We start from the raw sequence: 115,343 nt of genomic DNA, 5'->3' as shown, positions 1-115,343 counted from the left end.
TTATCGGATCTTACCATAATATTTTTCGGGTTGGGACGGCATTACAAGATTTAGGTTTTTGGATGCTTAATGATATTATTTGGCGCAAGAATAATCCGATGCCTAATTTTCGAGGGCGCCGTTTTCAAAATGCTCATGAGACGCTTATTTGGGCCGTGCGAGATCAAAAAGATAAAAAGTACACATTTAATTATGATGCCTTAAAAGCGGCAAATGAAGATCTACAAATGCGTTCAGATTGGCTTTTCCCTCTCTGCACTGGAGCTGAACGTTTAAAGGATGATTCGGGGCGTAAATTACATCCAACACAAAAACCGCAAGCGTTATTAGCGCGTATTATTATGGCTTCTAGTAAACCTGGTGATGTTATTCTCGATCCATTTTTTGGTTCGGGAACAACAGGTGCTGTTGCCAAGCTTTTAGGGCGTGATTTTGTTGGGATTGAACGCGAGCAAGATTACATCGATGCAGCATGTGAGAGAATTGCGGCGGTTCAACCTTTAGCGCAACCAGAACTAGCGATTTTGGATAGAAAAAAAGCAGAACCGCGCGTAGCATTCAACAGTTTGCTTGAAGCAGGTTTACTCTATCCTGGAGAAGTTCTGTATGATCGTAAGAAGCAAGTATCTGCTATTGTAAGAGCTGATGGTACGATTATGCATGGTGGTGAAGCGGGCTCAATTCACGCAATGGGAAGAAAGGCTCAAGATTCGCAGAGTTGTAATGGTTGGACCTTTTGGTATTATGAGGAAAATGGACGGTTGAAGTCCATAGATCATTTAAGAATGATCATACGTTCACAAATGTTAAAAACGGGTGTTTTATGAATTAAGCTGATCGCTTCATTCTATTGACCACCAATGTACCTGATCTTGATTGAGATGGACGTGAGGGTGTTTTAGCCTTTCTTAGATGTTTTTTATTGACACACTAATCTCGCTTGTAAGCGACAAGCGAGTATTTTTATGCTTCTTTTAGAAGAAATTAAAATGAGAAATTTTCACTCTATGTTCTCGTTTTAGTTCCAAAACAGTAAAGTTTCAATATAAGCTTATAAAAATGAAATATCAGAATTAAAAGGTTCATTCAGAAGTTAAAAATTAAGTGCTTTTTTGAATACGTACATCTGTAAAGTGCATATAATATATTGATTATAAAGATAATTTAGCGCAACTCATATTGAAATGCCCTCGGAATATCGTCAAGTTTTCTTATTTCAAATTTGTTCCATATTGAATCGATGAAAATTACTTTCTTGCATGTCATAAACGGGGTTGGCGTGTGAATAAAAATTGTTAACGAAAGAACTAAAAGTACCTCTTATAATCCGTTTCACGTACCAAGGGATGTTGAGGGGGCTGGTAAATATAACGATGGTGCTAACTTGCTCCGTCATAAGCGAAAAAAGGATAGATCCTGAAATTTAAATCTAAAGCTTCTAAGCGTTTCTATCCCTCCTTAATTTTTGTCTGTAGAAAAAATTGGTTATTTCATTTTTTAAAATTTTTCTTTTACAGATTAGTAAATGATCGCTAGAGATACAAAAGTCTCCATTAGAAAACATTTTTATGAGTAGGGAAGGTTATTTAAATCTAAAAGAATTGGGAAGTGCTACGGAAATGGCTTTTTTCATAACAGTAGGTAATGCTTCTTCGGCAAGATGTTGAATGTTACACCACCAACCATTTTCACAATTCATTTCATGAACATCTTCGGTATAGTAAACATCAAGTTTTAGAGAAAAGTGAGTAAAAACATGCGTAATTTGTCCTTTGAATTGCCAATTGGCAGTAAAGGGTGCGTTTTGTAGCCCATTTTCGTTGTTTATGCCAATATTGTTAGGAATTTGGGTCATTCCACCAAGGAGCTTTTGCGTCTGTCGTTTTTCCAAATAAATTTGTTTCTTTTTATTAAGGACCACAAAAGCAATACCTGTTTTTGAAGGGCGTTCTTTTTTAGGGGCTTTAACTGGAAAAGACTCCGGTTGTTGCATCTTTTCTGCTTTGCATAAACATTGAAGAGGGCAGGTATAACAAGATGGTTTGCGTGGAGTACAAATTGTTGCTCCCAAATCCATCATTGCTTGAGCAAAGTCACCAGGACGATTTAAAGCAGTAATTTTTTGTGTTTTTTCTTTAATTTCAACTTTTGCTTTTTGCAGTATTGAAGTGATAGCAAAAAGTCGCGCTACCACACGTTCGACATTACCATCAACCACTGCTACAGGGTGGTTAAAAGCAATCGCAGCAATGGCTGCGGCAGTATAATCTCCAATACCGGCTAGAGTTCGCAATTCTTTTACAGATTGTGGAAATTGTCCCGCGTAGTTTTCAACAAGCTGTCGCGCACATTTTTTAAGATTACGTGCGCGTGAATAATAACCAAGTCCAGCCCATGCTTTCATGATATCATCTTGGGAGGCTTTTGCTAAAGAGGAAAGATCAGGCCATAGTTTTAGAAACTTTTTAAAATAAGGCTTAACTGTTTCAACGGTTGTTTGTTGAAGCATGATTTCAGAAAGCCAAACTTGATAAGGATCAGGACGGATACCTTGTTTTTGCTTTTCGGGGGTAATCCGCCATGGAAGATGTCTGTGATTTTGATCGTACCAAGCAAGGAGGTGCGAAGAAATTTCATACATGATTGCTTTCAAGCATAGGGAGATATAAAATGCAAAAGAAAAAATTATTTATTTTATAATTCATGTTTTTTGCTCTTTTATTGTCAAGGCTCTGATGAGAAAAGGCTTTTTATTTTGTTGATATTTCATAAATTGAGGAGGCAACAATTTTTAGATGAAACAAATGATTTTAATTTAGTAAGCGGTTGAACAATGATCTAAAAATGAGAAAACAACTTAAAAAACGTATCTTTTATTCTCTTTCTGAGGCGGTATACAAAATACTTGATCCAGTTTTACGCAAACGGACAGGGCTTAATGTAGCGCTTATAGAACATTGGCCACAGATTGCGGGCTATGATATCAGTGAACATACAATGCCGCTTAAAATTATTTGGAAACGTCGTGCAGATCAAGATGAAGTTTTTCAGCCAGCAACACTTGTTGTCGCATGTGAAGGATTTGCTGCGTTAAAATTGATGCATGAAACAGAGGAATTACTTCATAGAATTAACGGATTTTTTGGCTATATTGCTATTGATCGCATCAAGATTGAGCAAAGGAGTATGTCGGTTTTTATGAATCACTTGCCTCTAAAACCGCCTTTGAGTGAACAAGACAAAAAATGCGTGGAAAAAATGCTTGAAGGAGTTGAAGATAAAAGTTTGCACCAAGCACTTTATCAACTTGGCTGTTGCATTTTTTTGGAAAAAAATAATAAATAGAAAGATATTTTATATATTTTTCTTTAATATATGAGAAAGCATTGGATTCCTATTCGTTAATAACAACAGAAAAGTATTATTTATGGTAAAATATCGTTCTTTTTTATCTTTCGGGATAATTTTTCTCTTCATAACGATTGTACAAAACAGTGTAACAGTTGCTTTAGCGCGTGATCCCAAATCAGTGGCAACTGTTGATATGGCAGAGCTTCTCCAGTCGGGTAAAGTAAAGGATCGCTTTGAGGGAGAGGCGGATGCACCAGTCGTCATTGTTGAGTATGCTTCGTTGACATGTACCCATTGTGCGCATTTTTATAATGATATACTTCCCCAAATTCGTAAAAAATATATCAAAACAGGAAAAGTAAAACTTATTTTCCGAGAATATGCTTTTGATCCTCGGGCAACAGCAGGTTTTATGTTGGCACGGTGTGCACCGGAAGATCGCTATTTTCCTTTGATAGAAGTTTTATTTCAAAAACAAAATGAATGGGCTTTCGGAAAAAATGCTCTAACACCATTGAAGAAAATTGGCTTAATGGCTGGTTTTACAGATGAAAGTTTTACTGCGTGTTTGAAAAATCAGTCCATTTTAGATGAAGTAAATGCATCTTTTGAACGCGGTAAAGAGCTTGGTGTCACAGCAACACCTACTTTCTTTATTAATGGTAGTAAATATGAAGGTGCCATGAAAGTAGAAGAATTTTTTTCGGTGATTGATAGTTTTCTAAAAAACTGAATCTTAATCTTCCAGAAGATGGATAGTGATACTTTTGGTCATTATCTCTTTTGGAAGGATTAATATTATGCATTTATGAAGCGATATCGTTGAGCCAATTTTGAATCAAATCATTGCTTTTAAGTGAGCCTGGGTTGAATGATGTTTTGAAGCTGATATGGGAGGATTTGTACAGTGAAAAAATGGGTTTATAGTTTTGGAGATGGAAAGGCAGAAGGAAGTGCAAGTGAGCGTAACCTTCTCGGAGGTAAAGGGGCTAATTTGGCAGAAATGAGTAATCTTGGTTTGCCCGTACCACCCGGATTTACGCTGACAACAGAAGTTTGTAATTTTTATTATGCCCATGACAAATCATATCCAGAAGAGCTACAGGAATCTGTTAAGCAAGCACTAAGATACGTTGCTGAACAAACAGGACGTGAATTTGGGAATGAACAAAGACCACTTTTGCTGTCTGTTCGTTCAGGGGCTAGGGCTTCTATGCCAGGGATGATGGATACAGTGCTGAACCTTGGCATGAATGATAAAACTGTAAAAGCAATTGCTTTACAAGCCAATAATGAACGTTTTGCTTATGATAGTTATCGGCGTTTTATCCAAATGTATTCTAACGTTGTTTTGGGGCTAGACCATTCGTATTTTGAAGAGATTCTTGATGAAGTAAAAGCATGCAATGGTTACACTATTGATACAGAAATGACAGCAGATGATTGGAAGAATGTTATTATTTCTTATAAAGCCTATGTTGAAGAAAAATTAGGAACCCCTTTTCCACAAGATCCTGAACAACAGTTATGGGGGGCGATTGGAGCCGTTTTTTCAAGTTGGATGACAGCACGTGCAGTTACTTATCGCCGTTTACATAGCATTCCTGAAAGTTGGGGAACGGCAGTTAATGTGCAAGCTATGGTTTTTGGTAACATGGGAGAAGATTCGGCAACGGGCGTTGCTTTTACACGCAATCCATCGACAGGGAAAAAAGAACTTTATGGTGAGTTTTTAGTTAATGCGCAAGGGGAAGATGTTGTGGCGGGCATTCGAACGCCTCAAAATATTACAGAAAATGCGCGTATTGTTGCTGGTTCAAATAGACCGTCGTTAGAAAAAATTATGCCTGAGGCTTTTTTGAAATTATGTCAGATTGCGCAGAATCTTGAGCAGCATTATCGGGATATGCAAGATCTCGAATTTACCATTGAAAAAGGTAAATTATGGATGCTTCAGACTCGTTCAGGAAAACGCACGGCTCGTGCGGCTCTCAAGATGGCAATTGAAATGGTTGAGGAGGGGTTAATAAACCGTGAAGAGGCTGTGATGCGTATTGATGCAAAGTCGCTTGACCAACTTTTGCATCCAACACTTGATCCCAAAGCAGAACGTTTTGTTATAGGACGTGGTTTACCTGCTTCTCCTGGAGCCGCAACTGGTGAAATTGTTTTTACTTCAGAAGAGGCAGAAACTGTGTCGGCGGAAGGTCGCAAAGTTATTTTGGTCCGGGTAGAAACAAGCCCAGAAGATATTCATGGTATGCATGCTGCAGAAGGAATTTTAACAACGCGTGGCGGTATGACAAGTCACGCTGCTGTTGTTGCGCGGGGGATGGGAAAACCATGTATTTCTGGTGCTGGCAGTGTGCGGATTGATTATAACACAAATACATTGTTTGCCTCAGGAGAAAGCCTAAAAAAAGGTGATGTTATCACAATTGATGGTGGAAGTGGAGAAATTTTCAAAGGGAAAGTTGCAATGTTGCAGCCTCAGCTTTGCGGAGACTTTGCAAAATTAATGGAATGGGCTGATGGGATGCGACGTATAAGAGTTCGCGCTAATGCTGATACACCATCTGATGCCCGTATGGGGCGATCTTTTGGGGCTGAAGGTATAGGTCTTTGCCGTACGGAGCATATGTTTTTTTCTGATGAACGTATCGTTGCTATGCGTGAAATGATTTTAAGTCATGATGAAAGTGGTCGTCGTAAAGCACTAGATAAGCTGTTGCCAATGCAGCGTTCAGATTTTAGTGAATTATTTGAAATTATGTGTGGTTTACCTGTTACTATCCGCTTGCTAGATCCACCATTACATGAATTTTTGCCTAAAACAAAAGCAGAAATTCTTGATGTTGCAACAGCTATGGGTGTTTCTGCTGAAGTGCTTGCTGAACGCACTCAGCAGTTGCACGAATTTAATCCTATGCTTGGATTACGAGGATGCCGTTTAGCTATTACTTATCCTGAAATTGCAGAAATGCAAGCGCGGGCGATTTTTGAAGCAGCAGCAGAAGCTGCCCAAAAATCTGGATCTCCTGTTATGCTTGAAATTATGGTGCCACTGGTTGCACTAAAATCTGAACTCGATTTTGTGAAAGCGCGTATTGATCAGGTTGCTGAGGAAGTGATGAAAGAAAAGGGAAGCACTATTCAATATATGGTTGGGACGATGATTGAACTTCCAAGAGCGGCGCTTCGAGCAGATGAAATTGCTGAAACTGCTGAATTTTTTTCATTTGGAACAAACGATTTGACACAAACTACTTTTGGGATTTCCCGTGATGATGCAGCTCCTTTTTTGGCAACCTATTTTCAAAAAGGTCTTTTAGAGCAAGATCCTTTTGTGTCTATTGACCGTGATGGAGTAGGGGAACTTATTACCATTGCTGCACAGCGTGGACGCTCAAAGCGTGCAAAAATAAAATTGGGAATTTGCGGTGAACATGGAGGCGATCCTGCCTCTATTGCTTTATGCGAAGAAAATAACCTAGATTATGTTTCGTGTTCTCCTTTTCGAGTGCCAATTGCTCGTTTAGCAGCAGCTCAGGCCGCAATAGCAAAAAGGATGTAATGGGTTAATATTTTTTGTTGTATCGTTATTACTGAAATAAATTTTTATATATTCTTTTATTTTCTTTAATAAAGGGAATAAAAATGCTTCTAAAATGCACGATAAGTTGTGTTACGCGAGAAAGTGTTTTTTTAGAGGTTTATGAGAGAAAATATAAAGCACAGGATAGACAAAGATGTATTATTAATGCACTTTTTATTGGCGAACCTCTTGATAGAGAGAAACGTGTTATTGTGCAGTCAATTTACGCGTTTGCTTTTTTATAGGGGAATGAGCTCCTCACGCAAAATAGAATGCTGCAAACAAATGCATTTTTTTTGCACATAATGCTGTTTGAGATAGACATTTCTCAATGGATGCCCCATTTTACATTGATATTCGTGGAATGGGGATTATGTAAAACTCCCCGTAAGTTTATAAAAATCTTCCCAAAATTTATAAACTCCATTATGCACTCCCATCTTTACATTTATAAAGGAATATCAAAGTTACACAATCTATTGATTTATAAAGATAATTTTTTATTTCTCATATTGAATGAAAGCTGTAAATATCATAAGATCTTCTTATTTCGACTTCTTTTATAATGAATCAATCAAAACCATGTTTTTTGTATGTTACAGGCGGGATGAGCGTCTGTAGGTAAAAAAATAAAGCAAGGATATGCCTCTTATGAAACGTCTCAAGTGTCAAGAGCTGTCACAAATTGAAGGTAGGTACAGTGTGTAATGGTGCCGGCTTGCTTCTTGACAAAAAGCGTAAAGATGATGCGCGGCGCGCGTGCAGTGGGACTACTATTATTATTCACGGGCGTTGTTGCGAAGTGGTCTTGGGTGCTTTAGAGATGTTTTTTAAGAAAGCCCGTGAATGGCAATCCAAGTATATTCCGTTTGGGACATTTTGTTTTAGGTGAGGGCGAGTGAGACCAAAAAGACATGTGATAAATAAGAGCATGAGGCAATAGGTAATCTCCGTTATTTTAAAGATATTGCTTTAGATGTCTTTGAAAGGCGTAAAGCTAAATTAAAAGGAAATGACAAAGATGAAAACTGGTTTTTACCTTAAATTTTCATATTTTTCCCAAATTAGGCTGTTTTCCTATTTTAAGAGATTATACAAACAGAGATGCGCAATATTCTTGCCTCCATTTGGCATATAAAAGCTATAACAGCTGAGAGAAGTACTAAACTGTCTTAACATTTTTTTCAAACATACTGCTGCGGTAAGTTTGGATGTTGATTTATAGGCAATACTAAACGCACACGCTCTCTTAAGAAGACAATGTCATAAAACACATAACTTTCCAGCAATAGATTGGAGAGAAGTGCCGGTTTTTTACCAGACACTTTGCAAAACAACAACCATAACACAATTAGCTTTACGTCTACTTATCCTTACAGGTGTTTGCACAAATTCTTTGCATCATATTTATAAAGATCAAATTGACGATAATATATGGACAATTCGTGGTTCGATAATATGAAAGGTTTACGTGATACTACAAAAATTTCGTGTCCTTTTATCATCAGAGGCAATAAAAATGCTAGAACAAGCGCGTTTGCTATTTTGCAATATTCTTTTTTCTGCAATCGGTTGTGGTTTTTTTGAAGCAAATTATACGGCTCAATATGTAATGTGTAAGAAAACCATTCTGATTGATTGAAAATAAGAGGGCTTGAGATGAAGGAATGTTTGAGGGGAGCATTAAACAAACGAAAGATGAATTATCATTATAAATTAAGAGATTATTATGATTAGCTTCAATTTAATAAACCAATTTCACGCATTTTCATTAAAATTGTGTGATTAATTTTACCTGTTACAGGAAGATCAAATATTTTTTGAAACTGTTTTAAGGCTTCTATCGTCTTTTGATCTTCTATTCCTGTGACAATAACCTCCTCATTCCCAAAAATATGTAAAGCTTTTTGCACTTGTATAATATCTTCAACAGAAGGCTCTAAAATAGCTTCTTTTAAGTGTGTCATATTTTTTGTATTGTTTGTTTCTATTTCGCTTTGCTTAATTAATAGCGCGATTTCATCTGCTGCGGGATTAGATAGAACATTCTTTTGCATTCTCTGAGCAGTTTGCTGTTTCCATAAAGTGATGGCTCGGCGTGTTTTAGGTCCTTCCAGTCCATCTAATGGTCCATCATAAAGTCCTAATTTTGCTAGTTCTTTTTGCTTTTCCAGCATGCTTGCTGATTGAGAGGGTAAAGGTGAATTTGTGTGCTTATGACTTTGAGAATGTACAGAAGTTACACGGGAGAGTTCTTGTGATTTTTCTTCTTTTTCCGATAAAGTAGAGCTCTTACCTATACTTTGAACAGAGGAAAATTTCATTTGAGTTAAAATATTTTGATGCGTTGTCATTTGCGAAAATAAAGCATTAAATGAAACAAATAAAAAACTAATGCTAAAAAGAAGAGATCCAACAAAAAATAAAGTATTTTTTCGTGTATAGAAATACAGAGTTTTTGCACTCCAAAAAATAAAATGAAAAGTTATAAGAAGAAGTGTTATAACAATACTACTATAGTATTTACGGTATTTTACAGTTTTTTTTCGGTAGGTTTTTCGTTTTGTTGCCATTACTTTTATTTTCAGTTGCGTTTATTTTTTACAAAGAAACAAATATAAATTAGGAAACGAATATGAATCAGTTCTTACTTCCAGCCAGAGAGAAGTGCATTGACATTATTGATTTTTCCTTTCAAACTCCTAAAATGAGCGGCTTCATTATATCAATTTATAAGTTGATAAATCAACAAGAGTTCTTATCAACGTTTATTCATTTTATTTTATACAAATCTTTAATGTGTATAAAGAGAGCACCAAATGATTAGCATTCAAGATCATTTTGGTGTTTGCAAACTGCATTATCACATATAATTATCTAAACAATAATGCCACGTTATTCTTCATTTTGGGGCATATGTTTGCCTATTATTTAAAATAAAATTGAAAATATTTGCCTATAACGCTAAAAAGATGACAATCATTATCTATTCTTTATAATTTACATATAGATGGTTACTTATCCATAAACGGTTTGGTAATAATAATTATCTCTTAATATTATTATATTTTGGTATAAATTCCTTCTATTAAATAATTTTCATAAGTATTAATTAAATTGATGTTTACAATGTTATAGAAAAAACTGGCTTGAGATGTAATCATAAGAGATGTAGTTATTTTTTGATGTTTTTATTGACAGGTTGACTATTTTCATAACATTCCAGTAAAAATTTTATAGATAATATAAATATTTTATCGACACTAGAGTCAGAATAACAGAGTTTACTCTTTTTAGCTTTTTCAACTAAGCTAAGATGGTGGACTATTATTTAAAATAATTATGTACACAACACGATTATCTCTCTCATTTTTTATCATAGTATGTTCATTAACATGACCAGCTTGTAAGTGTATAATTTTGATGTTAATTTTTTACTGAATAGACAATGTATCCCATTTTATACAGCGGAATTGTGCCATATTTATAAAAAAGCCAATGATATAGATCCAATACATGAATACTCAATTTTATAAAAAGCACATTTTATAAATTGTTTATAAAGCAACAGTATATAAAATGCTTCTTTTATTGTATTTACCACTGCGGTACATTGATTGTCCATGATACGTTTTTTAATCAAATTATCATTTTTTTTATTTTTTATTTTTGTCATTATTTCATTTTTTGTAGCAGATCCAAGCAGTAACCATTCTTCTAGCCCCCAAAATAATGAGACAACAACGAGCGATGTGATTATTGCTTTTAAGGAAGCCTTAAATGACTTAGGCGCATTTTGTGACCGTAATATAAAAACCTGCAAAGTAGGAAAATCCTTTTTAAGTTCACTTGGCGAGCGCGCATATTACGGTGCAAGAGCTGCTTATGAATATTTAGGGAACATATTAGGAAACAAAAATGATATCAGAGACTTCCCCTAATGTTTCTTACAAAATCGAAATACAAGAGTTCTTACAAAACCATGCAATGTTATCTTGAAATAAGGTTTTTTAACGTTCTTCGTGTTATTTATGTTAGGAAGAATAAATATTTATTTTTTATAAGTGTATTCAAGAATGATTATTCAAACGAAACAGGACTAAAATAATGGCGGAAACAATCGGTAATATTATAGAGAACTTTTCGCTTTTGGATAATTGGGAAGATCGTTATCGTTATGTCATCGAGCTTGGCTATGAATTGCCACCTTTTCCAGAAAGCGCTCGAAACGATGCTCACAAAGTTCCTGGTTGTGTTAGCCAAGTGTGGCTTTTATCTTCACGTAATAACTCAAAAGATCCAATATTGACGTTTCAAGGTGATTCCGATGCTCATATTGTGCGTGGACTCATTTACATACTTCTTGCTTTTTATTCAGGCAAAAAAGCTTCTGAAATTCGCAATTCTGATGCTCAAGAGCTCTTTGAAAAACTTGGTTTAAATGAAAATCTTACACCACAACGATCAAATGGTTTGAAATCAATGATTAAACGGATTCGTAACGAAAGCTATATGTAATCCCCTTGGTAGAAATTGCTATATATACAAAAGCTTCACACAAAACATGTATACTAAAATCAACTTTATGCACGAAACCATTTTTTCGCAAAATAAGATTATTTAGTTTTTTTCCGTTTGCTTTTGCGTCCAAGCCCCATTTCTTTGGCCAAAGCCGATCGTGTTTTTGCATAATTAGGCGCCACCATAGGATAAGAACTATCTAACTGCCATTTTTCACGATATTCCTCTGGCAACATTCCATAATGTGTCATGAGATGACGCTTTAGAGATTTAAACTTCTTTCCATCTTCAAGGCAAATGAGATAATCAGGAAATACTGAACGCTTCGGATTAACGGCAGGCCTTTGTTTTTCAACTTCGACTTCTGTTAACTCTAGATTCCCTGCTTTACGAAAAGCAGCATGGACATCAGCAATTAAACTTGGCACTTCAGTCGGTCGAATAGAATTATTACTCACGTAGGCAGCAACAATATCAGCAACCAATGTAATAACTAAATTGCTTTCAGTCTCTAAGACTGCACGATGTTCCATTCTTGTTTCCTTTAATTTAAAATTGAGTAATTCAAAATCGAGATATAGTGCATATACTCATGATATAAAGATCTCATGCACATGAGTTTCATATTGTACAAAAATCTTTTTTGTCAATTCAATTATTCTATAAAATTGCCAAAACACAAAAAAATCAAATAAATACCTATTTTTTGTCATAATATACAATAAGAAAAACGAAATTATTACATGCTAAAATATATTTTTACCCTATAACATATCATACATAATATATAATACATCACAAATATAAAAAAATATATGATAAAATTTATTTATTTTTTTTGAGAACGTAAAAATAAAATTACTAATTATAAAAATATAATATATAAATTATTATATTTTATTTTGAATACTTATATTTTAGTAAGTTTATGTTTAATAAGTTTTAAATTTGTTTTTATTGTTTATATTTATAAAATTTAATAATAAAAAACATGATATATTATAATTATGACATAATGGTATTATTTAATAATATAAAACTATTCATTAAAAGGAGAGAGGACATTTTTATTTTTTATACAGTAATAATAATATTTTAGATATATTTATTCCTTTCTGTAAAATTATGCGATTATACTGTTTCAAAAAAAATCAATTCTTTTTCTAATAGTTTAATTGTTTTACCAGTCACTTTCATTATAAAAGTGGTGTTATATCCCTAGAAAACAATAGCTGTGATATGTAATGAACAGAAAAGTATTAGTTTTAAAAATTATCATGGTGCTATTTTTGCAAGTGAATAGAACTTATAGGTTTTTACACTTGCATCAATCATTGTGATTCTAACATATAAACGAAGCTATTAACATATTTTAATATAGGATTGTGTATGACTCGCACTTTTGCAATTCCTCCCAAAGCATCTAGAATCACTCATAAGGAAATATATCATGGTATTTTTCGTGATGATCCCTATCATTGGCTACGTGCGTCTAACTGGCAAGATGTTTTGAAAGATCCTAACTGTCTTGATCCCAATATTCGACATTATCTTGAAAAAGAAAATGCTTATCAATCAGCTCAAATGGCTGATACAAAACCATTACGAGATTTGCTTTTTACCGAAATGAAAAACAGGATCCAAGAGAATGATAGTTCTGTTCCTATAAAACATGGTCCTTTTGCTTACGGATTCTCTTATGTTACCGGAGGTCAACAACCACATTATTTTCGGACACCAAGGAATGGCGGAGAAAAAAACGTGTACCTTAATGGTGATGTCTTGGCAGAAGGCAAAGAATATTTTAAATTTGGTTCAGTTCAAGAATCTCCTGACCATACACATGTGGTATGGACCTATGATGACAAAGGATCAGAGTTCTATACAGCTAAAATTCGTAATTTTGAGACATTGTCTGACTGTATGGACACAATTACTGATACATCTGGTCAAATTGTATGGGATGCTAGATCTGAAGGTTTTTTCTATACTAAGATGGATAAAAACCACCGACCTTCAGAGCTCTATTATCACCAATTAAACACAGATCAATCACAAGATAAGCTTATTTTTCGTGAAGACAATCCAGGTTTTTTCTTAGATGTAAGCGGTTCTAAGCTTAATGATGTTATTTATATTAATATTCATGATCATGAAACATCCGAGATCTGGTTAATTCCTGCTGAGGCGCCTTTTACTATTCCCCAATGTGTACGGAAACGACAAAAAGGTATTGAATATTCACTTACAGAAGGTGGTGATGTCTTTTATATTCTGACCAATTTAGATAATGCAAAAGATTTCAAAATTATGGTAGCGCCATATACATCTCCACAATCAGAAAATTGGTCTGAGTTTGTTCCACATCAGCTTGGGTGCCTAATATTATCCCATGATACTTATCAAGATTTTCTTGTCTGGATCGAACGTTTTGAGGGGCTTCCACGTATAAAAGTAATGGAACGTACCACTAAACAAGTTAATTCCATCGCTTTTACTGAAGAGGCTTATTCTTTAGGTCTGCAAGGAGTTGCAGAATATAACAGTCCAACTATTCGTTTTTCCTATTCGTCTATGACAACACCTGATCAAGTGTTTGATTATGAGATGAAAAATTGTAAACGAATGCTTTTAAAAACGCAAATAATTCCCTCTGGGCATAATAAAGATGCATATGTAACACGACGGATTACAGCAATAGCAGACGATGGTGAGAAGATTCCTATTTCACTTTTTTACCACAAAAACACTCCCCTTGATGGTGGTGCACCTTGTCTGCTTTACGGTTATGGTGCTTATGGGATTTCTATTCCTGCCAGTTTCAATAGTAATGTACTTTCTCTAGTAAACAGAGGTTTTATTTACGCTATTGCTCATATTCGCGGAGGAAAAGAAAAGGGAGTAGGGTGGTATGAGAAAGGAAAACATCTCTTTAAGCACAATACATTTACAGATTTTATTGCTTGTGGGCGTTACCTTGTAAACAATAAATTCACTTCTCACGATCGGCTGATTGCTCATGGTGGTTCAGCAGGGGGGATGTTGATGGGAGCCATTGCCAATATAGCTCCCCGGGATTTTGCTGGGATCGTAGCGAATGTGCCTTTTGTTGATGTTTTAGCGACAATGTTAGATGCTTCATTGCCACTCACACCTCCAGAATGGGCCGAATGGGGGAACCCTCTTGAATCGGAAGAAGATTATAAGCTTATTGCTTCCTATTCCCCTTACGATAATGTCAAAGCTCAAAACTATCCCCCTATACTTGTGATGGCAGGATTAACAGATCCTCGTGTAACTTACTGGGAGCCTGCAAAATGGGTGGCAAAATTACGAGACCTAAAAACAGACGATAATGCAATTTTATTACGTATTAATATGGATTCAGGGCACGCTGGTGCAGCTGGACGGTTTTCAAAGCTAGAAGAAGTTGCCTATATCTATGCATATATTCTAAAGATAGCAGGAAAAGACTTTTGCTAATCCATAATATCTCTGTATGAAAGTCTCCGATAATTTATTGGATTATAGAGACTTTCATACACTAAAAAATTATTGAGACAGTTTAAAATTCACATTCTTCATAAAGTTCCAAAACATAGTCCCAATTAATTAAATGGTCTACAAAGGATTCGAGGTACTTCGGTCGAGCATTGCGGTAATCAATGTAATAGGAATGTTCCCATACATCGACACCCAAAATAGGGCGAGCATTGTGCACTAAGGGATTTTCACCATTAGGAGTTTTCATAATTTCAAGCTTGCCATCTTTAACAGCAACCCACGCCCATCCAGAACCAAATTGGGCACTAGCAGCAGCAATAAAATCAGCGCGGAATTTGTCGTAACCACCTAGATTAGCGTCAATAGCTTTTGCTAACTTTTCAGGAAGTTTTTGGCCACCACCATTTTTTTTCATCCAAAGCCAAAAGTGGTTATGATTGTAATACTGCGCTGCATTATTAAACAAACCAATATTTTTTCCAAAACTTTTTTTAACAATATCTTCAAGGCTTTCATTTTCTAAGCCTAACTCTTTCACAAAATTATTGGTGTTGGTAAGATAAGCAAGGTGATGCTTATCATGATGATATTCAAGCGTTTCGCGTGACATATAAGGCGAAAGGGCATCGTAATCATAAGGCAACGGGGGCAATTCAAAAGCCATTTAAAAATCTCCTCGATTCTAATTGTTAAGCTTATTTCATAAGCCTAATTTGCCATTTACCGAATTTAAAAGCAAATGTTGAATACCTAGTTTGTATGAAATTAGTTTTAATGTCTCTCTTTTTGTAAAAGAAGCTTTTAGGAAATGTATATTCATCAATCAAAAAGGGTATTGGTCTACATAAAGATTGCTTCTGAAGATTTTTTACATCTATGAGCGGGTAATAAATATCATTATCTTTTGAATAAAAAGTAAATGGAAATAGCGATTATTCCTTGTTTTGGTATCTCTATTTTTTCAAATGCCATATAAAATGTTTTTAATTTTTGCAAAACTCTTTTAGAGTACTAGTGTATCATAATGTTTTCAAAAGAATATTAAGTGTTATTTTTCAATGTGCTTGATTTCATTTTATGGTGCTACCCATGAATAATATAATGTAAAAATTAGTGGACATTACCATCTTTATGCTTAATGCAAGAGCACAGCAGCACTATCATACACTTACCGGTTGCCAATGTGGTGACAGCTTTTTTCTTAAATTGAGCAAGATGGGATTTTAATATATCAAGAAAAGTAAATCATATGCAAATTTATTAGATACATGAGTAAACTGCAAGATTTTCATTTTCTGTTCCTAGAAAATCAATACAAAGAGTAAAATAATTGATGGATAAATGGTTCCTACTTATATTAAAATCACAACTGTATATCAGTTTCTGCTACGAATTTGTATCGATGGCAATGCCATACAAGACTCAGAAATTTTATGATAAAAAAGTAAGGTCTTTGATTTTCAAATATTGCGTTCAATCACAGGAATCGCTATAAGGTGCAAGAGTTGCTATAAAGCGTGTTTTTTTGGGGTATAGCCAAGCGGTAAGGCACCGGTTTTTGGTACCGGCATTCCCTGGTTCGAATCCAGGTACCCCAGCCAATTCTAGTGAAATTAGTTAATCAAATTTCAGCTTGAGAGTGGATCAATCTCCTTAACCATCTGTTGCTATTCATAGCAAGTTTTGTAAGCTGAAAAATACCCATTTGTAGCGGGTTAGCTCTAAATATGGTAAGGTTTTCTTTTACTATAGCTATCGCTTAAAGAGCTCTTTTAAAAGATTCTTTTCTACAAGACGAGGGGGAAATGATTTATGCGCACTTGCTTTAGAAAAACTATTTAGCTGGATTTTTTGCTCTATAGCAACACCAGCGGGTGATTTTCCGTATTCCACCATCTTCATTACGCCGAACAGCGTAGCAATAATGCTGATTAGGAAACACATGCCGCTGCATGTCATGTACCATACCAGCAGCATGTCCATAGGGTGCCACACAATCAATAAACCACATATATTCTCCGCCTTGCCAATCCGCATCGGACAAAAGCTCTCCCTTTTCAAGCATAGATTGATGATTTTTCTCATCTAAAAAAGCCCAAGTGATAAAGGCGCAAAATTCTCCACGTTCATTTTTATAGAGTTTATATTGCCCAGTCTGTAAAGCTGGTCCTAAATTTCGATCTATATCCCAGATTCGCCAGCGGCGGTATAAGGGAGATGTAAGCATTAAAACAACCATAGCTCCTAACGCTGTAAGAGGATCTATGAGTGAAGGTGATGAATTTTCATTTACAGACATTATCTTTCCTTTAAAGATTGTTCTAAAATTTTGGTGATAGGTTCAAAGAAATAAGAAATGAGACGCCGTTTTGAGGTAATGACATCCGTTGTCACAGTCATGCCAGGGATAAATTTAAGTTGTTTGTTATTCAAAGTGATATGATCTTGGTCAATTTTGATTAAAACAGCGTAGACACCATTATTAATTTCTTTATCATAGCGCGCTGTAGCGCCTACATTAACGACTGTACCGTGGATAACACCGAAACGTTCAGGTGGAAAGGCAGAAAACTTGATGTAAGCACGTTGGCCCTTTTCTAAAAAACCAATATCTCGATTATCAAAAAATGCTTCAACAATGAGACCACCTGCACCAGGGACAATGCGCATGAGCGTTTTACCAGCCTCTACAAAGCCGCCCAAAGTATGGATACTTAAATCATCGATACGTCCATCAACAGGTGCATAAAGTGATAAGTGGTCAAGATGGTATTGAGTGCTATCAAGCTTTGCTTTTAATCCTTGAAGATTCAGTTCTGTTTCACGCGAAAGTTGCCGATAGCGGGCGATTTCATCGGAAATGAGACTTTGCCGTTGTTGGCGGAGGGTGTTTATTTCGGCGGCATTTTCTTCCAAACGTCTTTGATTGGTTAAAATTTCATGCTCGACATTTTTAAAGTCATGTAAACGCTCTAAATAAACCGCTTGGCTAATGACTTTTGTTTCCATTAGGCTTTTTGCAGCCTTTAATTTCCCTTGGCTTAATTGACGATCATCTTCCAACCTATCTAATTGCGCATGTTGTGTTGAACCGCTGCGCTCGACGCGGTCCGCTTGTGCTTTTAGCGCTCTTAATTTATCTTGGAGAGATTGAAGGGCAGCGCTAATGAGTTTTTCCCCTTCTATTCTTGCAGTCTGATTGCCAGAAGGAGGAACTGGCAGATAGGCAAGCCCTTTGGTCACAAAATCTTCATCCAAAGGATCACTTTCATGCAAAGCTGTTAAAATAGCTGTTGCAATTTGTGCTTGAAGGGTTTGTTGCGCGATATCTGCTTGAACACGTGCGCACTCATTGAGGGCTTCACGAGGATCTAATTGAATAAGGAGATCACCTTGATGAACAAATTGCCCTTCTTTTACAAGAATTTTCTCAATGCGTCCTGTATTTTGCGCTTGGACCAGCTGAACGTAAGCGGTGGGAATAACACTTCCTTGCCCCCGTGCAACAATCTCTGTTTTTGCGATAAAGCTGCCGATCACAATAAAGAGAAATAAGGTGACTAAAACAGCAACCACCATATGAAGCGTTGGTGACAAAGGGCGCAAATAGGGAGCTTTATCTGCCATTTTTTGCCTCCAAATCAGTAAAGTTTAAGACGGTTGCATGCTGAGGGAAGAGGTCACTTTTGTGGGTAATAACAAGAACAATACGATCTTGCGAAAGTTTATATAAATGCTCAACAATTTGTGCACTGACAGCGTCATCCAATGCGGAAGTAGGTTCATCCAAAATAAGCAGGCTTGGGTTTATCAGAAAGAAACAAGCCAAAGCCAAGCGTTGGCGCTGACCACCTGATAAAAAACCACCTTGCTCTCCTACTTGAGTATTGAGTCCTAGAGTCAACTGAGCAATCAAATCATGGCAAGCACTAACATATAGTGCAGCATCGATTTCATCTTTAGTGGCATCTGGTTTAGCAAGAAGCATATTCTCAAGAATAGTTCCGGAAAAAAGGCAAGGATTTTGAGGAAAATACGCGATTGTTTTACGCACGCTACGGACATCAAAATTCTGTAAAGGTTGGGCGTTAATCAATATCTTTCCGCTTGTTGGGGGGGAGAGTCCACAAAGGAGCTTCGCCAAGGTTGTTTTTCCGCACCCTGAAGGACCAAGTAACATAATTGGTTGCCCAGGTTGTAAACAGACATTAAGATGATTGATAATGGACTTATCTCCATAAGAAAAACAGAGATCGTTGGCTTCAAGATGAGGAGGAGCGCTGAGTTGAAGAGGCGGCTTTTCTTCTTCCCATTCTGAAGGGGAGTTAAGAATATCGCCCAAACGAAGACGAGAGATTTTCAAATGCTGCCATTCTTCCCATAGGGATGCAAGGCTTAAGATAGGACCAGAAACATTTCCAGCGAGGAGATGAAAGGCAATAAGTTGTCCTAGTGTAATCTGGTTTTGAAGAACTGCCTGAGCACCAAAAAAGATAATAAAAATAGTGAAAAGATCACCAAAAATATGGCTCATGGCTCCATTGAGAAGATGCAATTTACTGGTCGTAAGGCTTTGATCTAAACTACGGGCTAAAGTTTCTTGCATGCGTATTGTATGGGCTGGCTCCTTTACATGCGCTTTTATGGCTTCAAGATTGGTAAAACTTTCAATAAGGCGCGATTGATGGGCGGCTTGCAGAGTAAAAGCACGGCGTAATTGGCGGCGCAAGAAGGGACCGACCAACGCTAAAGAGCCCATTTGCAAGGGTAAAACAATAAGGACAATAAAGGTAAGTTTTGGACTAATGGAAAAGAGTGCAGCAATATAAATAATGGCAAAGAGAACATTTAGCACAGTTGTGGCGATGGTTCCTGTTAGAAACCCGCGAATTGTATCAACCTCTCCGATTCGCGTGAACAGTTCCCCCACTTGCCAAGTGCGTAAAATAGGCAAGGAAAGGCTTAACACATGGGTGTAAATGCGCCGTCCAAATTCTAGTGTAAGCCGATTGGCTAAATAAGCTCCTAAGTAGCCTGATAGAGTGCTAAGAGCCGTGCTAAACAGCATGATAGCAACCATCAAGACAACGATAGCATAGAGACTTTCAATACGCTGAAAAGGGAGAATACGGTCGATAATCGCTTGAAAAATAAAAGGATTCACCAAGCCGAGCAAACGTAAAACAACAGCAACGCAACTAAGTTCGATGACATAATAGATATATTTCTTTGTTGTTCTTGTAAACCAAGAGAACGATACTAGTTTTTCTTGTGAATGACTCATTTGAATTTATGATTTTGTTTAAGAGAAAGAGCGATTGATGTCGCATATTTAAACAGTATTGTAAATAGTATTATATTCACACAAAAATATACATTTTGTAGATTATAATATAAATATAATGTATTTATTGTTTATACAGTATTTTTATTATTATTTTTACAAATTATATTTGACATTTTCTAAAATAAACAATAATGAAATTCCCGCTGCATCATTATAATACAGTTATTTTTAACAATAATTAAAGAGGTTTTATATGTTTCGTCCATTTGGTTCTAGTTTTTCTAATGGTTGGTCTCATGTTTCTAATACGTGGTCAAATATTTCATCAATGAATTTTTCAAGCAGTGGATCACGACCTGGGTGTACTGTTGGAGATTATCTCTCTGCAGGATTTTCAATGGGACATAGGGGACATGATATGGGAGTGGTAATTGGTGGAGTTATGGGGGGGTAACTGGAGGACCAATAGGCGCTGCGGAAGGTTTATGGTTAGGAGGAAGAGTAGGCTCTGGAGTAGGATTTGCCACAGGTATAGGAAATACAGCCTATCGATGTTATCGCTAATATAAAAATCAGCAGATATTTCTAAAATGAACAAGCTTGTAGGCATAATTATGTGTCTACAAACTTGACAGGAAGGTTTAGGTGCATAATTTTACAAAATTATATATTTAATTTGGATTTTTTTTATGAATGATCTTATTCGTATTATTGTAGAATTATTATTTTCTATAGGTGCTTTATTTATATTTTTCTATACATTGTTTTCATATTATAAATCTAAAGGTTATAGTAAAAAAGAAATTTGGAAAAAAATTTTGTTAAGAATATTTTTGTTAGTTATATTATTTTCTATAACATTTTTTATTTATATACGTTATTTCTATGAACAATGATTATTCATTATTAATTTATAATTATAGATTAATTTGGAAATTTTATTTTTATATTATTTTACTTTATTAACTTTTGTATGATATAATATATGTTAATGTTTATTGTTTTTATATATATTTAATTTGGATTTTTTATGAGTGATATTATTCGTATTATTGCAGAATTATTATCTTCTACATGTGCTTTCTTTATATTTTTCTATGCAATGTTTTTACGGTATAAATTTAAAGGTTATAGTAACAAGGAAATTGTGAAAAAAATGTTGTTAAGCACATTTTTGTTCATTATATTTGTTATATTACTTTCTATAACAGTTTTTATTTGTATACGTTATTTATATGAAAAATGATTATTTATTATCTTTATATAATAATGTTTTTGATATTTTATTTTCAATATTTGTTTTTATATTTTCATTAATTTATAGATACAGTGGTGACAGTTGGAAAAATAGTATAAAGGAAGCAATTAAGACATTTAGTGGGTTCTTTTTGTTATTTTGGGCGTTTTGTTTTATTTATGTTGCGTTTAAATATATTAGATATTAGTATTTATATTTAAATTATGTTTGATAAAAAATTATTTTCATTTAAATAAGTTTCTATTATTTGTAATAATATATATTTTTTTTATTATTATGAAATTTCTTTATAAAATTGAAATAATCATTTATTGTAAAATACAGATGAATTTATGTGTATTTTATTGTTAATTTTTTCTGTAACTATATTACATATGCATCATATTTTATGATAAATGTATTTCATCTTTCTTGATGAGGGTGTATTTTTCTATTTTCATTGGAAAAATGCGCCTGTAAGAAATGCTTAATTTCCTTATTAGATAAGTCTTCTTTCCTACTTTTATGATGAGATTTCTGAGCATAAAAAATATATGTAAAATCAATTATAGTATTTAAGTTTAGAATTTGAATTCAAATATTTTATCTATATGTCACGCGCTAAAAAGAGGCTATAAGTTGCTTTTGGGTGTTTAAAGAACTTGTCAGTAATGCTTATGGCCGTCGAGAGACGATAAATGTTTTGTGCGTTTCTGCACGTCTCAAAATTTATTTTTGAAATAAGCTAATTTAGTAAATGTAACTTACTATACTTCTAATCTCTACTCATTATCTTCAGAAAGAGGAAGTGAGGCGATTTCTGTATCAAGTGCATCCATAAAATCGATAATAAAAGCAGCATTTGTCCCCAAATCTCTTGGCAAATAACGAGAAGCAGAACGCATATCAACAAAAGTTGTATCCCCTTCATCAGTTAAACGAATAACAATATCTAAAATAAAGCCAAGGTAAAAAGTTTTTGCTCTCGTTTCGATATAAATTTCATTTTCTTCGCCTTTGAATTCTCGTTGCGCTACAACAGGCCAATCATACGCAGCTAAAACATTAAGAACGGATTCGCGAATACGGTTAGGTGAGCCATCATAACGGCGCCCCGATATTTCTGGCCATTGTGACATCTGTATTGCTGCTTGTTCAGTCAAAACACTTTTGAGCGGTAAAGCATCACTGGGACGTATTGTGCGAAAAAAAGCCGGCGGGTTTTGTGTATCGGTAGAAATATCGTAAAGAGCTGGTAAGGTAAACCAAAGTCCCAAAAAGAGCATCAATGGTGTTGCAGTTATTAACGAATAAACGATCCCTTTTAAAGCTTTCATTCCCCCTAGGGCTCCATAGACCCACAAACTATGAAGTGCTTTAATAGCCAGAAAAAGAGAAATAATTACACAGCCAGTAGAGATACCTATCAAAATTATGAAATCGGTTACGTTAAGTACGGAAAAACGTTGTAAAATGACTGAAAATAATAAAATAAAGAACGATAATCCACCAAATCGAGGGGACCATACTGCTGCTCTTGAAACGAACCGAACATATCTCTTCTTCATGAAGTTTTTCCCCTCAATTGTAAACTATAAGCTAAGTTTTTTCAGAGTGTATATCTTACAAAAAGCTTATGCTCATAAGACAAAAGTAAAGCACTTATTTGGGAGGTCAAGGATGCGTAATGTCTCATCAATTTTCTGCGATTATTTTAGCGCTTTATTGAAGGTAAACAGTATTTCTTCTATAGTTTATCATGTCATTGATGCAAATTTTTTGGGAATGTTTGTAAATAAAAAGAAATAAACTCAAATAACAAGTTTTACAATTGTTAGCAGCATATTTTTTTAGAGCTTTACTCTTGATTTTTCTCTTCTGATTGCGGGGAGTTTTTTCTGTCAGATAATGCGTATCAAATAGGATATGATGATGTGCAATAGAGATTTCATTATATCTCAATAAAAAATTGAGGGATTTATAATCAGATAAATTTGAATATTCAATTAATAGAGAAAAAAGATAACCATTTTGATAGGCTTCATGTATTTTGTATAGAAAGTAAGGTGTTGTACAAATGAGAGGTTAGTCGGTTTTTATTCATAAAATATACGGCAGGTCGCAGATGAAAGGAAAGCTTCACTTTCTTTTTTCGCAAGGGAAGAAGGGACAAAAGTACGTAAAATAACAAACCCTTCATTCAAATTTTTAGCAACCAAAACTGAATTGGTATTTTTTTTAGGTTTTGATTTTTTGAGTTCTATGATTTGTATTGGTTTTCCAATGATAAGATCGAGTGTCGCATCAGGGGCTGTTCGGTCATTAAGGCTATAGAAAATAATTCCGTTGTGTGTGTAGGCTGCTAATGACCAAAATTGTCGTGTTTTCAAAGCTTTTAAATGAACAGGTCCATTTTCAAGGTTAAATCTACAGACTTTAAGAAGAAAGAGGGGATCAGCAGATTGTTGAATAGGATTATCGGGAGTAAAAGCAACAAATTGATAAGGGGCTCCGGATTTTTTAAGTGCTGTCCATATATTATCCTGTGCCCAATAGGGGATCAGAAAGAGAACGCAAATATGAACGATAATAGCGCCAATGATTGCAAGAAGTGCGGTATAAATAAATCTAGTCACAATTTATTTGTCCTGATGGGATTTGTTCTATTGATGGCATTGTAAGCTTTTGTAATGCCGTTGCAGAGATGATTGAGGTATCGTATAAGGTAAGAATAAGCACGAATTCTTTTTGACTAACTGTTGCAAGCCAATTGCCGGCTTGCGGTGTGGGTGAAATATTGATGCGCAATGAGCCATCATGCTCATAAGTAATAGCGTTCGTGTGGAGTTCAAAAGGTATTTCTTTGGATGAAGTATGGGGTTTAAGGGATTTGTCAGCTGTATAAAGGGTAAAAAGACGGGTTTCAGGGATGGTGCCTTTGAGTAAATAATGACAGTGATGATGAAGTGGACGCCCTTGGTTATCTAGCCAAATCTGGAATTGAATACCTTCAGTTCGTCCGAGTGAAACAATGCCTTGTTTAGCGGTGCGGGCGCGGGTATAAGGATCCATATTGGCTGTTCCCATTTGTGGATAAGCACTCCATTTTCCAATTCTAAAGAGTCCAAAATGAGGAAAGGAATTGAGCACATAATCGACACTCAGTGTTCCACATAAAATGGAAAAAGCGAAGATAAAAAAGAAAATGGTGATATTAAAAAACATCAGTGAATATCTTGAATTCAAAATGTTGAATCTCCAGTTGTTTTCATTTTCAAAGAAATTACAGATGTTTTTTTCAGATCTTTGTTAATCAATCGCACAATATTCAATGTTTCAGGAGAAAGCGTAGAAGGTATTGGGGGAAAAAATTCAGAATCTGCATGGGAAGAAAGTACTGGGGGCCGATAAGGAGGAAGGAGAGAATCTTTAACACCATAGAGCTGTTTGAGCATGATATTTTGATGTGCAGCAAGCATGATGCGATGCCATATCATGGCAGGAACGCCACCCCCAAAAGCACGATTCATCGGTGAAAAGTTATCATTTCCCATCCATACGGCTCCCGTATAATTGCCTGTAAAGCCAACAAACCAAGCATCACGATAAGATTGTGATGTTCCAGTTTTCCCTGCGACGAGAGTCATGGGCAGAGCAGCACGCTTACCAGATCCTCGTGTCGTGACACCCACCATCATTTGGTTCATATAAGCTGTTGATTGTTCACTCAGAACTCGGTGTAACTTATTTCCGTTATGTTCGAAATCCCATACCACATGCCCATCAATTGTTCTGATTTGCGTGAACCCATGACGATTACCAGCTATCCCGCCATTCGCAAAGACATTAAAGCCAGTTGCTTGATCCATGGGGGTCATGTTGGAAGTACCAAGAACCATTGTTTTGTGTGATAAAATATGCGCGTTAATCCCCATATTCTTGATGAGATCTATGATGGGTTGGGTATCACGGTTAAGATATTGATAGGTGAGATACACAGGGACTGTATTAATAGAAAAAGCTAAAGCTGTTGCTAAATCAATTTTTCCCAAATAACGACCAGAATTATTTTTTGGTGTCCAACCTCCCCAATTGATAGGAGCATCTAAAACGATTGTCGAGGGAGACAGTCCGTGTTCCAGTGCGGTTGCGTAAACATAAGGTTTGAATGAAGAACCAGTTTGCCGTCCGCCTTGTGTTGCTCTGTTAAATTGGCTCTTTTTATAATCTTGTCCTCCAACAATTGCGCATACGGCACCGTTATTATCGAGTATAACGGTGGCAGCTTGGGTTACGCGATATTGTTGACCATATTGATGTAAATGATATGCGATTGATTCTTCTGCTGCTTTTTGAATATTCGGATCAAGGGTCGTTTGAATAATTAAACTATGGCTTGGAAGTTGATTGCGCATTTTTTTGACTTCCTCGAATGCCCAATCAAGAAAATAATCTGGCTGATTATTTTCTATTTGGGGAAGTGCCTTAGCAGGGTGGCGATGCGCATTGATAATCTGGCTCTTCGTCATAAAGCCACTATTAACAAGATTAGAAAGGACGACATTGGCACGTGTTTGAGCTGCAAAGAGATGACTATGAGGAGCATATTTTGTTGGAGCTTTAAAGAGTCCTGCTAACATAGCAGATTCACTTAAAGAGACATGACGTATGTTTTTTCCAAAATAAAATTTTGCCGCTGCGGCAATACCAAAATTGTTTCCTCCCATATAGGCTCGGTCAAGGTAAAGTTGTAAAATCTGCTTTTTGCTAAAATTTGCTTCTAGCCAAAGAGCAAGATAAGCTTCTTTGATTTTACGTGTTATGGTTCTTTCGTTTGTTAAAAATAAATTTTTAGCCAATTGTTGTGTGAGAGTTGAACCACCTTGCACCACACCTTTAGCTTGCATATTTTGTGAAATTGCCCTTGTAAGTCCTTGAAAATCAATGCCCCAATGATCAAAAAAACGACGGTCTTCTGTAGCGAGAACCGCTTTAATGACAGTGTCAGGCATTTCTTCAACGGGGACAGAGATTGCCGGCAGTGCACCACGGTGCCCAATGGAATTTCCATAGCGATCTAGAAAAAGAATGGAAAAGTTTTTAGGAGAAGACCAATCTGTTTTGGTCAGTTCAAAAACAGAAATGCCAAAAATGGTAAAAAGAGTAAATCCCATCAACCCTAATGTTAGTATTTCATCGAGAACTTCAACGATAAAAAGTTTCCATCCTTGAAGATGAAAATTTTGTGAGACGATTTTTGCCTTTTTCCAGAAAAAACTGTTAGCAGAACGAATGTGATAAAGCGCTGTGTCTAATCGTGCGTCTAATTCAATGAGAGCAGGACTATGAAATGGCTTACGGTGTTGCCCTTTCTTTTTTTTAAAAAAATCAAACATTTAAAGAGAGCCTATGGCAAAGCAATACAACCAAACAAATCTACAATAATTATATGGAGTAGAAGTATTTTTTTTCTATAGTTCTAACAGAGAAAGAATTTGTTTTAGAATTATGCATTTTTTGTAAGATAGTATATTAATATTTTATTATTTTATTGAATAAATTTTATTCTAATTATTAAAAATATTTTTTTGATTTTTTAAAAATTTGGAGTAATGTTAATATGTTATTCTGTAAAATAGAGGATAAATTGTTTTCATTTGTGATTTTTTAATCGACCAAAAAAAACCATTATTTCTTTTATCCTTTATCAAGGAAGAGAAGAGATGGGTTATTGAAATATTTATGATGAAAAAAAAATTCTTGTTCGTAATAATAGCAGCTTTTTTAGGAGCAGATTCTGTTCTAGCTTCTGGGTGTGCTGAAGTAGGTAAGAAGGCTGCCGCACAAGAGAGCGGGGTTCTCGTCCGTTCAAAACCGGTTGTTCAGGATGGAAAGAACATGTGTGCAATTGTGGTTGTTGTACCAGCCCGTAATGGTGAAAAGTTACGTCGTGTTGAATTTTTTGTTCCTGCTGATTAGTTTTTGGCAGATGGTGTTGTGATGCGTATCTTAATCGTTGAAGATGATCGGAATCTTCACCATCAATTAGCAGAAGCTGTAAGACGTGCAGGATATGTTTCCGATAGTGCTTTCGATGGTGAAGAGGCTTATTTTTTAGGGAGCACAGAGTCTTACGACGCGGTGATACTTGATATAGGTTTACCGCAGATTGATGGTATTAGTGTTGTTGAAAAGTGGCGTCAAGAAGGGCTCTCCATGCCTGTTTTAATGCTAACGGCGCGAGACCGTTGGTCTGATAAGGTGCAAGGTATTGATGCTGGAGCTGACGATTATGTTGTGAAGCCATTTCATTTGGAGGAAGTGATGGCGCGCTTGCGAGCATTAATTCGTCGCACTACGGGACATGCGACAAGTGCATTATGTTGCGGAAATGTTTTGTTGGATACAAAGACGTCTCGTGTTTTTGTGGATGGTCAATTGATTAAACTAACATCTTATGAATTCAGACTGCTTTCGTATCTCATGCATCATTGTGACAGGGTCATTTCAAGAACAGAGCTTACTGAACATCTTTATGATCAGGATTTTGATAAGGATTCGAATACGGTGGAAGTCTTTGTAGGTCGGTTACGGAAAAAGCTTGGAGTGAATTTGATTGAAACTATTCGAGGAATGGGATATCGCGTGAGAACGCGAGGTGATTAATGAATGTTTTTGAAGAGAATAATTGGTATAGGAGGTTCTTTTTTGTAATTACTCGATCTCTCAGTTTACGTGTTATGATCTTATCAACATTATGGGTTGTTATTTCTCTTTTATCGATTTCTGCAGTAAGTATTTTATTTTATAAGCGTTCGACTGAACAAAGCCTAGAGCGTATCCTTTCTGCTCAACTCTACAGTCTTATTGCAACAGTGACGGTGTCATCGGAAGGTACTTTGATAGGTGGGGCTGGGATTGATGATATTCGTTATTCTGATCCAACAACAGGATGGTATTGGGAAGTTGTTGCGATATCCCATAATTTAAAAGGAAGATTGACATCTCCCTCATTGGGAACAGGCGAGATATTTACACCAAGTGATGTTGATATACCTTTTGACAATAAATTCTTTCGCTCTTATCGGATAACGGGGAACAATGGTCAAAAGCTACAAGTGATTGAGAGTGATGTTGTTCTTGATAATAAAAATCATATTGCACGTTTTCGGCTTGTTGGGAATATCGATGAAGCTCATGCCCAGGTAAAGGAATTTAAGCGAACTTTGCAAATTTTTCTTTGGAGTTTCGGTATCGGGAGTGTTCTTATTAATATTGCTATTATTTTCTTTAGTTTTCAACCGTTGAAGCTTATTCGACGTGCATTGAATGATATTCGCGAAGGAAGAGTTCATTATGTGAATACGGATTTAGTAAGCGAAGTGATGCCGCTTGTACAAGAGATGAATGCTCTCATTAATAATAATCAGCGTATTATTGAGCGATTTCGCACACAGGTTGGTAATCTCGCGCATTCATTGAAGACGCCTCTATCCGTGATTATGAATGAGACAGATAAGATGCGCGGAGAAAAGGCTAGTTTGTTGAGAGAGCAAACGCAAATAATGCAAGCTCAAATCAATCATTATCTTCAACGTGCGCGGATTGCAGCACAATGCGATAGTGTTGTCTATCATACGTCTGTTCGCAGTGTGCTTGAACGCTTGGTGCGGGTTATGAAAAAGCTTAATCCTGAAAAACAAATTCAATTTATTATGGATATTGATGATATTGTTTTTTCTGGAGAGAAGGAAGATTTAGAAGAAATTATAGGAAATTTGATTGAAAATGCTACTCAGTGGTCTCGCGCAAAGGTTTTGATCTCTTGTTGTTTAGAAGAAAATGCTGAAGAAACAGAATATTTTAGTATCTTTGTAGAAGATGATGGTCCTGGTTTAACAGAAGACAAAATTGATGAAGCATTAAAAAGAGGGCGGCGGTTTAATGAAAGTAAACTAGGGTCAGGCTTAGGGTTAGCAATTGTTTCAGATATGGTCAGTGAATATGGTGGCAATCTCTTTTTATCACGTTCTGATTTGGGTGGATTGTATGCAAAAGTTTTATTACCTAAGATGGGAGAATAACATATTTTCTCCTTAAGCAAGAAATGTCTATAAAGTTTGTAAAGCAGTATTTTCAGACAATACATCAAAGAGTAGGGAAACATTGTTTTTAGTTTCTTTGTTTAATTGATGTATATAATAGATTTTATAATATTCTCCATGAAAAAATGAATTTTTATTAATTCACATCATTTTTCTCATGAAGAGGATAAAATGTAAGTGAGTTATTCTCTGTTCGTATTGGAAAAAAACGATATGCTCTTATTAATTTTTGCAGCATTTTTTCTGATTTTTCTGGCAAGTGTTCTTTTTCTTTCACTACGGTTTGACGATGAGATAAAAAAAGAATGGAAAGTTCAAACCGTGGATGGTTATAGAAGCCATAAGCGTATGATTGAGTTTAACAAGCTTTATATGCATTATAAAAAAAGGAATATTCTTAAGGCTTTAAGTATTTTGTTTGTTCTCCTTATGACATGGAATATTTATGGGCTGACAGGCAATCCAGAAGTGAAAAGTTATTTTTTTAGCGAATTAATGGATAAGGATCCTCAAACTCTTAGTAAGCAAGAAAAGCTTATTCGTTTACAAGTGCTTTTTTTCCGTGCACCTCATGATGGCAAGCTAGCAGATGCGTTAGCGGTAGGGTATCTCGAAGAAAGCCTTTTTCAAGAAGCAGTGAATACTTATTTAGATGCACTTCGTTTGAATGGAGAAACAGCTCCAAGGCTTGTAGGATACGGTTTAGCATTGGTTGGTTATGAAGGGGGAGTGATAACGCAAGAAGCGCAAAATGCTTTTCAAAAAGCAGCAGATTTAGCGCCAACAGATTTTTATCCACGTTTATTGTTGGCCGATGCATTGCATCAAGCAGGAAAAACTGCGCAGGCAGTACAATTTTTACAAAGCTTTCTTGATACAATGCCTGAAAATTTTTCAGGACAATCACGTGTTAAAAAAATGATGATTCAGTTACGTGATTTATCGAGTGAGCATACAAAGAAAAGAAATCTTGCACCTATGTAGAAGATGTGCAAAGCTCTTAAAAAATAAAATATTGATACTTAATTATAATGTATTTAAAATTTTTTCGCAGAGTGTCTATGAACAGTCAATCTTTAAAGAATTCTGCCTCATGGAAGGTTATTTTAGAGCAGCGAAAAAAAAAGCGCTTACTGATCATATTATTATGTTGTTTGGTTATAACAATTGCAGCAAGTCTCATAGTGTATGCAATGCGTCATGCGGTCAGTTTTTTTAGAATGCCCTCTGAAATTACAAGAGAAGATATTTTAACGGAGCGCCCTTTGCGTTTGGGTGGCTTTGTTGAAAAGGGAACTGTTCAATATGTTGGAGAGAGAGGTGTTGTTTTTTTTGTAACGGATAACAAAAAACATGAAAAAGTAGTTTTCAATGGTGCCTTACCGGATCTTTTTCGTGAAGGTCAGGGGGTGATCGTAGAAGGGCATTTCGATAAACAGGGCTTTTTTATAGGGATGCGTATTTTAGCAAAACATGATGAAACTTATATGCCTAAAGAAACAGCTGATCGTTTGAAAAAACATTACATTATGGAGAAATAATTCGATTGTGCTTGTCGAACTGGGTCATATTTTTTTAGCTGCAGCATTTTCAGTAAGCTTATTAGGGGCATTTTTACCTGCTTTAGGTTTTTGGTGGAGAGAGCGTTTGTTAATGCAAACAGTTGTTCCTCTAACATATATCACTTTTACATTACTGCTTTTATCTTTTTTAGTGATAATTTATGCTTATGTTGTATCTGATTTTTCTGTTTTGAACGTTGTTGAGAATTCTCATTCAGAAAAACCGATGCTCTATAAAATTACAGGTGTTTGGGGCAACCACGAAGGCTCTATGTTGTTATGGGTTTTAAGTCTTGCTTTTTTTAGCGCATTGATGGCTTTTTTTAGCCAACATTTGCCAGAAGATTTTAAGACGCTTGTTTTAATTTGCCAAAGTTGGATTACAACTGCTTTTCTTTTATTTATTCTTTTTGTATCCAATCCATTTTTACGCGTAAATCCACCAGCATTGCAGGGAAATGGTCTCAATCCTCTTTTACAAGATATCGCATTAGCAATTCATCCACCGCTACTTTATTTAGGTTATGTCGGTTTTTCACTTTGTTTTTCTTTTGCTGTTGCGGCATTGATTATGGGACATGTTGATAGAATTTGGGCGCGTGGGATTCGTCCGTGGCTTTTACTTGCTTGGTGTTTTTTGACATTGGGTATTATGGTTGGCTCTTATTGGGCTTATTATGAGCTAGGATGGGGGGGCTATTGGTTTTGGGATCCTGTTGAAAATGTTTCGTTTATGCCTTGGCTTTCAGGAACGGCTCTTTTACATTCTGCTCTTGTTCTCGAAAAACGAGAAATATTGAAAAGTTGGACTCTGTTTTTAGCGCTGCTTACTTTTTCCCTTTCTCTGATGGGAACTTTTCTTGTGCGTTCTGGGCTTTTAGTTTCTGTTCATAGTTTTGCTGTTGATCCAGCACGCGGGCAAGCAATTCTTGCTCTTTTATTTTTTTTTACGGGAGCTGCTTTTCTTCTTTTTGCTTTGCGTACCCCTATTTTAAAAACAGAAAGATTTTTTCAACCAATTTCACGTGAAGGGTTTATTGTTTTAAATAACTTGTTACTGACAACAATAACAGCAACAGTATTGATTGGTACGCTTTATCCTTATTTTATTGAGATATTAACAGGGCAAAAAATTTCTGTAGGGGCTGCTTTTTTTAATCTTACCTGTGGACCGCTAATGGTTTTGCTGTTGTTGTTTGTTCCATTTGGGACAATGATGGCATGGAAACGCGGTGATTTTCTTGCAGTTTTTGAACGCTTGTGGTTTGTTTTTGTATTGGTTGGTATCGTCTGTTTTATAATATTCTATGCGACATCTGTGCGTGATATTTTTGTAGTTTTAGGGATTGGGCTTTCAGCGTTTGTTTTTTTAGGCAGTTTAGCGGATCTATGGGGAAAGAGTGGATATGGCAAGAGAGCTTTTTCAGTACGCGTTAAGAGATTTCTTGGATTGCCATGGTCTACTTTTGGTGCAGCAATAGCACATATGGGATTAGGCGTTACATTATTTGGTATTGTTTGCGTAGCAAGTTTTGGGCAAGAACGTATTTTAATCATGAACGTAGGGGATAGGGTGACGATAGCGGATAAAACGCTTCATTTTGATGCAGTGTATGATGGTGTTGGTTCGAATTATTCGACAATGGAGTTTTATTTTAAAATATATAAAAATAAAAACATTGTAGGTCATGTAACAGCCTCAAAGCGATTTTATTCAAGCCAAAATACATCAACAACAGAAGTTGGTCTTAAAAATCATGGCTTATCACAGCTATATATTGTACCGGGACATATTGATAATCGGGGTCTCGTTGTGCACGTATGGTGGAAGCCTTATGTAATATGTATTTGGTTAGGGGCATTCATGATGGCTATGGGGGGATGTCTTTCTCTTTTGGGGTATTGGTTTCGCATTGGCATGTACAATAGGGTAGTGCTTGCTTTAAATTTTTGGAAAAGACATTGAGATGAAAAAAATTCTTTGGATTGTATTTTTTTTAATTGCAACGTTTCCTTTTCGATTAGCAATAGCAGTAGAGCCGGATGAGATTTTAAAGAATAAGATTCTTGAAGCGCGAGCACGCCATATTTCATCGCATTTACGTTGTCCTGTTTGTCAAAATCAATCAATTGATGATTCAGATGCTGCTTTAGCACGTGATTTACGGCTTTTAATTCGGGAAAGGCTAAAAATGGGCTATAGTAATCAGCAAGTCACTGACTTTCTTGTTGAGCGATATGGTGAATTTATTCTCTTGAAACCACCATTGAATAAGATAACTTGGTTTTTGTGGTTCTCGCCTTTGATCATTATTATCATTGGCGTAAGTATCATATTTTTCCACTTCAAACGAAATAATCATGCGTTATGTGAATGAAAAAGAACAGTCAAAAATGTCATTGCATTAAAAAAAATGTTACATAAAAGAAAAAAATCAGATCATCTGCAATGAGCAGACAATCTTATTGTAATTATATTAGGGAATACTGAAACCTTACAAAACTTTAATAATTTAGACAGAAAACGGTAAGGTCTGGTATTTTATAAGTGATCGGAATTGAAATAAAGGTATGATTGAATAGGAGCATAGAATAAATGGTTAAAAAGGCTTTCTTTAAAACATTTGTCGCAGTGAGTTTTTCTGCGATATTGGAAAGTGCACTGTTTTTTAGTGGATGTACATCAAGCTTGTGGATGACAAAGGCTCATGCAAGTTCTGTATTTACTTCGTTAATGCAACAACAGGGATTTGCCGATATTGTTGCTCAAGTGAAACCAGCCGTTGTAGCAGTACAAGTAAAGAGCAATAAAAAGAAAGAAGATAGGTTCTTTAGCAACTTTTTTAGTGGTCCAGGACTTGATCAATTACCAGATCAGCATCCTTTAAAAAGATTTTTTAAAGAGTTTTATGATTTTGATAAACCTAAAAATAAATTTCCGCACCAATCGCAGAGACTCCGTCCTGTTGCTTTTGGATCGGGTTTTTTTATTTCATCTGATGGTTACATTGTGACCAATGATCATGTGATTTCTGACGGAACAAGTTATACTGTTGTTCTTGATGATGGTACAGAATTGAACGCAAAGCTCATTGGGAAAGACCCAAAAACCGACCTTGCCGTATTAAAAGTGAATGATAAAAGAAAATTTTCTTATGTTGATTTTGGTGATGATTCAAAGCTTCGTGTTGGGGATTGGGTTGTTGCCATTGGGAATCCATTTGGTCTTGGTGGAACTGTGACAGCAGGTATTGTTTCTGCACGTGGACGTGATATTGGCACTGGTGTGTACGATGATTTTATTCAGATTGATGCTGCTGTTAATAGAGGAAACTCTGGTGGTCCAACGTTTGATCTTAATGGAAAGGTTGTTGGGGTTAATACAGCAATTTTTTCTCCTTCTGGAGGAAATGTTGGGATTGCTTTTGCTATTCCAGCAGCGACTGTAAAACAGGTTGTACAACAACTTATTGAAAAAGGTTCAGTTCAACGTGGTTGGTTAGGTGTTCAGATCCAGCCGGTAACAAAGGAGATTTCCGATTCAATAGGATTGAAAGAAGCCAAAGGTGCTTTGGTTACTGATCCGTTAAAAGGACCGGCAGAAAAGGCTGGTATTAAAGCGGGTGATGTAATTATTTCAGTGAATAATGAAAAAGTTGCTGATGCGCGTGAGCTGGCGAAACGTATTGCAAATATTAAACCAGGAGAAATGGTAACCATAGGGATTTGGAGATCAGGTAAGGAGGAGAGTATAAAGGTTAAACTCGCTTCAATGTCTGAAGATGAAAGTAAGAAAGAGACTTCAAAATATTCAAATGGACAGAGTGATTTAGATGAAACATTGGAAGATTATGGTTTGATTGTTATGCCTTCTGATGATGGTGTAGGGGTTGTCGTAACGGATGTCGATACCGATTCAGATGCTGCAGATAAAGGGATACGCCCTGGTGATATCATTGTGACAGTAAATAATAAACCAGTTAAACGAGTCTCTGATATTATTAACACAATCAAAAATGCTCAGCAGTTAGGACGAAAGGCTATACTCTTACAAGTGCGAACAAATGATCAAAATCGTTTTGTTGCTCTTCCAATTTTCAAAAAATAAGGCTTTAGTTGTAGGACAAATGTTTATTAAATATTTGTCCTACAACATAATAAAATAATGGAGATACGTTTTATGAAGATACTCGTTATTGAAGATGATCATGAGACGGGGCATTATCTCGAAAAAGCATTTTTGGAAGTAGGGCATTCTGTTGATGTTGCTTATGATGGAGATACGGGATACGCTTTAGCAACCACGGAAAATTATGACGTTATGGTTGTTGACCGAATGCTTTTGCATCGTGATGGTCTTTCTATTATTGCTGAATTGCGCGCTAAAGGCAATGAAACACCGGTTCTTATTCTGTCTGCTTTAGGGCAAGTTAATGATCGTGTAACGGGGCTGCGTGCAGGGGGAGATGATTATTTGACAAAGCCTTATGCTTTTTCTGAACTTCTTGCGCGTGTTGAAGTTTTACAACGGCGGAAAAATCCTAAAGAAGCAGAAACTGTTTACTGTGTAGGTAATCTTGAGCTTGATCGGTTAGCACATACGGTAAAACGAGGTGATAGAAACATTCTATTGCAACCACGAGAGTTTCGTTTACTTGAATATTTGATGCGTTATGCGGGGCAGGTTGTTACACGCACTATGCTTTTGGAAAACGTTTGGAATTACCATTTTGATCCACAAACGAATGTCATTGATGTCCATATCTCTCGTTTGAGAGCCAAAATTGAAAAAGATTTTAATGTTCCCCTTCTCCATACAGTGCGTGGAGCTGGATATATGCTGAAAGTACCAGATAACAAAGCATGAATCGTTTGATTAATATAATGCGCACGACGGCGCTAAGGCTTTCAGCACTTTACATTTTATTGTTTGGATTGGTGGCAACAGGACTTTCTATTTATATGACGGCATTTTCTGCTTCATTGTTAACAGAGCAAACTGAACAGGCTTTACATGAAGAATTAAAGTATATTGAAAATGCTTATAATTATGGGGGATTATCCTTATTAATGCGCACTATTGATTATCGTTCAAGACAACCAGGAGCATTTCTTTATCTTGTTACAGATTCTATGGGGCGTATTTTAGCAGGAAATGTAGCACGTATTGAATTAGGTCTTTTGAATCAGAGTGGTTTTATTTCTACCTCTTTTTTGTATTCCCGTTTTGGAGAACATGGCAAAACAAGTGAACATCGTGCTTTGGCGGTTATTGTTGATTTACCTAATGCTATGAAGATTCTTATAGGACGTGATTTGGATGAGCCAGAACGTTTTGCTGTTGTTATTCGCAAAGCTGTGATCATTGCACTTGCTGCAATGGTTGGAGGCGCTTTACTCATATGGTTTTTTGTTGGCAGGAGAGCTTTACAAAGGATTGATCATGTAACGGCTGCATCACAGCGCTTGATGGATGGTGATTTCAGTGGGCGTTTACCTGTTTCTGGAGTAGGGGATGAGTTTGATCGATTGTCAACCAATCTTAATGTTATGTTAGACCGCATTGAAGAGTTAAATATTGGTTTACGTCAAGTATCAGATAATATTGCTCATGATCTGAAAACGCCGTTAACGCGTCTTAGAAATCGCGCTGAAGAGGCGCTTTCAGGAAATAAGACAAAGCTTGAATATCGTCAGGTCCTTGATAGGGTTATTGCAGAATCAGATCAACTTATTTGTACGTTCAATGCGATTTTAATGATTTCACGTATTGAGGCCAGCAGTGCAATTGAACATCTTGAAATGATGAATATGAAACTGATCCTTGAGGATGCTGTTGAGCTTTACGAACCTTTTGCTGAAGAGTCAGGTGTTTTACTTCAGTTGGGAGATATATTTGATAAAGAGCTAAAATTGAATCGTGAGCTTGTTGCGCAATCAATTTTTAATCTTATAGATAATGCAATTAAATATGCGCCTAAAGGTGGAAGGCAAGCGAAGGTTTGCTTATCAATGGAATATCGTGATGAACATTTATTAGTTGTTGTGAGCGATAATGGACCAGGAATAGCAGAGGATAAACGTGAAAAAGTGACAGAACGATTTGTTCGTCTTGAAGAAAGCCGCACACAACCTGGGTTTGGGATTGGTTTAAGTATAGCAAAAGCGGTTATGAAGCTTCACGGGGGTGAATTGTTACTTGAAAATGCAAATCCAGGGCTTAGGGCTGTTTTGTTATTTCCTTAAAGATATTTTTCTTCACTTTTCATACGTAACAACTATTTTAAAAGTATAAAGCAATAGAAAGGAAAGCAAAATGCTTTTCAAGGGAGCACAGACGAAACAAGCTTTTTTAAAAACACAGCTTCTCCCTTTATGTCCTCTCGATAAAAGTGGTTCCCAATGGTTAAAAGACATGGAAGAACAAGCAAGGAAAGAAGGTTTAGAATCGCTTGTTGCCATCATTTCAGAGAGTGGAACGCAGATTGATTTTATCAGTTCGGTTATGACCTTATCTCCTTTTTTGCGTGAGGTTTTAATTACCAACCCATCATATCTTAGTGCTTTATTAAATGTTGATATAGAAACAAGGCTGAGCGAAATTATAGATGATATTACAGCTATTGATAAGGATGAAGCTATAAATGAAACTTCATTGATGGCTGCTTTAAGGCGCAAAAAACGAGAAGCGCATGTTCTTATTGCTTTAGCTGATTTGGGTGGTGTTTTTACTTACGAAGTTTCATGTGCTTGGTTGACACGTTTGGGCGAAGCAGCATTAAGTGTAGCACTACGTTTTCTATTAAGAGAAGCGCATGATCATGGTAAGATCAATTTATTAAGCCGTGAGAATCCAGAAAAAGACTGTGGTTTAATTATTTTAGGGATGGGAAAGTTAGGAGCAGGGGAACTTAATTATTCTTCTGATATTGATCTTATTGTTTTCATTGATGAAACATCACCTCATATTGGTAATCTTTCTGAAAGTGTTGACGTATTTTCTAAAATGGTACGCCGATTAATCCGTATCATTCAAGAACGCACTGCGGAAGGATATGTTTTTCGTCTTGATTTTCGTCTTCGTCCAGATCCAGGTTCAACCCCTTTGGCCTTACCAGTAAGGACTGCATTGCGTTATTACGAAGGGCGTGGGCAAAATTGGGAACGAGCAGCCATGATTAAAGCACGTCCAGTTGCTGGTGATAAGAGGGCAGGTTTTAACTTTCTCAAAGAGCTTTTTCCCTATGTGTGGCGGAAATATTTAGATTATGCTGCTATTGCTGATATTCATTCGATCAAACGTCAAATTCATGCGCATAAAAATTACGGTCAAATTGCAGCTTATGGGCATAATATAAAGTTAGGTCGTGGTGGTATTCGTGAGATTGAGTTTTTTGTTCAGACACAGCAGCTCATTGCTGGTGGACGTTTTCCTCAATTACGTGGACGTCAGACAGTTGCAATGTTAGCAGAACTTCACACGCTTGGTTGGATCAGTGAGAAAACGAGAAATAGCCTTATAAAAAGTTATGCTTTTCTTCGAAATGTGGAACATCGTATTCAAATGCTTTTCGATGAACAAACACATCTTCTTCCAAATGATACTGCTCAATTCACGAGTGTTGCCTATTTAATGGGTTATCAAGACAGTAGCAGTTTTATCCGTGATTTATTAAAAACACTTCAGATTGTTGAAAAACATTATGCTGCACTGTTTGAGAATGAGCAAGAACTTGGTTTAGAAATTGGTAATTTAGTTTTTACCGGTGAAGAAGATGATCCGGAGACATTAATAACGTTAAGCCGTTTAGGCTTCGAAAGAGCAAGTGATATTTGTCGTATTATGCGCACGCTCCATTTTGGTCGTTATAAAGCAACGCAATCAGCCGAAGCACGCGAGAGATTAACGGAATTAACACCAGCTCTTTTGAAAGCTTTTGGTGGGACAAAACGAGCTGATGAGGCGATGTTGCGTTTTGATGGTTTTTTACAGGGCTTACCTTCAGGAATTCAGCTTTTTAGTCTTTTGCAGTCTAATCCTTCTCTTTTGGATATGCTTGTCCTTATTATGGGGGCTGCTCCACGTCTTGCAGAAATTATTACACGCAGGTCCCATGTTTTTGATGGAATGTTAGATCCGAATATTCTTTCAGAATTACCGACCAAAACGTACTTAGAAAAACGGCTTGAATATTTTCTTGAAAATGTTCTTTCTTATGAGGAAATTCTTGACCATTTAAGGATTTTTGCAGATGAACAACGTTTTTTGATTGGTATTCGAATTTTAAACGGTACAATTACAGGAGAAAGAGCGGGTTTTGCTTTTACTGCGCTTGCTGATCTTATGATTACAAAAACATTTGCTACCGTTCAAGAGGAATTTTCTCGTCTTCATGGTCGTATTAAAGGAGGGCGTGTTGGCATATTGGGTATGGGGAAGCTTGGAAGTCGCGAATTAACAGCAGATTCCGATGTTGACCTCGTTTTGCTTTATGAACACGATGATGATGCAGAAATATCTGATGGAGAAAAGCCTCTTTATATCTCTCAATATTATACGCGTTTAGCACAACGCCTCGTTTCTGCTTTATCCACTCTTACAAGCCAAGGTATTCTTTATGTCGTTGATTTAAGGTTACGGCCATTAGGCAATAAAGGACCTATTGCTGTTTCTTTTCCATTTTTTAAAAAGTATTATCGCCAAGAAGCATGGATATGGGAATATCTTGCTTTAACAAGGGCTCGAGGCATTGCAGGAGACCCTGATTTTTTACAAAAGCTAGAAAATGAAGTGTGTGCAATTATTGCTATTTCTCGTGATAAGAAGGAAGTTGCAAAAGAAGTATGTGAAATGCGTGCCTTGATTGCAAAAGAAAAGCCGCCAAAAAATCAATGGGATTTAAAAACGATGTCTGGTGGTATTATGGATTTGGAGTTTATTGCTCAATTTTCTCTTATTACGCATGTCATTGAGTTTCAAATTGGAGCAACGACAGCGGATATTTTAGATCACTTACCAAACAGTTTTCTTAATCAGTCATGTATTGCTGATTTACATTATGCCTATCGTCTTTATACAAATTTGAGTCAAATTATACGGCTTTGCTTAAATGATTCTCTTGATCCCAATGACATGCCACCTGGATTAAGTGACCTTTTGTTGAATAGTGTTGGGGAACCTGATTTGCTTCGTGTGGAAAAATTAATTGCAGAAACTGAGCAATTGGTCTGTTCAGTTTTTACAAAAATCATGAAACATTAAAATAATTCTATAAGAATAAATAAAAATTATTAATTCCATTTTTATATATTAATTTTTGTCTTTCATTTCATAGACGCTTGAGAGGGTTAGAGTGAAGTTCTCTACTGTTTTTTCAAGTGTGATGAAAAAATTCTCCATTCTAGGTATCATTCTTTATACAAAAAGCGATGAGTGATTAATTTAGTGAATCATATTTTTTATGAGCGTTATCTCATTTTTTCAAAAAATTGACATTATAATTATTTATATTATTCCAGATAATAATGATCAATATGAAGCTATAAAAGCTACCATAGATTAATAGCTTCTGGAAATTATAAATAATATTTAAGCTTTATTTAAAACTAATTTTAATTTTTTAACTGTGTCATTTTTGCTATAGATTTTTTCAAAAAATTGTGAAACGATTTATCATTATTTATGTATCACATTAGCTTTTAGGGGAGCAATTATGATTACAAAGTATTTAGCCTCAACATCTATATTTTCTTTAATTTCAATTTCTGTAGTACAGGCGTCGGATATCGTTATTCCTGAACAACCTGTTCCTGTTATTCCAGCGCCTGCTTTGTCTTGGACAGGATTTTATCTTGGAGGACAGATTGGTAATTTTTCAGGTAAAACAACTGCAAGTTATTTAAAACATGAGACAGGGATATGGAATCCAATTGGAAAGGAGAATTTACCTAAACTTTCTGGTTTTATCGGGGGAGTTTATGCGGGTTCCAATATTGATATCGATAATAGTTTTATTATAGGTATTGATACAGATATTATGTGGTCTGGTAAAAAGGATTCTAAAGATGTCAATCTACCGAAAAAAAGTCCAACTGAAGAAACACCAAAACTTGTAGAAAAAACAAGTCTAACAAGAGATTTGCATGAGGAGGATTCGACAACACCTATTAAAGCTGTACGTCATACTTTAAAACAAAAATGGGCTGGTGCTACACGGGTGAGAGTTGGTTTTGCGATTGAGCGTATGATGCCTTATATTTCTGGAGGGATTGCTTATACGCAGCTTCAGAATATTTTTGGGTTAGTTACTGATAGCAAAAATGGAGAAGTTGATTTTTCTGATTGGTTGCATGATGAAAAAAAGACCATGATTGGTTATACCCTTGGAGGTGGTATTGATTTTGCAATGACTGATAATATTATTGTACGTGCAGAATATCGTTATTCAGATTTTGGCAAAAAGAAGTTCATACAGGATAAATTTGAAATGGGCTACAAGACAAATGATTTTCGTGTGGGTGTAGCTTATAAATTTTAATTTTTTGCAGAATTAAACACTTCAAAAGTCTCATTTTCGAATGAGGCTTTTATTTTTCAGATATGTTCTAGTAAATATCCTTTACTCAAAAGAGCTACTATTTTATTCGAACAATACTTTGATTTGTAAATATAAATTACTTTTTGTCATGTTGAGTGAGAGACCCAAGTGTCATAAGATTTTCTCATTTTAAACCTATACCATATTGAACCAATCAAAACCATGTTTTTTGCACGTCAAAAAGAGGGGGCGTCGTGAGATAAAAACATTAAAGAAAGAATAAAAATGCTTCTTATGAACCATCTTAAGTGCTAAAGGCTGTCGCTACATTAGGGGGTGGCAAAGTGTGAGATTTTGATACTAGCTTGCTTTTCCATAAACGTGAAGATGGTGTTGCTAAATGGACTTAACATTACATCATTCATAGGTACCGTCGGGAAATGGGTTTGGGTGCTTTAAAAGATGCTTTTTTAAACCAACATGTGAATTGGCAAGCTAATGGCATTTTATTTTATTTGAAAGATCTTTCATACAATCAACTTTTCTGTTTTGCGGTATCGTAAAATATTTTATTTAATAACAAAAAGCTCGCAAAAAATTCTAAAGAACGTAAAATTACATCCGCAATATAACTCAATAATAAAATAATTATAAAGAGTATTATAAAGTGATTTATAGGAAAAAATAGAGAGAAAATTAGGAATTTATTGAGACATAAAAAACATTATTACCTATGTCTGTTATCGAAATATAATCTATTATTTTTCCTAATTTTTTAATGTACGATAATAAATTTTGAGTGAAATAGTAATGGATCATTTCAAATCTATTTACGATAAATCATTCAACATCATTTGTTTATGAATCACAAGTAGGTTGGGTTATTTAAATTATATACTTTAGTTATTATTTGGCTTTTTTAGCCATTGATTTTCAGGTATAGAAGCTGAATGAGCTTCTCTATTATTCTATAAAATATCATCATTGTAGTAATATAAGGATTTTACGCATTAGATGCTTTTGGAGGAGTGGATGATGAAATTCAAAGCAGGGTTTATGTGTAGAGCTTTGTGAAGTAAATCACATGCGCAATTAGCAGCTGGAACCCGTGAGACAAGAATCCGAATTATTTATAAATCAGATGTGGTAGAATTTTCGTCCTTTAGAGCGGGAAGGAAGAAAACCGATAAGTTTGTAAAAAGCTAGTCACATAAGTTGGGGCAGCAGATGGAACTGTCTGAGAAAAATTGATCTATTGACAGAGAAGGTGAAACTTTATCTTTTAAGGAGAAAAAGGGAAATAAGAATTATGATTTCCAAAGGGATATGAAATAAAAATATTTTTATTTTTGGTTGTTTGGGCAACTATGAAGGTGTTTAAAGATTAATTGTTTCAGTACATGCAATCTCGTTTTTGGGGTTGATAATGCTATAACGTTGTAATTGGCAATGCCATTGATTTTGTAAGCGTTCAATGGAAAATAAATTAAAGCCTGCGGGCGGTTTTTTATCACCAAAAGCTTGTGATGCGGAAGGAACACCAACAATAGGAATTTTTTTAATTGGTCCTTCAATGTAATTCAATGTGGGTAAATGAGTATGTCCGTGAAGAATAAGCTCACAACCGTGGTATTTGATAACGTCTAGAAAACGTTTTATATCCCGTAGTTTTTTATGCCAAGACGTTGCCTTTGGAAAGGGGGGGTGGTGAATCATGACGACACGAAAAAGGTTGCGCTGTGCTGCTTCCTTTAAAAAGAGCGGTAAAGTTTGCGCTTGCATTTTACCAAAATAGCCAGAAGCTTGAAAAGGCAATGTCGCAATGGCCGAAGAAGCTGCTATGATGGCAACATCTTTGCGAATGCGCATATAAGGAAAGGCACTTTTTTGAGAGATGTCACCTGTAATCCAAGGTTTAAAGAGAGTGCATGCTTTTTGTAAAGCGCCGCGGACATAGGCATCGTGATTTCCAAATGTCAAAGAAATATCTTGAGGTTTTCCTAGGTTAAGTAGCCAACGATGAGCTTGTACAAATTCTTTATCGAGAGCAAGATTTACAAGATCACCAGAGATCACAAGGTGATCAGGTTTTGTTTTGTTCAAGGCATCTATTAAAGTTTCTAGGACATCTGTTGCCATCTGACTCTTACGTTTTTTTTGCCAGTTCAGATAACCGGTAAGACGTTTCCCAGAAAGTTCAAAAAGGGAAGGTTGCGGGAGAGGGGAAAGATGTACATCCGATATATGGGCAAGATAAAACATAAAAGCTCGTAAAGTATTAAAAACGATTTAAAGAATAAACATAAGATAAGTTAGTGCTTAAAGGCAAGAAAGATTGTAAAATGAAAATTAGCTTGCAAAAAAGAATGTCTCAAGCGGAATGTTCCAAATAGAATATCCCTAATAAAATATCATTGTGTTGTAGATTCACATATTTGTAAAAAAAACATTTCTCAATGCGTTTGAGCTAATTTCACGATGGTACTCGATATTATAATGGAAAGCTTCTGTGAACTATATAGGGCTTACTGTACACTACCATCTCTACACTTATACAAGGTGCAAATAAAAAACATCATACTATTTTCCCCAATTTTATGAAAATCCTTGCTTTGCTTTAAGAGGATTCATAAGAGGTATTTCACTCTTTTCTTCAATGGTTTCTATCCATACAGCATCCCTTCTAATAATACGCAAGAGAATGTTTTTTATTGTTTTAATATGAGGATATTGGAAATAAGGAGAATTCCACTGTATTTTGAGTTATAAATCAATACGTTATCTAATTACAAAAGACAAGTAAATACATAAAAGAATAAGCTGAATTTTAAAACTATTAGACGAAATCTCAGACTTTTTAACGGCCTTCATAATACCACATGCTGCTCAACAGTAAAAGGCAAGCAAGCAGTGCAAAAAAACCAGAAAATATCGAAAAATAAAAGGTATTGATTAAACGGGTTTCTGTTGCTTCTTTCAGAACAATTGAATGTGCTGGGGAAGAGGACGGACTTGTTTTTGATTGAATCAGCTTAAATGGAGGAAGATGAATGTTTTCTTTTCCTTCAGGGTGTAAACGTCCGATGTAGCCACCAGTGTGCTTAATAATGGGGGCTAGTTTTTCTTGTGTTGAAATCAAGTCAAACAACTCAAGATTATCGAGCATCCCTACAGAAGAAAGTATTGTTAAACCGCCATTTTTAATGTTAAAAATTCCTGTCTCATCAGTGGTCACAGTTGCAGTAAAAAGGCCTTCTTTCTCTTTGGTCAGAGTAATATTTTCTTTTTTTCCAGAGGGAAAGATTATTTCAGCGGGTTCTGGATGGTCTTTTAGAGTTTGGCGGCGAATTGTTAAATGATGATGGCTGCTGGTCGCACTTAATTTTTCTTCCTCAAGTTCTGGTTCTTTCATGAGCCAATGGGCAATACGACGATAAAGAGCAGCATAAGGACCACCGCCTTCGAAACCTCGTGCCCAAAGCCAACTTTCATCAGAAAGCAACATGCCTACACGTCCTTTATCAACATGCGAGAGAAGTAAAAGTGGTTGTTCATCCGCTCCTTTCATGAGGGCGATTCCGTTATTTATGTTTTGAATAGCAATTTGTCGCAACCATTGCCCCCATTGAGAAGCGGGAAGGTTAAGTGTTGCAAGGCCCCTTGTGACAGGATGGCGCTCACCTTCTTTGGTTAATGTGGGGCGAAAAGGTTTTTCAATAATAGTTCCATTAGGCAATGCCGGTAGAATGCTTATTAAAGGTGTTTTCGCAAGTGAGTTTTTTTGGGTAAATTCAGGTCCTGTTACCATCAACAATGCACCCCCCTTTTGTACATATTGGGCGATATAATCATAATAGATTAAGGGGAGAACAGTAGAGTGCTGGTAGCCATCAAGGATGATGAGATCAAAGTTATTAATTTCTTCAACAAAGAGTTTTCTTGTGGGAAAGACCACTAAGGATAATTGGCTTGAGGGCGTATTATCTGCTTTGGTGGGGGGACGCAAAATAGTAAAGTGAACAAGATCAATATTGGAGTCACCTTTCAAAAGGTCTCGCCATGTCCGTTCTCCATTATAAGGAGCACCTGAAATAAGAAGAACGCGTAAATTTTCTCTGATTCCTTCAATAATTGTTATGGCGCGGTTGTTTTCCAAGCTTAGTTCACCTTTGTGTGGATCAGTTATAACTTGGATAATATTTTTTTCAGCATGAGGAAGGGTAATTTCAGTTTGAAAAATCACGCCAGGAGTTACAGAATAATGGCCAATGTCTTGTCCATTGACGCTTAGTGTAATATTTGCTTTCTCTGATATTGTTTTTTTGGCGGGGCCTTTATCTTCTACCAAAATGGAGAGCGTTTGTGGTTTGTTGACAAGGGCAAAGCGTGGAGGAGAAATAAACTTGATTTGGCGATCAAATTCATCTGAGTATCCTGTAATCAGGGCATTGAGAGGTGCTTCATGATGAAGGTCTGATAGGTCAGGGATGTCATGCACTTGTCCATCGGTGATAAAAATGGTTCCTGCATAACGAGAGAACGGTACATCAGATAGTGCTTGTGTTAAAGCTTCAAACAAATTCGTTGAGGGTGCATATCGATTATCAGCAAGTTTCCCAGCTTCAATAAAGCGTGGTTCAAATTGTGGATAATGCGCCAGTGTTTCGACTAATTGCCTGCGCGCTTCATCACTATCATTTGTACGTGTTCCAAATGATTGGCTTTTGCTGCGGTCAATGACAATGCCTACTGTGCTTTTCAGTGGTTCGCGCTGTTCTTTTATGATCATTGGATTGAGCAAAGCAAGGATAAGGGCGCTTAATGCCATCAGACGAAATAAAGAACCTTGCCGTTGCGTAACAAGACCAACAACGACAAAAAGAATCGATATTCCGCTTAAGAGCAGAATCCAAAAGAGTGGTAAAAAAGGCTGAAAAGTGAAAAATGATATCATTGCCTTCTTTCTCTTTTAAAGCGTTCCAAGAGTGCTGGAACATGAACTTGATCCGCTTTATAGTTTCCTGTAAGCACATAAAGGACAATATTTAAACCTGCACGAAATGCCCATAGACGTTGCATCGGATCATTGGGAACAAGGGGATATTTCCATGCCCCTTTTTCATCGAGTGCCCAAGCCCCGGCAAAGTTATTTGCGGTGATGAGAAGGGAGCTTACGTTATCGCCGTTGGCAAGAGAGTTTTTATTTTTTTTGTTTGTTGATGAGGATTCAACCCATAAAGGTGAACCACGGTAGAGACCAGGAAAATCTGGCATAATATAAAAAGAACGTGCAACAACATGATCTGTTGATGCTGGCTCAATGGATGGAATATTTAACTCTTTTAAGATATCTCGTAATCTTTGCGTTTCTGGAGTGGCATCTCCTTCAAGATTAAGATTGCTCTTTATCTGATCGCGCGTGTCAAATAAAATTGTTCCCCCATGTTTCATAAAGTTATTTATTTTTTCAAGGCTTTTGGGGGTTGGTATAGGACTCTTAACGTCAATTGGCCAGTAAATAAGAGGATAAAAAGAGAGTTCATCTTTATCGAGATCAAGTGCTGTAACAGAGCCAAGGGTAAGCATTGTGCGCTCTGCGATAAATTGACTTAACGCTTCTAGACCACTTTTACTCGTTGTATCAATTTCATGATTATTGGTTATAACATAGGCAAGATGTGTTGCGCCAGCAGCTTGTACACTATCATGATGATTTTCTATCGTTTGTGCATGAAGAATTGGAGCATATGCAAACAAGGCAATAAGAATTATGAGAGGGAGGAAAAACATATTATGCCGTTTATTGAAAGAAAAAATACCTCCCATCCATAAAATGAGAAAATTATCAAAGGCGAATAATAAGATGGCTAATCCTAAAAGTGGACCGATAAGATTTTTTTCTTTTGTATCGTAAGATAAAGGGCTTTTATTAAGAGAAGTTGGCAATGATGATTGTTTCATCAAGTGCGACGAATGAGTTAAGAGATTGAGTGCATAAAAATTGTTTTTGGTACCATAAAGTCCTGGGGGAGTATGGTAGGAAGGATGGGGTGGATTTTGAGAGTCAAAGATCAGAGGAACAACATCAGAGGGTGGTACTTGTAATTGTCCGTCAACGGCTATAGTTCGCCAAGGGTTTTGTATCACTGTTCTTTTTTCTTTGTGTGTTAGGTTTGTGTTTTCGTTAGAACCTAATGTGATTAATTTTTGCAGCATTTGTGCAAAAAAGCCAGAAAGAGGAAGGTTAGACCATGTTGGGTCAGGAGCAACATGAATGAGAATGAGGGTTCCTTTACCACGTTTTGCTGCGGTAACAAGAGGGGTTCCATCCGAAAGGCTAAGCCACGTTTTTTCAAAAAGATCTGGGGTTGGTTCTGCGAGGATTTGGCGCGAGACAGTAACATCTCCTGGAAAGGGAAGACCAAAGAAAAAGCTATTTTTTGCAAAAGAGGCAAGCTTTTGTGGTTTTGTCCAAGACATAATACTTCCAAGGGAACGTTGACCTGGGCGCAGTGGTATCGGAAGAAGGTTATCGTAATGTTCTGCGCTACTGAGTTTTTCTCCTGCAAAGCGGATGAGTGTTCCCCCTTTATTCACAAAATCAGAAAGTTTTTTTTCTGCTTTTGGGGGTATGTTAACAATGTCACCCATAATCAAAACAGATGGATTTTGTTTAAGCAAATGATTAATATCCGTTGAAAGTTCTCTTCCACCGGCTGTTATAAGCTGTGTATGACCTTGTAAGGCTTTGATAATGTAATAAAATGGAGCAAGTAAAGGCTGTGCCATTTCATTGGTATCGGGTGAGAGAAGAGCAACACGGCTTATCCTGTTATGGCTATCTACCAAGAAGGTTGCAGCAGCATGGTTTTGATTGTTTATTTTTATCCAAGCGATATCATTGCGTAGTTCAAGTGGTACATTAAAAGGAACAAGTGCTGTTGTTTCTCCTTCAGAGAAATTGTTCGTAAATTGACCGAGAAGTTGATTATTTGAATCGTAAAGGCTGAGTATAGCGGGAGTATTACTGTGTGTTGTTGAGCGGATAATACGCGCGCCCATGTTTCCATTGTTATTTTCTATGGATGTTATGCCGGTTAAATCGGAAATATCAGTCAAATACCACAAGAAGTTTCTAGGTTTTAATTCTTCAAGAAGAGCAAAAGCTTGCTCATCTTCATTTGTTTGTAATCCATCACTTAAATAAGCAATATCAAGAGGTTTTCCTTTGGTTATTTCGCTGAGTTTTTTGAAGGCATGCACACGGTTGACAGGCCAAGGACGCGGTTGCAAATGCATTAAATGCTGTTTTATAATCTTGGCTGGTTGGGGCTCTATATTGGAGATATTATTTTCAGCCGTTGCAACAAGATAAATATTTTTTTGCTGTTTTTCTGCCTGAGCAAGGAGTATTTCAGCGATAGAGATGCGCTGTTTCCATTCTTTTACAGAAACCCAACCATTATCAATAATGAGTGCGAGGGGTTGAGACCCAGAAAAGCTTATTGGTTTTTGATTCCAAGTGGGGCGTGCTAGAGCTATGATAACAAGTGCCGCTATGGTTAAACGCAACAAGAGCAACCACCAAGGTGTATGTTTTGCTGTTTCTTGTTGATGAGTTGGTTTGGGTAAGAAGCGAAAAGGGGGAAAAAGCTCTTTACGCGGAGATGGAGGAGTTATCCGCAACAGCCACCAAATGACCGGTAGGAACAAAAGCCCTAGTAACAGAAAGGGAGCAGCAAAACTCAAAGTGCCCTCCTTTTGTGCAATGGAGAGTCGCTCATTGTATTTGCAAGATGAAAAATGGTCTCTGTTAAAGGTTGATCTGTTGTACTAACGTGATAAGACCATCCTTGGCGTGCGCAAAAATTTACCAATTCTTGTCGCCTTGCGTGATATAGTTTACAATAGCTCTTACGAAGATCTTCTGCTTTAGTGGAAACATGTTTCTCTTTCGTTTCAGGATCCAAAAATTCTGTGTGACCTGTGTAGGGAAAGCTTTCTTCTGCGGGATCAGAAATTTCAATTAAATGAGCTGTCACCTGTTTTGTAGTTAAAACGGTTAAATGTTGGATGATTTTTTCAGGATAATCGAGAAAATCACTCATTATAATGACATGTGAAAAGCGTGTAATCGTTGAAAAATCCGGAAATGAATTTTCATCTGAATGATTTTCTAAAGCAAAGGCTATTCGTTCTACGACATTGGATGTCATTGTGGGGGACATTAAGTTGGGAATAGCAATATGTTCGCCACTGCGTGCAAGAAGGGATGCCAAGGTAAGGGTAAGAATAATAGCATGATTACCTTTAGAGATTTTAGAAAAGCGCGAACAGTAATGCATTGATGCGCTCTGATCAGGACAAAGCCAAACGGTTTGTGTCGTTTGCCATTCGTGTTCACGGAGATACGTATTTTCATCACGCGCTGAGCGACGCCAATCAATGCGGGTAATGGATTCTCCTTCCATATAGGGACGAAATTGCCAAAAGTTTTCCCCATTACCGCTTTTACGTTGTCTATGCCACCCGGTTATCAATGTATTAGCGATATGACGCGCTTGTAAAAGGAAATATGGCATTTTGCCAGTATCCTTATGCAGTTCATTTGCCAGCGACAATGGAGGCTTTTGTAAAACTTTTTTGCCAAGTGCCATTCAAAGAGCATCTTTCACAAGGTTATTGATAATATCTTTTACGGTTATATCTTCAGCACGGGCAGAAAAATTAAGAGCCATGCGGTGTTGTAATACGGGATAGGCCAATGCTTCAACATCATCAAGTGAAGGGGCTAAGCGTCCATAATAAAGAGCACGGGCGCGAACACAAAGTGAAAGGGCTTGTGATGCCCGTGGACCAGGTCCCCAAGAAACATAAGTATTAGCAAGGCTATTGTCTTTATGAGGGCGAGATGAGCGGACAATTTTTAAAATAGCTTCAATCACATTTTCTGAAAGAGGCATTTTGCGAACGATATTTTGAATTTTTTGCAATTTTTTGCCGGATAAAATTGGTTTTGCATTTGATTTTTTTTCTTTTGTTGTTTCTAAAATAATCCGACGCTCTGTTGTGAGGTCAGGATAGTCAATATCGATTTGCATCAAAAAGCGATCCAGTTGTGCTTCAGGAAGTGGATAGGTCCCTTCTTGTTCGAGAGGATTTTGCGTTGCAAGAACATGAAAAGGTTGTGGCAAATCATAACGGTTACCTGCAACAGTAACATGATATTCTTGCATAGCTTGTAAAAGGGCTGACTGTGTCCGTGGAGAAGCACGATTGATTTCATCGGCCATGAGAAGTTGCGTGAAAATAGGACCTTGAATGTATCGAAAAGAACGTTTACCGTCTTTATCGGAATCCATAATTTCAGAACCAATAATATCCGATGGCATTAAGTCAGGAGTGAATTGGATGCGTTTTTCATCAAGTCCTAAGACTGTTCCCAATGTTTCAACAAGACGTGTTTTTGCAAGTCCTGGAGCACCGACAAGAAGGGCGTGACCACCAGCAAAAATAGCGATTAAAGCATATTCGATTACCTGATTTTGCCCAAAAATAACTTTGTCAATTTCTTTTTGTAAAATATCCAATTCTTTGTGTGCCGTATCAATATCATCAATAATGACTTGAGCTTCATGATTGATATTGACCTTTTTTATAGAATTGGATGATGGATCATGTTGACTCATATTTCTTCCTTAAGGCGTTTGTCGCAAAAATGGTAATTTTCTCTGCATGATAATGGATATCTTATTGTTTGTAACAGAAAATGAGAAGAAATGAAGTATCATATGCCGTTTTTTTTATATTCGTATAGAAGAGAAAAGTTTCTTTGGAAGAATAGACGTGCTTTATAAGGGATGTCTTAAAAAATTTGTTTTATGAAGAGAGTTTTTTAAAGCAATGAATACAACTTTTTTGAAAGGTTAAAGGGTGAATATAAGACAGAACTTCAAACAGGTTGCGTGGTTACAACAAAGTGATATCCAAACACTTCTTCGTGTTTTGTCTGTGGAGGGGGAAGAGGCGCGTATTGTAGGGGGAGCAGTGCGCAATCAACTGCTAGGGCAGCCTATTAGTGATATTGATATTGCAACAACCTGTTTGCCGCAACAGGTTATTGCACGTGTAGAAGAAGCAGGATTTAAAGCTATTCCTACAGGGATTGCTTTTGGTACAATAACAGTAGTTGCTCATTCATGTTCTTATGAGGTTACAACGCTTCGCTGCGATATTGAAACAGATGGTCGTCATGCAAAAGTGGCATTTGGTCGTGATTGGAAAAAAGATGCTGAACGGCGAGATTTTACGATAAACGCGCTTTATTGTGATGCTGCTGGCAACCTTTATGATGATGTGGGAGGTTTGAGTGATATTGCTAGCCGAACAGTTCGTTTTATTGGGGTTGCAGAAGATCGTATTGGAGAAGATTATTTGCGTATTTTGCGGTTTTTTCGCTTTTTTGCGTGGTATGGAGCAGGGCGACCTGATGTGCAAGGATTGAAGGCATGTGTTCGTTTAAAACACGGTTTAAAAAAACTTTCTTCTGAACGTATTTGGGCAGAAATGAAAAAGCTTCTTGCGGCGTTTGATCCAACGCGTGCTCTTTTATGGATGCGACAAAGCAGAATTTTGGCACTTATTTTTCCTGAAACAGAACGATGGGGTATTGATGCAATTCACGCATTGGTGAAGACAGAACAGGATCTTGGTTGGAAAGTTGATCCATTGTTACGGCTAGAAAGCCTTCTTCCTCCTGATCCCATGCGTCTTCATGAAATGGCACAGCGCTTGCGTTTTTCTCTTAAAGAAACAACGCGATTAAAAGAATGGGCAGAGTTAGAAATAATAAACCAAAACTGTTCTGATCATTTTGTGCAAAAACTGATTTATTTTCATGGACGACAGCCAGTTTTAGATCAATTATCGTTGTCTGTCGCTGTATCACATCTTGATCATCTGGAAAAAAGTGATGCTTTGCAAAAAGCAGAGGGTTATGTCAAGCTTTATCAATTTGCCCAAAAATGGCAAATTCCAACTTTTCCTATTAATGGTAACGATTTAATAAAGAAAGGTTTTACAAAAGGTGTACTTTTAGGAAAAAAGCTTAAAGAGCTAGAAATGATATGGATTGAAAGCGGATTTTTAATGGATCGTCATGCACTATTAGAAAAAATTGATTTATAATATTTCTGTTTATAAACTCACTGTTGTTTATATTTTTTAAGTCAACATATTAATTTATAATAATCATTATTCATGTGAAATAAGAGTTCACAATATTGTAAGGTTATTTCAAACCTGTTCATATTACATCAATCAAAGTTATTGCCTTACACGTCACAAGTGAGGAAAAATGATTACAGAGAGGAAAATGTCTCTTATGAATCATCTCAAAGATAAGGATTCTCGAAAATGAGAACGAATAAAGAGAATAGTGGTAGCGGTTTGCACCTTGTATGACCATAAAGAGGGGGATGTTCACTGGATTTTTACTATGAGGAGTATTTAATCATTCATAGGTGGTGATATGAGGTGATATGAAATGGATGTGATGGGCACTAAGAAATGTTTATTTTACCAGCACTTAATTGTTGGAAAATGATAGGCATTATACGCTTTAACTGTTCTTTATATGTTGTATTATTGTTTTTCGTGATAATTTATGTTTTTATAGATTACAGTTTTTTTCATGATAACCAATTTGGCGTAATGCTTCTCCTGTTGTTATGGCTACGCTCATGGCGAGATTTAGAGAGCGTGCCTGTGGTTGCATGGGAATTTTCAATGTGTAATCGGCCGCTTCATGAACATAATCGGGAACGCCAGCTGTTTCACGACCAAAAAGTAAAACATCATTTCTTTGATAGCATATCTGCGTATAGCATGTTTTTGCTTTTGTACTTAAAAGCAATAGGCGGCGGTTAAAGTGTTTTATGGAGCTTATAAAATGTTGCCAATCAATGTGTCGTTCTAAGGAAGCATATTCGAGATAATCCAATCCTGCGCGTTTGAGATTACGATCCGACAGATTAAAGCCTGCAGGTTCAATAATGTGCACATGTAAACCAAAGCAAGCGCTAAGACGTAAAATCGTTCCAGTATTACCAGCAATATCAGGTTGGAAAAGAGCTATATGAAATGTCATGTTCTCTGTAATATGATTTTTCTTTCGACTTTGTAAAGAAGCACTACAATTTATTCGAAAAATATGCTTTGAGAAATACATGTTTTTTACGGTTCATTTTTATTCCCTTTAAATTTCAGGGAAAAAGTTATGTATACAGGTCTGTTTGGGATCAGAGAGAAGCTCCCTATTAGGGACTTCATTTTATTGAGCAATCCATGAAATGGATTGGCTCATGTTGAAAAGTGGGATATTTAATGAGATTAGATCATCTATTTTAATTAAAATCAACAAAATATGCTTTTTATGCAAAAACAGAAGCGAAAAAAATACTCATGCAACCAGTTGGAATTGAGGGAGGGAGAGATGCTGTAAATGTGTTAAAGAAATAACCGATAAGCTCAACTTGTTTACTGAGATATGGTCATAACAAGACTATGTTTCTTTCTTTAGAAGTGTTTATTTACATGCTATCTCTGATTTTCACGGGCGGGGGAGTAATTTTGATTGATTAATATGAATAGGTTTGAAATGAAAAAACCTTACGGTGTTTAGGGATTTCATTCACTCTGTAAAACGATGAATTATCATTATAAAACAGTTTTTTGTATAAACCATACAAATGGCAGGAGTTTTTTACGGGGATGTTTTTATGGTTGAGGTAACGGAGTGATCAAGCATTGTACAATGGGAGAGGGTATGGTAAAAGAATGTTTTAGCAAAGTGTCTCTTTAAGTTAAGGCCATGGGTGAGCAAACGAGGCGGGATTTTCTGTTTTTGGTAACAGCTGTTGCAGGAGCAGTTGGAATGGGAGCGGTTGTGTGGCCTTTTATCCGTCAGTTGCGTCCAGATGAAGCTGTTTTGGCATCTTCCTCTGTTGAGGTTGATCTTTCTGGTATTGAAGAGGGGATGTCAGTAACGGTAAAGTGGCGAGGACAGCCTGTTGTTATTCGAAATCGTACGGCAAAAGAAATTGCTGATGCGCGCGCTACTGAATTGAGACTTCTAAAAGATCGTCAAGCGCGCAATCCTAATCTTGAAGGTGAAAAAGAAGCGACGGATTTTGCACGTTCAGCAGGTAAAGGACGTGAAAATTGGCTTATCGTCATTAATCTTTGTACGCATTTAGGCTGTATAACACTTGGGCAATCTGGGAAATTTGGAGGGTGGTTGTGTCCATGTCATGGGTCTGTTTATGATACAGCTGGAAGAGTGCGGTCGGGTCCAGCTAACTATAATTTGGCTATTCCTCCTTACCAATTTCTTTCTGATACTTTGCTCAAAATAGGATAAGGTTATGACAAGGTTTTCTCCTTATTGTCCTAAAAATGCACTTGCCCGTTGGTTTGATAAGCGTTTTCCTCTTCCTCGTTTTTTTTATAATGCATTTGTGATTTTTCCTGTTCCGCGTAATCTTAATTACTTTTATACATTTGGCGGTATTTTGACCATTATGCTTGTGTCACAGCTTTTGACTGGTATTGTCTTGGCTATGCATTATGTTCCGGATATTCATTTGGCTTTTGAAACCAGTGAACGATTTCGGCGTGAAGGGCAGTTTGGTTGGCTTTTTCGTCCATGGCATTGTGTAGGCTCTTCGTTTTTTTTTATTGCTGTTTATATCCATTTGGCACGTGGACTTTATTATGGTTCTTATAAAAATATGCGAGAAATGGTATGGGTTACAGGTATTTTTATTTATATCATCATGATGGCAATAGCATTTTTTGGTTATGTGCTTGTTTGGGGGATGATGTCTATTTCAGCGGCTTCAGTGATTGCAGGGCTTTTAAAAACGATACCTTTGGTGGGGACATGGTTGCATGAGACACTTCTGGGTGGTTATGTCGTAGGACAACCAACGTTGAATCGTTTTTATGTTTTCCATTATGTTTTATCATTTATTTTGCTTCTTTTTGTGGGGCTGCATATTTGGGCAATTCATTGTGTTGGGCAAGGCAATCCAACGGGTCTTGCTATACAATCAGATAAGGAAACAGTTCCATTTTCGCCTTATGCGCTTATCAAAGATATTTTTGCTATTACTGTTTTTCTCATCTTCTTTGCCTGGTTTTTGTTTTATATGCCCGATTATATAGGGCAGGCTGAAAATTATAGTGTGGCAGATCCTTTAAAGGCACCTCTTCGTGTGGTTCCAGAATGGTATTTTTTGCCTTTTTATGCGATGCTTCGTGCTATAACTTTTGATATCGGTATTTTCTCTTCAAACTTTGTTGGCTTTGTTTTATTCGTCAGTTCGATTTGCATTTTAATTTTTGTGCCATGGTTAGACCGCTCTAAAATATGTTCAGCAAGATATCGACCTGTTTATAAAATTTTCTTTTGGGCGTTGGTTATTGATGTCGTTTTTCTTGGTTGGTTGGGGTCAAGAGAAATAAGTGACAAAATTCTTTTATGGACACAATTGGCTACGGTTTATTATTTTATATTTTTTTTGGTTATTTTGCCGATTTTGCCAGCGTTTGAAAAAAATTGTTCTCTTCCTTCTTCAATTATGCAAGATTTAAAACAGAAAAAAAAGAGACTATGGTAAATGTTTTTGTCGGGCTGGTTGTTATTGTTGCTATGAGTTTTTCTGCTCAGAGTTTAGCGAGTGATGCCTCTGATCAGGAAGAAGGATTTATTTCTTTTCCTTTACAGGTTCCTAAAAAACAAGAATGGAGTTTTTCAGGTCCATTTGGGCTTTATGATAAGGCGCAATTGAGGCGCGGATTAAAGGTTTATAGACAAGTTTGTTCCAGCTGCCATGGGCTAAAATATGTGGCTTTTCGCAATTTAAAAGATCTTGGGTATGATCAAGAACAGATCAAAGCTTTGGCGGGGCAATATGAAGTGCGCGATGGTCCTAATCGAGAAGGAAAATTTTTTAAACGTGCTGGGGTTGCAACGGATTATTTTCCTTCTCCCTTTTCACATGAAGAAGAAGCAAGATTTATTTTGAATAGTGCTTATCCTCCAGATTTGACATTGATGGCACGTGCACGTGGGGTATCTTTGCCGTTTCCTGCTTTAATTACTGATGCATTGACTCATTATGATACAGCTGGTCCAGATTATATTACAGCTCTTTTAACAGGATATCAGAAGGCACCGAAGGAGATAAAAATTGCGAATGGTTATTGGTATAATCCTTATTTTATTGCCGGTAATTCTTTAACTATGGCTCCTCCTTTGAGTGATGGTATGGTTACTTATGAAGATGGAACCCCAGAAATCATTGAACATTATGCGCGCGATGTTTCTGCTTTTTTGATGTGGGCTGCCGATCCTCATATGGAAATTCGTAAAAAAACCGGTTTTCGTGTTATTTTATTTTTAATCATTTTTGCAGGGCTTGTTTATATTTTAAAAAATCGTATTTGGTGTGGTTTAGAAGAAGAGTTAGAGAAAGGAATAAAAGACGAAATAAAGAAAAAAGGGTAAAGCGACAAGACTCGAAAGAGTATAGAGTATAAAAAGCATAAGGAACAAATCTTTTTATGATGCATTGAGGTTTTATAAAGTAAAAGCAAAGTAAAAATGGAGATGTTAAAATGAAAAAAATTGCATGTACTACTCTTATGTCAATTTTGATGGTTTCTAGTACTTATGCTCAGTCTTTTGAAGTGCCTTCAAAACCTGAAATGATCTCTTCGACGGGTATTGTACAGGTGGGGATAGATAAGTCTGTGCGTTATGTGACACCTTTAGCAACGGATTTTGTAGCTTCCAGTCTTATAGGCGCCAATGTATATAATATAGAAGATGAGAATATTGGTGAAGTAAAAGATATTATTTTACGTGAAAATAATATTGCAGGGTTTGTTATTGCTGTTGGTGGTTTTCTTGGCATAGGCGAGAGTTATGTGGTCGTTTCTCCAGAAACAATCCAGATGACAAATGATTATGGTAAATGGAAACTCATTACAAATGCGACAAAAGATTCTTTAAAGAACGCTCCAACATTTAAATACGAAGGGCGTTGGACACGCTAATTTTATATTTCTATTCTTTAATGGACCAAGCTGTTGCTATCACAATCATATGCTAGCAACAGTTTTTTTGTTCTAAAAACTCTTGAGAATTTTTGCGACAAGATTCCAAGGAGCTATTACCAAAGTTTTCAAGATAAACTATTAAGACAGAGTGAAGATTTAAGTATTATGTTTAAATAACATGATATCGCCATCTTGCACAATGTATTCCTTTCCTTCATCGCGGGCTTTTCCTGCTTCCTTTGCACCGCTTTCTCCACCCAGAGCAATATAGTCATTATAGCTGATGGTTTGGGCACGAATGAAACCGCGCTCAAAATCTGAATGAATAATACCAGCTGCTTGGGGAGCTTTTGTACCACGCGTAATTGTCCATGCTCGTGTTTCCTTAGGTCCACAGGTGAAGTAAGTAATGAGATCAAGTAAATGGTAACCAGCGCGAATGAGGCGATTGAGACTCGGTTCAAAGAGTCCTAGCGCATTGAGATATTCTGATGCTTCAGCATCACTCAGTTGTGTAATTTCCGCTTCGATAGAAGCAGAAATGATAATGCTTTGCGCATTTTGCTCTGTTGCCATTTTTTCAACTGTTTGGGTAAAGCTATTTCCACGAGCGGCGTCATTTTCGCTTACATTACAAACATAAAGTACAGGCTTGGAGGTTAAAAGATTCAAACTCTTAAGAATGTGGTGTTCATCGGAAGAAATATCTTTGAGTAATAACCGGACAGGGTTTCCCTGTTGCAGTATGTTTAATGCTTTTTCCATAATAGGTAAAATTGTGAGAGCTTCTTTGTCTTTTCCGGTTGCTCGTTTACGGATTTGTATGATTCGTCTCTCAAGACTTTCAAGATCTGCAAGCATGAGTTCGGTTTCAACCGTTGTCGCATCACAAACAGGATCAATACGTCCCTCTACATGGGTAATATCTTCATTTTGAAAACAGCGTAAAACGTGGACAATGGCATCGACTTCGCGAATATTGGCTAAAAACTTGTTTCCTAAACCTTCGCCTTTTGAAGCTCCTCGCACAAGCCCCGCAATATCGACGAAGTTAATGCGTGTAGGAATCATTTCTTTTGAACCAGCGATTGATGCAATTTTTTCCATTCGTAAATCTGGAACAGCAACTTCTCCGGTATTGGGTTCAATGGTACAAAAAGGATAATTGGCAGCCTGTGCAGTGGCTGTTTTTGTTAATGCATTAAAAAGAGTTGATTTCCCGACATTAGGTAATCCGACAATACCGCATTTAAAGCCCATGAGAGTCTTTCTTTTCTATTAATTTTATTGGTCAAGATAAAGCTTCCTTTTTATAGCATATTTTCAGAAGAGTTATAGTCCTGGTCTTGCGATAAGTGAGAAAAAAGTCTAAAGTAATAGGTATCTACTTTTTTACCTTAGTTCTTCTTACCTTATTGTTCTCCTTAGTTACAAGGATAAGAAAACTTCGAATTAATGTTAATATTGTGCTAAGTTTTTCATGGTATGCAAATCTGCATAAATAATTAATCGGAGAAAATAGAAGAGTGTTATCTCGTTGTGCCTTTTTAATTGCAGCACTTTTGGCTTTGGCTGGATGTGCTACACGTCAGTCAGATATGTCATCGGTACCTTTTCAACAAGTTCGATACATTCCACCAGAAATACAGGCTTTGTATGCTCCTGTAACGAATGAGACCTATTCGTTACCTGCTGTTGATCTTGCGACAATTGATCCAAAATATTGGCGACAAGAGGTGATTTATTATACATCTTATGCGCCTGGAACATTGGTTATAGATACGCAAGAGTGTTTTCTTTACCTTATTGGTGAAAATGGAAAAGCTTTGCGTTATGGGATTGGTGTCGGTAAAGAAGGCCTAGCATTTGAAGGTGAGGGGGTTATACAGCGCAAGCGTCGGTGGCCAAATTGGGCTCCTACTGCAGCTATGATGGCTCGAGAACCAGAACGTTATGGTCATCTTGGGAAAGGAATGCCACCAGGGCCCGATAATCCATTAGGTGCGCGGGCACTTTATTTGTTCAAAAATGGGAAAGATACACTTTTCCGTATTCATGGCTCACACGAATCGTGGTCAATTGGGCGTGCTATTTCAAGTGGGTGTATCCGTTTGCTTAATCAAGATATTATCGATCTTTATGATCGTGTTCCCATTGGTTCGCGTGTTGTGGTATTGCAAAACAATAGGAGTATTCCTACAGTTTATAGTCAACAATCAAATGGTTACGATCCGCTACAGTCGACCATTCAGCCAAATGATTTTTTTTAATTTAGGGGAGAAGATTGGAGAGAGCTGTGTTTGCTGTTCAATCTTCTCTTTCTCTCAAAAGAGAATATAAGCCTTTCTTTTTCAAAGGTGTATACAAGCTTGTATTCTGTTCTATTTTCTAGCTTCTCACGTTGCCAACAGATTTTGCCTTTGAGAAAGTTTATAAGAGGATTTTTTAAGAGTTTTTATTCATATTCTTCACGCGACTGGGACACGCAAGCTAATGGTTCTGATTGTGTTTTATCGTTTGTGAAACTTCATTCATAAAGAGGGATTTATCATCTTTTATAAGGAGAGCGATATTTTTTGCAATTGTCTCTAAGAGAGGGGATAACCATTCTTGATCAGATTTGGTAAAATTTCCCAGGACATGCTGATGAACAAGTTCTTTGCTTCCAGGATGACCAATTCCTATGCGTATACGACAATAGTCAGTACCACAATGGGCATCAATAGACTTAATGCCATTATGCCCATTATGTCCTCCACCAATTTTTATACGAACTTTCCCCGGTGACAGGTCTAGTTCATCATAAATGATGATCAAATTCTTTAAATCTAATTTATAAAATCGCAAAGCTTCACCGATAGCTTGACCAGAAAGATTCATGAAAGTTTGTGGTTTTATAAGAAAAATTTTCTCATTATTTATGAAACCATTGGAGATTTCTGCTTGAAACTTCTTTGACCATGGAGAAAAAGAGAAGGACTGATAAATGGCATCAACAGCCATAAAACCGATATTATGGCGGTTATTTTGATATTGTAAACCAGGATTGCCAAGACCAGCAATAAGCCACATGTGTATCTTCAGTCAAAGTATGAGTAAGGGTAATGTCTCATAAATTAAGGCGGAAAAATTCCCGCCTTTTGAGTTTTATGAAGTTTCCGTGTCTTCTTCATCATTTTCTTGTTCAGAAGTTTCATCGCTGACATCCATGCCAGCAGGAGCTGCAATGGTTGCAATGGTAAAGTCTCGATCTTGGATGATGGGAGTCACATCTTTTGGCAGTTGCACTGCTGAAATGTGAATAGAATCACCAATAGAGTAGCTGGAGAGATCAATTTCAATAGCTTCAGGAATAGCACTTGCTGGAGCTGTACATTCAATTTCGTGCCGAACAATATTGAGGACACCACCCTTTTTAAGTCCAGGTGCCGTATCTTCATTGAGGAAGTGGACAGGAATATTCACTTCTACAACGGATTTTGCTGAGATGCGCAAAAAGTCTACATGGAGGGGAAAGTCACGCACGGGATCTAATTGATAATCTTTTGGCAAAACCATAATTTTTTGCTTGTCAAGAATAATCGTTGCAATGGTGGTACGAAAGCCACCGGCATGAATTTTGTAGAAAATTTCTTTATAGGGAACTGTTATTGCCAAGGGTGGTTGTTTTTCACCATAAATGACAGCAGGAATAAGACCGTTGCGGCGAAGTTCACGGGAGGACCCCTTACCAACCCGCTCGCGTTTTTCGGCCTTAAGAGTGTAGCTTTTGCTCATAATTTAAGTCCTTTTTACATGATTGGAGATCCTTCAAAAACAGTAATAGTTTTTGCATGGATATGAAGATATGCGCTAACCAACAGCGATCACTCCATTCTGCGTTGCCTCCAAGGGTGTCTACGCAGAAGTTTGTTCTATAGTTCAAACTATTCATAGATGCAAGAGTTGTGGGAAAAATCGATGATTTCTACCGTTAAAAAGGAGGAAATGTTACAAATTACGGTGTGGATGGAGAATCAACCAATATGTGCTCAATATGTGCTGGCGCTGATATGTTCAAAATCAAACACTGGAGATGTTATGAAGGTTGAGATTGCCTTGGGTGAGATGTCAGAGAGTCGTGCTTTGCATAAATCGATGCCAGCACTTCTTGACTTGGAAGAATTATTGGCGACACGTCTTCTTGTACAAGGTAATTCTGGTTCAGGGAAATCACATCTTTTACGCCGTCTTCTGGAGCAAAGTGCTAAGTGGGTGCAGCATTGTGTAATTGATCCAGAAGGCGATTTTGTAACTTTGGCAGATAAATTTGGTCATGTTATTGTAGAGGCTCAACGTAGTGAATTAGAATTGACTCGTATTGCCCATCGCATTCGACAACATCGAGTTTCAGTGGTATTTAATCTTGAAGGCTTGGATACTGAACAACAGATGCGTGCTGTAGGGGCTTTCCTTGGGGCACTGTTTGATGTAGAACGTGATTATTGGTATCCTATGCTTGTCGTTGTCGATGAAGCACAATTGTTTGCTCCAACTGCAGCAGGAGAAGTTTCTGATGAAGCGCGTAAAATTTCTTTGAGCGCTATGACCAATCTTATGTGTCGAGGACGTAAACGTGGTCTTGCTGGTGTTATTGCGACACAACGTTTGGCTAAGCTTGCCAAAAATGTTGCTGCGGAAGCTTCAAACTTTTTAATAGGGCGGACTTTTTTAGATATTGATATGGTGCGCGCTGCTGATCTCTTGGGAATGGAGCGTCGCCAAGCGGAAATGTTTAGAGATCTTGAACGGGGAAATTTTATAGCTTTAGGCCCTGCTTTATCACGACGTCCCTTACCAATCATTATCGGTTCTGTTGAAACTTTGGCACGCTCTTCTAGCCCTAAATTAATGCCACTTCCAACAGAGCGGGATGATGTGCAAGAGCTCGTTTTTACTGCTTCACCAGAGGAAATTTTAACGCCATTTAAACAAACACGAGAGCCGATGAGGGAAAAGTCAATGCACGAGATGTTAGAGGAGGTAGTGCATAAAAAACAAGAGTTGTTGGAAGAAAACCCGAGTTTATTTCCTGAACTTTCTGATGTTGAGCGTGACGGCCAAGCAGAACATATTATTCGGGAGATTCTTGAGGATTCTGAGGCTTTTTATCGTTCAACAGCGGTGCTTTATCAAGATTTTTCAGTTCGTTGTCGTATCCATGGTATGTCAAAGGTTCCTTTTAATCTTTCACAATTTCGGCGTAAATTGGCTATTGCTCAGGCTTTTGTTGATGAACAAACGGCTGTCAGTGAACATTGGAAACATATTTTGCAGATATCAGAAAGTTTGGAAGAAGATGTTCAAGGAGTCTTCTTGAACGTGGCACAGGCCGCATTAGGGGGAAAGCCATGTCCATCTGATGCATTTTTAGCACGTCTTTATGGGACTCATTCTTTAAGCCGTGCACGCCGACTTTTAACCTACTTTGAAGAGCGTGGACTTATTGTTATTCACACGCATTTTAGTGGTCAACGTATTGTTGCCTTTCCTGATCTTGGTGTTGAAACAGCACCGGGAGACCCCAAGGAACCACTTTAACCAAATAAGCTGGAAACCGATTGTTCTGCTGCTGTCCTTGCTATTGCTTCTCCCATAAGGTCGGCAATGGGCAAAACACGAATATTAAGGGTTTTCTCAATAGCTTGTGTTGGCATAATTGAATCTGTAATAACCAATTCTTTCATCTCTGAATTGGCAATTCGCTCGATTGCATTACCAGAAAGAACACCGTGCGTGATATAAGCTGTGACACTATTGGCACCATGTTTAAGCAGAGCACTTGCTGCATTGCATAAAGTTCCACCTGAATCAACAATATCATCAAGCAAAAGGCAATCTTTTCCCGATACATCTCCAATGATATTCATAACTTCTGATTCACCGGGGCTTTCGCGACGTTTATCCACAATAGCGAGCAAACTGTTCAAGCGCTTGGCGAGCGAGCGAGCGCGAACCACACCACCCACATCAGGTGAAACAACGATAACATTTTCAAGAGAATAATGCACTTTGACATCGCGAGAAATGACAGGAACAGCATAGAGATTATCCGTAGGGATATCAAAAAAACCTTGAATTTGTCCTGCATGAAGGTCCAATGTTAAAACACGATGGGCCCCTGCTTCAGTAATGAGGTTGGCAACAAGTTTTGCAGAAATAGGAGTTCGTGGTCCTGGTTTTCTATCTTGGCGGGCATAGCCAAAATAGGGGATAACAGCTGTAATACGACGCGCAGAAGAACGACGAAGGGCATCAATCATGATGAGTAATTCCATCAAATGATCATTTGCGGGATAGGATGTAGATTGCAAAACAAAAACATCTTGTCCACGTACATTTTCATGCAGTTCTACGAAAATTTCTTGATCAGCAAAGCGCTTTACAGTTGCTTTGCCTAAGGGGATGTTCAAATAATTTGCAACATCTTCAGCTAGGCGTGGATTAGAATTTCCGCAGAAAAGTTTCATAGTAGAACCTCTGAATCATCATGGTGGGAATGCGACACGGTTTTTAATTTCTTTTTATTAAATTGCAAGAGAACAATTACAAAAGCCTTACAATTTTATCGATTATTATTAAAGAGCTATGCAGTATGTTTTCTCTTTTTCCAAAAGTTTATTACTTTTAGAGCAAAGTTTTTCTCCATGCGGTATATATATTGATTAAGCTTTTTGGTTATTACTTTATAAAAATACTTTCAATATGGGGAATGCTTCATATTTAAGATGAATGAAGGGGAGTAATAAAAGAAGTATCATCTTGCCTTCAATCATTATAACCAAACATTGAAAATGATCATAGCGAAGGCTATCATATTTTATGGGCTGCTAGATAATTTCGTGAAAAAAGCAAAGTACAATGGGGTTTATTTTTCCATTTGGGTAAAAAGTTTAGTTTTGCAGTTTTGGTATTGTTCTCAAGCATAAAAGGGGCTCATCTTTTGTTTTTCAGCATAATAGCAGAAATTTGCCGTCCGTAATCGGGTTCGTTACGGTGTATTGCACGGCGATAGGAGAAAAAACGCTGTTCATCTTGATAGGTACAAAGCTCTACACAAGAAGCATTAACACCTGCTTCTTTGAGTTGGTTTATAATAAATGCCCATAGATTAAAATAAAAGCGATTTATTTTGTCTGTTTTTAAAAAATATTTTTGGTATTTGCTGTGGTAATCAATAAATTGGTCGTAAAATTCATTTGTTACTTCATAGTGATAGGGGCCAATACAAGGTCCCAGGACTGCTGTTATTGATTGTCTTTTGGCTCCTTGTTTTTCCATAACAGCAATTGTTTTCTCGATAATTCCATTTAAGCTTCCACGCCAGCCAGCATGAGTTGCAGCGATGACTCTAGCTTGTGGATCAGCAAACAGAATGGGGCCGCAATCTGCTGTAAGAACCCCAATAACGAGTTCTGGGGTGGTTGTAACCAGAGCATCAGCTTGAGGAGGTGCACCGATAGTTGCTTGATGAGCTACGACAACGTTACAGGAGTGTATTTGATTAACTGTGACTAAATTTTGCGCTTCAATAGAAAAATAATTGGCAATCAAAAGACGATTCTGTACAATATATTCAAGTTGATCATTTGAACCTTTCCCAACATTAAGACTATGATAAAGATTTTTTGAAATACCACCTTGACGTGTAAAAAATCCATGTTTTATTCCATGGGGGTGTAAAGTAGAAAGATTTTTTGCAAGAATGGGATGAGGGATAGATTTCATAAAAGTTCCTTATGGAGATTATTTAAAGTGAGGATGGAGATGTTCATATTTGTCAATGAATATTTCAGATAATGATGTGCTTATTGACAAAAGCGCCGATCACCAAAATTGAGGAGGTATGGAGATGTTTTTATCACTGAAATGTAAAACTTTAAATAATTTTCCCATCTGATCTGGACCAGCGAGCCGTTCGATGTCTTGGCGGATTTTGTCTTGCAAAGGAGCACTTTTGCCAACTCCAAGCTGGTTTGCGCGCTCCAGTAGCCCCATTTTAAAAAGAAATTCTCCTTGCTCTAAGATTTCAGCAAAACAGCCTTGTTCAAGAGCTATGTTTTTTAAAAAAGAAAAATCAACATGGGATGTTAAATCATGTTCACCAGGGGCATCAAAAACATCACGAAATCTATGTTTTGAGAGTGCTTGCAAGGTATCGCCAAAGGCAAGCTCACAAGCACCATAGTCGATAAGTAAAGCAGAACCTGTCACTTGCACTAAATGGTGGCTGATTTGTTGCATGAATTGATGCCGTAAGGGGGCATGTTCAAAAATTGTTCCGTCAGGCACTTTAGAACAACAGGTTTGTAGACAAGAAGAGGGAAGTTTATGCGGGGCAGCAATAAAGATGAAATCTCCATTTTGATTGACTGTAATGCGGCGCTCTTTCCATTCTCCATTGACTTTAATATATTGGTTGATAGGGAGTGTATCGAGAAATTCATTAGCAATGAGGAAGAGAGGTTTTGAAGGAATTTGATTAAAATTTTCAATGCTATGGATTTGTTTTTGATAAGAGAAAAGGCGTTTTTTTTGTTCTTTTGCAAGTTTTTTGCTTATTTCGATCAGAAAAATTTCAGCAGCATTAAATGCCGTTTGAGAGAGCTTTTGGATAGTTCGCAAAATGTCATCCATCAAAGTTCCTCGTCCTGGACCTATTTCAGCGAGAATAAAAGGGTGAGGGCACCCTTGAGCTTTCCAGCTTGCAAGAGTCCAAATGCCAATCATCTCTCCAAATAATTGGCTTATTTCAGGTGCTGTAATGAAATCACCAGCATGTCCAAAAGGGGTTTGTGTGTGATAATAACCAAATTGGGGATCGGTGAGTGCCAACGTCATATATTGGCTAACAGTGATTGGTCCATTAAGGACAATAATTTCTTTAATTTTTTCTTTGAGATTGGCCATTTTCTGTCGATTTATATTTAAAGGCGTGGAGAAGAAGATAAAACCCTACAAGAAGCATGGGAAGAGATAAAGCCATGCCATAGGTAAAACCAGTAGAATGGAAAAGAGTCGAAAACCATTCTGGATCTTCTTGAGGCGCACGGTAAATTTCAGAAATGCTGCGTGTTACTGCGTAGCCTATAATAAATGTTCCTGATACAGTACCGGGACGTTTTAATGCTTTGAACCCAAAAATAAGAAGACACAGGATGATGAAGAGAAGAAATCCTTCCATAAATGCTTCGTAAAGCTGGCTTGGATGGCGCGGTAAATAGTAAGGATCGAGAGGAAAACAAACAGCCCAAGGACGTGTAGTAATATTACCCCATAATTCTTGGTTAATGAAGTTGCAGATTCGTACAATGCCGATACCAATAGGAGCACCTGCAGCAATGATATCAAACATGGCTCGTATGTTAATATGATTTTTACGGGCAAACCAGATCATAGCAATGATAATACCAATAAGTCCGCCATGAAAGGACATTCCCCCATCCCATACGGCAATAATAGCACTTGGATGATTAAAATAGTAAATGGGATCCCATACAAGAACTTGTCCTAAACGCCCTCCGACAACAACACTTATGGCAGACCAGACAACAAAATCTCCGATCTTTTCTTTATCCATAGGAGGGTGGCCTCTATACCATAGAGATGTTTTTTTTAATAATTTTTGCGCATACCACCAAGCAAAAAGAATACCCAGCACGTAACCAAGTCCATACCAATGAAGTGTTACGGGACCTAGCTGGATAATAACAGGATCAAGAAAAGACGGAAAAGCAATGGCTGGACAAGACAAATTGTTCATGAGTTAAGCATCTTACATTATACGAGATGAATATGAAGTGACTCTGATGGTCAGAAATGACAGATGAATACACAATGGTCAAGTCAGTAGGGAGGCTAGTCAGAAAGGGAGATAGATTTCCACTGATTTATCGTGGTAAAAATATGGTGATAAAAGGAATATTAAAAAATCTTAAACAAAATCATTAAGAAAAATCTGCACAGTATGTAAAATATAGAGTAAAAGGAACAAATTACAGTATCTAAATGTTATGAGAATACGCTATAATGCGTGCGTCAATAATTAAAATTTAAGGAAAAAGGTTATGCGTAATGGATCAAATCGTATTCTTGATGAATTAGCAAAATTAGCAACGGATGCTGCTGACGTTGCGCAAGGCATACGACGTGAAGCTGGAACAGCTTTTCGTGTGCAGGCTGAAAAGATAGCAAACAAACTTGATCTTGTTTCTCGCGAAGAGTTTGAGACTTTTAAGGAGATGGTGCTGAAAATCCATGCTGATAACGCTGATCTGAAAAGACGCCTTGATGATTTAAAAAAAGATGATTAAAAAAAAACGCAGACACAAAAAAGTAAAATAGTTTTAAAAAAAGAATCTTCAAAAAAATATCCCCAATTTTTCAATATGATGCGTGAAACTAAAAAATGCTTAATCTTGAGTCTGTTAGAGCGGAGCATTTGTTTATTTTTGATTTTTTTTGGGGGTAAAGTACATTTTTTTGAATCAGGGGGGCTGGCGCTATGAAATTGTATCAATACACTGAAAAGACTTGATGATTCGTTTTATGACTATCAGGTTGCCCTAAACAGCGCGATTGTGTTCTGGGTGTTTGTGTACTGTCGATGTTTTTATGTGTATTTGTTTGGTGTAAAGGTTCTGATTGTAGCAAAATATTGTTACAGTTTAGACGGTTTATATTCTGTTGACAATGTTTTAAGATGATTGAGGATTGTGATGAGGCTTGCATTTTGCGCCACAGAAAGAAAAGAGCACCCTGTTGACTTTATCGAACAGATTGCCTGTGAATATGATTGGTCGTTTGAGCGGGATGCACAAGATGAAATTAGCGTTTGTGTGGAAGGAAGACGCGCAAACTATCGTCTTGCTTTTTCATGGATGGAAGAGCATGAAGCACTTCATTTAGCTTGTTCGTTTGATCTTTCTATTAAAAATGCTCGAACAGCTGAAATACAGCGCTTATTGCTAGCAATTAATGAAAAGTTGTTGTTGGGACATTTTGATTACTGGCAAAGGAATAATTCAGTTATTTATCGACAAGGTCTTCTTTTGGCTGGTGGGATGCATCCATCTCATATACAGGTTGAAACATTGTTGATACATGCACTTAAAGCCTGTGAAAGCCATTATGTTGCATTTCAGATGGTTGCTTTGTCGGGAGAAAGTGCTTACAAGGCACTACAGTACACTTTGTTTGAAACTGTAGGGAATGCCTAAAATATACAGTCTGTTATTTTTACAGACGGTTTGCGGAAATATTGCTCATAGGGGGACATTAAGAATAGCGCGCACTCCCCCGAGTGGGCTCTCATCTAATTGTATATTGCCACCATGGCTGCGTGCTATGTCTTGAGCAATAGAAAGACCAAGTCCTGTTCCACTTGCATCTTGATTTCGCGCTTTATCAAGTCGAAAGAATGGCTTAAAAACTTCTGTGCGCATATTTTTATGAATTCCAGGTCCATTATCATCGATTATTAATATAAAAGATTCTTGTTGAGAGTTAGCGGTTAGTTTAACGGTCGTGCCGTAACAAAATGCATTTGATACAAGATTGCTGACCAAGCGTGTAAAAGCACGGGGACGTACTTGTATTTCTGTAGGACCTTCAATGGTGTAAGAAAATTGACGTTTGTGAAGACGAGCATCGGTGGAGAATTTTTGCATAAGAGCATTTAAATCAAAAGTCTTGACACTTTCACTTCCTTCACCACGAGCAAAAGCAAGATAATCTTCTAACATATTTTGCATGTCACTTACATCTTGCTCAAGCGGTTTAATATCAAAGTCAGTATTTACTAATGCCAGCTGAAGTTTAAAGCGTGTAAGAATGGTTCTTAAATCATGACTTACTCCTGAGAGCATCATGGTACGTTGTTCAATTTGGCGTTCAATACGTTCACGCATGCGTAAAAAAGCGATGCCTGCACGACGGACTTCATCAGCTCCTTGTGGTTGAAATCCTTTTGGTAAAGGACGACCGCGTCCAAAGCTTTCTGCTGCTTCAGCCAATTGTTGAATCGGTTTGATTTGATTGCGTAAAAAGTAAATTGCTATCAGCAATAAAACAAGAGCTGTTCCTACCATCCAGCTTAAAAAAATAGCAGTATTGGAAGCATAGGCTTGGCTGCGTGGAGCAAAGACGCGTAAAATGTTGTGACCAAGGTGGATACGGATTTCAACAAGATCAGAATCTCCTACGGTATCGATCCAGAAGGGACGGTTAATTTGGCGGGTGATTTCTTCACTTAAAAAATAGTCAAGAATTGCAAAAAATGGCTTAGGTCCTGGAGGGGGTAAGGAGGTAGGAGATAGAATAGAAATATTTAATCCCATACGTTGTTGTGCAATACGCTTGATATCTTCATAGTTATCTTGTTGGGGATATGTTTCAAGAATATCAATAATGGCTGAAATATCATGCACGACAGCCGTTGAAAGACGCTCGGTTACCATTTGCCAATGGCGTTCCATAAAGACATAAGCAATGACCGTTTGCAGAAGCACCATGGGAGCAATGATAATGATCAAAGAGCGAGCATAAAGCCGTTTAGGCATTTTTTTCGTTAACCATCGAAGAAAAAATCTTAAAGGTTTGATCATTCTTGTGCCTATTCAATAGAGAGTTTATACCCTATTCCTCGCACGGTTTGGAGCCATATAGGCAGTGCTGGATTTTTTTCGATTTTACGACGAAGGCGGTTGATCTGCACATCAATGGCACGTTCACCTATATTGCTGTCATCGGTCGCGAATTTATGGCGCGGAATTGTGTCGCCTGCATTTTCGGCAAAAATGATCATCATTTCTTGTTCTTTATCTGTTAATTTAATAATTTCTCCTCCTTTTTTGAGTTCGCGTCGTGAAATTGAAAATATATAAGGACCAAAAACTATTTGCTCAATTTTGGGTTGGTGAGGGGGAAAACCACGTCGTAAAATGGCGTTGATGCGAAGGAGAAGTTCACGAGGGTCAAACGGCTTAGCCAGATAATCATCTGCCCCTGCTTCTAATCCACGGATACGATTGTCTATTTCTGATAAAGCTGTTAACATAAAGATAGGGACATCTTTTGTTTGGCGGAGTGAATGAGTGAGATCAATACCGTTTTCGCCAGGCATCATGACATCAACAATAAGAAGATCAAAATCTAAACTTGCTAACAGTCGTCTTGCTTCATTCGCATTAGCTGAAACTGAAACACGAAATCCATTTTTAATGAGAAACTGAAATAAAAGATTGCGAATACGTGTATCGTCATCAATCACAAGAAGGTGAGGGGCATCGTCACACAAAACTTGAACGTGATTGCTCATTCTTAAAAAACCTTGATAAAAATTTAGTTTACACAAAATGCAAGTTTACATAAGTTGTATAAAGCTGTCGAGCAGCACCTTTACCTTAAAGGAAAGAAAGTTTTATTTATAAATTTAAAAAAGTTATTTTTGAAAAGGATATTATGGGTAGTCTTAATATACATATTATTCCAGTTACGACATTCCAACAAAATTGCACTTTGCTTTTTGATAGTGAAAGTAAAACGGGGGTTCTCGTTGATCCTGGTGGTGATTGGCCACGAATTCAAGACGTAATCGAAAAGAATGGTGTTATCGTTGAGGCTATTTGGATAACACATGGTCATTTTGATCATGTAGGAGCAGCAATGCAAGTGAAAGAAGCGCTTAATGTAAAAATTATCGGTTCACATCGCGATGATAAGCCTGTGATGGATGCCGTGAGCGAAAGCGCAAAAAATTATGGCATCACTGATGCTTGCATCTGTATTCCTGACCAATGGTTAGAAGATGGTGAGTGCGTTCATTTTGCTGGACATGTGTTTAAGGTTTTTCACACCCCAGGACATTCCCCTGGTCATGTTATTTATTTCAATGAAAAAGAGCGCTTAGCCCTCTTGGGTGATGTTCTCTTTCGTGGTTCTATTGGACGTACGGACTTCCCCTTCTGTTCTTATGAAAAATTGATGCAATCTCTTCGAGAAAAAGTTTTACCCTTAGGCGATGATGTTTGTTTTATCTGTGGGCATGGTCCCAAAAGTAGCATAGGCTATGAGCGCCAAAATAATCCTTTTCTTCAAGATTTTAATATATGAGCAAATAAAAAAAACGCTTTGAAGCGTTTTTTTTTGCCATTTAAGACTTTTTAGTAGGGCAGAACAGAAGTTAATTTATTGGGGCATAACAAACGTGTTCCAAACCATTACGGTCTCGGAAAGTTCCTGTTTTAGGGTTGAAAGAACGGTATTTTTTCTTGCAATAGTTAAGCCAATCAGATTCTAATGATTGTTGTACTGGCTCATATTCCACCGTTTGCGGAGCTTCATAAATTATCTGTTCCTGTGGAACCTGTTGATATACAATTTGATGCTGTGGTGCGGTTTGATAAACAACTTGTGGCTGTTCTGATTTTTTAAAAATTTTGCCGAGAAGTGCACCTGCTGCAAGAGCAAGAATGCCCATTGCTAAAGCTTCTCCTGAGTTATTTATATTAATACTACTGTGTTTTGTCTTTTTGCGCTCGACATAATGATATGTCTTGTGTTCAACATGATGGTGTTGTTGTGCTCCCCATTTATGGCTAACATAATGACGCGTGTGGGGATTATCAAAAGAGTGATGTTCACTATGAGAAAAATGGGAGCTAAAATTGTGAGACGGTAAACCAGCCTCCCTTCTCATGTCATAGTTATGATACCATGCCATATCTGCAAGCGTTGGATTTAATGGCATCAAAACGGTTGCAGTAGACATTGCTGATAATACCGCTAATCTGAAGAGTTTTTTCATAATGATGCTCCTTGTGTAAATTCGTATTTTTCACATCCTACACGTTTCAAACTGAATAGAGACTGAACAATTTTGGACTTTATTGTGACAAAAAAATAAAAATTCATTTAGTTAAAACATTGCCGGTACAGTAAAATAAAATCATGACAGAATTTTGATTTCAATTAATGTACTCTTCTTAAGGTTAATTAAGCAGCTTGTATTTAGAGCACCAGATTTTTTACTATTGGTTATAAATTATTTATTGATGAGTACTTTTTATTGCTTGATACAATATGAATTGAACAATAGGTGTATGAACAAAAGTTATCGTTTTTTATTATAGGCTTATGGTGCTAACATAGAACCTTATTTGTGTGATTGAATACAGTCCTGTTTGACTACTCTCTTGTGAGGCTAAATATTGAGTTCGATATCATATTATAACTGTATAAATATAATATATTGCGGGAACTTTTTTGATATATGGGAAACATTCTTGTTGGGATATGGCTGTTAGTTTGACAGTATTGGCATGACAAAATGCATTTGACACAATATTGCTGATGAGACGCGTGAAGGCACGTGGACGTGCTTGTATTTGTGTAGGGCTTTCAATGGTGTAGGAAAATTGGCGTTTGTGAAGATGTGCATCGGTAGAGAATTTTTGCATAAGAGCATTTAAATCAAAAGTTTTAACACACTCACTTTCTTCACTACGGGCAAAAGCAAGGTAATCTTCTAACATATTTTGCATGTCGCTCACATCTTGTTCAAGCTGCTTAATATCAAAGTCAGTATTTGCTAATGTTTGCTGAAGTTTAAAACGGGTGAGAATGGTTCTTAAATCATGGCTTACACCCGAAAGCATCGTGGTGCGTTGTTCGATATAGTTAGAAGATGGTGAGTGTGTGTATTTTGCTGGACATAAGTTTAGGGTTTTACATACACTGGGGCATTCCCCTGGTCATGTTATTTATTTCAATGAAAAAGAGTGCTTAGCCTTCTTGGGTGATGTTCTCTTTCGTGGTTCTATTGGACGTACGGACTTCCCCTTCTGTTCTTATGAAAAATTGATGCAATCCCTTCGAGAAAAAGTTTTACCCTTAGGCGATGATGTTTGTTTTATCTGTGGGCATGATCCCAAAAGTAGCATAGGCTATGAGCGCCAAAATAATCCTTTTCTTCAAGATTTTAATATATGAGCAAATAAAAAACGCTTTGAAGCGTTTTTTTTTGCCATTTAAAACTTTTTTAGTAGGACGGAACAGAAGTTAATTTATTGGGGCATAACAAATGTGTTCCAAACCATTACGGTCTCGAAAGGTCCCTGTTTTAGGGTTAAAGGAACGGTATTTTTTCTTGCAATAGTTAAGCCAATCAGATTCTAATGATTGCTGGAGTGGCTCATATGCCACCGTTTGCTGCACTTGATAAACTCTTTGATTTTGCGGAACTTTTTGATAAATTACCTGATTTTGTGGTACTATTTGATAAACCACTTGTGGCTGTTCTGGTTTTTTTAAAATTGTACCAAGAATCGTACCTGTTGCAAGACCAAGAATACCCACCGCTAAAGCATCTCCTGAGTTATCTATATGAATATTACTGTGTTTTGTCTTTTTGCGCTCGACGTAATGATATGTTTTGTTTTCAACATGATGATAATGGTGGTGGTGGTGGTGGTGATGTTGTTGTTCCGTCTTACTCTGTTTGGCTACAGACCTTTCATGTTTGGCTTTAAATCTTCTCTTGTCGTCATCAGAACTCTTGTGGAAATCATCAACAAACTTTTGGAAATCATCAGATAAAAAGCTACGTTTTTTATCAGAACAATGGGAGCGAGAAAAACCGCAAGGCAGAATATCAGCTTTCTTCCTCATTTCCCTTATCGCATCATCTGTTTCTTTACGCATCTTCCTCATCATATCATCTATTTCTCTCGAGATAGAGTCACTACGATTCCATGCCATATCCGCAAGCGTTGCATTTAGCGGCATCAAAACGGTCACAGTTGACATTGCTGATAATACCGCTAACCTGATCACTTTTTTCATAATGATGCTCCTTGTGTAAATTCGTATTTTTCACATCCTACACGTTTCAAACTGAATAGAGCCTGAACAATTTTGGGATTTATTGTGACAAAAAAAATAAAAATTTATTTAGTTAAATCTATCGCCGAGACAGTAAAATGAAATCATAACAGAATTTTGATTTCAATTAATGTACTCTGCTTGAGGTTAATTAATAAGTTTGTATTGAGAGTCCACGATTTTTTACTATGGAATATAAACTCTTTATTTAGGGATAATTTTTTATTGTTTGGTACAATATGAATTGAACAATAGGGATATGAATAAAAGTTATCATTTTTTATCATAGGCTTATGGTGCTATGATAAAGTCTTATTTTACTTTATTTGTGTTATAGGACAGTGTCCTATTTGAATATTTTCTTGTAAGGATAAATAATATTGAGTTAGATATCAGAGTATAACTGTATAAATATAATATATTTTAGAAATTTTTTATAAAATGTTCTCTCTCATGTTGTTTTAGACAAATTGAAGCACCCTTGATGTTGGAGGTTGTCTATTTTTCGGATAACGCTGTTTGCTTTTGAGCTTTCGTCTTTTTTTAGAAGAGCTGAAGATTATTTTATGCGGTTTGAAATTTTTTGCTCCTTCATTGATTGCGTTTTTTTCGTTTTATTGTTGCTTGATTAGGGGTGTTTTTACGAGATTTTCCTTTTTGATTTTCCAAAATACCAGTGTCCATAGTTGGTCCCATGTGTGCAAGGTCTGGTTTGGAGAAAAGACTTGGTTGTAATACGCGCTCATGGGTGGATTGTTCGCTATGATGTGTTAAGGGATTTTCCGTGAGTTCTAGTTCTATCTTTTGTAATTGTTTGATTTCATCGCGAAGGTGTGCTGCTTCTTCAAAATTAAGATCAGCAGCTGCTTCATGCATTAATTTTTCGAGGTGTTTAATATGAGATGCTAAATTGTTGCCAACCATATTTTTTTTCTCGATGACATCAGGGATATTTGTATGAATATGGTTGTTTTCATAGCCTGAATTAAGAATATCTCCGATATTTTTTTTGATACTTTTCGGTGTGATATGGTGTTCTTCATTATAGGCTATTTGTTTTTGTCGACGTCTTTGTGTTTCCAGTAAGGCTCGTTCTATGGAACCAGTGATCGTATCTGCATAGAGGACAACACGGCCATCTACGTTACGTGCAGCACGTCCGATTGTTTGTATGAGGGAAGTTTCAGAGCGCAAAAAGCCCTCTTTATCGGCATCTAGAATGGCAACAAAACCACATTCTGGAATATCTAAGCCTTCTCGGAGCAAGTTAATACCGATGAGGACATCAAAGATGCCAAGCCGAAGATCGCGTAGAATTTCAATGCGCTCTAATGTATCAATGTCAGAATGCATATAGCGTACACGAATGTCTTGTTCGTGGAGATATTCAGTTAAGTCTTCGGCCATACGCTTTGTGAGAACTGTCACCAATGTACGGTAGCCTTTTTGAATTGTTTTACGAATTTCATTCACAACATCATCGACTTGATTTTTGGCTGGACGAACCTCTGTTGGTGGGTCAACAAGCCCTGTGGGGCGAATAACTTGTTCTGCAAAAGTACCGTGAGATTGTTCTATTTCCCACCGTCCAGGTGTTGCGGAGACAGCAATCGTTTGTGGGCGCATAGCATCCCATTCTTCAAAGCGCAAAGGACGGTTATCCATACAAGAAGGGAGGCGAAAACCATATTCTGCTAAGGTTGCTTTTCTGCGAAAATCACCTCGGTACATACCACCAATTTGGGGAATGGTTACATGGCTTTCATCGATAAAAACAAGAGAATTGAGTGGAATATATTCGAATAAAGTTGGGGGTGGTTCACCGGGATTTCGTCCTGTTAAATAACGTGAATAATTTTCAATTCCCGGACATGAACCGGTGCTTTCCAACATTTCCAAATCAAAAACTGTACGTTGTTCTAAACGTTGTGCTTCTAAAAGACGTCCAGCTTCGTTCAACTCATCGAGGCGTTGAACGAGTTCCATTTTGATAGATTTCATCGCTTGGTTAAGTGTTGGGCGTGGTATTACGTAGTGTGAGTTGGCATAAATTTTAATTGATTGAAGATCGCCTGTTTTTTGTCCGGTGAGAGGATCAAATTCCGTAATTGTTTCCACTTCATCGCCAAAGAGCGAAATACGCCAAGCACGATCTTCAAGGTGGGCAGGGAAAATTTCGATTGTATCCCCTCGAACACGAAAGGAACCACGAACGAAGTTGATATCTTGTCGATAATACTGTTGAGAGACTAAATCAGCCAAGAGTTTTCGTTGATTGAGTTTGTCTCCTTTTTCTATTTCGAAGGTCATGGCCGTATAGGTTTCTACGGAACCAATTCCGTAGATGCAGGAGACAGATGCGACGATAATAACATCATCACGCTCTAAGACAGCGCGTGTTGCAGCATGACGCATCCGGTCGATTTGTTCATTAATTGAGGATTCCTTTTCAATATAAGTGTCTGAGCGTGCAACATAGGCTTCTGGTTGATAATAGTCATAATAGGAAACAAAATATTCGACGGCATTATGGGGAAAAAAACTTTTAAATTCCCCATAAAGCTGCGCTGCTAGAGTTTTATTGGGAGCTAAAATCAGAGCTGGACGCTGTGTTTTTTCAATGATATTGGCCATTGTATAGGTTTTCCCTGAGCCGGTAACACCCAAAAGCACTTGTGTACGTTCATTTTTTTGAATTCCCTCAACCAGAGTTTTAATGGCTTGAGGTTGATCTCCCGCTGGTTTAAAAGATGTTTCGAGTTGAAATGGAATACCACCTTCAGATTTTTCAGGACGAATGGGGCGGTGAGGTGTCCATAATGCACCATTCTTAAAAAGAGGATTACCTGAAGCAATAAGAGCAGAAAGAGCTTCTACTGTTGCAGTAACACCATTTTTCATTGTTGTATCCTTTGATAGAAAAGTGCTGGTGATTTTAAAGAAAATACTAATTTTTACAAATTTATTACGACAACAGCAAAACGTTATTGAACAGATTTATTTTGGTTTATTAGAGCTTTCATTAGGATATTGATCAAGTTTTTATGAGACAAATTCTTCGAAGTATTTCTTTGGAAGGAGCATATTTGTGGTTGTTCGTGAACACTATTGCATTTTTGCCATGATGATATTTAAGAGGGCATAAGTTATTATGGCTGTTATGGAGAATAATCGGTACGTTTGGGCATTAAAGACATTGTATATGTGTGATAAAGATCATTTCCATCTTTAAATGAAAGATAACGAGATGACACCCAACCTATTTGAGTGTTATATCGGATATGGCACCAATTTCCTTCACAGTTTTTAACAAAAACTAATTCTCCAGCAGAGATTAAGCCGCAAAGTGCATATTGAGTGCTGGGACCTGTTCTAAAATTAAGATTTCTCGTAACAAAAGCATCTGCTGCCTCTGATATTGTTGTGGCTAAAAAGAAAGAGCCAAACATAAAAAAAATGACGATTTTTTTCATTTTTCTGTAAAGAATTTCTTTAGAGATTTTCTATCCTTCTCTCTTCATATTCTATATAATTTCTTTTACTAGATTATGATAAAACAGAAAAAAATACAATTCTTTCTTCTTTAGGACACTTTAAAGAGAAGAGTGAAGTTTAACGTTTTAAACACCAAAATGAGATGTTTTAATCACTATTTGTGCATGTTTTGTTTCCTTTATTTATTTTTATATGGAAAACAGCGATACTGTACTATATAATAAAAAAGATCGTAGTTTTCGGATTCCAAAAGTAATTTTGGAAGCCGTTTTTTGTATTTTTATTAAACCTTCCGTGTAATAGAAAGGGACGGATTATGGAAAAAGTTCCGATGACTACAGCTGGTTTTGAGAGTCTTAAAGAAGAGTTGCGTTGGCGTCAACAACAGGAGCGTCCGCGAATTATTGAAGCAATTTCTGAGGCGCGTGCGCATGGTGATTTATCTGAAAATGCTGAGTATCATGCAGCTAAAGAAGCGCAAAGTCATAATGAGGGGCGTATAAATGAGCTTGAAGATTATATCGCACGAGCAGAAGTTATAGATGTCTCGCGTCTTTCAGGTGACAAAATAAAATTTGGCGCAACCATTAAACTCTTGGATGAGGACACTGAAGAAAAAAAAGTGTATCAGATCGTAGGAGATCAAGAAGCTGATGTAAAGGTTGGTAAAATCTCTATTTCTTCGCCTATCGCACGTGCACTTATTGGCAAGCAAGAAGGTGATGTGATTGAGGTGAATGCACCAGGTGGTGCGCATAATTACGAGATCATTAAGGTTCAGTACATCTAAATAACATATGGATTATTATGCGTGTATCTTTGGACGAAACTGAAATTATTGCGCCTCACTTTAAAAGGCGTTTGTCGGGAGTAACATCTACGATTATTCAGCTTATTCCACTGCAACGCGAACAGGGTGTGCGTATATCCACTTTGGGGTTTGGTTTACCACGAACTTTACCGACACTTGCCTTTAAGGACCTTTTCGGACTTTGGAAAAGTCCGAAAGGGAAGCCATTTCGTATTTGGCATGCACGACGCAATATTGAGATGCTTTGTGGGATCTTTTTGCGCGATGTTTTGCGAATGAAGCTTAAACTCATCTTTACTTCGGCATCTCGACGCGAACACAAGCCTTTTACCAAATGGTTGCTTCGTCGTATGGATAAAGTTATCGCTACTAGTGTATGTACGGGAACCTATCTAGAAGTGCCTCATAAGGTTATTATGCATGGAGTGGATATTAGGCGTTTTTCACCCCCCAAAATTCCTGATGATTACTTTCCAGCAACTGGGGTGCCAGGAAAATATGCGGTAGGATGTTTTGGGCGCGTGCGCTATTTAAAGGGTACTGATTTGTTTGTGGACGCGATGATAGCATTATTGCCTGACTATCCCGAATGGACAGCACTTATCGCTGGTCGGGCTACAGAACAGCATTATGGTTTTGAAAAGAAATTACGACAGAAGATTGCTGAAGCTGGTTTAAACGACCGCATTATTTTTCTTGGTGAAAGGCTTGATATACCTGTGTGGTATCGCCGTTTATCACTTTATGTAACTCCTTCTCGTTTGGAAGGTTTTGGTCTGACACCATTGGAGGCAATGGCATCACAGACGGCTGTAGTGGCGAGTGATGTAGGAATTTTTAAAGAATTGGTGGTCGAGGGAACAGGAACGGTTGTTCAAGCAGGAGATGGAGCGGCTTTAACAGCAGCAATTGAACCTTATTTTGCTGATGTAGAAAAAACATTGGCCGCCGGAAAGAAAGCTTTAACCCATGTTCGTACGCACTTTCCTTTGGAAAAAGAGGCAAGCAAGATTGAAAGTGTTTACAAAGAACTGTTTGCAGAAAAAAGACTTTGATTATTATATCAAAAATCTTCTTGAGGAATGGTAAAAAGTATTTTCCTTAAAGGTTTTTCATAGTTATCAAGAAAACAGCTCAATGATATAAATGTTATTTTACAAAATTTATATTGTCTTTAGTAGAACACTATAAGAAGTTCCCAAAATTTTGGATAAAAGATTAAAAATGTATACGCTTGAGAGCGATATGTAGTTTATGATAAAGCATACTAGGAGAGAAGAAAGCTACTTTTATTCATTGATATTTTAGAATAAGAAAATAATGCTTTAACTCAAGTCTGGGGATTTATGCACTATCTTATACGGGGTCGTGCTGATATTGTTCGTTTTGTAAGACTTAAATAGATAGCAAAAAAAACGTTTTTTTGTCTTAAAAAGATAATGATGGTATCTCCATGGATAAAATAGTCGTACATATTTTCAATAAATTCATAATAAGATGGATTTAAGATCAATATATATATATATGATTTTTATAGATAATTTACCTTTTCAATTTGAATAAGAGCTTTGAGTACCGTAAGATTTTCTCATGTAAAATCTGTTGATATTAACAATGAGAGCTATCTTCTTGTACATCACAATTGGAAGAAGGCATGTGGTGGATAAAAACTATTGAAGACAAGGTGTAAAGAGATTTCTTATAAATTGTCTGAAATGCAGTCTGTTGCAACATTAACAGCAGAAAAATAATATGATGGTGCTAATTGTATCTTATGTTGTGGTTTCGGCATGCACTTTAATTATTTAAGTAAAAATGATGGGACCAATCAGATCTTATACCTTTCATAAGAATTGTCGTGAAATGAATAAGATGAGTATTATGAGATGTTTTTTAACAAGCTTGTGAATTCGTAATAGAATGGCATTCTATTTTCCATAAGGATGTTACTCTATTAAAGAGAAAAAATATTTTTATCAGCAAATATTCATATTTTTTGCATTAGAAATTATTCATAAAAAAGGATGTTTTATGTGTCCATTTTTATTGATAAAAGGGCTTAATAGAGCAAAGAGTTATATGTTATGAATATGAAAGCTTTTGGTATTTTATTATTCTTGCCGAATTATTTTTATGTTAACTTGTATAATCATCTATATGATAATTTGATTGAAATTTCAGAAAATCTTCGGTCGATTGAGTGAAGGTTGAATATTATTATGCATATTGTTCATACTTTTTATCTTGGTAGAATAAAGTGTTATGTATTAAAATTGTTCACGCCAGAAAGCGGGAATAAAAAGGACGAATATTGTTATGATTTCAAGGCGTCCAGCTAACATTAGAAAACTTAAAATCCATAAAGCATGGTCGTTGATTGTAGAGAAATTACCAGTGGGGCCAATAATATCTCCAAAGCCTGGACCAACATTTGAAAGTGCGGTTAAGACCCCCGTAAAGGCAGAGGTAAAGTCAAGACCGGTTGTAAGCAAAAGTGCAGTGCCGATAACAAGGCAAAACATATAAAGACAGACAAAAAACAAAACGGCTTGAGCAACATCATTTGATATATTTGAGTGATCGTAGCGCGCTTTTACAACGACATTAGGAGAAAGAAGTTTTTCTATATTTGTTTGTGTAATACGCCAAAGAATAATGAGGCGATTGATTTTCATGCCACCAGAAGTAGAACCAGCACATCCGCCTGTAAAAGAAACAATAAAGAAAATTCCAAGCGCAAACGGTCCCCAAAGTTGATAATCTTCAGCGCTGTAACCGGTGGTGCTAATAATGGATGAAAGGTGAAAAATGACATCAAGAAAAATCAAGTGGAACGCGCGATGATCATAAAACCGTAGCCATGCCGCTAAAGCAAAGCTGAAAAGGAGAACGATATGGAGAAAAACAATCACTTGTGGGTCAAGGAAGCGTTTGGAGTGTCCAGGAAGGACTAATTTAACATAAAGTACGAAAGGTAAAGCAGAAAGCAACATGAAGATTGTTGAAATAATTAAGATGGCTGGTGTATCAGAAAAATAGCCAAAAGAAGCATCATGCGTTGAAAAACCAGCTGTTGCTACTGTACTCATTGCATGGTTAATGGCATCAAATAAATTCATGCCTGCAGCAAAATAAGAAAGCATACAAGCCAATGTTAACCCAACATAAGCGATGATAATTCCGTTAGCAATTTGGTTGATGCGAGGCAATATTTTTTCAGATTTATCAGATGATTCCATATGAAAAAGTCGCACGCCACCCACACGCAGTGAAGGCAAAATTAAGAGGGCTAAACCGATAAAACCAATGCCCCCAATCCAGCATATAAGAGAACGCCATAATAAAATACTTCGCGATAAATTATCAAGATCAGAAAGGACTGTGGAGCCTGTTGTTGTAATTCCAGAAACAGATTCAAAAATGGCTCCTGCTAGAGAAATGGGAAGAGGAGAAAGATAAAGAGGTAAGGCACCTACGATGCTTCCTGTAAGCCAAAGACAAACAGTGAGCATAAAGCCAAGCCGTGCTGAAAAGCGACAAGTAGCTCCCTTAGTTGCTAAAAGAATCAGCGTTGCCAACATGGTGGTTATGGCACAAGAATAGAGAAAGCTTATCCAATTACGATTGTTGTCGTGCAAATCCACAAAAATTGGCAAAAGCATTGCTCCTCCCATGATTAAGGCAAAACGTGCACAGACATTGATAATAAATTGAAAAATGATCGTTCCCTATCTTTGTATCTCTTTTTATTATGGTTTTGTGCTCATAAGAAGTTACATTTCTCTCTTTATAGGATAAGGATTAATTCTTAACATTAGCGTGCCTTGATGAATTAGTAATCAGACCTTTTCATAAAACTTGAAAAGAAGTATACATAACATAATTAGGGCTCTTGAAAAATATTTTTTTAAAAGGCTGCATTCCGTTATCATTTATAGAATAATTAATTTATAATAAAGTGAAGGGGATTTAATGGTACAATCGCATATTCGTCTGCTAATTATTGGCTCAGGTCCGGCTGGTTATACAGCGGCGGTCTATGCAGCAAGAGCAATGCTTAAGCCGGTTTTGGTGACGGGCTTGCAGCAGGGTGGACAATTAACAATTACAACTGATGTTGAGAATTATCCAGGTTTTGCAGATCCCATTCAAGGACCATGGTTGATGGAACAAATGGCAAAACAAGCTGAGAATATGGGGACAAAAATTATCTATGATACAATTATAAAGGCTGATTTGTTGAAGTATCCTTTTGTCTTATATGGGGATTCAGGAACACAATATTCTTGTGATGCACTGATTATTGCAACAGGAGCTCAAGCGCGCTGGCTTGGTTTAGAAAGTGAACAGACCTTTATGGGCGGAGGTGTTTCCGCTTGTGCTACATGTGATGGCTTTTTTTATCGTGATAAGGACGTTATTGTCGTGGGAGGAGGAAATACGGCTGTTGAAGAAGCACTTTATTTATCGCATTTGGCTAAAAGTGTAAGCGTGGTTCACAGGCGGGGGCAGTTTCGGGCAGAAAAAATTTTACAAGATAGGTTGCTGGCTTGTAATAATGTGCGTGTTCTTTGGGATCATGTGGTTGAAGAAATTGTGGGGCTGCCAGCTCAAGATTCAATGGGCGCTGTTGTAACAGGGGCACGTCTGAAAAATGTTAAGACAGGTCACGAGATGAAAGTGAATGCAGAGGGCATATTTATTGCCATTGGGCATGATCCTGCTGTTTCTCTGTTTGAAGGACAGCTGAAACAAAAACGAGGTGGCTATTTATGGACAGCACCCGACTCAACAGCAACAAGCATTGCTGGTGTTTTTGCTGCTGGGGATGTGACAGATGAAACATTCCGCCAAGCTGTAACAGCTGCGGGAAGAGGATGTATGGCAGCGTTGGAAGCAGAACGGTTTTTGGATATACCCAGGCGTTAGTCACTCATTGAGAACATAGAGAATATAGAGGTAGAATTAATTGTGGCGCCACCGTTGGATTGGGATAAGTTAAGGGTTTTTCACGCTGCAGCAGAAGCGGGATCTTTTACGCATGCTGCTCAAAAACTTCATTTATCTCAATCAGCCGTTTCACGACAGGTTTCGGCTTTAGAACAAGAGGTTGGGGTATCCTTATTTCAACGTCATGCGCGTGGTTTGATTCTTACAGAACAGGGAGAAACTCTTTATCGTACAGCTCATGATGTTTTGATGAAGCTTGAAAGTGTGCGTTTGCAATTAAGTGAAAGCTATGCAAAACCAACGGGGCACTTGCGTGTGACCTCGACCTTTGGAATGGGGGCAGGGTGGATTGCAGAGCGTATGCCAGAATTTCTTAGTCTTTATCCTGATATGCAGGTTCAGCTTTTGCTTTCCGATGAAGAGCTTGATTTGACAATGTGTCATGCGGATTGTGCTGTTCGCTTACATCAACCCAAACAACCTGATCTTATACAAAGAAAACTCTTTACAATTCATATGCATGTCTATGCTTCGGAAAAGTATATTGCAAATTATGGAAAGCCGGAAAAATTGTCTGATCTCGATGAGCATCGTATTATTTCGTTCGGTGAACCTGTTCCACCTTATTTGTCTGGTTTAAATTGGTTGGAAAAGGCTGGTAGAAGTGATGGATCATTGCGCGTTTCAGTTTTACAAATCAACAATATCATCTCAATAAAGAATGCGCTTATGCGTGATCTTGGGATTGCTGTGCTTCCTGATTATATCGTCAATAATGATGAGCATTTAGTGCGTCTTTTTCCTGATATGGTTGATATTCCTTCTTTTGATACTTTTTTTTGTTATCCTTATAATTTAAAGAATTTGGCAAGGTTAAATGCTTTTCGAGATTATATTTTTTTAAAAGCTCGCCAGTGGTCTTTTTAATATTAATATCTTAATTTATAAGGAATAATTAGCTGTTTTGCAACTTGAGACTCCCGTAATATTCTTTCGTTTCAAATTTGCCTATATTGAATCAATTAAAATTATTTGTTGCACATTAAAAGTGGAGGGAGTCCGTACGGGTAAATATTTTTGAAAAGAGGGATAAATGTTTTTTATGAATACTAGCAACCGTGAGGGTTATTATATATTGAAAAATGGACAATTGTGTGATGGTGTAGTTAACATTTTTACTATTTAATTAAAGAGAGTGGTACATGATGGAGACAAATTTAAAGCTATGTGTTTATTGCATAGCAGATACGCTTAAGTCTTTGTTGTGCTTTTCCTTATAAAATGACATAGAATACTATCTCTTGATTATGTTGCCTCCCAGTTTCGTTTTCTTGAGTGTTCCCTTACGAAGATCTATCAGATTGATTTTATCTCTGAGGATTTTCCAAATTTGCCGGACATATGTCCGGCTTTTTTTTAATTTTTGAAAGAGTCCCTAGAAATTGCAATATATGGGAAGATGATAAAGAAAAAATTTCGAAACTGGTGGATATCCAACAATTTTTTTAAGAATACTAAAATTCAATGAGGAGTTTGAGAGGGGATATTCTATTGTACTGTAAAAGTCTGTCTTTTAGGGGTGTGATATAAAATATTTAAAACCTTATACATGAAGTGCTTTTTATTAGAATGTGAGGTGAATATTTAAGGCAGATCTTGTTCATAAAGCCTATGAAGTAAAACAAGTAGTTATTAAATAGAATTTAAAGGAAACTGGATTGCTTACACAACGATGGGAGGTGGCTTCTTCTTCGTTTTAGGACGAAGAAGAAGCTGAGAAATAGAAGAGATTTTATTGTAAGGGCCTTTGATTATAAAGGCAATTGTGTTTAAAAGTGCTCGGTCTTTTTTAGAGTTATAAATTGAATGGAGAAAGTAGAATAGGCTTGTCATCTCTTATGATAATAGACCGATTCATTTATTTGATAGCTAAATTTTTTTGATCTTTATCTACAGCATCTATTTTTGTGTTTATTCATAGATATTTTTGCTGAATCGATAGATTTAGACCATGACACAGTTTCAGATATTTTCTCGGATATACTAACATTCGGCAAAAAACAATCACAAGAGATGATATTAAAAATTTTAAATTAAACTGTTGCAAAAACGCTGTATACGTATACAAGCTTTTTCAAGTAATTCTTCTGATGTTGCATAAGAAATACGAAAAGTTGATCCAAGTCCAAAAGCAGATCCTTGGACGACAGCAACAGCTTCTGTTTCTAGAAGCGCTATGGCAAAGTCTTCATCATTCGTAATACGTTGACCATTGGGTGTTTTCTTTCCAATAAGTTCGGTGCAAGAAGGATAAACATAAAAAGCACCCTCAGGCGTTGGACAGTGAATGCCAGGAGCTTGATTTAGCATGGAGACAACGAGATCACGGCGTGCTTGAAAAATACTTTTATTTTTAGCAATAAAGTCTTGTGGCCCGTTGAGTGCTTCAACCGCAGCCCATTGTGAAATGACACTTGTTCCAGATGTTTGCTGTCCTTGAATGGTATCCATGGCTTTAATTAATTCTTGTGGTCCGCCTGCATAACCGATTCTCCATCCCGTCATCGCATAGGCTTTAGAAACACCATTCATTGTGAGTGTACGCTCATAAAGCGCTGGTTCTACTTGAGCTGGAGTCACAAAGGTAAAACCCTCATATGTGAGATGTTCATATATATCATCGGAAAGGATATAAACATGAGGATATTTTACTAAAACATCTGTAAGTTTTTTCAATTCATTATGTGTATAAGCGGCACCTGATGGATTTGAAGGAGAGTTAAAGATGAACCATTTGGTTTTGGGGGTAATGGCAGCTTCTAGCTCTTGTGGTTGGAGTTTATAAGAAAATTCGGCTTTTGTTTCTAAAAAGACAGGCGTACCATCGTTGAGTGCGACCATTTCTGGATAACTAACCCAATAAGGGGATGGAATGATGACCTCATCTCCTTTATTCAAAGTTGCCATGAATGCATTAAAGAGAATTTGTTTTCCACCGGTACCAACAATAATTTGTTCTGGTTGGTAAAGAAGGTTATTTTCTCTTTTAAACTTTGCAGAAATTGCTTGGCGCAATTCTGGAATTCCTGATATGGGAGGGTATTTTGTTTCTCCCCTTCGAATAGCTTCAATAGCCGCGTTTTTGATGTTGTCTGGGGTATCAAAGTCTGGCTCTCCAGCACTTAAAGCAATAACATTGCGCCCTAATGCTTTTAAATGGCGGGCCTTTTGAGAAGCAGCAATTGTTGCAGAAGGTTTGATACGAGACAGTTTGTCGGCAATAAAAGCCATAATTTTAAATCCTTATATTATATCAACAAATGGTTATTGCTTTAAGGATATTCTATAAGAGATTATATTGTATGCAATAAAAAACTTCCAAAATACTCTTACACGGGCTTTATATTCTTCTTTTTTGAGATATTTTACAAGATAATCTCTTCGTAGATTTTATGAAAGTTTTTGAGGAAGTATAAAAGAGGTTTGATGAATTGTGCAAAGGAGATAAGCAGTCTTTTATTTTAACAAGGTAAAATAATGCTTCATACAAAATAAAAAATCTTCGTCGTTACAGACGAAGATTTTTAAATAAAATATTGCAGAATTTAAACTTTAAAGTGCTGCAAGGTTACCAGCGGCAAATTTTCCTGAACGACGATCTTGAAGAACATCATAAGAGATTTTTTGCCCTTCATTAAGACTGTTTAGACCTGAACGCTCGACGGCAGAAATGTGTACAAATACATCTGCACTACCATCGCTAGGCTGAATGAATCCGAAACCTTTTGTTGTATTAAACCACTTAACTGTTCCTGTAGACATAGGAAACTCCTTAGAATATATAATTATATTGAGCATTGAAGCTTTCATTTCTTCAATACGGTTGTAGATCGAAATTAGGTGGGAGAAGTTTCGTCGAAAGTGCAGATTGCACAGGAAAGAAAGTCACGTAACCGAAAATTCGATGAAACCTCTATAAAAGTTTTTAGAACAAAAAGCAAGTCTTAATCAATTTTTATATAAAGAAAAAATAAGAAAACAGTGTATATTTTGCTAAGTAGAAAAAAATTCAACTAAAATAACTTTGTAGTGAACGTACCTCAAGGTGCCTTTTTTTGAGTGCTTTGATCGCTTCTACGACGGCTTCGGCTCCAGCTATTGTTGTATAATAGGGAACATTTTGCATGAGTGCTGCATAACGTAATGATTTTGAGTCTGAGATGGCACTGGCAGTGCTAGTTGTATTAAAAATTAATTGAATTTGGCGATTACGAATAGCATCTTCAATATGGGGGTGTCCCTCTAGAACTTTGTTGATTTTTTTTGCTTCAACGTGGTGTTCGGTGAGAAATTTTTGTGTTCCACTTGTGGCGACAACAGAAAAGCCAAGCTCAGTTAAACGTTTTACAGGATTTAAGATGCGTTTTTTATCTTCATCCCTTACAGAAACGAACAAAGTTCCTTCTTTAGGGAGTTTTACACCAGCTCCAAGTTGGGCTTTAGCAAAAGCAAGCGAAAATTCATAGTCAAGTCCCATAACTTCACCGGTTGAGCGCATTTCTGGACCAAGAAGTGTATCAACACCTGAAAAACGAGCAAAAGGAAATACTGCTTCCTTGACGGCAATATGTTGTTTTTTTTGCAAAGAAGGTAATCCACCATAAGCTTGAAGAGCATCATGAAGCGTTTCTCCTGCCATAATACGTGCAGCCATTTTAGCAATAGGGCGACCAATCGTTTTTGCAACAAATGGGACAGTACGTGAAGCACGGGGATTGACTTCTAAGACATAAATGGTGTCATCTTTTATAGCATATTGTACATTCATTAAGCCGCGAACATGAAGTGCTTGTGCTAATGCTTTGGTTTGGCGCTCTAATTCAGTAACTATTTTATTTGAGAGCGTATGGACTGGTAGAGAACATGCTGAATCACCAGAGTGGATACCAGCTTCTTCAATATGTTCCATAATACCAACGATTAGTGTTTCTTTGCCATCACATAGACAATCAACATCTACTTCAATTGCTTCTGTTAAATAGGTATCAAAGAGAAGCGGATTTTTACCAAGCAATATATTGATTTGTCCTGTTGTGTCGTTAGGATAACGGACTTTGATATCTTCTGAAATTAATTCAGGGACACTCTCAAGTAAATAATTTTGTAAGCTACGTTCATCACGGATAATTTGCATAGCACGTCCTCCTAAAACATAAGAGGGACGTACAACCAAGGGGAAGCCTAGTTCGTGGGCAATGAGGCGTGCTTGTTCAATGGAGTGGGCAATACCATTTTGAGGTTGTGTTAAATTAAGTTTAAATAACAGTTTTTGAAAGCGATCTCTATCTTCTGCTAAGTCGATAGCGTCAGGTGAAGTACCTAGGATGGGGATGTTGTGTTTTTCTAGAGCGCTTGCCAATTTCAAGGGTGTTTGTCCGCCAAATTGGACGATGACTCCAACCAAATCTCCTTTTTCCTGTTCTGCTTCTAAAATAGCGATAACGTCTTCTGTTGTTAAAGATTCAAAGTAAAGGCGATCAGAGGTATCATAGTCGGTTGAAACTGTTTCAGGATTACAGTTAATCATAATCGCTTCAAATCCTGCATCACGCAGTGCAAAAGCAGCGTGGCAGCAACAGTAATCAAATTCAATACCTTGCCCAATGCGGTTTGGTCCACCGCCTAAAATAGCAATTTTTTTGCGTTCAGAAACGTGTGCTTCCGAGTGCTCTACACCTGCAAAGAGAACTTCATATGTTGAATACATATAGGCTGTAGGAGAAGAAAATTCAGCGGCACAAGTATCAATCCGTTTGAAGACGTGTTTAACATTTAGTGATTTGCGTAAAGCTGCGATATAATCGGGTTCTTTCCCTGTAAGGGAGGCTAATCGCGCATCTGAAAAGCCCATAGCTTTTAACATACGTAAGTTATCTGCGTCTTGGGGTAATCCATGAATGCGGATACGCTGCTCCATTTCAATGATGGAGGCTATTTGTTCTAAAAACCACGGATCAATTTTGCTAATTTGGTGAATCTCATTTAAGGGTAAGCCTGTGCGCATGGCTTGAGCAATATAGCGTAGACGATCAGGGCTTGGTATGGCAATGGCGGAGCGTATAGAACTTTTTTCATCACCTTCAGCATGCTCTGGAATCACAATTTCATCAAGACCCGTAAGCCCTGTTTCAAGTCCACGGAGTGCTTTTTGTAACGATTCTTGAAAAGTGCGTCCAATTGCCATGACTTCTCCTACAGATTTCATCGCAGTTGTGAGGACAGGTGATGAACCGGGAAATTTTTCGAACGCAAAACGAGGAATTTTTGTCACAATATAGTCAATAGAAGGCTCAAATGATGCTGGTGTTGCACCACCCGTGATATCATTTTTTAATTCATCAAGTGTATAACCAACAGCCAGTTTAGCCGCTACTTTAGCAATGGGAAATCCCGTTGCTTTTGAGGCAAGCGCTGAAGAGCGAGAAACACGCGGATTCATTTCAATAACAATGAGGCGCCCATTTTCAGGATTGACAGCAAACTGTACATTGGATCCCCCCGTTTCAACACCAATTTCACGCAAAACAGCAATCGAAGCATTACGCATACATTGATATTCTTTATCGGTTAAGGTGAGAGCAGGTGCTACAGTGATCGAATCACCGGTATGAATCCCCATCGGATCAATGTTTTCAATAGAACAAACGATGATACAATTGTCGTTCTTATCACGAACAACTTCCATCTCATATTCTTTCCACCCTAAAACACTTTCTTCAATTAATACTTCTGTTGTTGGTGAAGCTTCAAGCCCACGTTCAATAATTTCATAGAATTCAGAGCGGTTATAAGCAATTCCACCACCAGTTCCACCAAGGGTGAATGAAGGACGAATAATAGCTGGAAGCCCAACAACATCAAGAGCTTGAACTGCTTTTGCTGTTGCATGAGCAATATAATGTTGTTTGCGATCAGCTTCGGTATGTCGCCAGTTGCGCTCAAGTTCTTCGAGTGCTTTGTCAAGCGCAGCACCAGAAAGCTTGGCTTTAAGTTCAGCACACGTTTTTGCGTGTTGTTGGCGATTTTCTTCTTTCAGTTCTGTTGCATTGGCTAACATAGAGCGTGGCGTTTCCAAACCGATTTTTGCCATCGCTTGGCGGAATAAAGCACGATCTTCAGCTTTATCAATAGCATCAGCATTGGCTCCTATCATTTCAACATGATAGCGGTCTAAAATACCCATACGCTTTAATGATAAAGCAGTATTGAGGGCTGTTTGTCCTCCCATAGTGGGTAAAAGGGCATCGGGACGCTCGTGGGCAATAATTTTGGCAACTATTTCAGGAGTAATGGGCTCTATATAAGTTGCATCAGCTAGATCTGGATCTGTCATAATCGTGGCAGGATTAGAATTTACCAAAATAATTCGGTAACCTTCTTCTTTTAATGCTTTACAGGCTTGAGTGCCTGAATAATCAAATTCACATGCCTGACCAATGATAATAGGTCCTGCTCCGATGATAAGAATAGATTTTATATCTGTGCGTTTGGGCATGACTTTTTCCTATGACAAATATCTATGTGCGATTGTTGCGGGCAAAATATTTCAGTTCTGAGGCTACAATCATTTTATAAGTTAAGTGACAAAGAAAGTAAGCATTAAAATACCTTTTCCATGCTTTTTTTCATAAAATTGAAGATAAATTTCTTTTTTGAGTTGAGTCATCTCGTCAGTCTATCAAAAGTATGACCTTTGATAAAAAAATAATAACAGTGCTCCAACAAATTAGAATATTCAAGCATACGTGGAGCATAAAAAGCCGGAACATCTTTCTAATCCATTGCCGGCATATTTTGTGTTTTATGACGTTTTTTGCTTAAGAGAGCACGCGCTTTTTCTGTTGCTTGTAAAACATAAGCCATTATTTATGGTGCGATGGGATTTCGTAAAATGAAATGGGAAGCTTATCGTGTTGTTCTGTAAAATACTGCCGTTTAGAGCTGTGATATAAGGTATGAAAATTTACCACATTAAGGTGTTTTTTGTTAGAGTGTATGATAGAATTCAGGGCAGGATTTGTCTGTAGAGAGCTTATGAAATAAACCATATCAAATGGTTTCAATTGGAATCTGTTATATAAAAAGCAAGATTGTTGATAGATCAGCTCTGGTCGAAGTTTCCGTCTTAGGGTAGGAAGAAAGTCAATCTATGTATCTTTCCATTTCATAAAAAGGTGAGAGTGTATTTTAATACAATGGCTAAGGAGATAATTTCAGAATGATTTTGTTTGTTTTTAAAAGAGAGTGAATACTCTCCCTTTACTTTATGGATGATGTTCAAAACTTTTTAAGATATAAAGAAGGCTAAAATGCTGAATATTTCCCAAACGAGAGTATTCTGTCTGAAAGATGTATCAATAGGAAAGCTTTTGGTGGCTAGGTCTCAAAAAGGGATTTGTCATATAGCGTTAGGAGACACTATAGAGCAATTATTACAGGAGTTTACGATACGCTTTGGTGATGCACAACAAGTTGTAGGTGACAATACATTTAAGAGAGAAGTTGCCCATATTATAGCCATGATAGAAACACCTAAGCTGGTAAAAAAATATAATTTTCCCTTAGATATAAATGGTACAGTTTTTCAACGACAAGTATGGGCAGTATTATGTGATATACCATGTGGTGAAACAATTTCCTATGAGATCTTAGCGTGCCGTATTGGTATGCCGAAAGCTTTTCGTGCCGTTGCTCATGCCTGTGCACGTAACGAATTGGCTGTTATCATTCCTTGTCATCGTGTTGTGCGTAAAAATGGTTTTATTTCAGGGTATCGTTGGGGGGACAAACGGAAACAGATTTTACTACAACGAGAACAAAATGGAGAAATTTAACTTTGTGTGATGGGCATTATAATCGTTACAGTTGTTCCTTTCATTTCTTTTGAAGTAATTTCAAGTTTTCCTTTGTGGAGTTCTAAAAGAGAGCGTGAAATGGCTAAGCCAAGACCTGAGCCCGTATGAGATTTAGTAAGCTGATTTTCAACTTGTTCAAAAGGTTGCCCAAGTTTTTTAATTGCTGATTGGGGAATACCAACACCTGTATCTGTAATTTTAAAAATAAGGTTATTTTTTTTCTTGAAAGCACAGACATCAATATTTCCACCAGAAGACGTAAATTTAACGGCATTAGAGATGAGATTAAGGAAAATCTGTTTCATTGCACGACCATCAACTTCAGCATGAAGTTCTGGGGTAATGTTTGTTGTAACAACAATATTTTTTTCTTGAGCTTGAGGCGTTAATGTTCGTACTGCTTCACTAATGATGGGCTCAAGATCGGTATTTTTACAATCAAGCGTAAATCTTCCTGCTTCGATTTTTGACATATCAAGGATGTCATTGATAAGGGTTAGAAGATGGGTTCCTGAATTGTAAATATCATGCATATATTCCTTATAGCGTTGTGAACCAAGAGGACCAAAAGTTGATTGCAACATGATGTCTGAAAAACCAAGAATAGCATTCAGAGGCGTGCGCAATTCATGAGACATATTGGCTAAAAATTCTGATTTAGCCTTATTAGCACTTTCGGCGCGTTCTTTTTCTGCTTTCAAACTTTTATTAAGTTTTTCAACTTCTGTTGCGCGTTGTTGAGCACTCCCTCGTGCGCGCTTGAGTTCTTGAATGAAAGAAAAAAGACGCCTTTCACTGTCTTCAAATTTTTCCTGTTGTTGTTTAAGCTCAGAAATGTCAGTACCAATACAAACCAATCCTCCATCTTGGGTTCGTCGTTCGTTAATTTTGAGCCAACAACCATCTGCCGTTTGGCGAATACTGGTTAAGTTACCAGTACCATCATCTTTAAGGGGATATTCACTGAGTGCAGGACGTGCCATGGCTTCGACGGTTGCACGTTGGATACCTGATTGTAGAATTTGTTTAGGAATAGCGGCATATTCGCAAAATTTGCTGTTGGACATGACTAAACGTCCTTCAGCATCCCACAAGACGAAAGATTCTGAAATGTTTTCAATCGCATCACGGATACGAAGGTCGGCTTGCGCTGTTTGTTCAGCCAATTGTTGCTGTTCACTAATATCGAAGGAAATACCAACCAAATGGGGTTCTTCTTCTTCAGTCACTTCGGCACGAATGCGCATCCATACATAATGACCATCAGCATGACGCATAGGAACGTTAATATCGATATGCTTTTTTTTACCGCTCATTAATTCCTGAGCAAGATCAAAAAAATTCGCATCATTTGGATTGATAATGGCGCTAATTTGGGAAATTGAGAGCAATGCATCTTGAGGGACATAGCCGAGCATTTCGTACATTGCTCGTGACCAGTAGACGCGTCCACTTGCCATATTCCAATCCCATAGTCCACAGCGTCCACGCATCATTGCCATATCAATACGGTTTTGAATTTTTTCTGAAACAAGATCTGTTTTGCGTGCTCGTATAATTTGGTTATAATAAGCATAAAGAAGAGCGAGGATAACGCCACTAGTTCCAATGAATATGGTTATATTTAACGAGAGAGCTTTCCGCCATTCCATGTAAATATGTTGCATTTTTTCACTGATGAATACCCCATATTGTCCATTTTCTGTTTGCTGAAAGGAAGCGAGAGCAGGAATATTTTTTCCTATTGTAATTTTCATGATTCCAGCATGTTTTCCTAGAGCTTGTAAAGCAATGCTTTCAGAGGTAAAATCCTGTAAGGGTTTTCCTAAGACAATCTCGGAACTTGATGAAGCTAGGACATTGCCTTTTTGATCGACAATAGCAATAACAGCGCTGGTTTTTATAAAACCTTTGTTACGAAAATTGGTTAGGATATTTTGTAAATGATTATGAGAAAGAGCAGCAGCTTTTCCTTGTCGAGTGGCGGCAAGTAAGTCACGGTCGATTGTATTGGTAATATGAGAAGCTAAGAGAGCGATGGTAGAATGCGTGTTTTTATCAATTGTGTTGCGCCAATCATAGATTGATAGGAAACGGATTGCTGCTAGTATAACAAGAAATGCAAGAATTACAAATGGGAGTGAACGTCGCAGCCAAGGTTCAATAAAAAGAAGTTTTTTATAGGCAGAACCAGAAAACAGATTGGTACGCTCTGTCCGCTCCTTGCGACTTTGAGCGCTTGATTTTGAATCAGCATACACCTCCCTTGGCGCATTATATGCGTCCAATTTAGCCATCTCGCGTTCCTTTAATTCTGGAATAATGTGATTTAAAAACTGCTTCGATATTCATAGTAACCCCATCGAGTGCAATGAATCAAAACAGGAGTCTTCTGTCCAGTCTTTTTTTTAAAAAAATAATTTTACTTTTATGATTTTGGAATATGAAAAGAAAAAAATACTTTAAACGTGACCTATAAACAGGCTTAGATTGCCTGTTTATAGGTTTAATGATGATCGAATAGTTTATAGAATTTATTTTAAAAAATATCATAGCATATTGATTTAAAATAATTTTTTGTTTCAAGTAAGCAGACGGTTGATGATATCAGCAACATCGCTTGATAATTTTGGCGCAGCAGCAATCATTTTTAATTCAGTTTCAAGTTTTTGTTGTCGAATAGGTTCTAATTGTCGCCAAGAGCGCATCATTGTTAATAATCGTGAAGCAAGCTGTGGATTTTTTTTGTCAATTTCCAAAATGACTTGGCAAAGAAAATGATAAGATGCTCCATCCATCCTGTTAAAGCCCGTGAGATTGTTAGAGGCAAAAACACCGATTAGAGAACGTACACGATTAGGATTATCTTGTGAAAACAGCGGATGTTGCATGAGCTTTTGAACATTCTCGAGTGTTGATGTGCCAGCAACCATTGCTTGAATAGAAAACCATTTATCCATGACCAAAGGGTCATGCCGATAGCGGTTTTCAAAATCATTTAAGGCATTTTGTGCCTGCTCATTTTCATTAAAACGCTTCACGAGAACAGCGATACTCGCCATACGGTCAGTCATATTATCAGCTGTTGCATACTGTATAGCAGCTCGATTTGGATTGGCTTCAGCAATGGAAAGGTAATCCAGTATGATATTCTTTAATGCTCGCTTTCCAGCTTGTGCAGTGTTTGGTGAATAGGGCTCTTGGGTTTGCATTTGTCCATAGAATTTTGTTAAGAGCTCTTGATGAGTTTGTGCAAGTGAAGCTAAAAACTGATTGCGGATATAATGAATACGATTTGGGTCAATATTTTTACCGATTGTATGAGCAAGCTCAACTTCACTAGGTAAATTTAAACAGAAGGCACGAAATTCAGGCTCTAAGGTTTCATCTGTTATGATCGTTTCAATCAGCTTTAGCAAAGCAGAAGGAAGTGTTGCTTTTTCTTGTGTTTTATCTTGAATGCTTTGAATCAAAGCTTGCGTCATTAAATGATTAAGAGATTGCCAGCGATTGATGTGATTGTCATCATGTTGTGCAAGAAAAATAAGTTCTCTTTCATTGAATGGAGTGTGTAGAATGATTGGTGCTGAAAAGTCTCGCAGCAGTGATAAAACGGGTTTTTCACGCAGTCCCTTTAATGTAAAGGTTTGGCTTTCCTTGGATAAAAGCATAACATCTGATTGAATATCTGTATCTGCTTCATAGGTGAGGTTTTCTCCATTAGGTCCTAACAAGCCAAATACGATAGGGATAAGCATGGGCTTTTTTGTATTTTGTTGTGGGGTAACGGGAATATGTTGCTTTGCATGAATTGTTAAAACACCATCGCTATAATGACTATCGATTTCTACATTGGGTGTTCCTGCCTGTTCATACCATAGCATGAATTGGGAGAAGTCTTGACCAGACACTTCAGCAAAACAGGTAATAAAATCTTCAATTGTACAAGCTTGTCCATCATGACGTTGAAAATAAAGATCAGTGCCTTTACGAAAAAGAGTAGGACCTAAAATAGTTCGTATCATGCGAACAACTTCAGCACCTTTTTCATAAACAGTTGTGGTGTAAAAATTATTAATTTGGCTATATTGACGAGGACGTACAGGATGCGCAAGAGGTCCTGCGTCTTCTGCAAATTGCGTCGCTTTTAATGCTTTTACATTTTCAATTCGCTGTAGGCTGCGTACATTTTGATCTGATGAAAATTCCTGATCACGATAAACAGTGAATCCTTCTTTTAAACAGAGTTGAAACCAATCGCGACAGGTAACACGATTACCGCTCCAATTATGGAAATATTCATGTGCAATGACACGTTCAACATTTCTATAATCCTGATCGGTTGCTGTTTCAGGATCGACAAGAACATATTTATCATTAAAAACGTTAAGGCCTTTGTTTTCCATTGCTCCCATGTTAAAGTCGGACACAGCGACAATATTGAAAATATCAAGATCATATTCGCGTCCGAAACATTGTTCATCCCAACGCATGGAACGTTTAAGAGCATCCATTGCGTAGGTTGCGCGTTCGGTTTTTCCTTTTTCTACATAGATACCAAGCTCGATACGTCGTCCAGATACAGTTGTAAAATGGTCTTCTAACTTATCAAGATCTCCACCTACTAAAGCAAAGAGATAAGATGGTTTGGGATAAGGATCTTCCCAAATGGCAAAATGGCGATTATTCTCTAAAGTTCCTGTTTCCACCAGATTACCATTGGAAAGCAAGATTGGGATTGTTTGGGAATCTGCTTCAATTTTCACTCTATAGGTAGAAAGAACATCTGGGCGGTCGTAAAAATAAGTAATACGACGAAAACCTTCCGATTCGCATTGTGAGCAATAAACACCATTTGAAAGGTAAAGCCCCATAAGTTGGCGGTTGCTTTCAGGATTCAGTTCTGTAACCAATTTCAATGTAAAAGGAGCCGTTGGTGGCGTTGTAATTTCTAAACGTGAAGGCGTCACTTTATAAGTGTTTGGGGCTAATATCTCATCATTAATAGAAACGGAAATTAAAGTAAGATCATCACCAGAAAGAACAAGAGGTGTTAATTCTTTTGTATCGTGACGGGATTCAATAGACAATATGGCTGTAACATAGGTTTTTGTCGGTGCTAATTGGAAAGAAAGTTGTGTTTTAGGGATAACGTAAGGGGTTGGTTGGTAGTCTTCCAAACGATAAATAGATGTTATTGGCTGTTTCATAGTTTTTTCCCATTTGTATTTTAAGAGTTAAAGAAGGGAGTGTTAATTTTAGAAGCAATATAGGATTAAAGAATTACAAAAGGCTGTCGAGGCGATTTTTTACTTCTAAGAAGTCTATCCATGTAAGCTTCTTTTGACTAGGGGTTCTAAGAAGGTAAGCTGGGTGGAAAGTTGGCATAACAGGTATTTTTATATTATCCTCGCTTTCATAGATATGCCATTTCCCTCTTGTTCGGATAATCCCATTTTGAGATCCAGTAAGAAACTGTGCAGCAACGCCTCCTACTGCTATAAGAACACGAGGACGCGCTAAATAAATGTGCCGTTCAATAAAAGGGCGGCACAAGGCAACTTCTCTTGGTGTTGGTGTACGATTTCCTGGCGGACGCCAAGGAATAGTGTTGGCAATGTAAACATTATTTCTTGTTAAGCCAATTGATGCGAGGATTTTATTAAGCAACATCCCAGCTTTTCCCACAAAAGGAATTCCTTGTATATCCTCGTCTCGTCCTGGTGCTTCGCCTATAAGCATCAGGGGGCTTCCTGCTGTTCCATCTGAAAAACAGGTATTTTTTGCTGTCAATTTTAATGAACAGCCATTAAATGCAAGGAGAGCAGATTTTAATTCATCAAGTGTCTTTGCATTTTTTGCACTCTCTATAGCTGTGGATTCATTTTGTATAGTCCTAGAGTTATGCAGCTGATGATGATCTAATTTTATGGTTGGAGATGTTTTGGGAGATGCTTGTTGATTATGAGAAATGTTCACGACAGATATTAATTTTCTCTCTGAACAAGCAGACTGCTTAAAACGATCAATAGGAAAATCTGTCAGAACGGCATCCGCACCACTTTCTTTATAAAAGTTTAAGAGTTCTTCATAGGAAATTGAGCATGGCGTTTGATTTAACATTTTATTTTTTCTAATGATCTAGCGATTATAGATCAAACAAAATTATCCTTCAAGTTTTATTAAATGTATTCGCTAGCCATTAATGTATAAGAACGCTGATAGGATTCTCTCTTTTCACAAAAAAGGCAAATCGTAAAATGCGAATGTTCGCGATTATATGCATCTTTAAATGTATAATTTGTTTAAATTGCGTTATTTCAACTTTTTAAACAGACTAAACTCACTCATACTAAAAGAATTTTTTACTGAATGCAAGTGGTGTGATAATATTTTTTATCATTATATTCTATATTTAATACTTAATGAAAGTGAATTTTGTAGTATTTTATTTATAAGATTAATTATAAATTTTATATTATTATATATTTTTAATAACTTTTATTAAAAATATTAAATATATTAATTGAAATATATAAATATTACTTTTATATGAGAAAATACTAAGACGTTATAAACTATTTTTACAATGGGTTAAAAGCAATGTGTGGATATATGCTTTTGCTTTTTTTACAGCTGAAATGAGAGGTTCATTTAATGCTAAATGCGCTGCAATAGCGCTTGAGAGAATGCAACCTGTTCCTCGCATTGTTCCTTTTAAACGTGGAGTAGAGATATTTATGACTTCAGTTTTGTCAATGAAGCTATCAATTGCAAGAGGCCCCTCTGCATGTCCCCCTTTTACTAAAATAGAGCGAGCTCCCAATGACAAAAGTTTTTTTGCTTGTTGTATTGCTTGCTTATCATGAGATGCCAATGGACTTTTGCTAAGAAGAGCGAGTTCTTCTCTATTCGGTGTTAAAAGATCAACATGAGGAAGCAGTTTATCGATCATCGTGTCGATGATTGTTTCCGTTATTAGTTTTCCTCCTGATGAAGCGACAAGTACAGGGTCCAAAATAACTGGAACATGGGGATAGTCTTTGAGTACGTTACAGATTGCTGCTATAATTGCTTTTGTCCCCGTCATACCGATTTTTATTGCGCTTATTGGATTTGCTTCTAGGGCAGCACGCATTTGCGCAGCGACGAGGTCTCCACGCATTGGAATGATTTCGACAACGCGATTATCATCTTGTACGTTAACACAAGTAATTGCTAAATTTGCTTTTATTTGAAAATGTGCAGAGGTTTCTATATCACGAACAATACCAGCACCTCCTGTTGGATCAGTGCCCGCAACAATAAGAATAGAAGGTATCAACGCCATGTTTGTGTCACTTTTATCCACTGCTGTACACGCTCTTCTGGTTTTTTATGGAGGATAATATCAGTCACAACAGCAGCACTATTTGCTCCTGCTTTTAAAACACCCACTGCGCGTTCTGGTGTTAAACCACCAATACCCACCAAAGGTAAAGCACCAATCCGCTTTCTCCATTGTTTGATTTTTTCTAGTCCTTGCGGCATCCATTTCATTTTTTTAAAGATTGTCGGATAAATAGGACCAAGTGCAATATACTCAGGATTAGCAGAGAGTGCGATATCCAATTCATGTTCATCATGTGTACTAAGACCAACTTTTATACCACTTTTACGAATTGCGTGAAGATCAGCATTGCTTAGGTCTTCTTGTCCCAGATGAATAAAATTACACTTTTCATCAATTGCTATTTCCCAATGATCATTAATAATTAATTGTGCTCCCAATTTATTGCATATGTTTTTTGCACGCTTAATATGTTGACGGATTATTTGTTGATTTTCATGTTTCATACGCAATTGTACGAGCTTGATACCAAGAGGAAGCAAACGTTCAATCCAATCAGCGTTATCAACGATGAGGTAAAATGGATCCAGTTTCATGAAAATACCGCTTTTCCAATGATTGGTGTTGAAGGGACTGCTACATTGCGTGCTTCGATCATGCCAGCTTTATATCCCATACGTCCTGCTTGAACAGCTTTAGAAAATGCTTCAGCCATTAAGACAGGATCAGCTGCTTTAGCAACTGCGGTATTAAGAAGGACCGCATCATAACCTAGTTCCATCGCAATGGCGGCATGTGATGGGCGTCCAATGCCGGCATCAATAACAAGAGTAGCATCAGGAAGGTAAGCACGGATAGAACGCAATCCATCAGTATTATGAGGTCCTTTGGCAGAACCAATAGGAGCACACCAAGGCATAATAACACGGCAACCAATGTCGAAAAGTTTTTCAGCAACAATGAGATCATCCGTTGTATAGGCAAAAATTTTGAAACCTTCATTGTTTAAAATTTGAGCAGCTTCGATTAAGGAAAAAATATTTGGCTGTAAGGTGTCTGAATTACCGATAATTTCGAGTTTAATCCAAGCTGTTTTAAAAAGATCTCTTGCTAATTGCGCTGTGGTTACGGCTTCTTTAACAGTATAACAACCAGCAGTATTAGGAAGCACTGTTACCCCAAGTTCTTGAAGAAATTTCCAAAATTGTCCACCTTGTTTTCCACCTGCAGTTTCACGGCGCAAGGAAACAGTTACAATTTCCGTATTCGATTTATGAATAGCATCACGAAGGATTGCTGGTGAAGGATATTGCGCTGTACCTAATAGAAGACGGGAAGAGAATTGTCGTCCATAAAGATTCAGCATAATTTTAGCCTCCTTGCATTGGGCTTAAAATTTCAATTTTATCTCCTTCATGCAAGACAAATTGGCTTCGTGCATCTATGGGAACAACTTCAGCGTTAACAGCAGTTGCAAGCCAATTTCCTTCATACCCCAATTCTTCAAGCAAGAGACCGAGAGTCATAACTTCTGTTTGGACTGTTTCACCATTAACAAATATTTGCATGTTTTATTCCAATGCCAATTCCATTGCTCGTTTTGCCATTTCTGGAGACAACAGAAAACCATGTCTATAAAATCCATTAATAGAAATAAAGTTACCATCTTTATGCACAGAAGGGAAGTTATTAGGATAACATGGACGAACACCAACGCCAGATTCAATAATTTCTGCTTCAGCAAAAGCAGGATGTAAAGTATAAGCCGCGTTGAGCAGTTCCATCATTGATCTTACAGAGATTGCACCATCAAAGTCACTTTCAATCATCGTTGCACCAATCATAAAAATATTATCTTGTCGAGGTACAATGTAGAGAGGAAACCGTGGGTGAAGAAGACGAATTGGACGCGAAATTTTAATATCGGTGCAGCGCACGAGAAGCATTTCGCCGCGTACGCCCCGTATATTTTTATCTTTTCCTAAACGTGCTATTCCTGTCGCATCAATAACAATATCAAAATTTTTTTCAGCTATTTCTACATCAACAAAACAGGCTCCATTGTTGAGAAGCTTTTCTTTTAAAGCCATAAGTGCTTTGCGAGGATCAATATGGGCTTCATTTTCATAAAAGAGTGCACAGTTAAAACGTTCCGCAAGATCTGGTTCAAGATGAGCTATTTCTGTATTATCTACGGTTTTGTGATTATGCGTACGCACAGAAAATCGTTCAAGCTCTCCTCTATCTCGTGTAGGTGCAACCACTAAAGTGCCTTTTTGTATGACAAGGTTTGGGAGCGTTTTACGCCACCATTGTATAGCTTGTACACCAAGATCTTCAACAATTTGTTCTGCACTTTCCCTTTCACAGTAAGGTGCAAGCATTCCTCCTGCATACCAACTAGCACTTCCTATAGGTGAATGTGGGGGGGCCGATACAGTAACAGAAGCACCTTTTTGCTGTAACATAAAGGCAACTGTTAAGCCGCCTACACCTGCACCTTTGATAAGAATGTTCTTCAACTATTTACTTTCTTTTTTTGAGGAGGAACAATTTCCATATAAAGGTCACCATTTTTCTGATATTTTTCGGCCATGGCGATCATACCTTCCCCTTTTGTTTTTCTTATTGCGGCTGCCTCACGAATATCATGGGAAATACGCATAGAACAGAATTTTGGTCCACACATGGAACAAAAATGCACCAATTTATGGGCTTCTTTAGGCATTGTCTCATCATGAAAGGCACAGGCTGTTTCTGGATCAAGAGAAAGGTTAAATTGATCGTGCCATCTAAAATCAAATCGTGCACGCGAAAGAGCATTATCGCGCAATTGTGCTCTAGGCAAACCTTTGGCAAGGTCAGCGGCATGAGCAGCAATTTTATAAGTAATCACACCAGTTTTTACGTCATTCCTATCGGGCAGTCCTAGATGTTCTTTAGGTGTTACATAACACAACATAGCAGTTCCAAACCATCCAATCATAGCGGCACCAATTGCTGATGTAATATGGTCATAACCAGGAGCAATGTCCGTTGTAAGAGGTCCCAAAGTATAAAAAGGCGCCTCATGACAAAGATCTAATTGTTGCTCCATATTTTCTTTAATTTTGTGCATTGGGACATGCCCAGGACCTTCAATCATAACCTGTACATCTTTTTTCCAAGCAATTTTTGTCAATTCTCCCAAAGTTTTAAGCTCTGCAAATTGGGCTTCATCATTGGCATCGGCAATAGAGCCAGGGCGTAATCCATCTCCTAATGAAAGAGAGATATCATATGTTTTTGCAATATCACAAATTTCATCAAAATGTTCATAGAGAAAGCTTTCTTTGTGATGATGGAGACACCATTTTGCCATAATAGAACCGCCTCGTGAAACAATACCTGTTACACGATCAATGGTCATAGGAATAAATGGTAATCTTAATCCTGCATGAATGGTAAAATAATCAACACCTTGCTCTGCTTGCTCAATAAGGGTATCACGGAAAATATCCCATGTTAAGTTTTCGGCAATACCCTGTACTTTTTCGAGTGCTTGATAAAGAGGAACTGTTCCGATGGGCACAGGAGAATTTCGAATAATCCACTCACGGATATTATGAATATTTCGACCTGTTGAGAGATCCATAACTGTATCTGCTCCCCAGCGAATGGCCCAAACCATTTTATCAACTTCTTCTTCCATAGATGACGTTACTGCTGAATTGCCAATATTGGCATTAATTTTAACACGAAAATTACGCCCAATAATCATGGGTTCGCATTCTGGATGATTAATGTTTTGTGGAATAATGGCGCGTCCACAAGCAATTTCATTGCGAACAAATTCCGCAGTATAAATTTCTGGTATTGATCCAGCAAATGTTTCATTTGATGGTACATTCTGCCGTTCTTTTACTACTAATCCTTCATTTTCTCGTATAGCCACATATTCCATTTCTTCGGTAATAATGCCTGCGCGTGCATAAGCCATTTGTGTAATTGCTTTGCCATTTTTTGCTCGTAAAATAGAACGCTTTTGTTTAAAGGCTGGTGTAAGGTTTTTATCAGAAGTCAATCCATTATCTTCAGGTTTAACTAATCGTGCAGGATAAGTTTCAGTATCATTCCGCTTAGAGAGCCAAGGCAAGCTAATTGCTGGCAAGCCCTTTGTAATATCAATGATCATATCTTTATCTGTGTAGGGGCCAGAAGTATCGTAGACGTTTAAAGGTTTTTCACCACTGCCATCAGCCAGTGAAATTTCACGCAATGGTACGCGCACATCAGAAAAGAGAAGGCTCTGTTGATAAATTTTGCGTGAAGCGGGAAAGGGGCTACAACTGATTGATGGAGTATTTTTCTGCACAAACTTTTTCCTTATAGACACGGAGTTCAAAAATAGGTTGCGATGTTAATGGAGTTACGATGTTAATGGAGATGTATTCAAATTATCAATCACGAGCATTCAGATGAATAGGGATAGTATTGCTTTGTAGCAAAGAAAACCCAATACAGCTCAAGAAAAGTTATTTTGAAAAACTGATACAATATCTATTCTAATATTTGCATGCCTCCTCCCACTTGAAGTATTTTTGTTAATACGAATATGGTTGGCTTAAATATCTATATTGTCAATCATAAAAATATATTTTAAACGATTTTGGTGTGTTTTTAAGAGTGAAAATAGATATTATGAAGTGATAAACTATGATATTGAAGCTTTTATAAACCAGAATAAAGTTAAAAACGGATTATCAGGGAAAAGTAAATAGTTTATGGCTCTGATTGAGATTTTTTTCATATTAAAATAATAACTCAGAATACCATAAGATCCTCTCATCATATATCTTTTCATATAAAAACACTTCCTTGCACGTCATAAGTGGGAGCGTATGGGGCAAAACACTTGAAGAAAGGAAGCCAAATGTCATTTAATGAACATTCTAAGATGTGAGGCTGTCAAAACGTGGGGGACAACAAAATGTATGATGGATTCCACTTGTATCTTCAAAAGCTTAAAGCTGATGATCTATAATGGCTTTCTATTGTATCATTGACGTGCGCTGTCATAAAATGAAAGGAGTATATTTTGAGCAATATTTCTTAAAAAGTGCGTAATATGCAATATCATTATATTTTGTTTGAGGTACTTTATTCTTTATGAGGGGGATGTTCCCATTAAGAATGCGATAAACAAAAGCGTGAAACAATACCTAATCTTTATTATAAAAATAATATTGCCTTGAATTAAGAAGAACACCAATAATTGCAAGATGTTGTTTAGAATGATTTATTGTTCTTGCAAAAAAAATATACATATAATAATATATAGAGGGAGATGTGCTAAGTGTGGGAGGGGAAAAGTTAGTTATGGGGCGTTTAAAAAACAAGGATATTGTTCATAAAAATTGGGGGAGGGCGCTAGGTTATGCTTTTTAATTTTTTCCGGATCGGATACAACCTTCAAATTTTGTGAAGGTGTGTGGTGTTTCTTTAGTATTTCAAAGTATTTCATTTTCAGTTCAATGAAAGCGTGAGGAAATAGCCATATTGAATATATTCTCTATGATGTATTTAGATTGAACAAAAGCTTGTTCAAAAAAACATTGGTGATAATCCTGTAACACAATTTCAGGAATAAATTGAATAAAATAGAACACAGTATCTGCATGTGAATAAAAACATAATGAAGCATGCAAAAAATTTGAAGCTAATTTTTAAAATTTTAATACAAATGATAGCTAAAAGATAGAATTTCTTTGTTTAAAATATATGGTATAAAATATCGACGAGATAGATTTAAACTATTGAAAAAATAAAAAAAGATAATGTTTAAGTCAGAAACTTTCTATGTGGGTGATAAGTTATTACATTCAGTAATGGTTATATGAAATCCATAATAAGAAAAATTTTGGAAGTATTTATAAATTTTGCAACAAGATGCAAAATTGAAAAAATAATTATATAACAACAGAAAAGCAACAAAACAAGATATTAAGTAACATTAGATGAGGTGGTTACATTATACATTAGAAGAGAAAGCATTAATACTAATGTTATGAAAAGCGTCTGGTGAATTTAGGTTATAAAATTGGAAGGAGTGAAGAGAGATAAAATGCGTAAATAAGGATGGTGCAGTGGTTATGATGTACCAATCAACAGCGGCAGCACATTTTAGTGCACAGAACGAGAAGTTGTTAGAAAAACTATGAAAATAATGGGGGATTTAAAATGTCTAATATCTATGATTGGTCTCTAAAGGCTGATGAAAATGCTTATTCAGATAGTATCATTAATTGGGCAGAAGGACAGCCGCCTAGTTCTGTTAATGATAGTGCACGGGCGATGATGCAGCGTGTGCGCGAATATCTTGCAGATAATGGTGGGTCTATTAATTCAAGCTTTATAGTAAATTTGGAAGATAAAACAACATTAATTACCTTAAAGACAGTTTCGCCTATAAAGAAATACAACAATGATATCGTCATACGTTTTAAAGCTTGTGGTGTAAATATTGGCGTGACAACAATAACTGTTAATAATATAGGAGAAAAGCTTATCTATAAAGCCACTGATGCGGGGATTATACCATTAGAAGGTGGAGAATTTCAAACAGATGGCATTTATGAAATGGTATACAATAATGGTGTTTTAATAAAAGAGCATGAGGGTTGGTATTTATTAAACCCTACACCACCAAAGATAGAAAGTTTCCCCTCTGGATTCATTGCAACATTTGCTATGCAAAATGTGCCAAATGGTTGGCTTTTATGTGATGGTAAGGCCTATAAGCGTGAAGATTATCCACAGTTATTCGAGGCAATAGGTGATAAATGGGGAAAAGACAGCAATAAAACTTTTAAAGTTCCTGATTTTAGAGGCATGTTTTTACGCGGTTTTGATAATGGTCGGGGTTTAGATGGTGGTAGAAAGTTTGCAGATGAACAACAAGATAGCATAAAATCACATACGCATATTGGGAGTATTGAAAACGCAGGCGAGCATGCGCATAATTTTGAGTATCAAGGGGTAGGATGGCCCGTTGGTGATATTGGGAGACTCCCGAATCATTATACTTATAATGCGACCCTGAAAGGGAGAACAGCTTCTGCTGGTGCACATACACACAAGGTAACTCTTTCCCATACTGGTGAGGCAGAAACGCGCCCTGTTAATACAACCGTTGTCTATGCTATAAAATCATGAGTATGTTTAAGTAATAATAATCTATACACCTTGATAATTTTGTTAACGCGGAGCAATTCCGCGTTATTTTTTATGCATATGAAAAGGAAATCTATATTGTTAATAGGATACTTGAGAGAGTCAAAAAACAATTTTAAAATGATTGAAAGAAAGAGTTAAGGATATAATTTATTTTATAATTATATGATAACATAGGGAAAATGTGTAAAAATCATTTAAACTGTGCCGTGAAGAGATCTGGAGATATATTTTTTCATAAGGTGTTTTGATAGGGGAAGGTAATAAAATTATTCAACCTGAGGCATAAAAAAGTACAATATTTTTAGCGTTTTTTTGTGCAAAAATAGTATATCCCTGTATGAGTTAATTCATCTTATAAAGATATTTCTCACCTTGTTGTCGATTTCTTTGCATTGCCATGGTAGGAGGCTTTATCTGTAAAATGATAGTACCCCTTTGAGTGGAATCATCGTTATGCTTGTGAAGCAGCAGAGCAACGCTATTTCTATACTCTCTCCTCATCCCTATATTCCGTATTGTTTTTGCATTAGGGGGCTTACAAGAAGCGTTATTGAGTTTATTTTAAATTTTTTATTCAATAGGTTAATTCTTTATGATATGCCAATAAACAATTTTTTAATAGAGAGAGAAAAGTAAAAATATCATTGTAAATCAATATTTATTTATACAAAAAGCTAAAGTATATGTGTTATAAAGAAAACATTACCATTAAAGCTACAAATAAATCTTTTATGGAGGGGAGAAAGGTACTTGATTTCTATATGGTCCTTAGAAGATATAATAATACACCCGTTATTATAACAAAGGCATTTGTATGTATTTCTTGAATCATTTTTATAAAGATAAAAGTGATAGAGAGAGTGGGAAAACGCATATTTATGTTGTATAAATTCGTATTATCTAAAAATTTGATAACAAAACAAAACTTCACATGTTTTTAGTTACGTAAAATCTTGAAAGATTTTAAACTGGTATTTTTTTCCAAAAATATCTTTAGGGTAATTGGTCTTCTTTTTTAATGATAGATGACAAAAAGGAGTTCATATAAAAATAAAAAAGATTCTTGAATATTTGCGTGTTTTATTTTGCTATGGACTTTAGTTTTTAGATTGAAGCCGATAGCTTAGAGATCTAATTTCATAGGAGGATGTCGTTTGAGGGAGTATAAAAGGGATATCTTCTTTAGGTAATTCAGAAACGTTTAAAGAACAATGATAAACATTGCGGAGATTTTGTGTTGTCAAAACATTAGTTGCATTTCCTTCGCAATAAATCTCACCTTCCTTGAGCAAGATCATGTTATCTGCATAATGTGCCGCGAGATTGAGGTCATGAAGAACAGCAAGAACGCCGCCACCAGAATGAGCAAATTGTTTAGCAATATCCATAACGATGATTTGATGTTGAATATCGAGGCTAGCAATAGGCTCATCTAATATCATCCAGCGAGGAATCCCATTATGAACAGGTTTCCAGACTTGGCAAAGTACACGGGCAAGTTGTACTCTAGCTTGTTCTCCGCCTGATAATTGGTGATAATACAGGTTGCCATAATCAGAAAGGTCAACGCACTCTAAAGCTTTCTGGATAAGATTTTGCAATTCGGCTTTGGCAATGCTAAATTGGTTTACAGAAAGGCCAAGCCCTACAACTTCATGGACTAAGAATGGAAATACGAGCGTTGTTGATTGTGGTAGTACAGCGCGCATTTTTGCCATTACATGAGTTTTTGTTTGGCATACATTATAACCATTTAAGGTTATTTTTCCACTGTAAGGAATTTCACCACTCAGAGCTTTGATAAAAGTACTTTTTCCTGATCCATTAGGACCAATAATAATGGTAAAAGCACCACTTTTAGCTTGAAGATTAATGTGTTTAAGAATCTGCTTCTTTCCGCGCTGAACACAAATATTTGTCGCTTCAATCATGAAAAGTCTGTTCCTCGTTTGCATATAAGGATCCATAGAAAGAAAGGTGCACCAAAAAGTGCTGTTACAATCCCAATCGGCAATTCTGCGGGGGCAACAATTAAGCGTGCAAACATATCAGCAAAAATAAGTAATGCTGCTCCCAAGAGAGCAGAGCAAGGAATGAGATAGCGATGATCAGGACCTATGAGTTGACGTAAAATATGAGGAACAATAATACCAATAAAACCAATACCACCACTGACAGCAACAGCACTACCGCACATAAGAGCAACAAGGGGAATAGCAATATTTTTGACGCGTTGAATATGGAAACCAATATGGCCAGCAACAGCTTCTCCAAGAGCAAGGGCATTAAGCGCTCGTGATAAAAAGGGAGAGAAAAGAAGACCAATAACGATAAAAGGGAGAACGAGCCATACTTTCAACCATGTAGCGCCCGCAAGAGAGCCAAGACTCCAAAAAGTGATATCACGCAGTTGTTGGTCATTTGCGACAAAAATCAATGTTCCGACAACTGCACTGCTTAATGCACCAAGAGCAATACCAGCAAGCAGCATGGTTGCAATAGAGGTAAAGCTATTATGCGTTGCTATTATGTAGAGAATAATCGTTGATAAAAGTCCACCAAAAAAAGCACCTATGATAACTTTATAAGGCTCTAGAAAAGGTGCAAATGAAACAGGAAAAGCAATGCCGACAACAATTGCTAAGACTGCTCCAAGTCCAGCACCTGCTGATACACCTACAATTCCGGGATCTGCAAGAGGATTACGAAAAAGCCCTTGCATAAGAACACCGGAGACAGCTAAAGCTGCTCCAATTAATAATCCCAAGATAACACGGGGAAGCCTTATGTCGATGAGCACGAGGTAATCACGCGTTTTACTACTTACCGAAAAATCTTGTGTAAGTATCACATGGAGGAGATCAACGAAAGAAACCTTTGCTGCACCATTCAAGAGCCCACCAAAAATACTGAAAATAAGGAATATTATTAAGCTTAATAATAAAATTTTTCCCTGCTTTGAACGGTTTATTTTTTTACCTTCTTTTTCTTTAGGTAAATGCATCATGGATGTACCGTCTACCATTTTTATCAGCTCTTACCGTTTTGATGTGCACCATAAAGTATCTCAATAAGCTCTCTTGATGCGTCTGCAGTACGTGGACCAAATCCCAAAAAATACATAGCATCCATCTGTTTTATGGCATGATTTTTCGCTGCAGTTGTTGCTTGAACTGCCGGTATGGCTAAAATCTTATCAATGCTGGTTGATCTTGCACCATGTTTTACAAGCAAAATAACATCAGGATCTGATTTCAATAATGCTTCGCCGTTGAGAAGTTTATATCCTTTATAATCGGTGATAGCATTGATAGCGCCTGAAAGTTTGATCATACTATCAGCTGCAGTACCTGTTCCAGATGCCATGACGCGTCCATTTTGCACAGAGAAAACAAAAAGAACACGCTTTGGTGTTGTTACTTTCGCCAAAAGCGCATCGTTGTCTAAAAAATTACGCTTCAATTTCTCAATTAACGCCGCGGCTTGCACTTCGCGATGAATGGCTTGACCAACGAGGCGAATCTTTTCTATCACATTTTCACGGGAGTAGTTTTCTGGTATGATCACCAGAGGTATTGATGTTTTTTTGAGAATATCAATTGTTGAAGCGGGACCACTTCCTTCAACAAGCAATATACCCTCTGGAGCAAGTGATAAAACACCCTCAGGTGAAAGAGCACGCATATATCCAAGCACAGGAAGCTTGAGCGCTTCTTGTGGATAGACGCTTGTACTATCACGAGCGACAAGTTGATCTTGGGCTCCCAATGCATAGACAATTTCTGTAAGTGCGCCGCCGATAGAAACAATTCGAGCATTTTCAGGAAAACGCGTTGCAGGTTCAGCAATTACTTGTTTAGAAAAACAAGTAAGAGAGAGCAGTAAACACGTAAGAAAAAGGTTTGATAACCTATGTAAAAGAGATATGAACATGTCTAACCTTATCTTATCTTAGTTACTGCTGTTTTCTTGGCATGATGGCAAACTATTCAACAAAGAACGCCAATCTTCACGTTCTTTTTGACCCTCCTTGCGTACGCCAAAGAATTGAATAACCATCTCATCATCTTTATCGAAAACTTCAAGTGAACTGACATAACCATCACGGGTAGGTTTGCGAACATGCCATACACTAGCAATCCCGGACGTGAGTAAATGAAGGTCAAATCTTGGATCAAGAACATTAAGCCAAGGTCCCATTTGCTTAATATTTTTTACAGTCCCACTAAAAATTTGAATACACCCTTTATTCCCAACAAAACACATGATTGGCAGTTCTTGTTGTGCGACTTGGTTAAGCATTATTTCAACAGCATTTACCTGTAATTCATCGGCAAATTCATTACCAACATATTTTACAGCATGATGTCGATTAATTTTAAATTCGGAAATAATTTTGTGAAGTTGGTGTACATCTGTCATTTTCCGCCAACGATCCCGAAAACTCTCAATATCCAATTCTGTTATGTCACATTGGGCTGGGAGAGAAACAGGAAGAATGTTAAGAACAGGAGACTGATCTTCAAGAAGGAGCTTTTCAACAAGTTTATTCCACTCTTCCATATTTGTCATATCTTTAGAATAGACCTTTAAAATAGCAACGCCATGTTGATCAAAGAATTGCAGACTTTTTGTAGGTTTTCCAAGAATAACGACATCATATTCAAAACCGAACTTCCATTGTTTTGTAAAAATACGCAAATCAATTTCACCAAGTGTGATAGGAATATGTTCGTTTTGAACAATTTTTTCAAAGCGTCCCGTTATTTCGTGAACAGCATATTCATTGCGAGTTAAGACCATGACGGTTCCAAGTCGAGGTGCATTTTCCAAGAGAGTAGCAACATCAGTTTGTAGCCTTTTTGCTTTTCCAATGGTACAATAAGCCGCAATAAGCTCCGCTTCAGATATACCAATCGAAACCGCAAAATCGCGGTTTCGCATTTCTTTTTTTTCTTCACGCAAACGAAGAATCATTTCAGCTGTATGTGCCATGAATTTACCTTATGTTACTTAACTCAAAAACTAACTTTCAAATTTTACAATTCCAAGGCAATAAATTAAATTCTTTTAAGAGTTCAATCTATCACAAAATAACACTCTATCGCCAACAGCTGAGCAATCAAAAAACGATAAAACAGAAAGAATTAAAACTTTTCTACCAAATCTTTGTAATTTTAAAGATGTTGAAAATAGAAACACAATAATTAATCCTTTTATCAATACAATTTTATTGACCGAATAATTAACAGAAGTGACTAAAATTTTTGTACAAACGACACTTTAAAGTTACGACCAGGCTGGCTATAATAATCTTTTGGTGTTGAACTTTTACCTGAAGGAAGTTCAGATACATTCCAATATTTTGTATTGAAAAGATTATAAACACCGGCTCTTAGAATAGGTCCCGTTTCACCGAATGGCTTCCACCACCCTGTCATATCAACGACATGATATCCTGGAATTTTTTGGTAATCAGATTCTCCGGCTACTTTGTCACGTTTAGCTGCCAAAGTAAGGATAATATCGCTTCCCCAAACCTCTTTTGCATATCCTAATCCGATAACTGCTTTCAAAGGAGGAATTGAGTTAAGATACTCCTTTTTATCAAGATCTTTTCCTTGTGAATAAGCAAGAGCAACATTGCTATGAAAACCATTTTTAAGAACTAAATGGGCTTTTGTCTCAACACCAAAAATTTGCACGTGAAAACGATTCATGTAATGCCGACGCGCAAATCTAAATTCCTCTGATGGCCCTCTATCCTCAGTATCTATGAAATTCTTATATTGATTGAAAAAGGCATTGAAGGAACCACCGAAATTTACATTTCCATACCGTAGACCAACATCATACCCATTGCTTGTTTCTGGTTGAAGATCAGGATTCCCTTTCACGTAATAAGCAGAAGGTTTGATATAAGAGACGTAAAGTTCTGAAATACGTGGTGCACGAAAAGCCTGTGCCCACTGAGCATAGAGCGTTACTTGATTACGAACATCCCACTCCACGCGTAATTTAGGAGAAAAGCGTGAACCACTTCTTTCTGGAGGGAATTTATCAGAAATCAGTGCTTTCTCATAAGAAGGTGTTTTCTGAGGAACATATTTGTACCAATCATACCGGATTCCCGGTGTTACACGAAAACGATCATCAACCAACCCAATTTCATCTTCAAAAACAAAACCTAAATTGTAACCATTTGTGTCTGGTGAATCTGATCGATTAGCAGGAACAAAAAGACATCCCCGAGCGTATTCTTTTATATGACAATTGTCTTTACCTAACAAATAGTGATGAAATTTAGATGACGAAACATTCATTACAAACTTTAACGTATGGTTTATAGTGCCAAAATCCACTTTTTTAAGGGCATTAGCATTGAAACCATAATTGATATTACGCAAGAAATTATCTCTCAAATAATCCCCTTTGGGAGCTGAAACACGAACGCCTGTCATAACGTAACGACTTGATTGCCTTTGCCAATAAAGCTGCCCATTAAACGCATCAAGAACTGCATCACCATTACCATTATAATTATAAGAAAGAGAAAAGCGCTCACGAAGTTTATTATCCTGCTCATAAACGGAACCTGGAGCGTATCTTTTAGACGAATTTAATTCATGTGTGTTACTATTATGACCAAAACGCTCTGCGGTAAAACCAAGGCGGTGATTATCACTCAAATATTGATGAATTTTAAAAAGCAAGTTATTTTTATCAAAGTGAGAAGGGTTTTTGCGCGTGCGTTCCTCATACCCTTCTACTGTTCCCATATTTTTGCGCTCATGACCTTCTACATAAGATCCTTGAAAAAGTAAAAATGTCCGGTAATTACGCACAGCAAAAGCTTGATCGATGCGCCAGCTGTTATCAACAGAATTATAACCACCTTTTATAAGGCTTCCCCAATTCTTTTCTTCCACGATCAGGTCTTCAGGATCAAGGGTACGCAACGCAATGATTCCCCCTAAGGCGCCAGAACCATAAAGACTAGAATCTGATCCTTGAATAGTATCAAACGTAGAAAGAGCATTGAAATCAAAAGTTGTGTTTCCACCTCCACCACGGAATATATCATTAAACCATGGAAGAGAAATACCATCCATTGTCGTAAGAACACGGTTTGCATCTAAACCCCGAATAACGAAACTGTTATTTTCTGAGTTATAGGATACGGAAGGATTAAGACGACTCACATCATAAACATCAGTTATTTGTCTTTCATCAATATTCTTGTTGTTCTTACGATCAGTCAGAATGGTTATTGAATTTGAAGCATCTTCTATTTTTTTTCCTTTAATAAGGATTGGTTTAAGTTCAGTGACAGCACTTCCATCTTTATTTTGTGCAAAAACAAATGAAGGTATACAGACCGATAATGCACTTAAAATTACACAGCTTTTATAGATATTTTTTCGTCTTATTTGCATAACACATCATAACCCTTTTAAACATCCCCTCTCTGTTTTGAAATTTTTTTAATACAAAAAGGCTGGACTCACTGATTAAAACTTGCCAGCCAAGCAGGAATGATTTTGACAACGGCACAAAATCATTAGAAGACCATATTAAACATGACAAAATCAGTCAAGAAAAAAGTTGCAATTTCAAAATAGCCTGTTTTAATGAGATTGAACACCAATATTAAGCTTAAAATAGTGGCAGAAGAAACGATGAATTTTGCAAATACGAAACAATTATTAACTCTTTGGATTGGTGCATTTATTGGGGCTTTCTTTTTGCATGTATTATTGGCAGCACAGTTTTATTTTCAAAGTACTGGTATAAGTAATGGCTTGCTCTCATCGGAGATTATGCTGACTTTTGTGCAAGAAACTGTATATCCGGATGTTGATACAGACTTGCCAGATATTCA

General features: G+C 37.0%; 84 protein-coding genes, 1 tRNA gene and 3 pseudogenes (2 of these 88 cut by a window edge). 39 read left to right on the top strand and 49 right to left on the bottom strand.

The genetic code is table 11. From position 1 onward, the window contains the following. On the top strand, positions 1-827 hold the 3' portion of the coding sequence (locus ACFILT_RS07755; protein WP_375613050.1) for a site-specific DNA-methyltransferase. The gene continues 262 nt to the left of window position 1, outside the view; the window shows 827 of its 1,089 coding nt (coding positions 263-1,089); its start codon lies off the left edge, out of view; it ends in the stop codon at positions 825-827. A gap of 755 nt (positions 828-1,582) precedes the next feature. Here the strand turns inward: ACFILT_RS07755 and mutY are convergent. Beyond that, complete coding sequence (gene mutY, locus ACFILT_RS07750) at positions 1,583-2,641, bottom strand: A/G-specific adenine glycosylase (protein ID WP_375620664.1); 1,059 nt, start codon at positions 2,639-2,641, stop codon at positions 1,583-1,585. A gap of 203 nt (positions 2,642-2,844) precedes the next feature. On the opposite strand from mutY, the gene ACFILT_RS07745 reads away from it, so the two are divergent. From ACFILT_RS07745 to ppdK, 3 genes are all read left to right on the top strand, one after another. Continuing rightward, positions 2,845-3,345 (top strand): DUF721 domain-containing protein, encoded by a 501-nt coding sequence (locus tag ACFILT_RS07745; protein ID WP_375678977.1) that lies wholly within the window; start codon positions 2,845-2,847, stop codon positions 3,343-3,345. An 82-nt stretch (positions 3,346-3,427) separates the two neighbouring features. Further along, the gene (locus ACFILT_RS07740; protein WP_375611143.1) at positions 3,428-4,084 is read left to right on the top strand and encodes a DsbA family protein; all 657 of its coding nucleotides are present in this window, start codon (positions 3,428-3,430) and stop codon (positions 4,082-4,084) included. Positions 4,085-4,258: 174 nt separating this feature from the next. Beyond that, a complete protein-coding gene (gene ppdK / locus ACFILT_RS07735; RefSeq protein WP_375611144.1) occupies positions 4,259-6,925 on the top strand; it encodes a pyruvate, phosphate dikinase in 2,667 nt (888 codons plus the stop codon). Positions 6,926-8,685: 1,760 nt separating this feature from the next. On the opposite strand, the gene ACFILT_RS07730 is transcribed toward ppdK, so the two are convergent. Beyond that, on the bottom strand, positions 8,686-9,519 hold the full coding sequence (locus ACFILT_RS07730) for a peptidoglycan-binding domain-containing protein (RefSeq protein WP_375679845.1): 834 nt from the start codon (positions 9,517-9,519) through the stop codon (positions 8,686-8,688). Between the two features lie 1,050 nt (positions 9,520-10,569). Here ACFILT_RS07730 and ACFILT_RS07725 point away from each other — a divergent pair. Together ACFILT_RS07725 and ACFILT_RS07720 are read left to right on the top strand one after the other, a co-directional pair. Beyond that, positions 10,570-10,945: pseudogene (locus ACFILT_RS07725) on the top strand (DUF5330 domain-containing protein). Between the two features lie 108 nt (positions 10,946-11,053). Then, positions 11,054-11,464: a SufE family protein gene (locus tag ACFILT_RS07720; RefSeq protein ID WP_375611146.1), complete on the top strand. Its 411-nt coding sequence runs from the start codon at positions 11,054-11,056 to the stop codon at positions 11,462-11,464. Between the two features lie 98 nt (positions 11,465-11,562). Here the strand turns inward: ACFILT_RS07720 and ACFILT_RS07715 are convergent, their stop codons facing one another. Further along, the gene (locus ACFILT_RS07715; RefSeq protein WP_012754848.1) at positions 11,563-12,000 is read right to left on the bottom strand and encodes a MucR family transcriptional regulator; all 438 of its coding nucleotides are present in this window, start codon (positions 11,998-12,000) and stop codon (positions 11,563-11,565) included. Positions 12,001-12,856: 856 nt separating this feature from the next. On the opposite strand from ACFILT_RS07715, the gene ACFILT_RS07710 reads away from it, so the two are divergent. Further along, a complete protein-coding gene (locus ACFILT_RS07710; RefSeq protein ID WP_375678979.1) occupies positions 12,857-14,950 on the top strand; it encodes a S9 family peptidase in 2,094 nt (697 codons plus the stop codon). 82 nt (positions 14,951-15,032) lie between these two features. Here ACFILT_RS07710 and ACFILT_RS07705 read toward each other — a convergent pair whose 3' ends face one another. After that, positions 15,033-15,635, bottom strand: a complete 603-nt coding sequence (locus tag ACFILT_RS07705) for a superoxide dismutase (protein WP_375678980.1) — start codon at positions 15,633-15,635, stop codon at positions 15,033-15,035. Positions 15,636-16,497: 862 nt separating this feature from the next. On the opposite strand from ACFILT_RS07705, the gene ACFILT_RS07700 reads away from it, so the two are divergent. Continuing rightward, positions 16,498-16,572 (top strand) — tRNA-Gln (locus ACFILT_RS07700). 233 nt (positions 16,573-16,805) lie between these two features. Here the strand turns inward: ACFILT_RS07700 and ACFILT_RS07695 are convergent. The 3 genes from ACFILT_RS07695 to ACFILT_RS07685 are packed head-to-tail and all read right to left on the bottom strand — an operon-like array spanning position 16,806 to position 20,255. Next, positions 16,806-17,270 (bottom strand): toxin-activating lysine-acyltransferase, encoded by a 465-nt coding sequence (locus ACFILT_RS07695; RefSeq protein WP_375679844.1) that lies wholly within the window; start codon positions 17,268-17,270, stop codon positions 16,806-16,808. Next, a complete protein-coding gene (locus ACFILT_RS07690; protein WP_375679843.1) occupies positions 17,270-18,598 on the bottom strand; it encodes an HlyD family type I secretion periplasmic adaptor subunit in 1,329 nt (442 codons plus the stop codon). Before ACFILT_RS07690 ends, ACFILT_RS07695 begins: the two co-directional genes overlap by 1 nt. Beyond that, positions 18,588-20,255, bottom strand: coding sequence for a peptidase domain-containing ABC transporter (locus ACFILT_RS07685; protein ID WP_375679842.1), 1,668 nt, complete (start codon positions 20,253-20,255; stop codon positions 18,588-18,590). Before ACFILT_RS07685 ends, ACFILT_RS07690 begins: the two co-directional genes overlap by 11 nt. A 256-nt stretch (positions 20,256-20,511) precedes the next feature. On the opposite strand from ACFILT_RS07685, the gene ACFILT_RS07680 reads away from it, so the two are divergent. Next, positions 20,512-20,712: a hypothetical protein gene (locus ACFILT_RS07680; RefSeq protein ID WP_375640599.1), complete on the top strand. Its 201-nt coding sequence runs from the start codon at positions 20,512-20,514 to the stop codon at positions 20,710-20,712. A gap of 1,565 nt (positions 20,713-22,277) precedes the next feature. Here ACFILT_RS07680 and ACFILT_RS07675 read toward each other — a convergent pair. The 4 genes from ACFILT_RS07675 to ACFILT_RS07660 form a co-directional block, all read right to left on the bottom strand. Next, positions 22,278-23,063 carry a DUF1499 domain-containing protein gene (locus ACFILT_RS07675; protein WP_375679841.1) on the bottom strand — a complete coding sequence of 262 codons (786 nt, stop codon included), beginning with the start codon at positions 23,061-23,063 and terminating at the stop codon, positions 22,278-22,280. A 528-nt stretch (positions 23,064-23,591) separates the two neighbouring features. Beyond that, on the bottom strand, positions 23,592-24,131 hold the full coding sequence (locus ACFILT_RS07670; protein ID WP_375678987.1) for a hypothetical protein: 540 nt from the start codon (positions 24,129-24,131) through the stop codon (positions 23,592-23,594). After that, complete coding sequence (locus tag ACFILT_RS07665; RefSeq protein WP_375679840.1) at positions 24,124-24,720, bottom strand: DUF1214 domain-containing protein; 597 nt, start codon at positions 24,718-24,720, stop codon at positions 24,124-24,126. Before ACFILT_RS07665 ends, ACFILT_RS07670 begins: the two co-directional genes overlap by 8 nt. 17 nt (positions 24,721-24,737) lie before the next feature. Beyond that, complete coding sequence (locus tag ACFILT_RS07660; protein WP_375678989.1) at positions 24,738-26,891, bottom strand: transglycosylase domain-containing protein; 2,154 nt, start codon at positions 26,889-26,891, stop codon at positions 24,738-24,740. A gap of 346 nt (positions 26,892-27,237) precedes the next feature. On the opposite strand from ACFILT_RS07660, the gene ACFILT_RS07655 reads away from it, so the two are divergent. From ACFILT_RS07655 to ACFILT_RS07600, 12 genes are all read left to right on the top strand, one after another. Then, complete coding sequence (locus tag ACFILT_RS07655) at positions 27,238-27,474, top strand: hypothetical protein (protein ID WP_375611157.1); 237 nt, start codon at positions 27,238-27,240, stop codon at positions 27,472-27,474. A 21-nt stretch (positions 27,475-27,495) separates the two neighbouring features. After that, positions 27,496-28,161, top strand: a complete 666-nt coding sequence (locus ACFILT_RS07650; protein ID WP_375631805.1) for a response regulator transcription factor — start codon at positions 27,496-27,498, stop codon at positions 28,159-28,161. Further along, complete coding sequence (locus ACFILT_RS07645; RefSeq protein ID WP_375628213.1) at positions 28,161-29,579, top strand: ATP-binding protein; 1,419 nt, start codon at positions 28,161-28,163, stop codon at positions 29,577-29,579. The genes ACFILT_RS07650 and ACFILT_RS07645 overlap by 1 nt, the downstream gene beginning before the upstream one ends. Positions 29,580-29,813: 234 nt before the next feature. Beyond that, positions 29,814-30,584, top strand: a complete 771-nt coding sequence (locus ACFILT_RS07640) for a tetratricopeptide repeat protein (RefSeq protein WP_375611159.1) — start codon at positions 29,814-29,816, stop codon at positions 30,582-30,584. Positions 30,585-30,661: 77 nt separating this feature from the next. Next, on the top strand, positions 30,662-31,141 hold the full coding sequence (ccmE, locus tag ACFILT_RS07635; protein ID WP_375678990.1) for a cytochrome c maturation protein CcmE: 480 nt from the start codon (positions 30,662-30,664) through the stop codon (positions 31,139-31,141). Between the two features lie 7 nt (positions 31,142-31,148). Beyond that, positions 31,149-33,128, top strand: a complete 1,980-nt coding sequence (locus ACFILT_RS07630) for a heme lyase CcmF/NrfE family subunit (RefSeq protein ID WP_375678991.1) — start codon at positions 31,149-31,151, stop codon at positions 33,126-33,128. A 1-nt stretch (position 33,129) separates the two neighbouring features. Further along, positions 33,130-33,540: a cytochrome c-type biogenesis protein CcmH gene (locus ACFILT_RS07625; protein ID WP_375678992.1), complete on the top strand. Its 411-nt coding sequence runs from the start codon at positions 33,130-33,132 to the stop codon at positions 33,538-33,540. A 218-nt stretch (positions 33,541-33,758) separates the two neighbouring features. Next, a complete protein-coding gene (locus tag ACFILT_RS07620) occupies positions 33,759-35,270 on the top strand; it encodes a Do family serine endopeptidase (RefSeq protein ID WP_375611163.1) in 1,512 nt (503 codons plus the stop codon). A gap of 72 nt (positions 35,271-35,342) precedes the next feature. Further along, positions 35,343-36,029: a winged helix-turn-helix domain-containing protein gene (locus ACFILT_RS07615; RefSeq protein WP_375678993.1), complete on the top strand. Its 687-nt coding sequence runs from the start codon at positions 35,343-35,345 to the stop codon at positions 36,027-36,029. Next, complete coding sequence (locus tag ACFILT_RS07610) at positions 36,026-37,408, top strand: ATP-binding protein (RefSeq protein WP_375652306.1); 1,383 nt, start codon at positions 36,026-36,028, stop codon at positions 37,406-37,408. The genes ACFILT_RS07615 and ACFILT_RS07610 overlap by 4 nt, the downstream gene beginning before the upstream one ends. 70 nt (positions 37,409-37,478) lie before the next feature. Continuing rightward, a complete protein-coding gene (locus ACFILT_RS07605) occupies positions 37,479-40,424 on the top strand; it encodes a bifunctional [glutamine synthetase] adenylyltransferase/[glutamine synthetase]-adenylyl-L-tyrosine phosphorylase (RefSeq protein WP_375679839.1) in 2,946 nt (981 codons plus the stop codon). Positions 40,425-40,875: 451 nt separating this feature from the next. Next, positions 40,876-41,700: an outer membrane protein gene (locus ACFILT_RS07600; protein WP_375679837.1), complete on the top strand. Its 825-nt coding sequence runs from the start codon at positions 40,876-40,878 to the stop codon at positions 41,698-41,700. Between the two features lie 1,377 nt (positions 41,701-43,077). Here ACFILT_RS07600 and ACFILT_RS07595 read toward each other — a convergent pair. From ACFILT_RS07595 to ACFILT_RS07575, 5 genes are all read right to left on the bottom strand, one after another. Further along, on the bottom strand, positions 43,078-43,962 hold the full coding sequence (locus tag ACFILT_RS07595; RefSeq protein ID WP_375679835.1) for a metallophosphoesterase family protein: 885 nt from the start codon (positions 43,960-43,962) through the stop codon (positions 43,078-43,080). Positions 43,963-44,557: 595 nt separating this feature from the next. Further along, on the bottom strand, positions 44,558-46,654 hold the full coding sequence (locus tag ACFILT_RS07590; protein WP_375678997.1) for a glutamine amidotransferase: 2,097 nt from the start codon (positions 46,652-46,654) through the stop codon (positions 44,558-44,560). Further along, a complete protein-coding gene (locus ACFILT_RS07585) occupies positions 46,651-49,449 on the bottom strand; it encodes a DUF4159 domain-containing protein (RefSeq protein WP_375679834.1) in 2,799 nt (932 codons plus the stop codon). The genes ACFILT_RS07590 and ACFILT_RS07585 overlap by 4 nt, the downstream gene beginning before the upstream one ends. Beyond that, positions 49,446-50,357, bottom strand: coding sequence for a DUF58 domain-containing protein (locus tag ACFILT_RS07580; RefSeq protein ID WP_375678999.1), 912 nt, complete (start codon positions 50,355-50,357; stop codon positions 49,446-49,448). Before ACFILT_RS07580 ends, ACFILT_RS07585 begins: the two co-directional genes overlap by 4 nt. Beyond that, positions 50,358-51,389: an AAA family ATPase gene (locus tag ACFILT_RS07575; protein ID WP_375634232.1), complete on the bottom strand. Its 1,032-nt coding sequence runs from the start codon at positions 51,387-51,389 to the stop codon at positions 50,358-50,360. A 244-nt stretch (positions 51,390-51,633) separates the two neighbouring features. On the opposite strand from ACFILT_RS07575, the gene ACFILT_RS07570 reads away from it, so the two are divergent. Next, entirely contained in the window at positions 51,634-52,887 is a 1,254-nt protein-coding gene (locus ACFILT_RS07570) for a CCA tRNA nucleotidyltransferase (RefSeq protein ID WP_375679000.1), read from the top strand. A 484-nt stretch (positions 52,888-53,371) separates the two neighbouring features. On the opposite strand, the gene ACFILT_RS07565 is transcribed toward ACFILT_RS07570, so the two are convergent. Then, positions 53,372-53,848 (bottom strand): tRNA (cytidine(34)-2'-O)-methyltransferase, encoded by a 477-nt coding sequence (locus ACFILT_RS07565; RefSeq protein WP_375679001.1) that lies wholly within the window; start codon positions 53,846-53,848, stop codon positions 53,372-53,374. Between the two features lie 723 nt (positions 53,849-54,571). Between ACFILT_RS07565 and petA the strand changes: the two genes are divergently transcribed. The 4 genes from petA (at position 54,572) to ACFILT_RS07545 (ending at position 57,822) form a co-directional block, all read left to right on the top strand. Further along, a complete protein-coding gene (gene petA, locus ACFILT_RS07560; protein ID WP_375611173.1) occupies positions 54,572-55,120 on the top strand; it encodes a ubiquinol-cytochrome c reductase iron-sulfur subunit in 549 nt (182 codons plus the stop codon). A 4-nt stretch (positions 55,121-55,124) separates the two neighbouring features. Beyond that, positions 55,125-56,381 (top strand): cytochrome bc complex cytochrome b subunit, encoded by a 1,257-nt coding sequence (locus ACFILT_RS07555; RefSeq protein WP_375679002.1) that lies wholly within the window; start codon positions 55,125-55,127, stop codon positions 56,379-56,381. Then, a complete protein-coding gene (locus ACFILT_RS07550; protein WP_375679003.1) occupies positions 56,375-57,271 on the top strand; it encodes a cytochrome c1 in 897 nt (298 codons plus the stop codon). Before ACFILT_RS07555 ends, ACFILT_RS07550 begins: the two co-directional genes overlap by 7 nt. A gap of 110 nt (positions 57,272-57,381) precedes the next feature. Then, complete coding sequence (locus ACFILT_RS07545; protein ID WP_375611176.1) at positions 57,382-57,822, top strand: PRC-barrel domain-containing protein; 441 nt, start codon at positions 57,382-57,384, stop codon at positions 57,820-57,822. Between the two features lie 159 nt (positions 57,823-57,981). On the opposite strand, the gene ychF is transcribed toward ACFILT_RS07545, so the two are convergent. Further along, complete coding sequence (gene ychF, locus ACFILT_RS07540) at positions 57,982-59,085, bottom strand: redox-regulated ATPase YchF (RefSeq protein ID WP_375612983.1); 1,104 nt, start codon at positions 59,083-59,085, stop codon at positions 57,982-57,984. Between the two features lie 266 nt (positions 59,086-59,351). On the opposite strand from ychF, the gene ACFILT_RS07535 reads away from it, so the two are divergent. Then, complete coding sequence (locus ACFILT_RS07535; protein ID WP_375679004.1) at positions 59,352-60,095, top strand: L,D-transpeptidase; 744 nt, start codon at positions 59,352-59,354, stop codon at positions 60,093-60,095. 220 nt (positions 60,096-60,315) lie between these two features. Here the strand turns inward: ACFILT_RS07535 and pth are convergent, their stop codons facing one another. Next, positions 60,316-60,897 carry an aminoacyl-tRNA hydrolase gene (gene pth, locus ACFILT_RS07530; RefSeq protein WP_375631640.1) on the bottom strand — a complete coding sequence of 194 codons (582 nt, stop codon included), beginning with the start codon at positions 60,895-60,897 and terminating at the stop codon, positions 60,316-60,318. 75 nt (positions 60,898-60,972) lie between these two features. Then, positions 60,973-61,602 (bottom strand): 50S ribosomal protein L25/general stress protein Ctc, encoded by a 630-nt coding sequence (locus tag ACFILT_RS07525; protein WP_375610123.1) that lies wholly within the window; start codon positions 61,600-61,602, stop codon positions 60,973-60,975. Between the two features lie 303 nt (positions 61,603-61,905). On the opposite strand from ACFILT_RS07525, the gene ACFILT_RS07520 reads away from it, so the two are divergent. Then, complete coding sequence (locus ACFILT_RS07520; protein WP_375611181.1) at positions 61,906-63,405, top strand: helicase HerA domain-containing protein; 1,500 nt, start codon at positions 61,906-61,908, stop codon at positions 63,403-63,405. Here the strand turns inward: ACFILT_RS07520 and ACFILT_RS07515 are convergent. The 4 genes from ACFILT_RS07515 to lgt all read right to left on the bottom strand — a co-directional run bounded on the left by ACFILT_RS07515 (position 63,402) and on the right by lgt (position 67,627). Continuing rightward, positions 63,402-64,334, bottom strand: a complete 933-nt coding sequence (locus tag ACFILT_RS07515; protein ID WP_375679833.1) for a ribose-phosphate pyrophosphokinase — start codon at positions 64,332-64,334, stop codon at positions 63,402-63,404. The two genes, ACFILT_RS07520 and ACFILT_RS07515, sit on opposite strands and share 4 nt — an antisense overlap. 466 nt (positions 64,335-64,800) lie before the next feature. Next, complete coding sequence (pgeF, locus tag ACFILT_RS07510; RefSeq protein WP_375677802.1) at positions 64,801-65,592, bottom strand: peptidoglycan editing factor PgeF; 792 nt, start codon at positions 65,590-65,592, stop codon at positions 64,801-64,803. Between the two features lie 99 nt (positions 65,593-65,691). Next, positions 65,692-66,774, bottom strand: coding sequence for a class I SAM-dependent methyltransferase (locus tag ACFILT_RS07505; protein WP_375679006.1), 1,083 nt, complete (start codon positions 66,772-66,774; stop codon positions 65,692-65,694). After that, the gene (lgt, locus tag ACFILT_RS07500; protein WP_375679832.1) at positions 66,749-67,627 is read right to left on the bottom strand and encodes a prolipoprotein diacylglyceryl transferase; all 879 of its coding nucleotides are present in this window, start codon (positions 67,625-67,627) and stop codon (positions 66,749-66,751) included. Before lgt ends, ACFILT_RS07505 begins: the two co-directional genes overlap by 26 nt. Before the next feature lie 304 nt (positions 67,628-67,931). Here lgt and ACFILT_RS07495 point away from each other — a divergent pair, with 304 nt between their 5' ends. Both ACFILT_RS07495 and ACFILT_RS07490 read left to right on the top strand, forming a co-directional pair. Beyond that, positions 67,932-68,177: an accessory factor UbiK family protein gene (locus tag ACFILT_RS07495; RefSeq protein ID WP_273791228.1), complete on the top strand. Its 246-nt coding sequence runs from the start codon at positions 67,932-67,934 to the stop codon at positions 68,175-68,177. Positions 68,178-68,582: 405 nt separating this feature from the next. Continuing rightward, a complete protein-coding gene (locus tag ACFILT_RS07490; protein WP_375679831.1) occupies positions 68,583-69,083 on the top strand; it encodes a YbjN domain-containing protein in 501 nt (166 codons plus the stop codon). Between the two features lie 45 nt (positions 69,084-69,128). Here ACFILT_RS07490 and ACFILT_RS07485 read toward each other — a convergent pair whose 3' ends face one another. Both ACFILT_RS07485 and ACFILT_RS07480 read right to left on the bottom strand, forming a co-directional pair. Beyond that, entirely contained in the window at positions 69,129-70,469 is a 1,341-nt protein-coding gene (locus ACFILT_RS07485; protein ID WP_375679008.1) for an ATP-binding protein, read from the bottom strand. An 8-nt stretch (positions 70,470-70,477) separates the two neighbouring features. Beyond that, positions 70,478-71,182, bottom strand: a complete 705-nt coding sequence (locus tag ACFILT_RS07480; RefSeq protein WP_375679009.1) for a response regulator — start codon at positions 71,180-71,182, stop codon at positions 70,478-70,480. A 143-nt stretch (positions 71,183-71,325) separates the two neighbouring features. Between ACFILT_RS07480 and ACFILT_RS07475 the strand changes: the two genes are divergently transcribed. Beyond that, complete coding sequence (locus ACFILT_RS07475) at positions 71,326-71,976, top strand: MBL fold metallo-hydrolase (RefSeq protein ID WP_375612975.1); 651 nt, start codon at positions 71,326-71,328, stop codon at positions 71,974-71,976. 70 nt (positions 71,977-72,046) lie between these two features. Here the strand turns inward: ACFILT_RS07475 and ACFILT_RS07470 are convergent, their stop codons facing one another. Together ACFILT_RS07470 and ACFILT_RS07465 are read right to left on the bottom strand one after the other, a co-directional pair. Beyond that, positions 72,047-72,670: a BA14K family protein gene (locus ACFILT_RS07470; RefSeq protein ID WP_375649438.1), complete on the bottom strand. Its 624-nt coding sequence runs from the start codon at positions 72,668-72,670 to the stop codon at positions 72,047-72,049. A 469-nt stretch (positions 72,671-73,139) separates the two neighbouring features. Further along, positions 73,140-73,538 (bottom strand): annotated as a pseudogene (locus tag ACFILT_RS07465) (sensor histidine kinase); the annotation flags it as partial. A gap of 4 nt (positions 73,539-73,542) precedes the next feature. On the opposite strand from ACFILT_RS07465, the pseudogene ACFILT_RS07460 reads away from it, so the two are divergent. Continuing rightward, positions 73,543-73,854: pseudogene (locus ACFILT_RS07460) on the top strand (MBL fold metallo-hydrolase); the annotation flags it as partial. A 69-nt stretch (positions 73,855-73,923) separates the two neighbouring features. On the opposite strand, the gene ACFILT_RS07455 reads toward ACFILT_RS07460, so the two are convergent. The 3 genes from ACFILT_RS07455 to ACFILT_RS07445 form a co-directional block, all read right to left on the bottom strand. After that, the gene (locus ACFILT_RS07455; RefSeq protein ID WP_375638078.1) at positions 73,924-74,706 is read right to left on the bottom strand and encodes a BA14K family protein; all 783 of its coding nucleotides are present in this window, start codon (positions 74,704-74,706) and stop codon (positions 73,924-73,926) included. 630 nt (positions 74,707-75,336) lie between these two features. Continuing rightward, the gene (gene uvrB, locus ACFILT_RS07450; protein WP_375679830.1) at positions 75,337-77,646 is read right to left on the bottom strand and encodes an excinuclease ABC subunit UvrB; all 2,310 of its coding nucleotides are present in this window, start codon (positions 77,644-77,646) and stop codon (positions 75,337-75,339) included. 257 nt (positions 77,647-77,903) lie between these two features. Further along, on the bottom strand, positions 77,904-78,218 hold the full coding sequence (locus ACFILT_RS07445; protein WP_375612971.1) for an SH3 domain-containing protein: 315 nt from the start codon (positions 78,216-78,218) through the stop codon (positions 77,904-77,906). Between the two features lie 338 nt (positions 78,219-78,556). On the opposite strand from ACFILT_RS07445, the gene greA reads away from it, so the two are divergent. Beyond that, positions 78,557-79,030, top strand: coding sequence for a transcription elongation factor GreA (gene greA / locus ACFILT_RS07440; RefSeq protein WP_007347010.1), 474 nt, complete (start codon positions 78,557-78,559; stop codon positions 79,028-79,030). Between the two features lie 17 nt (positions 79,031-79,047). Next, the gene (locus tag ACFILT_RS07435) at positions 79,048-80,106 is read left to right on the top strand and encodes a glycosyltransferase family 4 protein (RefSeq protein ID WP_375679829.1); all 1,059 of its coding nucleotides are present in this window, start codon (positions 79,048-79,050) and stop codon (positions 80,104-80,106) included. Between the two features lie 1,212 nt (positions 80,107-81,318). On the opposite strand, the gene ACFILT_RS07430 is transcribed toward ACFILT_RS07435, so the two are convergent. After that, the gene (locus ACFILT_RS07430) at positions 81,319-82,713 is read right to left on the bottom strand and encodes a TrkH family potassium uptake protein (RefSeq protein WP_375631664.1); all 1,395 of its coding nucleotides are present in this window, start codon (positions 82,711-82,713) and stop codon (positions 81,319-81,321) included. A 310-nt stretch (positions 82,714-83,023) separates the two neighbouring features. On the opposite strand from ACFILT_RS07430, the gene trxB reads away from it, so the two are divergent. Together trxB and ACFILT_RS07420 are read left to right on the top strand one after the other, a co-directional pair. Beyond that, positions 83,024-83,980 (top strand): thioredoxin-disulfide reductase, encoded by a 957-nt coding sequence (gene trxB / locus ACFILT_RS07425; RefSeq protein WP_375679012.1) that lies wholly within the window; start codon positions 83,024-83,026, stop codon positions 83,978-83,980. Between the two features lie 42 nt (positions 83,981-84,022). Further along, positions 84,023-84,928, top strand: a complete 906-nt coding sequence (locus ACFILT_RS07420; RefSeq protein ID WP_273791217.1) for a LysR family transcriptional regulator — start codon at positions 84,023-84,025, stop codon at positions 84,926-84,928. A gap of 1,161 nt (positions 84,929-86,089) precedes the next feature. Here ACFILT_RS07420 and ACFILT_RS07415 read toward each other — a convergent pair. The 3 genes from ACFILT_RS07415 to carB all read right to left on the bottom strand — a co-directional run bounded on the left by ACFILT_RS07415 (position 86,090) and on the right by carB (position 91,556). Beyond that, positions 86,090-87,292: a pyridoxal phosphate-dependent aminotransferase gene (locus ACFILT_RS07415; RefSeq protein ID WP_375679828.1), complete on the bottom strand. Its 1,203-nt coding sequence runs from the start codon at positions 87,290-87,292 to the stop codon at positions 86,090-86,092. A gap of 321 nt (positions 87,293-87,613) precedes the next feature. Continuing rightward, positions 87,614-87,823: a cold-shock protein gene (locus tag ACFILT_RS07410; RefSeq protein WP_012754908.1), complete on the bottom strand. Its 210-nt coding sequence runs from the start codon at positions 87,821-87,823 to the stop codon at positions 87,614-87,616. 247 nt (positions 87,824-88,070) lie between these two features. Further along, positions 88,071-91,556, bottom strand: coding sequence for a carbamoyl-phosphate synthase large subunit (gene carB, locus ACFILT_RS07405; protein WP_375679827.1), 3,486 nt, complete (start codon positions 91,554-91,556; stop codon positions 88,071-88,073). 814 nt (positions 91,557-92,370) lie between these two features. Between carB and ACFILT_RS07400 the strand changes: the two genes are divergently transcribed. Continuing rightward, the gene (locus ACFILT_RS07400) at positions 92,371-92,895 is read left to right on the top strand and encodes a methylated-DNA--[protein]-cysteine S-methyltransferase (RefSeq protein WP_375679014.1); all 525 of its coding nucleotides are present in this window, start codon (positions 92,371-92,373) and stop codon (positions 92,893-92,895) included. On the opposite strand, the gene ACFILT_RS07395 is transcribed toward ACFILT_RS07400, so the two are convergent. The 9 genes from ACFILT_RS07395 to thiC form a co-directional block, all read right to left on the bottom strand. Next, entirely contained in the window at positions 92,892-95,213 is a 2,322-nt protein-coding gene (locus ACFILT_RS07395) for an ATP-binding protein (protein ID WP_375679826.1), read from the bottom strand. The two genes, ACFILT_RS07400 and ACFILT_RS07395, sit on opposite strands and share 4 nt — an antisense overlap. 285 nt (positions 95,214-95,498) lie before the next feature. Continuing rightward, positions 95,499-98,126 carry an aminopeptidase N gene (gene pepN, locus ACFILT_RS07390; RefSeq protein ID WP_375679016.1) on the bottom strand — a complete coding sequence of 876 codons (2,628 nt, stop codon included), beginning with the start codon at positions 98,124-98,126 and terminating at the stop codon, positions 95,499-95,501. Between the two features lie 73 nt (positions 98,127-98,199). Then, on the bottom strand, positions 98,200-99,039 hold the full coding sequence (locus ACFILT_RS07385; RefSeq protein ID WP_375679825.1) for a uracil-DNA glycosylase family protein: 840 nt from the start codon (positions 99,037-99,039) through the stop codon (positions 98,200-98,202). Positions 99,040-99,487: 448 nt separating this feature from the next. Next, positions 99,488-100,246 (bottom strand): hydroxymethylpyrimidine/phosphomethylpyrimidine kinase, encoded by a 759-nt coding sequence (locus ACFILT_RS07380; protein ID WP_375611294.1) that lies wholly within the window; start codon positions 100,244-100,246, stop codon positions 99,488-99,490. After that, positions 100,237-100,842: a thiamine phosphate synthase gene (locus tag ACFILT_RS07375; RefSeq protein WP_375679018.1), complete on the bottom strand. Its 606-nt coding sequence runs from the start codon at positions 100,840-100,842 to the stop codon at positions 100,237-100,239. Before ACFILT_RS07375 ends, ACFILT_RS07380 begins: the two co-directional genes overlap by 10 nt. Then, positions 100,839-101,612, bottom strand: a complete 774-nt coding sequence (locus ACFILT_RS07370) for a thiazole synthase (RefSeq protein ID WP_375611200.1) — start codon at positions 101,610-101,612, stop codon at positions 100,839-100,841. The genes ACFILT_RS07375 and ACFILT_RS07370 overlap by 4 nt, the downstream gene beginning before the upstream one ends. Positions 101,613-101,616: 4 nt before the next feature. Continuing rightward, complete coding sequence (thiS, locus tag ACFILT_RS07365) at positions 101,617-101,814, bottom strand: sulfur carrier protein ThiS (RefSeq protein ID WP_273791115.1); 198 nt, start codon at positions 101,812-101,814, stop codon at positions 101,617-101,619. A 3-nt stretch (positions 101,815-101,817) separates the two neighbouring features. Then, positions 101,818-102,768: a glycine oxidase ThiO gene (gene thiO, locus ACFILT_RS07360; RefSeq protein WP_375631685.1), complete on the bottom strand. Its 951-nt coding sequence runs from the start codon at positions 102,766-102,768 to the stop codon at positions 101,818-101,820. Beyond that, a complete protein-coding gene (gene thiC / locus ACFILT_RS07355) occupies positions 102,765-104,600 on the bottom strand; it encodes a phosphomethylpyrimidine synthase ThiC (RefSeq protein ID WP_375629319.1) in 1,836 nt (611 codons plus the stop codon). The genes thiO and thiC overlap by 4 nt, the downstream gene beginning before the upstream one ends. Positions 104,601-106,465: 1,865 nt before the next feature. Here thiC and ACFILT_RS07350 point away from each other — a divergent pair. Continuing rightward, entirely contained in the window at positions 106,466-107,440 is a 975-nt protein-coding gene (locus tag ACFILT_RS07350) for a tail fiber protein (RefSeq protein ID WP_375679824.1), read from the top strand. A gap of 1,118 nt (positions 107,441-108,558) precedes the next feature. Here ACFILT_RS07350 and ACFILT_RS07345 read toward each other — a convergent pair. The 5 genes from ACFILT_RS07345 to ACFILT_RS07325 form a co-directional block, all read right to left on the bottom strand. Beyond that, entirely contained in the window at positions 108,559-109,392 is an 834-nt protein-coding gene (locus tag ACFILT_RS07345) for a heme ABC transporter ATP-binding protein (protein ID WP_375679020.1), read from the bottom strand. Beyond that, entirely contained in the window at positions 109,389-110,486 is a 1,098-nt protein-coding gene (locus ACFILT_RS07340) for a FecCD family ABC transporter permease (RefSeq protein ID WP_375679021.1), read from the bottom strand. The genes ACFILT_RS07345 and ACFILT_RS07340 overlap by 4 nt, the downstream gene beginning before the upstream one ends. A 5-nt stretch (positions 110,487-110,491) precedes the next feature. Next, a complete protein-coding gene (locus ACFILT_RS07335; protein WP_375679022.1) occupies positions 110,492-111,394 on the bottom strand; it encodes a hemin ABC transporter substrate-binding protein in 903 nt (300 codons plus the stop codon). 18 nt (positions 111,395-111,412) lie between these two features. Further along, positions 111,413-112,456, bottom strand: coding sequence for a hemin-degrading factor (locus ACFILT_RS07330; RefSeq protein ID WP_375679023.1), 1,044 nt, complete (start codon positions 112,454-112,456; stop codon positions 111,413-111,415). 263 nt (positions 112,457-112,719) lie between these two features. Then, positions 112,720-114,897: a TonB-dependent hemoglobin/transferrin/lactoferrin family receptor gene (locus tag ACFILT_RS07325; RefSeq protein WP_375679024.1), complete on the bottom strand. Its 2,178-nt coding sequence runs from the start codon at positions 114,895-114,897 to the stop codon at positions 112,720-112,722. 243 nt (positions 114,898-115,140) lie between these two features. On the opposite strand from ACFILT_RS07325, the gene ACFILT_RS07320 reads away from it, so the two are divergent. Next, positions 115,141-115,343 carry the 5' portion of an energy transducer TonB gene (locus ACFILT_RS07320; protein WP_375612954.1) on the top strand. The gene runs 568 nt beyond the window's last position, so only the first 203 of its 771 coding nucleotides appear in the window; the start codon lies at positions 115,141-115,143; its stop codon lies off the right edge, out of view.

The organism is Bartonella sp. AP7XZML (genome assembly GCF_042195745.1).
In the GTDB taxonomy this organism is placed as follows: Bacteria; Pseudomonadota; Alphaproteobacteria; order Rhizobiales; family Rhizobiaceae; genus Bartonella.
The sequence above is the reverse complement of the archived record's forward strand: the minus strand, read 5'-3'. Positions and strand labels throughout refer to the sequence as shown.

Coding starts and splice junctions, on each gene's coding strand:
- mutY (WP_375620664.1), bottom strand. CDS start 2,641: ATGTATGAAATTTCTTCGCACCTCCTTGCTTGGTACGATCAAAATCAC.
- ACFILT_RS07745 (WP_375678977.1), top strand. CDS start 2,845: ATGAGAAAACAACTTAAAAAACGTATCTTTTATTCTCTTTCTGAGGCG.
- ACFILT_RS07740 (WP_375611143.1), top strand. CDS start 3,428: ATGGTAAAATATCGTTCTTTTTTATCTTTCGGGATAATTTTTCTCTTC.
- ACFILT_RS07730 (WP_375679845.1), bottom strand. CDS start 9,519: ATGGCAACAAAACGAAAAACCTACCGAAAAAAAACTGTAAAATACCGT.
- ACFILT_RS07720 (WP_375611146.1), top strand. CDS start 11,054: ATGGCGGAAACAATCGGTAATATTATAGAGAACTTTTCGCTTTTGGAT.
- ACFILT_RS07715 (WP_012754848.1), bottom strand. CDS start 12,000: ATGGAACATCGTGCAGTCTTAGAGACTGAAAGCAATTTAGTTATTACA.
- ACFILT_RS07710 (WP_375678979.1), top strand. CDS start 12,857: ATGACTCGCACTTTTGCAATTCCTCCCAAAGCATCTAGAATCACTCAT.
- ACFILT_RS07705 (WP_375678980.1), bottom strand. CDS start 15,635: ATGGCTTTTGAATTGCCCCCGTTGCCTTATGATTACGATGCCCTTTCG.
- ACFILT_RS07695 (WP_375679844.1), bottom strand. CDS start 17,270: ATGTCTGTAAATGAAAATTCATCACCTTCACTCATAGATCCTCTTACA.
- ACFILT_RS07690 (WP_375679843.1), bottom strand. CDS start 18,598: ATGGCAGATAAAGCTCCCTATTTGCGCCCTTTGTCACCAACGCTTCAT.
- ACFILT_RS07685 (WP_375679842.1), bottom strand. CDS start 20,255: ATGAGTCATTCACAAGAAAAACTAGTATCGTTCTCTTGGTTTACAAGA.
- ACFILT_RS07680 (WP_375640599.1), top strand. CDS start 20,512: ATGTTTCGTCCATTTGGTTCTAGTTTTTCTAATGGTTGGTCTCATGTT.
- ACFILT_RS07675 (WP_375679841.1), bottom strand. CDS start 23,063: ATGAAGAAGAGATATGTTCGGTTCGTTTCAAGAGCAGCAGTATGGTCC.
- ACFILT_RS07665 (WP_375679840.1), bottom strand. CDS start 24,720: ATGTTTTTTAATATCACCATTTTCTTTTTTATCTTCGCTTTTTCCATT.
- ACFILT_RS07660 (WP_375678989.1), bottom strand. CDS start 26,891: ATGTTTGATTTTTTTAAAAAAAAGAAAGGGCAACACCGTAAGCCATTT.
- ACFILT_RS07655 (WP_375611157.1), top strand. CDS start 27,238: ATGATGAAAAAAAAATTCTTGTTCGTAATAATAGCAGCTTTTTTAGGA.
- ACFILT_RS07650 (WP_375631805.1), top strand. CDS start 27,496: ATGCGTATCTTAATCGTTGAAGATGATCGGAATCTTCACCATCAATTA.
- ACFILT_RS07645 (WP_375628213.1), top strand. CDS start 28,161: ATGAATGTTTTTGAAGAGAATAATTGGTATAGGAGGTTCTTTTTTGTA.
- ACFILT_RS07640 (WP_375611159.1), top strand. CDS start 29,814: ATGCTCTTATTAATTTTTGCAGCATTTTTTCTGATTTTTCTGGCAAGT.
- ccmE (WP_375678990.1), top strand. CDS start 30,662: ATGAACAGTCAATCTTTAAAGAATTCTGCCTCATGGAAGGTTATTTTA.
- ACFILT_RS07625 (WP_375678992.1), top strand. CDS start 33,130: ATGAAAAAAATTCTTTGGATTGTATTTTTTTTAATTGCAACGTTTCCT.
- ACFILT_RS07620 (WP_375611163.1), top strand. CDS start 33,759: ATGGTTAAAAAGGCTTTCTTTAAAACATTTGTCGCAGTGAGTTTTTCT.
- ACFILT_RS07615 (WP_375678993.1), top strand. CDS start 35,343: ATGAAGATACTCGTTATTGAAGATGATCATGAGACGGGGCATTATCTC.
- ACFILT_RS07610 (WP_375652306.1), top strand. CDS start 36,026: ATGAATCGTTTGATTAATATAATGCGCACGACGGCGCTAAGGCTTTCA.
- ACFILT_RS07605 (WP_375679839.1), top strand. CDS start 37,479: ATGCTTTTCAAGGGAGCACAGACGAAACAAGCTTTTTTAAAAACACAG.
- ACFILT_RS07600 (WP_375679837.1), top strand. CDS start 40,876: ATGATTACAAAGTATTTAGCCTCAACATCTATATTTTCTTTAATTTCA.
- ACFILT_RS07595 (WP_375679835.1), bottom strand. CDS start 43,962: ATGTTTTATCTTGCCCATATATCGGATGTACATCTTTCCCCTCTCCCG.
- ACFILT_RS07590 (WP_375678997.1), bottom strand. CDS start 46,654: ATGATATCATTTTTCACTTTTCAGCCTTTTTTACCACTCTTTTGGATT.
- ACFILT_RS07580 (WP_375678999.1), bottom strand. CDS start 50,357: ATGGCACTTGGCAAAAAAGTTTTACAAAAGCCTCCATTGTCGCTGGCA.
- ACFILT_RS07575 (WP_375634232.1), bottom strand. CDS start 51,389: ATGAGTCAACATGATCCATCATCCAATTCTATAAAAAAGGTCAATATC.
- ACFILT_RS07565 (WP_375679001.1), bottom strand. CDS start 53,848: ATGACATTTCATATAGCTCTTTTCCAACCTGATATTGCTGGTAATACT.
- petA (WP_375611173.1), top strand. CDS start 54,572: ATGGGTGAGCAAACGAGGCGGGATTTTCTGTTTTTGGTAACAGCTGTT.
- ACFILT_RS07555 (WP_375679002.1), top strand. CDS start 55,125: ATGACAAGGTTTTCTCCTTATTGTCCTAAAAATGCACTTGCCCGTTGG.
- ACFILT_RS07550 (WP_375679003.1), top strand. CDS start 56,375: ATGGTAAATGTTTTTGTCGGGCTGGTTGTTATTGTTGCTATGAGTTTT.
- ACFILT_RS07545 (WP_375611176.1), top strand. CDS start 57,382: ATGAAAAAAATTGCATGTACTACTCTTATGTCAATTTTGATGGTTTCT.
- ychF (WP_375612983.1), bottom strand. CDS start 59,085: ATGGGCTTTAAATGCGGTATTGTCGGATTACCTAATGTCGGGAAATCA.
- pth (WP_375631640.1), bottom strand. CDS start 60,897: ATGTGGCTTATTGCTGGTCTTGGCAATCCTGGTTTACAATATCAAAAT.
- ACFILT_RS07525 (WP_375610123.1), bottom strand. CDS start 61,602: ATGAGCAAAAGCTACACTCTTAAGGCCGAAAAACGCGAGCGGGTTGGT.
- ACFILT_RS07520 (WP_375611181.1), top strand. CDS start 61,906: ATGAAGGTTGAGATTGCCTTGGGTGAGATGTCAGAGAGTCGTGCTTTG.
- ACFILT_RS07515 (WP_375679833.1), bottom strand. CDS start 64,334: ATGAAACTTTTCTGCGGAAATTCTAATCCACGCCTAGCTGAAGATGTT.
- pgeF (WP_375677802.1), bottom strand. CDS start 65,592: ATGAAATCTATCCCTCATCCCATTCTTGCAAAAAATCTTTCTACTTTA.
- ACFILT_RS07505 (WP_375679006.1), bottom strand. CDS start 66,774: ATGGCCAATCTCAAAGAAAAAATTAAAGAAATTATTGTCCTTAATGGA.
- lgt (WP_375679832.1), bottom strand. CDS start 67,627: ATGAACAATTTGTCTTGTCCAGCCATTGCTTTTCCGTCTTTTCTTGAT.
- ACFILT_RS07495 (WP_273791228.1), top strand. CDS start 67,932: ATGCGTAATGGATCAAATCGTATTCTTGATGAATTAGCAAAATTAGCA.
- ACFILT_RS07490 (WP_375679831.1), top strand. CDS start 68,583: ATGAGGCTTGCATTTTGCGCCACAGAAAGAAAAGAGCACCCTGTTGAC.
- ACFILT_RS07485 (WP_375679008.1), bottom strand. CDS start 70,469: ATGATCAAACCTTTAAGATTTTTTCTTCGATGGTTAACGAAAAAAATG.
- ACFILT_RS07480 (WP_375679009.1), bottom strand. CDS start 71,182: ATGAGCAATCACGTTCAAGTTTTGTGTGACGATGCCCCTCACCTTCTT.
- ACFILT_RS07475 (WP_375612975.1), top strand. CDS start 71,326: ATGGGTAGTCTTAATATACATATTATTCCAGTTACGACATTCCAACAA.
- ACFILT_RS07470 (WP_375649438.1), bottom strand. CDS start 72,670: ATGAAAAAACTCTTCAGATTAGCGGTATTATCAGCAATGTCTACTGCA.
- ACFILT_RS07455 (WP_375638078.1), bottom strand. CDS start 74,706: ATGAAAAAAGTGATCAGGTTAGCGGTATTATCAGCAATGTCAACTGTG.
- uvrB (WP_375679830.1), bottom strand. CDS start 77,646: ATGAAAAATGGTGTTACTGCAACAGTAGAAGCTCTTTCTGCTCTTATT.
- ACFILT_RS07445 (WP_375612971.1), bottom strand. CDS start 78,218: ATGAAAAAAATCGTCATTTTTTTTATGTTTGGCTCTTTCTTTTTAGCC.
- greA (WP_007347010.1), top strand. CDS start 78,557: ATGGAAAAAGTTCCGATGACTACAGCTGGTTTTGAGAGTCTTAAAGAA.
- ACFILT_RS07435 (WP_375679829.1), top strand. CDS start 79,048: ATGCGTGTATCTTTGGACGAAACTGAAATTATTGCGCCTCACTTTAAA.
- ACFILT_RS07430 (WP_375631664.1), bottom strand. CDS start 82,713: ATGCTTTTGCCAATTTTTGTGGATTTGCACGACAACAATCGTAATTGG.
- trxB (WP_375679012.1), top strand. CDS start 83,024: ATGGTACAATCGCATATTCGTCTGCTAATTATTGGCTCAGGTCCGGCT.
- ACFILT_RS07415 (WP_375679828.1), bottom strand. CDS start 87,292: ATGGCTTTTATTGCCGACAAACTGTCTCGTATCAAACCTTCTGCAACA.
- ACFILT_RS07410 (WP_012754908.1), bottom strand. CDS start 87,823: ATGTCTACAGGAACAGTTAAGTGGTTTAATACAACAAAAGGTTTCGGA.
- carB (WP_375679827.1), bottom strand. CDS start 91,556: ATGCCCAAACGCACAGATATAAAATCTATTCTTATCATCGGAGCAGGA.
- ACFILT_RS07400 (WP_375679014.1), top strand. CDS start 92,371: ATGCTGAATATTTCCCAAACGAGAGTATTCTGTCTGAAAGATGTATCA.
- ACFILT_RS07395 (WP_375679826.1), bottom strand. CDS start 95,213: ATGGCTAAATTGGACGCATATAATGCGCCAAGGGAGGTGTATGCTGAT.
- pepN (WP_375679016.1), bottom strand. CDS start 98,126: ATGAAACAGCCAATAACATCTATTTATCGTTTGGAAGACTACCAACCA.
- ACFILT_RS07385 (WP_375679825.1), bottom strand. CDS start 99,039: ATGTTAAATCAAACGCCATGCTCAATTTCCTATGAAGAACTCTTAAAC.
- ACFILT_RS07380 (WP_375611294.1), bottom strand. CDS start 100,246: ATGGCGTTGATACCTTCTATTCTTATTGTTGCGGGCACTGATCCAACA.
- ACFILT_RS07375 (WP_375679018.1), bottom strand. CDS start 100,842: ATGAAACTGGATCCATTTTACCTCATCGTTGATAACGCTGATTGGATT.
- ACFILT_RS07370 (WP_375611200.1), bottom strand. CDS start 101,612: ATGCTGAATCTTTATGGACGACAATTCTCTTCCCGTCTTCTATTAGGT.
- thiS (WP_273791115.1), bottom strand. CDS start 101,814: ATGCAAATATTTGTTAATGGTGAAACAGTCCAAACAGAAGTTATGACT.
- ACFILT_RS07350 (WP_375679824.1), top strand. CDS start 106,466: ATGTCTAATATCTATGATTGGTCTCTAAAGGCTGATGAAAATGCTTAT.
- ACFILT_RS07345 (WP_375679020.1), bottom strand. CDS start 109,392: ATGATTGAAGCGACAAATATTTGTGTTCAGCGCGGAAAGAAGCAGATT.
- ACFILT_RS07340 (WP_375679021.1), bottom strand. CDS start 110,486: ATGGTAGACGGTACATCCATGATGCATTTACCTAAAGAAAAAGAAGGT.
- ACFILT_RS07335 (WP_375679022.1), bottom strand. CDS start 111,394: ATGTTCATATCTCTTTTACATAGGTTATCAAACCTTTTTCTTACGTGT.
- ACFILT_RS07330 (WP_375679023.1), bottom strand. CDS start 112,456: ATGGCACATACAGCTGAAATGATTCTTCGTTTGCGTGAAGAAAAAAAA.
- ACFILT_RS07325 (WP_375679024.1), bottom strand. CDS start 114,897: ATGCAAATAAGACGAAAAAATATCTATAAAAGCTGTGTAATTTTAAGT.